The sequence below is a fragment of the Roseovarius salinarum genome, assembly GCF_002834145.1.
Lineage (GTDB): Bacteria > Pseudomonadota > Alphaproteobacteria > Rhodobacterales > Rhodobacteraceae > Roseovarius > Roseovarius salinarum.
In genome coordinates this window covers 1-104,196 of record NZ_PHNT01000013.1, presented here as the reverse complement: position 1 = coordinate 104,196, position 104,196 = coordinate 1, and the positions used below count along the sequence as shown (strand labels likewise).

The window sequence follows — 104,196 nt, the reverse complement described above, 5'->3', positions numbered from 1 at the left end:
CCGGCCGCGCCGGCCGGCCCGGCGGCGGCGCGGATCGCGCCGCCGGGGCAGGCCCGCGGGGTTCTGTCCGGTCTTCCCGTGGCCGCGCTGCGGCTGGAGCCCGAGGTGATCGCGCAGCTGTCGCGGCTGGGGCTGCGGCATGTCGGCGACCTGATGGGGCAGCCCCGCGCGCCCTTGGCGCGCCGCTTCGGGCAGGCGCTGGTGTTGCGGCTCGACCAGGCCCTGGGCGCCGTGCCCGAGCCGGTGTCGCCCCTGCGGCATCGGCCGCGCCTGGCCACGCGGCTCAGCCTGCCCGAGCCGATCGGCCTGCGCGACGACCTCCTGGCCGGGCTCGACCGGCTGGTGCCACGGCTGTGCACCTTGCTGCGCGACGCGGGACAGGGCGCGCGGCGGGTGCGGTTCCAGGCGATGCGCGTGGACAATTGTCTGCAGACGCTCGAAACGGGGCTGGCCCGTGCCACCGACCGTGCGGAGCGGATCCGCCCGCTTCTGGAGATGCAGCTCGATTCGCTCGACGCGGGCCCGGGTATCGAGGTGCTGCGGCTGGAGGCCGCGGTGGCCGAGCCGCTGCACGACCGCGCGCCCCAGGGACATCTCGCCGCCGCCCGCGCCGCGCGAGAGCGGCAGGCGCGCGACACCGCGCTGGAGGATCTGGTCAGCCGCATGGGCGCGCGCATCGGGCTCGACGCGATCACGCGGCGCCACCCGGCCAGCAGCCATATCCCCGAAAAGAGTGCCCAAACGCTGGCTGCGGCCTGGTCCGAGCCTGCCGGCGCCTGGCCCGCACCGCCGGTGCCGCGTCCGCTGAGCCTGTGGCCGCCGGAACCGGTGGCCGCGTCGGATGGCACGGCCCCGCCCGCGCGGTTCCGCTGGCGCGGGCGCGATCACGGCACCGTCCACGCCGCGGGGCCCGAGCGGATCGCGCCGGAATGGTGGCTCGACGATCCCGCCTGGCGCAGCGGCGTGCGCGACTACTGGCAGGTGATCACGCACCGGGGCGAGCGGCTGTGGCTGTTCCGCGCCCACGGCGCGGCGATGAGCCCGGGCTGGTTCTGCCACGGCAGTTTCGCCTGACGGCCGCGCGGCGCAAATCTTTTCCGGAAAAGATTTGCCAAAAGTTTTCGGGAAAACTTTTGGTTCGCGCGGGCGAGGACCTCCGCACGCTTGGGGGGCCGGCGGTCTTGCCGATCGGCCGGCGAATGCGGTCGCCTGCGCGAATCCTCTTGATTTGCCGCGCGGTTGCGGCAAGTCTCGGTGCATGGAATTTGCATCCCCGGGCTCCGCCGACGCCCCGCAGGAGACGCAGCAGGTGGCGTTCGACCGTGGCGAACTCAGCGCGATCCTGTCGATCTACGGCCGCATGGTCGCCGCCGGCCTGTGGCGCGACTACGGCATCTCCTGCCTGTCCGATGTCGCCGTCTTCTCGGTGTTCCGGCGCACCGCCGAGCATCCGCTTTACCGGATCGAGAAGCGCCCGCGGCTGCGCAACCGCCAGGGCCAGTATGCCGTGATCGGCATGGACGGGCGCGTGCTCAAGCGCGGGCACGACCTGAAGACGGTGCTGCGCGTGCTCGAGCGCAAGCTCATCCGCGCGGTGGAGTGACGCGCCCGCTGGCCCCGCGCGGGCCGCGCCCTACCTGCACGCCGTGCCGGCGCGGAGGATGCCATGCAGATCGTTGCCCTGTTGCTCGTCGCCCTGTTGTTCGGAGGCATGACGCTTTACGCCTTCGGCTTCGCCGCCTTCATCTTTCACGTCCTGCCCGCGCCGACGGCGGGCCGCGTCATCCGGAAGGCGTTTCCGCATTTCTACCTGTTCGTGCTGGGATGTTCGGCGCTGGCCGGCGGGATCGTGGCCGCGGCCGGTGCGCCGGGGGCCGGGATCATGGCGGCCATCGCGGCGACCACCCTGTTCGCCCGGCAGGTGCTGATGCCTGCTATCAACGCCGCCAGCGATGCGGGGCGTCAGGCGCGGTTCAAGTGGCTGCACGGGCTGTCGGTGACGCTCACGCTGGGGCACATCGGCGCGGCGGGCGTGGTGCTGGCGTGGCTGGCGGGCGCATGACCGGCGCGGGCGTCAGCGCCCGGCGGCCATCACGCAGAGCAGTTCGAACATGATCGACACGCCCAGGAACGCGGTGCCGCCCGAGGCGTCGAAGGGTGGGGAGACCTCGACCATGTCGGCGCCGGCGATGTCCAGCCCGGCCAGTTCGCGCACCACCTGCAAGGCCTGGAAACCGCTGGGGCCGCCCACCTCGGGCGTGCCGGTGCCCGGTGCGAAGGTGGGGTCGACGAAGTCGATGTCGTAGCTGACGTAGGTTGGCCCGCGGCCCGCGATCTCGCGCGCCTCGGCCATCACGTCCGGGATGCCGCGGTCGAAGAATTCCTCGATCGTGACCAGGCGGATGCCGGTCGCGCGGGCGAAATCGCGGTCCTCGGTGTCGTACATCGTGCCGCGCAGGCCGATCTGGATGACGCGGGCGGGGTCGAGCAGCCCTTCCTCGATCGCGCGGCGGAAGGGGGTGCCGTGGGTGTACATCGTGCCGCCGAAATACGACTTGAACAGGTCGGTGTGGCTGTCGAAATGCACCATGCCCAGCGGCCCGTCGGCGGCCAGGGCGCGCAGCACCGGCAGCGAGGTCAGGTGATCGCCGCCCGCGGTCAGCGGCGTGATGCCCGCCGTGCGCAGGCCGTCGTGGAACGCGGTGATGCGCGCCATGCTGTCGGGGATGTCGGCGGGGTTCGGGCCCACGTCGCCCAGGTCGGCGCAATTGACGGCCTCGAAGGGACGCAGCCCGCTGGTGGGGTGCTGCGCGCGGATCATGGTGGAGGCGTCGCGCAGCTGGCGCGGGGCGTGGCGCGGGCCGGGCCGGTTGGTGGTGCCCGAATCCCACGGCACGCCGACAAGGCCGATGTCCACATCCGCGAACCGGTCGTGCCCGGGCGGCACGTGCGGCAGGCGCATGAAGGTGGGCACGCCGGCGAAGCGCGGAAGGTCGAAGCCCGAGACGGGATGGAAGAAGCTGTCGGATGTCATCTGGCGGTCCTTGTCCTGCGTCCTGCGCGCGCGGGCGGGTCGCGCGGGCGTGGGCTTGCTGCAAGAAGACCCGCCCCTGCTTACGCCGTCAACCGGGCGCGGCGCGTGACCGGGCCGTCGCCCTGCGCGTCGATGCGCGCGATGGCGGCGCCGGTATCCTCGAACGCCACTGCCATGGCGTGGGCGTTGGCATGCAACAGGCGGGTTTCGTCGGCGACCCAGGCCACGTGCCCGCGCCAGAACAACAAATCGCCGCGGCGCAGCGGTGCATCGGCGGCAAGTGTCTGGCCGAGGGTGTTCTCCTGCTGGTCGCTGTCGCCGGGGCAGGGCAGGCCGCAGGCAAGGCAGCCAGCCTGCACCAGCCCCGAGCAGTCGAGCCCGAAGGCCGAGTTCCCGCCCCACAGGTAGGGCGTGCCGAGATAGAGTTCGGCCACCGCGACCGGGTCGGTGTCGGCCTGGTCGATCGGGCAGAGGTGCACGCGCGGCACGAATCCGTGGGGCGTTTCGGCAAAGCGGCCGTCCTGCGCGGTGACATGAAGCCGGCTGCCGTGGCTGAGCGCGTGGCGCTCGCGCGCCTTGACGTCCGGCGCGGTGTAGAGGTGGGTGGCACGGACATGCACGCGGTGCGTCGGCGCCGGCCCGTCGGTCAGCGCGCCGGTGGGCAGATGGCCGGCGTAGCCGTCACGCGCGCATGTCACGCGGCTCCAGCCCGCGCGGTCCTCGACCACGCAGACCTCCTCTCCGATGACGAGCTGGCGCGCGCGGGCGCCGCGCGGCGTTTCCATAAGGTCGGCCACGGGCACGGCCACCTGCCGCGGCGTGCCGGCGGCGCCCGCCGGCGGGGGAACGCGCGTGCCGCTCACAGCCCCAGCACGCCGGGCAGAGCGTCCAGCAGGGTGCGCGCGCCCATTCCCACGCCGCCCTTGGGCCGCGCGGGGGCGTCCTTGGCCGTCCAGCCGTAGATGTCGAAATGCGCGAAGCGCGTGTCGCCGGCGAAGCGCCGCAGGAACAGCGCGGCGGTGATGGACCCGGCGAAGCCGCCCGAGGGCGCGTTGTCCAGGTCCGCGATTCCCGGCTCAATCATCTCTTCGTAGGGTTGGTGGAACGGCATCCGCCAGACCGGGTCGGCCACCTGCGCGGCAGAGGCCGCCAGCGCCGCCGCCAGCGCATCGTCGTCGGTATAGAAGGGCGCGATGTCGGGGCCCACGGCGACACGCGCGGCGCCCGTCAGCGTGGCCATCGATACCATCATGTCGGGGGCGGTCTCGGCGCCCAACGCCAGCGCGTCGGCCAGCACCAGTCGCCCTTCGGCGTCGGTGTTGTTGACCTCCACCGTCAGGCCGTTGCGTGCGGTCAGGATGTCACCGGGGCGGAAGGCGGCGCCGGACACCGCGTTCTCGGCCGCGGGCACCAGCACGCGCAGCCGCAGCGGCAGCGCGAGCGCCATGATCATCTGCGCCAGCCCCAGCACGGTGGCCGCGCCGCCCATGTCCTTTTTCATGAGCGCCATGCCCGCGGCGGGCTTCAGGTTCAGCCCGCCGGTATCGAAGCACACGCCCTTGCCCACCAGCGTGAGCGTCGGGCCCGTCTCGCCCCAGCGCATGTCGATCAGCCGGGGCGCCTGTTCGGCAGCGCGGCCGACGGCGTGGATCAGGGGAAAGTTGTGCTCGATCAGCGCATCGCCACGAATGACGTCGAGCTGCGCGCCGAAACGGCCGGCGAGATCGGCGCAGGCGGCCTCCAGTTCCACGGGCCCCATGTCGGCGGCCGGCGTGTTGATCAGGTCGCGCGTCAGCGCCTCGCCTGCCGCCATGGTTTCGATGCGCCCGGCATCCAGGCCCTCGGGGGCCACGAGGCGCACCTGCGCACGTGTCCGGGCGCGGTAGCGGTCGAAGGCATAGGCCGCCAGAAGCCAGCCCAGCGCCTCTTCGGCGGCGCGTTCGGGGGGCAGGCCCTCCAGCCGGTAGGTGCCCTCGGGCAGGTTGGCCGCGACGGCGGCCAGGTGGAACCGTCCGCGTGCCCGGGCCTGCACGGTGCCGTAGCCCGCCAGCACCATCGCCACCGCCCCATCGGGGCCGGGCACGCGCAGGGTGCTGCCGAGCGCGCCCGAGAAACCGGCCGAGCGGACGAAGCGGGCGGTGAATTCGTCCTGCCCCTCGGCCCAGGCGTCGAGCCCGCCCTCCTCGATCACATGCACCGGGATCGCGTCGGCGTCGGCGGGGGCGAAGGTCAAGGTCATGGGGCACCTTTCGGGGCTGGTTTTGCGATGTGCTGTCACCCTAGCCGTCCCCGCTGCGCCCGCAAGGGATCAGATCGACAGATCCTGCGCCTGCCAGATCTCGTGCAGCGACCGTTCGCCCACCCGCAGCAGCCGGGCCCGCGTCGCCGCCAGCGCGGTGCGGTCGCCGCCGCGGGCACAGCGTGCCACGTCGGCCGCGACGCGCGCCAGCCGCACCATGCCCAGCTGTTCGGCCATCGCGACCATGCTGCGCGCGCTGGCGGCGGCCTGGTCCAGTGCGCCGGCGCGGCAGTGCGCGTCGGTCCGCGCGATGCGCTGGGCCAGTTCCTCCATCGCGCGGCACACGACCGCGTCGGCGTCCGGTTGTCCCAGCCGGCGGCCGAGGTCTGCCAGCCGCGCGAGGTCGACCTGCGTGTCCTCGCGCTGTTCGAGAATGCTAACCTGTTTCACCAAATCACCCACCTTCCTTGCCGCGGCCCCCACCACGTCGCGGGCAATGTCACCGGCCGAATTTGCCGAAAGGTTTCCGCGTGCGGGCATTCCCGCTCGAATTTTTTCCGAATCCGATTTATTGCGTTGCGTTACCGTTCCGACGATGAAAGGCGCATCATGGAAAAGGCCCGTCCGCTGCCCACCTATCTGGTTCACCGGTACCACGGGTGGAAGGCGACCACCTATGCCGAGAACGCCGCGTGGTACCGCCACCTGGCCGCCGAGGGCCAGCATCCCCGCGCGATGATCATCTCGTGCTGCGACAGCCGCGTGCATGTCACGTCGATCTTCGGCGCGGACCAGGGCGAATTCTTCATTCACCGCAACATCGCGAACCTCGTGCCGCCCTACGAACCCGACGGAGACCGTCACGGCACCTCGGCGGCGGTGGAATACGCCGTCACCGCGCTGAAGGTCGCGCATCTGGTCGTGCTGGGCCATTCCGGCTGCGGCGGCGTGAAGGGATGCCTCGACATGTGTTCCGGCAAGGCGCCGCAACTGGAGGAGAAGTCGAGCTTCGTGGGCCGATGGATGGACATCCTGCGCCCGGGCTACGAGAAGGTGCGTGCCGCGAGCAACGCGGACGACATCCAGCACGCGCTGGAACACCAGGCGGTGCTGACGTCGCTGGAGAACCTCACGACCTTTCCTTTCGTCGACGAAGCCGTCGCGGCTGGACGGCTGACGCTGCACGGCCTGTGGCACGACATCGGCGAAGGCAAGCTCGAACAGTATTCGCCCGAGGCGCACGAGTTCGTGCCGATCTGAAACCCGCCCCGACGCCGAACACACCATGCCCGACCGCCCCGTTCGCCTTGCGATCAACGGTTTCGGCCGCATCGGCCGAACGCTGTTGCGCATCCTTCTGCGCGAGCGGGCGGACGAGTTCGAACTGGTGCTCATCAACGAGATCGAGCCGCTTTCGACCTGTGCCTACCTGTTCGAATACGACAGCGTGTTCGGTCCGTGGGCGGGCACCGTGACGGTGGGCGACGGCACGCTCGTGGTGGATGGCCGTGCCATCGCGTTCCACGCGGCCGACGACCTGCGCGCGCTGGACCTGTCGGGCGTGGACGTGGTTCTGGAATGCACGGGCATGGGCGGCGCGCGCGCGGTGGCCGAACGCGGCTTGCAGGCAGGCGCCGGCGCGGTCCTGGTGTCGGGACCGTCGGACGAGGCCGACGTCACCGCGGTGATGGGGGCCAACGAGGGGTTGCTGGGCGACGCGCGGATCGTGTCGAACGCATCGTGCACGACCAACGCGCTGGCACCGCTCGCGCGGCTGCTGGACGAGTCGTTCGGCCTGCTGGGCGGGCAGATGGTGACGGTGCATTGCTACACCGGCAGCCAGCCCACGGTCGACAAGCCGCGCGGTGCGCCGGAGCGCAGCCGCGCCGCCGCGCTTTCGATGGTGCCCACGACCACCAGCGCACAGCACCAGACGGGGCGCGTGCTGCCGCACCTGGCCGGGCGGATCGAGGCGCGCGCGATCCGTGTGCCCACGGCCAGCGTCTCGGCCATCGACCTGACGGTCCGCACGGAGCGTCCCGCCAGCGTCGAGGCGGCCAACGCCGCGCTGCGCGAGGCCGCCGACGCCGGCCCGGTCTTCGGCTGGACGGAAAAGCCGCTGGTCTCCAGCGATCTGCGCGGCCGGTCCGAATCGCTGGTGGTCAGCGGGCCGGAGACTTCCGTGTCGGCCGGCGGTCTGCTGCGGGTGTTCGGCTGGTACGACAACGAGTGGGGATTCTCGTGCCGGATGCTCGACATGGCCGGACGGTTGGGGCGCTTGCGCCGTTGAGGCGGCAACAACCCTGGCGCGAAAAAATATCACAAATGGATCAATGTTTTGCGGCGGTGCGGCGCAGATCGGTGGTTTCTTCGCGGCACCGTTGACTTTAGTCAAGTATTCAACGGACCCGGTGGGAAAGGTTGCCGCGTAAACCTTCGCCGGACCAACGAATGCAAAGCACGATCGAGAAAGTCCTGCTCGCGGCCGTCCTCGCACTGACCTGCGCGACGGTGGTGGTCGCCGATGAACCCGCCGCCCTGCCGCACCTGATCGACAGGGTCGCGCCGGAGGAACTGGTGCCCGGCGCGGACGCCTTCGGCGCAATCCGGGACGACGTGCCGGTCGCGCCCGTGCTCGACGACGGCGACACCGTCGGCTGGGCCTTCCTGACCTCGGATTTCGCGGGGACAACGGGCTATTCGGGCAAGCCGATCCACGTCATTGCCGCGATCTCGCCCGGGGCCGTGATGACCGGTGCGAAGCTGGTGGAGCATTCCGAGCCGATCGTGCTGGTGGGTATTCCCGAATCGAAGATGCGCGCGGTGATCGAGGGCTACGCGGGGCTGGATCTCAAGGCCGAGGCGGCCCAATCGGGCACCGCGCACGAACTGGACATCATCTCGGGCGCCACGGTCACGGTGATGGTCATCGACGACAGCCTCGTGCGTGGCGGCATCAAGGTGGCGCGTGCGCTGGGCCTGGGCGGGCTGAGCCCCGTGGAAGCCAGCGGCCCGGAGCGCGAACTGAAACAGGGCGAGGGCGAGGTCCGCGACTGGTCCGCGCTGGCCGGAGATGGCTCGGTGCGGGGGCTGACGCTGGATGTCGGGCAGATCAACCGCGCCTTCGAGCAGAGCGGCGACCCGCGCGCCGCCGAGCGCCCCGCCGACGGCCCGGCCGACGACACCTTTGTCGACATGCGCGCGGGCCTTGTCAGCGTGCCCACGATCGGCCGCAGCCTGTTGGGCGAGGCCGAGTACGCCAACCTTCAGGGCTGGCTGGGCGAGGGCGAGCACGCGATCCTTGTCGCCGGGCGGGGGCGCTATTCCTTCAAGGGGTCGGGGTATGTCCGCGGCGGGATCTTCGACCGCATCCAGCTGATCCAGGGCGACCGGTCGGTGCGCTTCTTCGACCGTGACCACCGCCGGCTGGGCGAAATCGCCGCCGAGGGGGCTCCCAGCTTCAAGGAGATCGACCTGTTCCGCATCCCGGCCGACGCCGGGTTCAACCCGGCCGAGCCGTGGCGCCTGCAGCTTCTGGTTCAGCGCGCGGTCGGCCCGGTGGAAAAGACCTTCCTGACATTCGACCTTGGCTACCGCCTGCCCGAGAAATACCTCGCGCCGGTGGCGCCCGCGTCAGCGGTGAACGCGCCCGACGCGGAAGCCGCCGCCAAGACCGCGCTGTGGCAACGCATCTGGCGCGACCGCGCGGTCGAGATCGGCGTTCTTGCCGTGATGCTGACGGTGCTGACCGGGGCCTTCTTCTTCCAGATGCAGATCACGCGGTACCCGCGGGCCTATTTCTGGTTCCGCATGGGCTTCCTGACGATGACGTTGTTCTTCATCGGCTGGTACGCGAACGCGCAGCTTTCGGTGGTCAACCTGATGGCGCTGGCGGGGGCGCTGCGGTCGGGCTTCACCTGGGATGCCTTCCTGATGGACCCGCTGGTGTTCATCCAGTGGTTCGCGGTGGCCGCGGCGCTGATCTTCTGGGGGCGCGGCGCCTATTGCGGCTGGCTGTGCCCGTTCGGCGCGCTCCAGGAACTGACCAACCGCATCGCCCGCTATTTCAAGGTGCCGCAGTGGGAACTGCCCTGGGGCCTGCACGAACGCCTCTGGCCCATCAAGTACATGATCTTCCTCGGTCTGTTCGGGGTATCGCTGGCATCCATGCCGATGGCCGAAACCCTGGCCGAGGTGGAGCCGTTCAAGACCGCGATCATCCTGAAGTTCATGCGCGACTGGCCGTTCGTGGTCTTCGCGGTGGTGCTGCTGGTGATCGGGCTTTTCATCGAGCGTTTCTACTGCCGCTACCTGTGCCCGCTGGGTGCGGGGCTCGCGATCCCGGCGCGGATCCGGATGTTCGACTGGCTCAAGCGCTATCACGAGTGCGGCCACCCCTGCCAGACCTGCGCCAACGAGTGCCCGGTGCAGGCGATCCACCCCACGGGCGAGATCAACCCGAACGAATGCGTGAACTGCCTGCACTGCCAGGTGCTTTACCAGTCGGAAACGAAATGTCCGGTGGTGATCCGGCAGTTGAAACGGCGCGCCCGCGACCGGGCGTCCAATGCGGCGAGCGCCGACGTGATGACGCGAAAGCTCGACGCGCAAGAGGGGAGAAAGGAGACCTCAAATGTCTGACACGAATAACAAGTTCAACATCACCCGGCGGGGGATGCTCGGGGCCACGGCCACCGGCGCCATCGCCGCGACCACAGGTGCCGCCGCGGGCCTGCTGGGCGGGTCCAGGCCCGCGCAGGCGGCGGCCGAGGGGCTGACGCCGGTGCCCGGCGACCTCGACGAATACTATGGCTTCTGGTCCTCGGGCCAGACGGGAGAGCTGCGCATCCTCGGCTTCCCGTCGATGCGCGAGCTGATGCGCGTGCCGGTGTTCAACCGCTGCTCGGCCACCGGCTGGGGCCAGACCAACGAAAGCCTCAAGGTGATGACCGAGGGGTTGCTGCCGGAGACCAGGGAATTCCTGGCCAAGCGCAACATGGAAACCTACGACAACGGCGACCTGCACCATCCCCACATGTCGTTCACCGAGGGCACCTACGACGGGCGCTACCTGTTCATGAACGACAAGGCGAACACCCGGGTCGCCCGCGTGCGCTGCGACGTGATGAAGACGGACAAGATCATCGAGATCCCCAACACCGGCGACATCCACGGGCTGCGGCCGCAGAAGTATCCGCGCACCGGTTACGTCTTTGCCAACGGCGAACACGAGATGCCGATCGTCAACGATGGTTCGGTGCTCGACGAGCCGGAGGAATACGTCAACATCTTCACCGCGATCGACGGCGACACGATGGAGATCGCCTGGCAGGTGATGGTGTCGGGCAACCTCGACAACTGCGACGCCGATTACCAGGGCAAGTACGCCTTCTCGACCTCCTACAACTCGGAAATGGGCATGACCCTCGCCGAGATGACGGAAAACGAGATGGACCACTGCGTGATCTTCAACATCAAGGAGATCGAGAAGGGCATCGAGGCCGGCGACTACGAGGAATACAAGGGCGTCAAGGTGATCGACGGGCGCAAGGGGAAGAACAAGAAGTACACCCGCTACGTGCCGATTCCCAACAGCCCGCACGGCTGCAACACCGCGCCGGACGGCAAGCACGTCGTCATCAACGGCAAGCTGTCGCCGACCTGTTCGGTCATCGACGTGAACAAGGTGGACGCGCTGTTTTCCGAGGGCGCCGAGGAACGGTCGTGCATCGTGGCCGAGCCCGAACTGGGGCTGGGGCCGCTTCACACCGCCTTCGACGGCAAGGGCATGGCCTATACCACGCTGTTCCTCGACAGCCAGGTGGTGAAGTGGGACATCGAAAAGGCCGTGCGTGCCTACGCCGGCGAGGACGTGAACCCAATCGTCACCAAGACGGACGTGCACTACCAGCCCGGCCACAACCACAGCTCGATGGGCGAAACCAGCGAGGCCGATGGCAAGTGGCTGATCTCGCTCAACAAGTTCTCGAAGGACCGGTTCATCAACGTCGGCCCCCTGAAGCCCGAGAACGAGCAGCTGCTCGACATCACCCGGGACGACATGCCGGTTGTGCACGACGGGCCGACCTTCGCCGAGCCGCATGACTGCATCATCGTGCGCCGCGACCTGGTCAACCCCGTCAACGTCTGGAGCCGTGACGACCCGATGTGGGAAGAGGCGCGCAAGCAGGCGGAGGCCGACGGCGTCGACCTTGACTGGGGTGCCGACGAACCGGTGCGTGATGGCGACAAGGTGCGCGTCTACATGCACTCAATCGCGCCGCAGTTCAGCATGTCGAAGTTCCGCGTGCGCCAGGGCGACGAGGTGACGGTCTACATCACCAACATGGACGAGATCGACGACCTCACCCACGGGTTCACCCTGTCCAACCACGGGGTGGCCTTCGAGGTGCCGCCGCAGGCCACCGCCTCGGCCACCTTCACGGCTGACCGCCCCGGGGTGCACTGGTTCTACTGCCAGTGGTTCTGCCACGCCCTGCACATGGAGATGCGCGGGCGGATGCTGGTCGAACCGCGGGGCGCCTGAGCCGATGCGGCGTCTTGGCCCCATACTGGCGCTCTGCCTGGCGCTGCCCGGACCCGTCCGGGCAGGCGTCACGGATGTGCCGGCAGGGGACGGGGCGCTGGCCCGGGCCATCGAGACCGCCGGGGCGGGGGACACACTCCGCCTCGGCACCGGTCGCCACGCCGGTGGCCACGAGATAGACACGCCGCTGACCATCGCCTGCGCCGAAGGTGCCCGCGTCGACGGCGGCGGTAACGGCTCCGTTTTCGTGGTGACGGCCGAGAAGGTCGAGATCTCCGGCTGCACGATCACCGGGTCTGGCAGTGACCACGAAGGCATCGACAGCGGCGTGCGCCTGCTCAAGGGGGCCGACGGCGCGCGGGTGACCGACAACCGCATCCTCGGCAACCTCTACGGCGTGGACATCCACGGCGCGCGCGACGCGCTGGTGGCCCGCAACGTCATAGAGGGCCGGCAGGATCACCGCATGAACGACCGCGGCAACGGCGTCTATGTCTGGAACTCGCCGGGCGCGGCCGTGGTCGGCAACGACATCCGCTGGGGGCGCGACGGCATATTCGTGAACACCTCGCACTCCAATACCTTCAGGAACAATCGCTTCCGGGACCTGCGCTTCGCCGTGCACTACATGTATGCCAACCGCTCCGAGGTCTCGGGCAACCTCTCGGTGGGCAATCACCTCGGCTACGCGGTGATGTATTCCAAGCGCGTCAAGGTGCTGGACAACGTCTCGATCGACGACGAGCAGCACGGCGTCATGCTGAATTACGCCAATCGCTCGCGGGTCGAGGGCAACCTCGTGCGCAACGGCCACGAGAAATGCCTGTTCATCTACAATGCCCACATGAACGAGATCACCGGCAACCGGTTCGAGCGCTGCCCGATCGGGGTGCACTTCACCGCCGGGTCGGAGCGCAACGAGATCAGCGGCAATGCCTTCATCGGCAACCGCACGCAGGTCAAGTACGTCGGCACCAAATGGCTCGACTGGAGCGAGGACGGCCGCGGAAACTACTGGAGCGATTTCGCCGCCTACGACCTCGACGGCGACGGCGTGGCCGACACGCCCTACCGGCCGAACGACAGCATGGACCACATCCTGTGGAGCCAGCCGGCGGCCAAGCTGTTGCTGGGTTCGCCGGCGGTGCAGCTGGTGCGGTGGGCGCAATCGGCCTTTCCCGCGCTGTTGCCGGGCGGCGTGGTGGACACCGCCCCGCTGATGCAGCCCGTGAAGATCCCCGTACCCGACTGGGAGAGACGACATGACGGATGACCGCCGCCCGCCCCTGAAGATCGAGGCGCTGGAAAAACACTACGGGCCCGTCCCGGTGCTGCGGGGGCTCGGGTTCGAGGTGGCCCCCGGAGAGCGCGTGGCGCTGCTGGGTCACAACGGGGCCGGCAAGTCCACGCTGATCAAGCTTGTCCTGGGTCTGATACGCCCCAGCGGCGGCCATATCCGGGTCGCCGGCCACGCCCCCGGATCGGCGCCGGCGCGGATTGCGACGGCCTACCTGCCCGAACAGGTGGCCTTTCACAAGGCGCTGACGGGGCGCGAGCAGCTGACCACCTTTGCCCGCCTGGCAGGGGAGGCGCCGTCGGCGGTGATGCCCCTGCTGGAGCGCGTCGGTCTGGCCCACGCGGCCGACCGCCGGATCGGGGCCTATTCCAAGGGGATGCGCCAGAGGCTTGGCCTGGCGCAGGCGCTCCTGGGCCGGCGGCGGGTCGCGCTGCTTGACGAGCCGACCAGCGGGCTCGACCCGCTGTCGCGGCACGACCTTTATGCGGTGATCGACGAGATGTCGGCGAACGGCACCGCCGTGCTGATCGCAAGTCACGCGCTGACCGAGGTCGAGGCGCGCACCGACCGCATCGCAATCATGCGCGACGGCGCGTTGGTGGCCGACGACACCCTGCCACGGCTGAGCCGGCAGGCGGCGCTGCCGATCCGCATCCGGCTGACGGCCGCCGAGGGCGCGGCGGATCAACTGCACGCGGAACTGGGCGGGCAGCGCGTGAACGGCTCGGCGGTCGAGCTTCTGTGCCCGGCCGACCAGAAGATGGCGCATCTGGACCGCATCTCGGCACTGGGCGAGACGGTCCGCGACGTGGAGATGGTGCCGCCCAGCCTCGAGGACCTGTATCGATATTTCTGTGGAGAGGACCGGCAATGATCGGACGCATCCTGGCCATCGCCGCGGCGGAGTTCCGCATCCAGCGCCGCAACCGGTGGGTCGTCATGGCGACCGCGATGATGACGCTGTTCGCGCTCGCACTGACCTTCGCGGGCTCCGCGCCCACAGGCGCGCTCGGGGTCGATCTGCTGACCGTCGCGGTGGCGTCGATGACGACGCTGGCAGTCTACCTTGCGCCCTTCATGGCCCTGATGATCGGCTTCGACGCGATCGCGGGCGAGGGCGAACGCGGCACGCTGGGCCTCGTGCTGACCTACCCCCTGTCGCGGGGCGAGATGCTGATGGGCAAGTTCGTCGCCCACCTGGGCGTGCTGGCCATTGCCATGGTCGTCGGGCTGGGGGCGGGCGGCGTGGTTGCCGCCCTGACAGGCGGTGCCGGGCCCGACAGCGTTGCGGCGCTGGCCCGGCTGATCGCCACGGCCATCCTGCTGGGGGCGAGCTTTCTCGCGCTGGGCTACGCGGCCTCGGCACTCGCGGGGTCGGCCGCGGGCGCGGCGGGTGCCGCGGTGGGGCTGTGGCTGGTCTTCGTGGTGCTCTACGACCTAGGGCTTCTGGGCGCGGTCGTCTTCGACGGCGGTGGCGTGTTCACGAAATCGGTGTTCCCGTGGCTGCTTGCCCTGAACCCGGCGGATGCCTTCAGGCTCTGGAACGTCGCGGGAACCGACCAGGTCGCGCTGGTCTCGGGGATGGCGGGCGCCGGGCAGACGCTGCCGGCCTGGGCCGCGCCGGCCTCTCTCATCGCCTGGCCGGTGCTCGCCTTCGCGCTGGCACGGCTGGCTTTCCAAAGGGTGGAACCATGAAACGGACCTTTCTTGTCGCAGCCCTGCTGCTCGCCGCATGCCAGGAGGAAGAGGCCAAGGCGCCCGAACCGGTGACGATGACGGCCGACGCCCTCAGCCACTTCTGCCGCATGCAGGTCGCGGCGCACCCCGGCCCGAAGGCGCAGATCCACCTTTCAGGGTTTCCCGACCCGATCTTTTTCGCGCAGGTGCGCGATGCGCTGGCCTATGTGAAGGGCCCCGAACGCGAGGCCGAGGTGACCGCTTTCTACGTCAGCGACATGGCCGCGGCGGAAAGCTGGGAAACCCCCGGCGCCGACAACTGGATCGCGGCCGGGTCGGCCGAATTCGTCGTGGGCTCGGAGGCGCGCGGCGGCATGGGTGCACCCGAGATCGTGCCGTTTTCCGGCGCAGGCGCGGCCCGCGATTTCGCCGACCGGAAAGGCGGTGACCTGATGACGCTGAAGGATATCCCGGCCGAGACCGTGCTCGCGCCCGTGGATGTCGCGCCCGAGGAGGAGCCGAAATCATGACCCGACAGATGCATGGTCGCCGCCGGTTTCTGACCGTTGCCGCCGCCGCGGCCGCGTTTCCGGGCGCCGCCCGATCGGCGCCGGTGGCGCGGTGGCGCGGCTGGGCGCTCGGGGCCGGCGCCTCGATGACGCTCGCGGGCGTGGACCAGCTCGACGCGCGCCCCACCTTTGCCGCGCTGGAGGCCGAGATTGCGCGGCTGGAGAAGGTCTTCAGCCTTTACCGCGACGACAGCGCGCTGGTGCGGCTGAACCGCACCGGCCGGCTGAGCGCGCCGCCGGCGGAACTGCTGGAGGTGCTCGGGTTGTGCGACGCACTGCACGCGGCCACCGAAGGCGCCTTCGATCCGACGGTGCAGCCGCTCTGGACGGCGCTGGCCGAGGGCGGCGACCCGGCGGCGGCCCGCGGCCGTATCGGCTGGCGCGGTGTGAGCTTCGACGCGGGCGAGGTTCGTCTTCGGCATGCCGGGATGGCGCTGACGCTCAACGGGATCGCGCAGGGATACGTGACCGACCGCATTGCCGCCGCCTTGCGGCGGCGGGGCTTCGGCGATGTCCTGGTGGATATCGGCGAGGTCGCCGCGCTCGGCCGGCGCGCCGACGGCGCGCCCTGGCAGGCGGGCGTGGCCACGCCCGACGGGCGCATCGTGCAGCGCGTCGCGCTGCGCGACCGCGCGCTTGCAACCTCGGCGCCCCGGGGCACGGTGCTGGATCGCGCTGCGGGGCAGGGCCACATTCTCGATCCGCGCGGCGCGGGGGCGCCGGTGCACGCGCTGGTTTCGGTGTCGGCGCCGCGCGCCGACATCGCCGACGGGCTGTCCACGGCGCTGTGCCTGATGGAGGCCCCGGCGGCCGAGGCCGCAATCGCGTCCTTCGGCGACGCGCGTCTTGAAAAGATGGTCTGAGCGCGGCGCTACGCGTCGCCCTCGGCCTCGTCAATCAGGTGCAGCACCCATCGCATTGCCAGCCAATTCACCGGCAGGCCCAGCGGCACGGCGATCACCAGCGCCGTCACCGGCCGGAGAGCGGGCAGGCCGACGGCCTGCCACATCAGGGCCAGCATGAACAGGTTGATTGCCACGGCCGCGGTCGTGAAAGGATAGAGAACCGCGTAGAGCCCTGGTGACGCGGGGCGCTTGCGGGTCATGCCGGCACCTCCGCCGTCGCCAGGGCGCGGGCGACCAGCGCTGGCGCCGTCGGCGCGCAGCCGATCGGCGCGAGCAGCCGGCCCCGGAACGCGGCCAGTTGCAGGGCCTCGGGGATGTCATCGGTCACATGGCCGCCGCGGGCGGCGAAGAACGGCAGGCAGATCGCCCGCTCGCCCAGTCCGAAGGCCATGTCGACCAGGTAGGGCGCCTCCTCGACGAAGCCGGTGCGCACCTCGGCGAACCCGGTTGCCGCGGCGAGCGCGTCGGCGAAGGCGCGCGTGTCGCGGGCCGAATTGGCGTTGCGGCCCGAGCCGTGCGCGGCAATGAACAGCCGCGTGCCGGCCGCGTGCCAGCCTGCCTCGGCCAGTGTTTCGCGCAGGAGGTCCGCGGCCATCGCCGAAAGGGCCGGGTCCGTGCCGAAGGGCGGTAGGACATGTGCATCCCGGGCGGTCAGCCGCGCGCGCAGCGCGTCCGAGGTGAACCAGCCCGAGGTCATGAACATCGGGTAGACCAGGGCGCCGGGGCCGCAGGCCTCTTGCGCCCGGTCCAGCGCCCCGGGCGCGGCCAGCGTGGCGCTTTCGATCCGCCAGCCGGGCAGGTGGTGTGCCACTTGTCCCGAGAAGGCGGCCAGCGCGGCCTCGGCCGGGGCCGGGTCGCACGGCTGTCCGTGGCTGACAATGATGGCACGGCCCCTAGTGGCTGGTGCCTTCGGAGAAGGTGATCTTGTTGAAGACATTGTATTTCCCTGACGGTTTGCGCATCGGCAGGCGCGTGACTTCTTCCAGCGTCTCGGCGTCGTAGACGATCACGGCACCGTCCTCTTCCCACACCGAGACGAGCGCGTGCGCGCCGTCGCGGGTGAATTCGACGTGTGCCACCGTGGCGCCGGGCACCGGCCGGAGCGTCCTGACGATCTCGAGGCTCTGCTTGTCGATCACGTGCATCGCGTCGCGGTTCGGCCCGAAGAACACGTCGGCCCAGACGTAGCGCGAGGTCTCGTGGCTGCGCAGGAAGAACCCCGGGCCTTCGGTTTCGATCGTCGCGACGATCGACCAGTCGTCGGTGTCGATGACCGAAAGCTTGCCCTCCTTCAGGTGCGGCGTGGCCATCACCCGGCGGTCACCCATCCGCCACGAGATCCCCGAGCCAAGGTGCGGCATGCCGGGCAGCGGCAGCTGAGCGATCTCGCGCCCGACGTTGAGGTTGACGACCACCGCCCTTCCGCTGCCGCGCGCGGCCCCCATGAGGTTGCGGTAATCGTCGGTGAAGAAGAAATCGTCGAGCGGCTCGGACAGCATGATGCGCCGGCGCGCGAACAACCCCTCGAAGGATGGCAGCCCCTCGACCATGCCCTTTTCGCGCGAGTGAACGAACCCCTCGTAGACGGGATCGGCCTCCGGGTCGGTCGCGACTTCCCAGATTTCGGGCACGTCCTTGAGCGCGAGGATGAAGCTGCGCCGCTGCGGGGCCTGGTAGACGGCCGAGACGCGGCTTTTCGTGCCCTCGCGGCCAACCACCGGCATCACCCTCTCGACGCTCAGGTCGTCGGTGGACAGGATCGTCAGCGTCATCGGGAGGTAGTTGGCGACCGCCAGATGCTTGCCGTCGGCGCTGATGGCGATGTTGCGGCTGTTGAGCCCCGCGCGCACCCGGCCCACCTGTTGCAGGGACCAGATATCGTATTTCTGCACCCAGCCGTCACGCGACATCACGAAGACATAGCGGCCGTCGGGGGTGAACTTCGGCCCGCCGTGGACGGCGAACGGCGTGGCAAACCGGTCGAGCACCTCGAAGCTGTCGCCGTCTAGCACGCTGACGTGGTGGTCGCCGGTCTCCACCGCCAGCGTGATGTTCAGCGGGTCGGCATCGAACACGGGTGCGTCCGCCGGGGTGTAGGCGGGGTCGAACCAGCGCGTCCGCGCGATCCGCTCCGCCCCCCAGTCGGGGACCGTCTCGAGCGGGGTTTTCAGGTAGGTAGCGAGGCTCGCGATCTCGCCGTCCGAAAGCGTGTCGCCGAAGGCTGGCATCTGCGTGGCGACGCGGCCGTGGGCGATCACCTCGGCCACCTTCGGCCCGCGCATGCGCTTCAGCGTCTGCGGGATCAGGGCCGGGCCGGTGCCACCCAGCCGGTCGGCGCCGTGGCAGGCTGCACAATCGCGTGCGTATATTTCCGCCGGCTCTGCCTGGGCGCCAAATGGGCAGGCCAGCGCCAGTGCGCTAATGAAAACGGTGAACCGGATCATGGCGTTTGCCTTTGAAGGGGGTGACGGTCAGCCGGTCGCCGGCCGCGGTCACGCCGATTTCGTCGTTGGACAGGTAACAGGCCGGATCCTCGGCCCAGGGGTCGCCGGTCAGTTGCAGCGCGCGGATGCGGGTGTTGCCGCCGCAGACCGACTTGAAGGCGCATTCGCCGCACCGGCCCTTGAGCGGGCGCGGGCGGCGGCGCAGCTGCGCCAGCATCGGGTCGTCGCCCGTCCACAGGTCGGAAAAGTTCGCCGTCTTGACGTTGCCGACGGTGTAATCGGACCAGTAGGTATCGGGGTGTACCCGGCCCAGCGTGTCGATGTTGGCCACGCCGAGGCCGGAGGCATTGCCGCCCCACGCCTCCAGGTGGTCGCGCAGATGGGCCACGCGGGCGGCGTCGAAGTGCCGCTCGGCCCAGCGCAGCAGGTAGACGGCGTCGGCGTCGTTGTTGCCGGTCACGATGTCCAGCGGCATGCCCTCGGTGGCCGCCACCCAGGCGCGATCGATGAGTTCGTCCAGGGCCATCCGGGTGTGCGCGTGCACAGCGTCCTCGCCGCGGTTCTTGTCGCCGCGGCCCGCGTAGACGAGATGCGACAGGTAGAATTTGTCGACGCCTTCGTCGTCGCACAGTTGCAGCAGGTGCGGCAGCTGGTCGGCGTTGTCGCGCGTCAGCGTGAAGCGCAGCCCCACCTTGATGCCGCGCGCCTTGCAGGCTCGCACCCCGCGCACGGCGTCGTTGAAGGCACCGTCAACGCCGCGGAACCAGTCGTTCGTGGCCCCGATCCCGTCGATCGAGATGCCGACGTAGTCGAACCCTATATCGGCCACGCGGTCCGCGTTTTCCCCGTGGATCCTGGTGCCGTTCGTCGACAGCGCCAGCATGCGGACGCGCGCGCGCGCGGCGCGGGCGAGGTCGAAGAAATCGAAACGGTCCAGCGGCTCGCCCCCCGACAGGATCAGCGCGGGGATGCCGAATTCGCCCAGGTCGTTCAGCGTGGCCATCGCCTGGTCGTGGCTCAGCTCGCCGGGGAAATCGACGTCGGCCGAGACGGTGTAACAATGCCGGCAACGCAGGTTGCATCGACGGGTGAGGTTCCAGATGACCACCGGCTTGACCGCGTCCGCCCCGCGGGGGCGACTCACGGGCGTGGGGGCGACCAGCTGGTGCATGTATTCGGAAAGTCGGAACATCGGGTCACTCCTTGGGCCGCAGGCGCAGCCCGGTCTTTTTCAGGATTCGCGTGGAATAGAGGATGTCGCGGCCGCGGCAGGCGGGCCCCAGAAGGTGGCCGATCTGCGCGCGCTTTTCCTCCACCTCCGCGCGCGAGGTGCCGTGGATCATGGCGAACAGGTTGTAGGGCCACTCCGGCAGAGCGCGGGGGCGTTCGTAACAGTGGCTCACGAAATCCAGCGCGCCCACGCGCGCGCCAAGCCGGGCCACCCGCGCGTCCTCGACATCCCAGACCGACATGCCGTTCTCGGTCAGGCCGAGGGCGTAGTGGTTCGGCGCGGCGGCGATGCGGCGGATGACACCGCGCGCCTGAAGGTCGTGCAGCCGTGCGTGCAGCGCTGCCTCGTCGATGCCGACCAGCCGCGCGATCCGCGCGTACGGGTCCGGCACCAGCGGAAGGCCGGCCTGCGTCTGGGCCACGATTGCCCGGTCTATGCTGTCGAGGCTCATGCCATCACCCGGAATCCGACGTAAAACTCCCGCAGTTTCGGGAAACGGCGCACCCGGTGCCCCGTTTCCCGCTCAAGGGACCCGGCCACCGCCTCGATCTCCTCTTCCGTTTCCGTGGCCAGAACGAACCACATGTTCAGGCGGTGACCGCGTTCATAATTGTGCGCCACCTCCGGGCGTTCATTGACTTTTGTCAGGACCGCCTCGAACTCGTCCGCGGGCACGGCCATGGCGCACAGGCAGAATGCCCCGCCCATCGCCGCGGCGTCGAAGAACGGCCCGAAGCGGGTGATCAGGCGCGCGGCGCGCATCCGCTCCAGCCGCGAAATCAGGTCGTCCTCGGCCAGCCCCAGTTCTTCCGCCACGTCAAGGAACGGCCGCGGCGAGATCGGGAAACCTTCCTGCAGCCGGTTCAGGATGCGCCGGTCCGTGGTACCCAAGCGCTCGGCACCGGGCGCCGTCATGCGGTCGCCCTCGGGGTATCGGCGGCCATCGCGCCGGTCTGCTTGAAGCAACGGCTGGAAAACAGCGCGAGATGGGGTGCGCCGGCCAGCGGGGCCAGCCCGGCAGCGTCCCGAAGCCGCGCCAGGGCTTCCGCCCGGCTGCGGGCGTGGATCATGGAATACAGGCGATACGGCCAGACGCCCGGCACGGGCCTGCGTTCGTAGCACAGGGTGATGCCCGGTTGCGCGGCCAGGACCGGGCCGGCGCGCGTGATCGCGTCATGGTCGATGTCCCACACGACCATGGCATTGGCGCGCCACCCCAGCGCGCGGTGGCGCACGATGACGCCGAAACGGGAAATGATCCGCGCCGCGACGAGCCGCCGGATGCGCTCCTGGACCTCGGCCGCTTCGCGCCCCAGCGCGCGCGCGATGCCGGCGTAGGGGCGGGGCTCGAGCGGCAGGCCGCGCAACAGGTGCTGGACGAGCGCGCGGTCGCCCGGGCGCAGCGCGCCCGTGTCCGGCGGCGGCCTGACCGGCGCGGCGTCCTGCGTGCCGCGCAGGCTGAATCCCAGGTCGAGGTTGAACGGGCGCACGAGGGCGAGGTCGAGCACGCGCAACCCGCTGCGCCGCCCGATCCGGGCGAGCGCGCCATCGACATGCGCCCGGTCCGACCCGGTCACCACGAACCAAAGGTTCCAGCGGTTCTCGCGCAGGTAGGAATGGTTCACGCCGTCCTCGGCGCCGATGATCCGCGCGACTTCCTCGACGCGCGCCTCGGGGGCGGCGACGGCCGCCAGCGTGCTCGCCGAGATCGTGTTGGGCGCGCAGGTCGCGCCGATCCGGGTGACCTGCCCCGCGGCGACGCGCTTGCGCAGCCGGGAAATGACTTCGGCCTCGGTGGTGCCCAGCGCCTGCGCCAGCACGCCGAACGGCCGGTCCGTCACCGGGAACCCGCGTTGCCAGTCGTCCAGCAGCGCACGGTCGAGGGGGTCGGTCACGCCCTCCATCGCCTCAAAGCCCCGTCCGGTGGGCGCGCGCTGTGAAGAAAATTCCCGAGGGGCTGTCGGCCTCGATCTCGCGCAGCTTCTCGAAGGTCTGCGTGTCGTAGACCATGATCCGGCCCGCATCACGAACCGACAGCCAGACCTCGTGTCCGCGTGGCGTGAACTCCATGTGCAACACGCCGGGTCCGGGCTTGAACTGGTGGATGATCTTCTTGGTCAGCGTGTCGATCACCTGGATCGTGTCGTTGCGGGGATGCGCGAAATTCACCCAGACGTGCCGGCCGTCTGGGCGCGCCATCGCGAAGACGGGCTGGCCATGGGTGGGCGTGCGCCCCGTTTCGGCCAGGCTGCGGGAATCGACCCAGAGCACCTCGTGCTGGCCCATCGCGGGCAGGACGAATTCGTGTCCCGCCTTCGCCCAGCCCTCGAGATGGGGCATCTTGTAGACGGGCCGGCCCTCGCGTCCCTCGGCGTATTCGGGCAGGATCTTCCGCGGCTCCGGCGGGTCCTGCCAAAGGTCAAGCGCGGTCAGGTGATCGGCGCCGAACAGCCCGACGACATAGGTGCGCCCGTCGGCGGTGGCCAGAGCGTCGTAGGGGTTTGCGCCGATCCCGTCGATCTTGGTGATCTCGGGGTCGTTTCCCGAAAAGTCAGCGATCCATGTCTCTCCCTCGTCCCACAGCGAGAACACGAAGCGGCGGCCGGGGATGTCGACGAGCCCGATGGTCTTGCTGGCGGTGGGGATGTCGGCCACCATCTCCAGCGTCCGCGCGTCGAAGACCCGCACGCCGCCGGGCTCGTAGTTCGACACCGCCACCAGGGTGCCGTCGTCCGAGATCGCGCCGCCGATGGCGTTGCCGGCCTGCACGACCCTGTCCACGATCCGCCGGTCCAGCATGTCCACCTTGGTCAGCCCGCCGTCGCGGCCGAAGACGAAGGCGTGGCGCTGATCCGGGCTGTAGACCAGAGAGGCGTGCGACAGATCGCCCAGGCCCTCGATGCGCCCGACGCGCGCGCGCTCGGACTGGTCCACGACCAGCAGCGACCCGCTGGCGCGCTCCACCACGAGGCCCAGATCGCCCGTCGCCTGCGCGTCCGCCCGGGGTGCGGCCAGCGCGAAGGCGGCGACCGCAAGGGCCATCAGTCCGCGCCGGATGCCTCCGGCGGGAGTATTTCCGGCAAGATGAAGAGGTCGTGCGCCGCGCGCTTCATCTTGCTCGAAATACTCCGGGGGAGTCGCGCCCCGCGCGACGGGGGCAGCGCCCCCTGCCAGACGTTCGGGTGTCATTCCATGCCTCCGTTCAGCAGGTAGTCGGCGATCCAGGCGGCATCGGCCTCGGTCAGCAGTGGCCGCCATGGCGGCATGGGGGTGCCGGGCACGCCGTCGAGGATCAGCCTTTGCAGCGACTGGCGATCGTGGTGCGACAGGGCCGGCGCGCGGATGTCCGGGCCCAGCCCGCCCTTCAGGCTCAACCCGTGGCACGAGCCGCAGTCCTGGCGCACCAGCCGTTCCAGCGCGGCGGCGTCCGGCCCGCCGGCCTGCGCCGGCGCGGCCATCGCGATCGCGCATATGAGCGCCAGCCTATTCACCGGCCAGCACCGCGGGTGGCGGCGCCGTGACCGGCGCGGCGATGTCGGCGGGAAGCGGGCGGTCGCGGTAGAGCGAAACGACGTGGCCGATGACGAACAGCACGGGCGCGCGCAGCGGCGCCCCGGCCATGTCCAGCCCGATCCGGTCGAGCCGCGACAGGTGCCGCGCCTCCCGCGGCGTGGTGGCGGAGGCCACGGCCAGGACCGGCAGGTCGCCCGGCAGGCCCCCGGCCATCAGCCGCAGCGCGATCTCGGCGATGTTGGCCACGCCCATGTAGACAACGAGTGTCGTGTCCTCGCTGGCCAGGCTTTCCCAGTCGAGGTCGAGCTTGCGGTCGGCGGCGCGGTGGCCGGTGACGTAGCGCACGCCGGTTGCCAGACCACGGTGGGTGAGCGGCACGCCCGTGGCGGCGGCCATGCCCTGCGCGGCGGTGATGCCGGGGGCATAGGTGACGTTGACGCCACGGCGTTCCAGATAGGCGGCTTCTTCCGAGCCGCGGCCGAAGATCAGCGGGTCGCCGCCTTTCAGGCGGGCCACGGTCAGCCCGTCTTCGGCGAGCTCGGCGAGGATTTCGTTTATGCGGTCCTGCGGGACGGTGTGGCACCTGGGCGCCTTGCCCACCGGTATCATCCGGGCGGTGGCCGGGGCCAGGTCGAGGATCTCGGCGGCGACGAGCCGGTCGTAGACCACCGCCTGGGCTTGCTTGAGCATGGACACCGCGCGCACCGTCATGAGATCGGCCGCGCCCGGTCCGGCCCCGATGAGAAAGACCTTGCCTGTCCCTGTCATGTCGCTGGCTCCTGTGGCGGGCGTTTATTGTTCGGGGAACCGGGGGCCCGGCGACGGGCCCCCGGGGCGGGAGTCAGTAGACGTCCTTGCGGGTGTTGTAGACGTTGAACTTGCCCGTCGGCGTGACCAGGCGCTCGTCCTTGATCACCTTCTTGAGCTCCAGCGTCTTGTCGTCGACCACGACGAGGGCGGACTGCTTGTCCTTGGCGTTCCAGACCGAGAACCAGATCTCGTCGCCCTGCTTGTTGAACTCGCCCTGGACGACGCGCGGCTGTCCCTCTGCGATTGCCGCCCACTCGGCGATCGGCAGGACCTTGTACTCGGGGTCCTCGGCGGTCAGATCCGCCGTGTTGAACACCGCGATCGAGCCCGAGACCTCAGCGGCGGGGTTGAGCGGCGCATCCACGTAGAGGTGGTCGGAGTCCGGGTGAGTCTTGACGAACAGCGAGCCGCCGCCCATCGCCCAGAGTTGCTGAACGACCTTCCAGGCCTTGTCGGGGTGGCCTTCGGGGTCGGTGCCTATCAGTGAGACCGAGGCATCACCCAGGTGCGAGGTCGCCCAGACCGGCCCGTGTTCGGGGTGGTCGATGTTGGCGCCGCGGCCGGGGTGCGGTGTCATGCCCTGGCTGTCGACGATGTCGACCAGCTTGCCTTCCTTGGTGTCGATCACCACCAGCTTGTTGCGGGCGTTCGCCGCCGTGATGAAGTAGCGACCGCTGGAATCGAAACCGCCGTCGTGCAGGAAGCGCTCTGCCTCGATCTCGGTCACCTTCAGGTTCTCGATGTCCGAGTAATCCACCAGCTGGATCTTGCCCGTCTCCTTGATGTTGACGATGAACTCGGGGTTGTAGTGCGACGCCACGATCGCGGCGACGCGCGGCTCGGGGTGGTATTCCTGGGTGTCCACCGTCATGCCGCGGGTCGACTTGATCTTGAGCGGCTCCAGCGTGTCGCCGTCCATGATCACGTACTGCGGCGGCCAGTAGGTGCCGGCGATGGCGTACTTGTCTTCCCAGCCCTCGAACTTCGAGGTCTCCACCGAGCGCGCCTCGAGCCCGGTGTCGATGGTCGCCACGGTGGAGGGCTCTTCCATCCACAGGTCGATCATGTTGACCTTGGCATCGCGGCCGATGGTGAACAGGTACCGCCCCGAGGCCGACATCCGGCTGATGTGCACCGCATAGCCGGTGTCGAAGATCTTGACGATCTCGTAGCTGTCACCGTCGATCAGCGCCACCTGTCCGGCATCGCGCAGCGTCACCGACATCAGCTTGTCGATCGCGATGTCGTTCATCTTCTCGGTCGGCCGCTCCTCGGGCGGGACGATCACCTGCCACGTCGCCTTCATCTTCTCGAGGCCGAACTGCGGCGGTTCGGGCGGCTCGAGCAGGATGTAGCGCGCCATCATGTCGATCTCTTCCTCGGTCATCTCGCCGGAGGTGCCCCAGTTGGGCATGCCGGCGGGCGAGCCGTAGGTGATGAAGTCGCGCAGGTATTCGAAGCCGTTCTCGCGCGTGATGTCGGTTGTCAGCGGCTTGCCGGTGGCCCCCTTGCGCAGCACGCCGTGGCAGCCCGCGCAGCGCTCGAAGTAGAGCGTCGCGGCCTTGTTGAATTCCGACTGCGTCATCACCGGGTCACCCGGCTTGCGGCCGGGCAGTTCGACGTCGATCTCGCCCACGGTGGTCGCGCTGTAGACGTATTGCGCCGCCGGGCTGTCGCCGTGGCCTTCCGGCTTTTCCTCGGCCGCGACGCCTGTTGCGGCCAGCCCGAGGGCAATGGCCGCACCCGACAGAAGCGTGGCGCGCCATTTGGCTTGCTTGGGTCTCATTTGGCTTTCTCCAATTCCGCTGGTGAGGCCCGTGAAGCGTGCGCCTCCGGCCCGGTGCCCTCCTTGACAAAAGTCAACGAGCCGCCGAGGGGCGGGGTCCACGGTGCCGGCATGATCCGGATCTCCCTGGTATTCAGCGTCGTGGCGGCTCTGTGTGCGGCCCTTGCCTGGCCGCCGCCGCCGGCTGTCGCGCAGGGCTTGGCGCGGCCCTCCACCGAAGAGCGCACCGCGCCGGCGGCGCCCGACCGCGTGCTGGCGCAGGCGCTGTTCGGCCTCGACGCGCCGCCCACGGTGGTCCGCGAAGACGGAACGGTGCCCGGCTGGACCGTGTCCGGGCCAGGTGGGACGGTGGGTCACATCGCCTCCACATGGGAGGTGGCCCGGTCTATCGGCTACTCGGGCCGGCCCCTTGACGTGCTCGTGGCCGTGGACATGCAGGGCCGGATCGCCGCTGCGAAACTGGTGCGCCACAGCGAGCCAATTCTTACTCTGGGGTTGTCGGATGCCGATATCGAACGGTTCGTGGGTGGCTTCGCCGGCACGGACCTGACCGCCGCCGAAGGGGCGGGACAAAGCCCCGGTATGCCCGACATCATTTCCCGCGCGACGGTCACGACCGGCGTGATCCGCGATTCGATCCTGCGCACCGCGCGCACGCTGGCCATCGGGCGGGGGCTTCTGCCCGGCGGCGGCATCGACCGGGTGAGCTTCGAGGTTCGTGACTGGATGCGCCTGGCCGAGACGGGCGCGCTGGCCAACCGCACCGTCACGCTGACCGAGGCGCGCGCCGGGTTGCAGGACGCGCGGGTGCCGGTGCCGGCGGGCGATGCGCCCTTCATCGACCTCTGGGTGGCGCTTCTCGATCCGCCCACGATCGGCCGCAACCTGCTGGGCCAGCAGCAGTACACCCGCGCCGTCGGCAGCCTCGGGGCAGGCGAGGCGGCGCTTTTCGTGGCCTCGCGGGGCATCGCGTCGCACCGTGGCACGGCGTGGCGCCGCGACGGGGTTTTCGACCGGCTGTCGGTGGTGCAGGACGGCCGGCGCATCGCGCTGGTGAAATCGGGCTACAGGCGGATCGACGACCTTGCGATCAAGGGCGCGCCCGCGTTCAAGGAACGCAGCGTGTTCCACCTGCCCGGCGAAGGCTTCGACCCCGCTCGGCCCTTCACGCTGGAATTCACCGCCACCCGCCCGGCCCAGACGGGCGGCGAGGTGTCGTTCAAGGCGCCGGTGGACTATGCGCTGCCGGCGGCGTTCATCACCGAGCCGCCCCTAGAGGCCGCGCCGCTTTGGCGCGCGCGGTGGGCAAACCAGCGGGTCGAGGTGGCCAGCGTTCTGGCGCTTCTCGGGATCCTGTCCCTGATCCTGCTGTTCCAGGAAAGCTTCGTGCGGCGGCCGAAGCTCTGGGCGCGGGTGCGCACCGGTTACCTTGCCGTGACGCTGGTCTGGTTGGGCTGGGTGCTGGGCGGGCAGCTTTCGGTGGTGCAGGTCGCCGCCTTTGTCAATTCGCTTCTCAGCGGGTTCCGGTGGGAAACCTTCCTCATCGAGCCGGTGATCTTCACGCTCTGGGCCTTTGTCGCCATGGGGCTGCTGTTTTCCGGGCGCGGCGTGTTCTGTGGCTGGCTGTGCCCCTTCGGCGCGCTTCAGGAGCTGATGAACGCCGCGGCGCGGCGTCTGGGCGTGCCGCAGGTCGCCGTGCCGCAGGCGCAGCATGAACGGCTGTGGGTCATCAAGTACACGCTCTTCGTGGCGATCATCGCGCTGTCGGTCTACTCGATGAAGGACGCGCTGGTGCTGGCCGAGGCCGAGCCGTTCAAGACCGCCATCTCGATGCGGATGCTGCGCGCCTGGCCGTTCGTGGCCTTCGTGCTGGCGCTGCTGGCGGCGGGACTGTTCATCGAACGCTTCTACTGCCGCTACCTGTGCCCGCTTGGCGCCGGGCTCGCCATCCCGGCCAAGCTGAAGGTCTTCGACTGGCTGCACCGCCGCCCGCAATGCGGCCGTGAATGCCGGCTGTGTGAAACCCGGTGCACGGTTGGCGCCATCGACCCGCTGGGCCGGATCAATCCCAACGAGTGCGTGCTGTGCCTGCGTTGCCAGGTGGTGATGCACGACAAGAACACCTGCCCGGTGCTCAGGCGCCGGCAGCGCCAACCCCGGACCCCCGAGGCCACGACATGACCGATATCTTCAAGCGCATCCTCGGCGAACCCTACCGGGTCTTCTTCCTGGCCGCCGGCGTCTATGCCGTCTTCTCGCTTCTGGTGTGGGAGGTCTGGCTGGGCGTCCATGCCGCCGGCGGCATGGTATCCGAAATGCCGTTCGCCGCCGCCCCCCACCTGTGGCACGCACACGAGATGATCTTCGGCTATGCCGGCGCCGCGGTGGGTGGCTTTCTTCTGACGGCCGTACCCAACTGGACCGGCGGGCCGGCGGCGGCGCGGATCTACGTGCCCGCCGTCGCCGCCGTCTGGCTGGCCGGGCGGCTGGCGATCTGGTTCTCCGCCGCGCTGCCGGCGGTATTGGTCGCTACGGTGGATCTTGCCTTCCTGCCGCTTCTGGCGGTGAAGATCGCGCTGATGCTCGTCAAGCGGCCCAAGCCGCAGAACGTGATGTTCTTGGCGTTCCTCGCGCTTTTGTGGACGGGCGACCTGTTGGTGCACCTTGAATGGATGGGGTTTGCGGCAGGCACGCTCGACACCGGGCTGCGCGTCGGCCTTCTTGCGCTGTGCGTCATGATCGGCGTGCTGGGCGGCCGGGTCACGCCGGGGTTCACCCGCAACGCCATGAAACGCGCCGGGGTGCCCGAAGACCGCCTGCCGCGAACGAGGAAGCCGGTGGACCTTGCCGCGGTGGTGCTCACCATGACGGTGCCGCTCGCGCTCGCGCTTGCGCTGCCGGACGTCGTGATCGGTGCGCTCGCCGTGGCCGCGGGTGCGCTGCAGGTGGTGCGAATCGCGTTCTGGCAACCATGGTGGTGCCTGGCACGGCCGATCCTGTGGGCGCTTCACCTTGGCGTCGCGATGCTGGGCGCGGGGCTGGTGCTCTGGGGGCTGAGCGCCTTCGGCCTGGGCAGCGAGGTGGCGGCGCTGCATGTCCTGGGCATCGGGGCCGTGGGCGGCATGACACTGGCCGTGATGAGCCGGGCGATCCTGGGCCACACCGGACGCGCCCTGGTGGCGCCCGGTGCCGTGGCGGTGGCCTATGGCCTGGTCGCGGCGGCCGCCGGCGTGCGCTGGGTCGCCTCCGAGGTTGCCGGGAGTTTCTACTTCCCCGGCATGCTGCTCAGCGGCGGGCTGTGGATCGGCGCCTTCACCCTTTACCTCGCGGCGCTCTGGCCGGCCTTCGCCGGACCGCGGGTGCCGCGCGCCGAACCGGGAACGGCGGCGCGCGCGACCTGACAATTGTCAAGGAGGGGCGCGCGCCCTGCCTGCAAGGTCACGCCATTCGCATCAAACGCGCAAAGGAGACAAGAATGCGCGAAGTCATGACAAAGGGGATGGCCCGCAACATTTTCTACGGCGGGTCGCTCTTCTTCATCATCATCTTCGTGGCGTTGTCGGTGCATTCGCACGTCTACATCACCACGACGTCGACCAATTCGGAGACGCTGACCGAAAGCGTGGCCCAAGGCAAACACGTCTGGGAAAAACACGCCTGCATCAACTGCCACTCGATCATGGGCGAAGGCGCCTACTACGCGCCGGAACTGGCGAACGTGATGACCCGCTGGGGCATCGAGGCGGGCGATGCCGAGGGCGCCTACCAGATGCTCGACGGCTGGATGAAAGCCCAGCCCACCGGCATCGAGGGCCGCCGCCAGATGCCGTTCTTCGACCTCACCGAGGAGGAAACCCGCGCACTCGCCGACTTCCTGCTGTGGGTCGACGACGTCGACACCCAGGACTGGCCGCCGACGGACGCGGGCTGAGAAAGGACCGGACAGATGAAATACGAAACACAGAAAATCGCGCTGGCCTACTTCGCCGCGGCGCTGGCCATCTTCGCGGTGCAGATCGCGGGCGGGCTGCTGGCCGGCTGGGTCTACGTGGCGCCCAACACGCTATCCGAACTGCTGCCCTTCAACATCATCCGCATGCTGCATACCAACAGCCTGGTGGTTTGGCTGCTGCTGGGCTTCTTCGGGGCGGCCTATTTCCTGGTCCCCGAGGAAACCGAGCGCGAAATCCACTCGCCGCGCCTTGCCTACCTCCAGCTCGCGATCCTGCTCATCGGGACGCTGGGTGTGGTGGTGACCTACGTCTTCAACCTGTTCGAGGGCAACTGGCTGTTGGGCAAGGAGGGGCGCGAGTTCATCGAGCAGCCCGTGTGGGTCAAGATCGGGATCGTCGTGGCCGCGCTGATCTTCCTCTACAACATCACGATGACGCTGCTGAAAGGGCGCAAGACGGCCATCAGCAACATCCTGATCCTCGGGCTCTGGGGGCTGGCGCTGCTGTTCCTGTTCGCCTTCTACAACCCCGACAACCTGAGCCTCGACAAGCAGTACTGGTGGTACATCGTCCACCTGTGGGTCGAGGGCGTGTGGGAGCTCATCATGGCCTCGATCCTCGCCTACCTGATGCTCAAGCTGACCGGTGTCGACCGCGAGGTGGTCGAGAAATGGCTCTACATCATCGTCGCCGCCGCGCTGTTCTCGGGCATCCTTGGCACCGGGCACCACTACTACTGGATCGGCACGCCGGGCTACTGGCAGTGGATCGGTTCGATCTTCTCGAGCCTCGAGGTCGTGCCTTTCTTCGCGATGATGGCCTTTGCCTTCGTCATGGTCTGGAAGGGCCGTCGCGACCACCCCAACAAGGCCGCCCTGCTGTGGAGCCTGGGCTGCGCCACGCTGGCCTTCTTCGGCGCGGGTGTCTGGGGCTTCCTGCACACGTTGCACGGGGTGAACTACTACACCCACGGCACGCAGATCACCGCGGCCCACGGGCACCTGGCGTTCTACGGCGCCTACGTCTGCCTGAACATCGCGATCTTCACCTACGCGATGCCGATCCTGCGGGGGCGCGACCCCTACAACCAGGTCCTGAACATGGCTGCCTTCTGGCTGATGTCGGGCGGCATGGCCTTCATGACCTTCACCCTGACCTTCGCGGGCACCGTGCAGACGCACATGCAGCGCGTGCTGGGCGAGAACTACATGGTGGTGCAGGACCAGCTCGACATCTTCTACTGGATGCGCTTCGGCTCCGGCGTCGCGGTGGCCATCGGCGTGCTGATGCTGATCTACGCACTGGCCTTCCCGCGGCGCGAGGTCGTCTCGCCCGAACCCACCGTGGCAGCGGAGTGAGACAGATGGACGGACATCTCGACCTGCAAAAGGAGGGGGCGGACGCCCCCTTCTACCTGCCCCAGGGCGACGAGTGCGCGCTCTTCGAGGCAGCCAGCGAAAACGACCTGCCGGTCCTGCTCAAGGGGCCGACGGGATGCGGCAAGACCCGCTTCGTCGCGCACATGGCGGCGCAACTGGGCCGGCCGCTCCATACCGTGGCCTGCCACGACGACCTGTCGGCTGCCGACCTGATCGGCCGCTACCTGCTCAAGGGCGGCGAGACGGTCTGGGTCGACGGCCCCCTGACGCGGGCGGTGCGCGAGGGCGCGATCTGTTACCTCGACGAGGTGGTCGAGGCGCGCAAGGACGTCACCGTGGTGCTGCACCCGCTCACCGACGACCGGCGCATCCTGCCCATCGACCGGACGGGCGAGGAACTTGAGGCCGCGCCGGGCTTCATGCTGGTGGCCTCCTACAATCCCGGCTACCAGAACATCCTCAAGACGCTGAAGCCGTCCACGCGCCAGCGCTTCGTCGCGATGGAGTTCGGCTTTCCCGACGCGGCAACGGAAACGCGCGTCGTGGCGCGCGAAAGCGGGCTGTCGCAGGACCGCACCAAGCCGCTCGTGCGGCTGGCGGGGAAACTGCGCGCGCTCAAGGGGCAGGATCTGGAAGAGGGGGTTTCGACCCGGCTCGTCGTCTATGCCGCCACGCTGATCGCGCGCGGCATGCCGGTGGAACGCGCCGTGGAGGCGGCGATGATCGACCCACTGACGGACGACGAGGACGTGAAACGCGGGCTCCTCGATCTCGTCACGGCCATCTTCGGGTGAGGCATGGCCGTGCACGGGATCGAAATCGAGCCATGGGAACCCGAAGAAACCGTCGGGAAACTGTGGCACGCCTTGGCCAGCCGCCTCGATGCACCGGAGGTGCATCATGGGGCCGCGGTTGACCTGTCACAGGTCAGCGGGCGGCTGGCCGTCTTCTTCCGGGGGCTTGGCGGCGCCCACGCCGTCGAGATCCGCCCCGTTTCGGCCGAGGTCAGCCGCCACCGCCTGAGCTTCCTTCGGCGTCTGGGCACGGAGGCCGAGGTGCTGCCGCGCGCCAGTTTCGATGGCGAGGCCCTGCGCCTGCCCCAGCGGCTGGCCGTCTTCCCGTCGCGGGAGGCCAATGGCGCGCTCTACCTCTGGCTGGCTGCCGCGGCGGCACACGCGCCCGGCCATGTCGCCGACGACGATCCGCTGCGCGCCGACCTGCGTGCGCTGGGGGCTGCGCGGGCGATGACCGCCGCCGCGCTCGACGCGGCACCCGGACTGGCGGGGCTGCATGATGCGCTTTGCGCGGCCACGCTGCACATCCGCGACGATCGCCGCCTGCCGCGGGCCGAGGCCGCCGTGGAGGCGCTGGTGCGCCACATGCTGGGTGACGCCGCGTCGCTGCCCGAGACGGCGGCGCTTTACAAAAGCGCCATCGCGACCGGGGATTTCACCGGCGTGCAGGCGCCGCGCGGCTACCGCCGGTTCGAACCCGTGCCGGTGTGGCCGGACTTGCGGGCGCTGGAGCGTTCCGCCGGAACGGAAGTGGAAAGCCGCGACGCCGACGGGGCACCCGAGGAAGCCGGGCAGGGCACGCACCGCGCGCGGCGCCGCACCGCAGACCAGGCGGAGCGCCGCGACAGCCTGATCCTGCACAAGTTCGAGGCGATCCTGAGCTGGGCAGAGTTCCTCAATCTCAACCGCCGGGTGGACGACGACGACCCGGACTCGGCCAAGAAGGCCGCCGACGACCAGGACGAGATCGGGCTGGGGCAGATATCCAGGGCGCCGGCCACCAAACTGAAGCTGCACCTGGATCTCGCGCCCGAGGACGTGGACCGCGAACGCCTGTCCGGGCAGGCCACCTATCCCGAATGGGATGCGCGCGCGGGCTGCTACCTGCCCGACCACGCGCGCGTCCTGCACAGTCTTGCGGAGCCGGATGATTGCGTCCCATCCTTCCGCGAGGATCCGCGCGCCGCGCGCCGCATCCGCCACGTGAGGCGCCAGTTCGAGGCCCTGCGCCCCGGGCGCGTCTCGACCCCCGGCCATCTGGACGGGGACGAACTGGACATGGATGCGGCCGTGCGCGCGCGGGTCGACGTGATGACATGCGGCACGGGCAGCGAACGCATCTGGCGCCAGACGCGGCCGGTGGCGCGCGACCTGGCGGTGTCGATCCTGCTCGACGTGTCGCGCTCCACCGAAAGCGCGGTGGGCGAGCGCGCCGTGATCGATATCGAGCGCGAGGCGCTTGCCGCGCTGGCCTGGGGGCTGGATGCCTGCGGCGACGATTTCGCGATCCACGCCTTTTCCTCGCTGAAGCGCGACCGGGTCTACGTGCAGGAATGCAAGGACTTCGGCGCGCCGATGGACGGAACCGTCGAGGCGCGGATCGGCGCGCTTTCACCGGGCTTCTACACGCGGTTGGGCGCGGCGATCCGGCATTGCGCGCACGGTCTGGCGCAACAGGGCCGCAAGCGCCGGTTGCTTCTGGTCATCACCGACGGCAAACCGAACGACCTTGACCACTACGAGGGGCGCCACGGCATCGAGGACACCGCGATGGCCGTGCGCGAGGCGCGCCGCGCGGGCCATTCGGTGTTCGGCGTTACCGTGGACAAGCAGGCCAAGAGCTGGTTCGCGCGCCTGTTCGGGCGCGGGGGGTTCCACGTCATTCCCCACCCGGAGAAGCTGACCGAGGCGCTGCCGCTGATCTATCGCGAGCTGGTGGGCGCATGAGCGACGCCAGCGTTTTCGACGAGCTGCCCGGCGACCTGATGATCTGGGTGCTGATCGTCAGCGAACTGCTGGTGTTCGGCGCCGGGCTGGCGGCCTTCCTGGCGGTGCGGATCACCGATCCGGCCGGGTTCGCCGCGGCGCAGGACGCGCTTTACCGCACCGGTGCGGGCGTCAATACCATGGTGCTGGTGACCAGCGGCGCGCTTGCGGCCTGGGCGCTGCGCCTGTGCGAGGCCGGCCGCCGCATGCGCGCGCGCGCCGCGCTGGCCGCGGCGGCAGCGCTGGGCGTGGTATTCATGGTGGTGAAGGTCCGGGAATACGCCGGCAAGGCGGCCGAGGGCATCGCCTGGGACACGCACCCGTTCTTCACCTTCTACTACTTGCTCACGGGCTTTCACGCCGCCCATGTCGTGGCCGGCGTGATCGTGCTGCTGCTGGTGGCGTGGAAAGACGCGGTGCCCAACATCGAGGCCGGAACGGCCTTCTGGCACATGGTGGATCTCGTGTGGGTCCTGCTGTTTCCCGTCATCTACCTTCTGAGGTGACCCGATGCCCCGCGATCCGCTTCTGCGCGCCTGGGCGGCGCTGGTGGGGCTCGGGCTGGCCTCCACTGTCGTGGCGGCCCTTCACTGGCCGCCGGGATGGGCGGCGCCCGCGGGTGCGCTGATCCTGGTGCTGGCCTGGCTCAAGGCCCGCGTGATCCTGTCGCGCTATCTCGGCCTTCACGCGGCGCCCTTCTGGCGCCGCGGCTTCGAGACCGCGCTGGGGCTGTTCTGCCTGCTTCTGCTGGCGTTCCACCTGGCGTCGGCGGTTTGAGCGGGGGCCGTCATTGCCGGAAGGCCGCCGCGAGATCCTCGGGCAGATCGAATTCCGCCAGCACCCGTGCACGCGCCGGCGCCGACATCTTGCGCGCCGTCTTTTCCACGATGCGGTGAAGCTTGCCGACGTCCTGCGTCTCCGAGAACGGGGCGAAATACCATTTCAGGAAGACGAAACAGATCACGTCCTCCAGCGCCTGAACCTCGCTGTCGCGCTTGAGGCCCTCCTTGCGGATCATGCGGCCGGCGGCCTCGGCCTCCTCGGGCGGATAGCCCGCGCCAGCCATGATCTCGCCCACCCGCGCGGCGTGGTGGCGCGCGAGGTCTCTGCGCCATTCCAGGTATCCGGCGCGCCCCTGCGCGTAGTCCGCGCGCCGCAGGTGCCACCGTTCGATGTGCTGGCCGCGCGCGGCGATGCGCAGCCGGTCCGGGGCATCGGGAAACAGCCGGTCGAGTTCCGCGCTCATCCGCTCGCCGTAAAGCCGGGCCGCCGGCCGGCCCTCGCGCAGGTCCGGGTCGGCGTCGTTGGCCGCATCGATGGCCGCGAGCGCCGCGTCGAGCCGGCTCACAGCGCCTTGGTCCAGGCGCTGGCAGGGTCGAGTTCGGCGTAGGCGCGCAGCTTCTCGACATCATCGATGGTCGCCTGGTTGCGCGCGATGCGCACGCCCGCGTCGTGCAGCTTGGAAAACGCGCGCGACAGGCTTTCGGGCTTCATGCCCAGCCGCCCGGCGATCAGCACCTTGTCGTAGGGCAGGGTGACGACGCAGCTTCCCTCTTCGACATCGCACAGGCCGAGCAGGAACTCGGCCACGCGCTGCGCGCCCGGCTGCGCCTTGATCTGCTCCACCTGGCTGACCAGTTCGTGCAGGTGCTTGAAGGTCGAGGCCAGCACGGCCAGCGACACCTCGGGTTCCTTCTTCAGGATCGCGATGAAGCTGCGCGCCGAGATCTGCAGCAGCTTGCACTCGGTCACCGCCTCAGCCGAAACGGGATAGACATCGCGCCGGAACGCCACCGCCTCGCCAAAGCTGTGACCGCGGGTGAAGACGTTCACCACCGCTTCGTTGCCGTTTTGCGAGACGCGGTAGAGTTTCACCCAGCCCTCGATCACGATGTGGATGACGTTGGCGTCCTCGCCCTGCAGGAAAACGGTGGCGCCGCGCTCGTAGCTGCGCGTCGTGGCATCGGCCAGAAGCTTTTCGATGATCCCGTCGGGCAGGCTGCGCAAAAGCAGGGAGCTGTGCGCGACCTCCAGGTTCTCGGCGTGCGACATGCAGCCTCCTCAAGCCGATCCGATGACTGGCCCCGCGCTTGATAAAGGAAATCGTGGGCCAATGCACGCCGAACGTTGCCCTGGCCAACCGCGCGGCGCCGAGCGCCCGATTCCGTTTTCGGCTGCGTGAACAAAACCCGGCATGTCGGCGGATTGTTCTTGCGCGTTCACTGCGCAGGGCCGGGCATTTCGCGGATGTGTGGCGCCGTCGCGGGCCGGGCGCGTGGCGCGCGAAATGCAAGTTACTGTTGAAAATACAAAAATCCAGAGTTCCGCGATCTTGGAAACAATCTGTTTCTGAGGATTCCGTTAACAAACGACGGCCTGCTGATAGATTCGAATAAGGCGATTTCAGGGCAGGAAGAAGCCTGCATCGTGTCGAAAAACCGGCGCTTTTGGGTCGCCCGATGCGACCCATGACGCAAAAGCCGGCGGTGAACAGGGACAACGGCGGAGGATTGCGGAGCGGCCCGGATCATTCGGGCAGCACCAAACGGGGTATCGGGGATGACCGCACTGGACCTGCACAATCATCGGGACAACCGGAGCGGGGGCGCGGTTCGTGTCGCGGGACCGGCCGTGTCGGCGCGGCATTCCGGCGTGATGGCGCGGCACGCGCGGCTCCTGTCTGCCTCCACGATCGTCACTCCGCAGCGTCCCCGGTCGCGTTCCGTCTACCGCCGGTTCGGCAAGCGCGCGCTGGACCTGGCGCTGGTCTTTGCCGCTCTGCCGGTCTATGCGCCGCTGATCGCGATATCGGCACTTTTTCTGTATGTGGAAGGGGGCAACCCCTTCTACCGCCAGCTGCGGGTCGGGCGCGACGGACGCCGGTTCTCGATCGTGAAGCTGCGGACGATGGTACGCGACGCCGAGGACAGGCTTGAGCGCCTTCTGGCGGAAAACCCTGACCTCAGGCGTGAATGGGAAGCGACGCAGAAACTCAGGAACGACCCGCGGATCACCCGCGTGGGCGCGCTGTTGCGGCGGACCTCGCTGGACGAGTTGCCGCAGCTGTGGAACGTGGCCTGCGGCCAGATGAGCCTTGTGGGGCCGCGCCCGATGATGCCCGATCAGCTTCCGCTTTATGGTGACCCGGCGGCCTATTTCGCGTTGCGGCCGGGGATCACCGGGGCCTGGCAGGTCAGTCGGCGCAACGAGGGCGAATTCCGGGAGCGGCCGCATTTCGACGCGGCCTATGCGGAGCAGTTGTCGCTCTGGCAGGATCTGCGGCTGCTTTGGAAAACGGTCGGGGTCGTGTTGCGGAGAACCGGGTGTTGATGGCGAAGGAGCGGACGGCCCCGATGGCCCCCGTGCAATGGTGACCAGATGATGGAACGGTTCAAGGGCGCGTTCGGGCCAACCGGCCAACACGGCGCCAAGGCAGCGCGGCGGCGCCACGCCGTGTCGAGGTCCGAGCGCGACATGCCGTTCGACCTCGCGCTTCGGCGGCGCATCGTCGGCGCATCGGGCGAGGCGGGCACAACGGAACAATTGCCCGGCCCGTCCGTCCTGGAAGGTGAAATCGCCGTGGATCCGCTGGCGGCTTCGGCCTGGGACAACCTGAGATACGCCCAGTTCGTCAAGCCGCGGGACGCCGCCCTCGTCGGGCGGGACGTGCCCGGCGTGCGCGACGCCATGGATCAACTGCGCACGCAGCTTTTGCAGGTCTTCCGAGAAAGATCGTGGAGCCGCGTCGCGGTGACGGCGCCGACGCGCGGTTGCGGCACCACCTTCACGGCCGCCAACCTCGCGCTGGGAATCGCGGGCATCGCGGAAATGCGCACGCTTCTTCTCGATCTCAACCAGCGCCATCCCGGCGTCGCCTCGGCCCTTGGCGTCCGCGCGACCGGCAACATCTCGCGCGTGCTTTGTGGCGAGGCCTTCTTCATGGATCACCTGCTGCGCCATTCCGAAGGGTTGGCGCTCGGCGTCAACGACGGCGTGCCGGACAATCCCGCCGAGATCCTGCACAGCCGCCGCGCCGACGAGATGCTCGACAGGATGACCGCCACGCTGTGCCCTGACGTCGTGATCTGCGACCTGCCGCCGATGCTGGAATGCGACGACCTGACCGCGTTTCTGCCCAAGGTGGATTGCGTCCTGGTCGTCGCGGACGGCACCCGGACGCTGGCCAGCGAGCTGGAGACGTGCGAACGCAAGCTTGATGGCAAGGCACCGCTGCTTGGCGTCGTCCTCAACCGTGGCCGCGAAAACGCGCGCTAGGCTGGAAAGGGCACAGGGATCATGAACCTGACGGAGTGGATCGACGAACTGCGCGACATGGTGCGCCGCCGCCGCATGCTCATCCTCGGCGTGGCGGTGCTGGGCGCGGTGTTCTCGGTGATGTTCGCCGCGTCGCAGGCACACCAGTACCGGTCCGTCGCCGTGCTGCAGGTCCAGACGGCGAAGGTCGCCGGCGATCTGGCACAGTCGGCCGCGTCGGGGGCCACCGCCCGGCACCTTCAACTGGTGCAGCAGCGCATAATGTCGCGTGCAATGGTCCGCGAGATCGCCGCGGAGCTCGACCTGCTCGACGATCTTGCGGGGATGACGGAAACCGAACAGGTGGTCGCCCTTCGCGACGCCGTGACGATTGAAGGCGTCGAGGCGGCCAGTGACGGGACGCGCGACGACGGTGCCGTGTCACTGGTGCGGATTTCGGCGGAATGGATCGACCGCGAGAGCGCGAAAGCGCTGGCCGCCGAGGTGGCCGACCGGACCATCGCACTGAGCCGTGACAGCCGGCTGGAGCGTGCGCAAGAGACCTTGTCGTTCTTTTCCCTGCGGGAGGACCAGCTGCAGGAGCAGATCGCCACCCTCGAGGATGAAATCGCCGCCTTCCGTCGCGAAAACCAGATCTCTGCGCCGGGCGGCGTCGAGGCGCGCCAACGCGAGATGGAGACGCTCAGGGACGCGATCCTTTCGATCGATCAGGAAATGATAGCAGTGGAAAGCCGGCTCGAGCAGGTCGGCGACGGCGCGGCCTCCTCGCGCGTGATCCAGCGGCGCCAAAACGAGATTCGCGAGGAACTCGACAACCTGTCGAAGCAGCGCGCCTACCTGACCGACAACCTCGATGCCCTTACGGAAACCGGCCAGCGGGGTCCCGAGGTACAGTTGCAGCAGGCCCGCTACGACCAGCGGATGGACGATCTGCGCGCCGAGCTTCAGGACGTGCGGGACAAGCGCAAGGCGGCCGAGGTGGCCCATCAGCTGGAAACGCATCGCCAGTCCGAGCATTTCACGCTGCTCGAACCGGCTTCTCGTCCCGACTACCCCTTCACGCCGTCGCGCAAGAAGATGGCGACGATGGGAAGTTTCGCCAGCCTTCTGGCCGGCCTCGGGCTGGCTTTCCTGCTGGAGTTGCGCCGGCCGGTCGTGCGCAGCGCCGCGTTGATGCAGCGCGACCTCGGCCACCGGCCGATCGTGACGGTCCCGCAGGCGGCGGCAAGCAGGCCCCGGCGAGGCGGGTTGCTGCGGCGCCTGCGCCGGCGCGGCACGCCCGCCTGATCCCGCGCGGCGGCATCACCGCATCGGGATCGTGGCAAGCTCGGCGATCTCGGCCCAGTGCAACCAGATCGCGACGGCCGCGAGGCTTCCGCCGGCCGCGAAGAACACGGCGTCGTGCAGCGGGTCCCATGCCGCGTGACGGCGGGCCAGCCGGATCAGGATCGGGTGCACCACCAGCATCGTCACCCCGATCGAGGCCAGGCCACCGATCAGCCCGAAGGTCTGGAGCCCGGCGATCAGCAGCGTCATCTGGAGCACCGCGCGCGTGCCCGAGACCACGAAGTTCCCGCGCGAGTCCCCGGCCGCCAGAGCCGCACGCGAATACGAGATTCCGATCGCCTGCGGCACGAACCCGCAGGCCAACACAACCATTATCGCGCCCGCGTCGAGGTAGCGGTCGTCATACAGGAAGGCCACGATCGGCGGGCCGGCGAGGGCCATGACGGCCAGCAGTCCGCACATGCCCGCGCTGAGCAGGAAGCGCATCTTGCGCAACTTTTCCCGGTTGGCGGCGGATTCGCCCGGCGGGCGTTCGCGGAAGATCGGGATGAGCAGAAAGTTGGCCAGCGATAAGCCGATCTGCATCGGGAAATAGGCAAGAAAATAGCCGATGTTGTAGATGCCGAGCGCCTCGAGCGTCAGCATCTTGCCAAGCACCGCCTTGTCTCCCTGCGTGCTGACGAAGGTGCAGGCGGTGCTCAGGAAGATCCACTTGCCGAAGTGGATCAGCTCGTGCAGCGCGGCCGGTTCCATCCTGAAGCGATTGCGATGTCCCGACAAAAAGGCCGACATGAGGATCAGCGTGACGACGTTCGTAATGACCCCGCCCACCACCAGCGCAAAGACCGAGCGGGTCGCCAGCGCCAGAGCGACCATCGCGCCCAGGCCGATCAGCTGGCCCGTCAGGTCAAGCACGGTCATCCGCCCGATCAGCAGGTGCCGCCTTGCAGTCAGGACACGCATCGGCAGCAGGCCTGTGGCAATCAGTGAAAGCCCGGCGACCGGCAGGTAAAGCGCGAGGTCGGGTTCGTCGTAGAGTGCGGCCATCGGCGAGGCCAGCACCAGCGTCACGGCCCACAACCCGATCCCGCGGATCACCTGCACGGTCCAGGCGGTATCGAGGAATTCGGGCTCGTCGCCGCGTTGGCTGCGCGCCACCGAAGGCCCCAGCCCGACGTCCGAGAACATCATCAGCCCGACGTTGACCATTGTCACCAGCGCCATCAGGCCGAAAGCCTCGGGAAAGAGGATGCGGGTAAGGATCAGGTTGGACCCCAGCCGGATCGCCTGCGACCCGCCGAAACCCACGATCACCCAGGACGTGCTGCGCAGGATGCGCGCCGTCAGCTGCGTCCCGCGAAATGCATTGATGACGCGCATCCTGCGCCCCGACCTGCCCGAACCAGAGAATTGTTTTGGCAGGCTACGGGGGCGGTTGTGCCCGGTCAATCGCGTGAGTGGGGCCAGACGCCCGCGGCTTCGCCTTCTCAAGCCGTGGCGCAACGTTTAGCGTGATTCGCAAAAGGGCCTGCGCGCGGTGACGACGTGAAAATCGCCTATGTTCTGAATACCTATCCCCAGCCCTCGCACAGCTTCATCCGCCGCGAACTCGGGGCGCTGGAGGAGCAGGGTGTCGAGGTTCACCGCTTTGCCATGCGCCGGCCCGACGTGCCGCTGGTTGATCCGCAGGACGTGGCGGAAGCCGAACGAACGCGGTACGTTCTGGCCGCCGGTGCGGGCGCACTCGCGGGGTGCGTCCTGGGTGCATTCGCGAGGCGGCCGTCCGCGTTCCTGCGCGCGCTGCGCCTGGCATGGTTGGCCGGCCGGGCCGCGCGGAGCCGACTGCGCCACCTCGTTTACCTGGCCGAGGCGTGTTACCTGCTCACCGCATGCCGCCGTCACCGGATCGAGCATGTGCATGCGCACTTCGGAACCAACGCGGCCGCCGTCGCCATGCTGCTGCGCGCCCTGGGTGGCCCGGGCTACAGCTTCACGGTGCACGGACCGGAGGAGTTCGACGCCCCACGCGCGCTGTCGCTTGCCCTGAAGATGCGGCATGCGGCCTTCGTCGTCGCCGTCAGCCAGTTCGGCCGCAGCCAGCTGTGCCGCTGGCTGGACCACGGTGACTGGGGCAGGGTCCGCGTCGTCCATTGCGGCATCGACCCGGCGCGTCACGCCGCGCCCACGCCGCCGCCCGAAACGGGACTGAGGCTGGTCAGTATCGGCCGGCTGGTGGAGCAGAAGGGGCAGATGGGACTGATCCCGGTCATCGACCGCCTGCGTCGGGATCAGCCGGATATCCACCTGACGCTGATCGGTGACGGCCCCCTGCGCGTGGTGTTCGAACGCGAAATCGCCCGCCAAGGTCTCACGTCTCATGTGACGCTGACCGGCTGGGTGGACGAGGAAGCGGTGCGCGACGAACTGTCCAAGGCGGACGCGCTGGTGATGCCGAGCTTCGCCGAAGGACTGCCGATGGTCATAATGGAGGCGATGGCCAAGGGGCGGCCGGTGATCGCGACCCATGTCGCCGGGATCCCGGAACTGGTTCGCCCCGGGGAAACCGGCTGGCTCGTGCCCGCCGGTGACACGCAGGCACTGGCCGCCGCGGTGGAGGATCTCGCGGCCACCCCGCCCGAGACGCGTGCACGCATGGGCCGGGCCGCGCATCAAAGGGTCCTGCAACGTCACGACATGCACCGCGAGGCCGAAAAGCTTGCCGCGCATTTCCGCAGTGCGGTTGGTGCCGGGTCAGGCGGGTCCGCGTCCCCGCGCCCATCCGCCGCGCCCGAGGGGCAGCCGGACGCATAGGGCAACGCCCGCGTACACGGCGAAACCGATCGGGTCGTGCAGCGCCGCCCGCAGCTTGGCGGAACGGGCGGACGGATCGGCATTCTTCGCAAGATCCGGGAAGCGTTGGGCGATCTCGCGCACGCCCGCGTCCTGCCGCCGGCGCACGCGGACCAACGGGCCGAAGCCCTCGACCATCGGCCAGTCGTACGGGGCGCCGACGGCCACACGTTCCTCCGGCGCGAAATTCATCCGCGCGAAGGTGTCGTCGGAGATGATCGCCGGCCATCGATCCCAGCGGGCGCGCCCGGCGGCGTTGACCGCGTAGATCCCGAAGCCCGGCGCCGGCGCGCGGAAGAACGGCAGGCGCTGCCAGAACCGGGCATAGGCGCGCGTGGCCGGGCTGCGTGCCGGGGCGACCCTCGGGCGCCCGCTGGCATAACGCGGCCCGGGCGAATCGAGCGCGGCGATCAACTCGCCAAGAAGGCCGGCGCTCACCCGCGTGTCGGCATCAAGGTAGATCCGCACCGGTGCCGCCGCCGCGTCGTCGCCGGCCTGCAACGCGCGCAGCTTGTCACCCTGCTCGCGCTCCAGAACCTGCAAACGCCAGTTGCGCGTCTCGGCGGGCGCGTGGAACCCCTTTGCAATCCGGGCGGTGTCGTCCGTGCAGCCGTTGGCGACGACGATCACCTCTACCGGCGCGGCAATATCCGAGGCCAGCAGCGCCGCGAGGCATGGCGCGATGAATTCCGCCTCGTCGTGGGCGGGCACGATGACCGTGGCAGCGGGCGCAATCGCACCGTTCATTGCAGCGCCGGGTCCTTTAGCGTCTGGATCGCGCGCCAGCGGGGGTTGTCGTCGCCAAGGTGGCGCAGATGGCCCCAGCTGCCCCATTTGATGGGCTTCATCACGTCGTTGAACGCGGTGAACAGTCCACCGCCCGTTTCGGCCCAACCGGCGACGAGGCGGCGGTAGAGTTGCGCCATCTGTGGCGTGTAATTCAGGTGCGTGAAGAAGGCGGTGATCTCTTCGTCGTTTGTCACGGGCCCGTGCCCCAAGACATGCGTGCCACCCTCGTACATGATCAGCTCCAGACCACGGTCACGCGCGACCTGCGCGTGGTGCGGCTGGATATGGTCCAGCAGGTTGGACAGCGTGCCGTCAACCTGTCCCGAGTGGCGCCCGTCCGCCAGCTCCTCGGTGGCCTTCTCGACGGCCGCGTCGTAGCGATGGCGCGCGACGTGCTCCTCGAGGGCAGCGCCGGACAGCCCCTGGGCTTGCCCGGTCGCGCGCGCGGCAGCGCGGCTTTCCGCCAGCCAGCGCGCCAGCATGTCGCGGCGTTCGGGTTTGCCCAGCGGATGGCCGAAATAGCCGGTCACGGCGTAGGCGTCGAAGGCCTGCGCCGGTGGGGCGTTCTGCTCCGGCGCCTCGTTGACCCACAGCGGCGCGTCAAGGATCTGGGTTTCCAGTCCCAGCCAGCGGGTGTGGGTGGCCACCACCGTGGTCAGCCGGTCGCGCACGTCACCGAACACCTCGGCCCAGAGCCGTGCAACCTGCGCGGCGCGCATGCCGTAGAACTGCACCCCCTTGTGCTCCTTGCCCCAGCGGGCCTCGGCGCGGGTATCGGCCCATTTCGTCTGGTCGAACATCCAGTTCCAGACCTCGTTGGAATATTCCACGTAGACCCGGTTCGGCCGGTCCAGCCTTGCCTTCACGGTCTCGGCGAAACGGCGGATGTAGTCGTCGTCGGCGAGGTGGGGCATGCAGAACCACGCGTCTGCGCCCAGTTCGTTGGCCAGCGCGACCATGACCTCGGCGGGCACACCCTTTTCGGCGTAGGTGTAGTCGTCGGGCCGCGGTCGGTCCTGCCACCGGCCCTGCTTGGAATTGTTGGTGTCCATCCAGTCCATGAACCGCAGCACCGAGACGCCGCGCATCCGCTCCAGCCAATGCGGGTTGAAGTGTTTGCCGCGCCGCCACGCCTCCGCGTGCTCCATCTTCACGACCGATATGTCGCGCAGGTAGTCGCCGGTCCCGCGCCGGTCGCTACGCTGGATACGCAGCCCGACGAACCCACCGCCGGGGGTGAAATCGAACCGCAGCTGTCCATCGCCGTAGCGCACGTTTTCCGCGCTCCCGCCGACCTCGACAATGCCGTCGCCCCGGAAGGTCAGAAGGTAGCGGCCGGCATAGATGTCCGCGTCTTCGGGCAGGTCGGTCAGGATCAGCGTGCCGATGGAGCCAAGGTCGTGCGGAATCTCGGTGGGCCAGCCGTTTTCGTCGAGGATGCCGCGCGCGGCCAAGGCCTCGTGGTCGACGCCACCCCACTGGCCGGGTTTGTGTCCGATCCAGGGGCGTGCGGTCTTCATCACGTCGATGAAGGGTTGTTGCGTGCTCCAGTCGTTGACAGGGGCGAGGTTCAGGCCCAGCGGCACATCGGCCCGGGGCGCCTGCTGCGCCGTGGAGACAACGGGCAGAAGGCCGGCCGCGGCAACGGCGATGGCGGCAAGAAGGCATCGCGTCATTGGGGCACTCCGGTCATTTCCTCTTCCTTGACGACCTCCCAGACGGTGCGCTGCATCAAGCGTGCCACTTCCTCGGACGGAGCTGCGGCCGGCGTCCCGTCGGCACGCCGCAGCTCGTGCGGCAGGCCCACCGGCGAGCGCTGATAGAGCACCGCGTAGTGCGTCAGCGCGACAAGATAGGCGCCAAGGTCGTTGACATGGATCGGGTCCAGTTCATCGGCCTCGGTCCGGCGGAACAGGTCTTGGCGCGACTGCACCGCGCCGATGCTGCCGCGGCTCTCCAATGCCCGGACGAAAGCCGCCATGACCTGCCCGGCCGGGATCAGGTAAGCCGGGCGCTCCGGCGCGTTCACCGCCAGGTCGCGCAGCAGGATCTCCTCCGTCCAGTACCGTTCGACGTCGCGGTCGAGCCGTGTCAGCCAGCCGTCCGGGTCGTCCAGCCGCGGCCATGTTTCGTAAAGGTAGACGCGGGTCTCCGCGTTGCCCGCGCGCGCCGACGCCGCCCATTTCGGGAAATAGCTGCCGCTGTCATGGTACTTGATGGCGTCGCGGATCTCGACCATCTCGGTCAGCACGACGGCATCGTAGTCGCCCGATCCCACCGCCTCGTGCGCCGGCCGGAAACGAGGGTGCGCGTTCTCCTCATCGAAACCCTTTATCGGTTCGTCGGGTTCCCAGTGCTGCATCAGCGAGGTGCCCCAGCCCAGTTGGCTTTCGTAGGCATGCCCGGTGCCGGCAAGTTGTTGCAGCATCGCCGGCATGTCCCGCCCCACCAGGCTGTGGCCGAGGTGAAACACCCGCAAGCCGTCGCCGGGCGGCGGCGCCGGCGTGGCATAGGCCCGACGGATCGTTTCGGGGTCGGGCCCGCTGCGCGCGGCGATCATGGTCCAGGCCACGGCCGCCATGCCGCCGAGGATCGCGAGGATGATCAGCAGGGTGGTACGGTCGGTCATGCGCGTTTTCTCCAGCCCGGCGCTCATCCGGAGACACACGCCACGCGCGCCCGGTCCGCGCCGACCGGCGGCAAGGCGAGGGCGGTGACGATGTGCCCTGCCGCCACCGTGTGACGCCCCGAAAGCACGGTGCCGGCCGGAAAGCCGGGCACGTCTCCGGTGAAAGCGGCCCGGAACACGCCGGTTGCGAAGTCCAATTCGGTTTCGAACGCGTGGAAATCCAGCACTTGGCGGCTGATCGGATACTGGGCCTTGTAGGCACATTCCTTGGCACTGAAGAGCGCACGCGCGAAATGCCCGCGCCGTTGTTCGGGCTGGCGGTCGAGCCAGGCGCGCTCGGCCGCGGTGCAGACGGTGGCGAAGAGGTCGGCCTCGAGGGGGGCGGCCGGTTCGAGATCGACGCCGAGCGCTCGGTGATCGCATTCCGGCGCGATCACGGCAAGGCACAGCCGGTCACTGTGCGAGATGCTCCCGGCCATGCCCGGGGGCCAGACCGGCGACCTGTCGGGCGCCGGCGGCACGGGCGCGGGCGACCGCCCGATCCGGCGCATCGCCGCGCGCGCCGCCGCCCGGCCGGCGGCGAACTCCCGCCGGCGTGGGCTTCGCGCGTGCGCCATCGATGCGCCTTCACCCGGGTAAAGCGGCCCCGGCGGGGCCGTCGGATCGGTGACGCCGATTCCGACGTGCGGGCCGAACAGCCCGCGCACGGCCTGCTCAAGGGTATCGTGCACGCCGGCGGTCACGTGCCGCGCCCGCCGCGCCGGCCGGCGCGCATTGCGCGCCGCTTGGAAATCGTCGTGTCCCGCGCCGGGCCGGCTGTCACGGGCTCTGGCGGTGCCGGTTCGGCGTGGCCCTCGATGTGCCGGGCAAGGTCCTTGAGCACCGGGAAACGGAAGATGTCGGTGATCGACAGCGTGCTGTGTCCCGTGCGGGCGCGGATGTCGCGGTGCGCCTGCACGGCGAGCAGCGAATGCCCCCCGAGGTCGAAGAAGTTGTCGTCGGGCGCGATGTCGCGCACGCCCAGCACACTGGCCCAGATACCCGCCAGCGTCCGTTCCATGTCCGATCCGCCCTCGGCCGCCCTCGGCGGCGGCGCGTCGGTGTCCCGCGCGGCCGGGTCGGGCAGCGCCGCACGATCGATCTTGCGGTTCGGGGTAAGTGGCATCCGGTCGAGCGCGACAAGGTCGGCCGGGATCATCGCCTCGGGCAGGCAGCTTTGCAGGTGCGCCCGCAGGCGGGCCGCGGCGCTCGGGTCGGCGCCGGTGTAGTACCCGGCAAGCCGCGTGTCGCCCCCCGCTCTGTCTCGGGCCACCACGACGGCCTCTTGCACGCCGGCGAAGCGTTTCATGCAGCTTTCGATCTCGCCCAGCTCGATGCGCTGGCCGCGGACCTTCACCTGGTCGTCGGCACGGCCGAGGAAGTCGAGCCGGCCATCGGGCGACCAGCGGACAAGGTCGCCGGTGCGGTAAAGCCGCGCCGCATCGCCCCTTGTCGCGAAGGGGTCTGCGACGAAGCGTTCCGCGGTCAGGTCGTCGCGCTTCCAATAGCCCGGTGTCACGCCCTCGCCGCCGATGAAGAGTTCGCCGGGCACGCCGGTCGGCGCCAGCGCGCCTTCGGGGCCGAGGACGTAAAGCCCGGTGTTCGCGATGGCGCGGCCCAAGGGGGCGGTATGGCCCACGGCGCCATCCACGCGCGCGGCGCTCGACCAGATGGTCGTCTCGGTCGGTCCGTACATGTTGAGGATCTGCGCGCTGGTCGCACCGCGCAGGTCGTCCACAAGGTCGCCGGGCAGGGCCTCGCCGCCCAGCAACAGCTGCTTGACGTGCCAAAGGGCGCCGCGCGCGGCGTCGTTCATCGCCAGTAGCCGCGCCATGCTCGGCGTGCACTGCATGTGTGTGACCCCGTGGCGCAGGATCTGTGCCGCGATGGAATGGTCGTCCTCGGCCGGTTGCGTGGGCGTGTTTGCCGTGCGCATGACCTCGGCCAGCGGGCGCAGCCCGTCGAGCACCGTTTCGGGAGCGATGCCGTAGTCGATCAGGCAGGCGATCTCGTCGACCCCGATGCGCTTGAGTTGCTCGGCCCGCGCGACGCCATCGGCCACGGTGCCGAAAAGCCCCGCGTCCTCGAAGTACCTCTCGAACGCGAAGTCCAGGATCGCCTCCATCTCGGTCTCGTCCAGCGCACCGAGGTCCAGCTCGAAGGGCGATTCCACACCCTGCGGTTTCTTGAAGGCCGGGAAGGCCCATGCGTATTGCTTGATGAGGCCGGCGGCGCTGCGCAGGTAATCCTTCATCGGGCCGCGTGCGGTTTCGCGCGCGGCGTCCCGGGTGGGCGCGATGAAGGTGTGCAGCATGACCGTGACCTTGAAGTCGTCCGGGTCGTGCCCGGCCTCGCGCAGCGCACCGTGGTAGATCTTGATCTTCTCGGCGACCTCCTCGATCGTCTGGCCGAGAAGGTGGGTGAGCACATGCGCGCCATGCCGGCCCGCGTCCCGCCACGTCTCGGGGTTGCCCGCCGTCGTCACCCAGCATTCGAGCGTCTCCGAAACGGGGCGCGGCAGCGTCCGCACCTCGCGCATCTCGCCCGTCTCGGTGGGAAAGCCCACCGCCTCGCCGCGCCACAGCGCCCGCACCTTCTGCATCGTGTCGAACAGGGCCGGCTTGTTGCGCGGCGGCGTGTTCTCGGGGCGCAGCACGAAATCATCCGGGTGCCAGCCCGACGCCAGCGCCAGCCCCGCGCGCCCGCTGGTCAGGTTGTCGATAACCGCCCAGTCCTCGGCGATCCGCGCGGGGTGATGCAGCGGGGCCACGCAGCTGCCGGCCCGCACCGAGATGTTGCCCGTCACCGCCGCGACCGCGGCGCCCGACACCGCCGGGTTGGGATAGGGGCCGCCGAAGGCGTGGAAATGCCGCTCCGGGGTCCAGATCGCGGCGAAGCCGTTGGCGTCGGCGAATTTCGCGCCTTCCAGGAGAAGCTCGTATTTCTTCGGCCCCGGCCCGTCGTCGTTGCCCCAGTAATAGAGCGAGAACTCCATCGGCCGATCCGACACGGGAACGCTTGTTCCGCCCACGGCCGCCGGGATCTCGCCGCCGGCAAGCACCACCTTGAAGCCGCGGGCGAGCGTGTAGAACAGCTCAAGCACCGAGATGTCAAAGGCGATCGACGTGACTGCAAGCCAGACGGAACCGGCCTCTCGGTCGACGAGGTCATCCATCCCGCGGAAGAAATTGGCGAGGTTGCGGTGGGCGACGGCGACGCCCTTTGGCGTGCCCGTCGACCCGGAGGTGTAGATCACGTAAGCGGGGTCGTCCGGCCCGGCGCCGCCGTCGACGTTTCCGGACGCGGCGGGCTTTCGGGCCAAAGCGTCTTCGAGCCGGACAACCCGATCCGTGCTGACCGGCGATAGCAACGCCTCGGTCTGCCGGTGGGCCAACACCACCGTTGCCCGGCTGTCCGCAAGGACATGCGCCAGCCGTTCGGTGGGGTACTCGGGGTCGAGCGGGACATAGGCGCCGCCTGCCTTCATGATGGCCAGCGCCCCGATCACGAGGTCCAGAGAACGCCGAAGGCACAGGCCCACCGCCACCCCGGGACCCACGCCGGCGGCACGGAGCCGGGACGCCACCGCGTTGGCTTGCGCGTTGAGGTCATCAAAGGTCAGCGCGCGGTCCTCGAAGACCAGCGCGACCGCCTCGGGTGTCTCCGCGGCCTGGCGTTCGAAGTCGCGTGGCACGGTGAGGGCCGCGTCATACGCGGCCTCCGGCCCTGCGCCGGCGTCGAGGAGCATCGCGCGTTCCGCGTCGGGCAGCGCGTTCAGCGTGTCGAGCGCGAGCGAATCCGTGTCGCCCCCCGTCTCGGCGCGGGTCACCATCGTCTCCAACCGAGCCACGAGCAGCTCGATCGCCGCGTCGGACAGCCGCGCGCGATCGAGGTGCAGGTTGCATGTGCCGTCGCTGTGCAGGAATGCATGGATGGCGGGGCCGGCGAAGGGGCGCCCGCCCTCGGAGATCGCGACGCCCGGTATCTGCGCTGGGTCGAGCGCCGGATCGCGTGACGGCAAGTCCAGGGCGAACCCTTGCGTCCCGCCCGTCTCGGCGAGCCCGGCCGCGATCGCCGCGCGCAGTTCCCCGAAAGTGGCGCATCCGGTCGTGTCGGCGCGCAGCGGAACCCAGGGCGTGAGCTGATCGGGGCTGGCCGCGGCACGTTCCGACAGCGCCGCGTGGGCCATCGCAACGTCGGCTGCAACCTGGCCCGCACCCTGCAACGCCCAGAGCGCGAGCAGCGCAATCCGAGCATCACGGTCCGAACCACGGGGCAAGTGCAGGGTCGTTTCCGCCCAGTTCGGCGTGTGCGCGGCCTCTCCGGCCAGGGGCACGTTGACCGGGGTCATGCCGGCCAGACGGTCGCGCCAGCGGTCCTGATGGCCGGCCAGTTCGGCAGCCAGGGCGCGCAGGCGATCGGCGTCGTCGGGCGACGGGCACGGCAGGACCTGGCCCGCCTTCGCGATGTCCTGCGGATGCACCGGGCGGCCTGCCGCGTCGGTCAGGGACGACAGCGCGATGGCACCGTCCTGCGTGGCAATCACCAGCCGGCCACCCGCGGAATCCAGAACGCGCCCGGGCGCGGCCTCGTCGGTGCGGGCGATTGCCTCGGCTGTGCCGACGAAGAAAGCCCGCCCTCCGGCCGTGAAACGCGGCCGCGCGACGGGGTTCCAGTAGCCTCCGAAATCGAGCGCCCGGACGGTGCGTGCCAGATCGTCCGACGGGCGCGCGAAATCCAGCCGACCACCGGCGGGCGGGCGGTGCCGCGCGCCGAAGTAGCCGCGTTGCGTCAGATCCTGCGGGCGGCGATGCGGCTGGCCGGTCTCCAGCTCGTCCAGAACCGCACCGAAGCTGTCGAGACCCGCGGCATAGCATTTCGAATTCAGCGAATGGGCGGTTTCGCCCGGCTCGATGGCGATCTCGCGCTGCACGAGGATATCGCCCGTGTCCACGCCGCCCTCCATCATGTGCCACGTCACGCCGTGCTTCGTCTCGCCGGCCATGAGTGCCCAGACCGGCGTGTTCAAACCGGCATAGCCCGGCAGCGGCCCGTCGTGAAAGTTCACCGCGCCGCGGCGGGCCAGCGCGCGCACGTCGTCGGGGATGACCGACAGGTTGGCGATACTCAGCAGCCAGTCGGCGCCGTCGGCCCGTGGGCCGTCGCGCAGGGCGTTTGCGTCATCGAAGGTGGGCAGGCCTTCGTGGCTGGCCCAGTCGCGGATGGCAGGGTTGCGGCTGACCACGGCCAGGATCTCGTGACCACAGTCGCGAAGCTGGTCGCCGCAGCCGATCAGCAGCGTCTCGTCGCCGACAAGGATGCAGGTGAACCGGGTCATTCCGTCTTCTCCGCGATGGCTGGTGGGGCCGGTGGCCGGTTTCCGGCGGACGGCCGGCGCAGGATGCCACGCACCGAATGCGCCGTGAGGTCCCAAAGGAAGTTCGGCGGGTCGCCCAGCGGTCGCGACGACACCGCCACGCGCATCCGCCAAAGTGCGGCACCCGTCATGCGCGCCAGCGTGGCCGCCGCGGCATAGGCGCGCCCGTGGTTCTTGACGAAGTAGTGCAGCCGCGAGTCGAACCAGTATCGCGGCGTGCGCCGCCACAGCTTCATTCCCGTCGAGGCCGACCCGACATGGGTGACCACGCTGGCGGGCACGTAGTGTGTCTGCCATCCGGCGCGTGCGGCGCGCAGGCAAAGGTCCGTCTCTTCGTAGTAAAGGAAGAAGGTCTCGTCGAAGAGACCGATCTCGTCCAGCATGCGGCGCCTTATCATGGCCGAGGCGCCGGCCACCCAGCCCACGCGCGTCGTCCGGTCGGGGATCGGCAGCGGCACGACCGACTTGCGCAGCAGGCGCGATACCACGCCCGTTCGCACGGCCCCCTCGAATTCGCCGGCGGCCGAAGGGAAGCGGAAGGCCGTGGTGTGCGGTGTCTTGTCGGGGCCCTCGATGAAGCTGCCGGCGATCCCGCAGGCGCGATCCGACGTCACGTGGTCGAGCAGCCGCCGTATCGCCCCGGGCTGCGGCCACGCGTCGGAATTGAGCAGGTAGACGAAATCCGGCGCCGACCCGTCCGACATGCCTGCGCGAATGGCGAAGTTGTTGCCGGCGCCGAAGCCGCCGTTGCGGCCCGTCTGCTTGAAGGTGACCGCGCCCGACCGTGTCCAGCCGCGCGCGTCGAAGGCGGCCGCCAGCCATTCGACCGAGTCGTCGGCCGACCCGTTGTCGACGACCACGATCTCGCCGCGGATGCCCTCCATCTCGCGCACCGCGGCTTCGGCGGCCCTGAGCGTCAGCTCGGGCGTGCGGTAGTTCAGGATGATCGTCAGTACGCTTGGTGTCATGATCTCACTCCGCCGCCGGTCTGTCGGGCCAACCGCGGCGCCGCTCGGGCGATGCCTCCGCCGCCTCGATCTCCTCGGACAGGCGGCGCGCCAGGACGCGGACGTTGGGTGACAGCACCATGCTGTCATGGTCGCCGGGCACCTCGACGACTTTCAGGTTGGGCATCCAGGGCGTCCACTGGTTGTCCTCGAAGACGTATTCGCGCTGCCGGCTGACCCAGTTCCCGCCCGTGACCTTCCAGTGCCGGTCGAGCGGCGGGCGGAACAGCACTGCCGGCCCATCCCACGGCGCCAGCCTGTAGGCCGCGACCGCCCGGCGGAAGGCCGTTTCGATCCGGCGGTTGTTGAACTGTCCCTCGGCGTCGTTGTCTGCCTGTGGGCCAGTACGCTTGTGCATTTCCCACGCCCAGCGGTCGGCGGCCCATTGCAGCAGGTAGCGCGCGCCCTTGCGCCGGAATTCCGCCAGCTTGATCATCGCCTTGTCGGCGCGCGCAAGCGCCGGTCGAACGGGCAGGGGCGTGTCGAGCAGCGCCAGCAGCGCCACCGTCTCGCCCGCGGCCTCGAGTTGGCGGGCGATCTCGTAGGCGGTGATGCCGCCGCCCGAAAAACCGGCCAGAAGGTACGGGCCCGCAGGCTGGATGCGCCGCATCTCGGCGATGTGGTCGGTGGCGGCCTGGGGGATCGTGTCGTGCGGGGCCTCGTCCCCGATCAGGCCACGCGCCTGCAGCCCGTATACCGGTCGCCGGGGCAGGCGCTGGGCAAGGTGGCGAAGGTTGAGCACGTTCCCAAACATTCCTGCCACGATGAACAGCGGGGTGCCGTGGCCGGCGTCGCGCCCGTTCAGCGCGACGGCGTGACGAAAGATGTCGTCCGCGCCCGTGGCCGCGTCATCGGGGCCGTCGTCCGCAACGGGATCGGGGCCGCCGGTGCGTGCCTCGATCAGCGCGGCGCAGGCGCGGACCGTGGGGGCCTCGAACAGCACCGAGATCGGGAACTGCACGCCGTACTCGCGTTTGACCGCCGCGAACAGCCGGACCGCCAGCAGGGAATGGCCGCCAAGGTCGAAGAAGCTGTCGTCGACGCCGATTTCTCCGACGCCCAGCAGTTCCTGCCACAGCTGCGCAAGCCGCGTCTCGATCGCGGTTTCGGGCGGGGCGTAGGCGCTGTCCAGATCGGGGCGTTCGAAGCTCGGCCCGCTGGTGGCCGCCGCATCGGAGGTGGGCGCGGCCTGCGCGATCAGTTGCGCGGGCGCGACGGGGGAAACCACCACTTGCGCGGCATGCGTGGCCAGCGTCCGGCGGAACGCCTCCGCGCCTTCCCCGGGCCGGATGCCGAGCGCCACGAGCCGCTGCATGCGCCGGGTCGCGTCGGTTTGCGGCGAGGTGGCGGGCGTGTCCGGCTCCAGGTCGTCTGGCCGAACCGGGGGAAGGTCCGACAACGCCAAGGGCGTGTCGAGGCGTTGCATCTGGAAATCGGTGATCCGGCCGACCACGGCCCCGTCCTCGTCGCATAGGGTCACGTCGAAGGCGGCGACGCCGGCCGGCCCGTCCGTTTCCTCCCGCCGCGATATCCAGCTGAACAACCGCCCCGGCAAGGGCCGGTCGAGGCGGATCGTGCCGTAGGAGACGGGCACCCAGAGCCGGTCCGGCGCATAGCCGTCGATCAGTTCCATGGCCCACCCGGTCGCGAGGTCGAGCATCGCCGGGTGCGCGACGAACCCGGTCTCGAGATCGTCGGCATGATCCGGCGGCAGGGTGATGCGGGCGATCCCTTCGCCTTCGCCAAGCCATGCCTCGTGGACGACCCGCCAGCGCGGGCCGAACCGCAGGTGCGCTTCCTGGGGCGACTTGAAACCGTCCGCGCCCTCATGGCGCGAGGGTGTCGTGCAGCGCGCCGCCACCGCGGCAAGGTCCACCGGCGGAAGGGTATCCGCGGACGCCGCCGGCGCGATCACCCCCTGCGCATTGAGCACCGTGCCGGTTTGACCGTCCACGCTGTGGGGGCTGCGCGTCTCGAATGCCGTTGCCCCGCCCGCAGGCTGCAACCGCGTCTGTATCGCGGCGCGCCCGTCGCGCTGCGCCACTACCGGGCGCAGGAAAACCAGATCACGGATTTCCAGCGGCAGCGTGCCACCCGCTGCGAGATGGCTTTCCAGGGCAAGCTCGACATAGGCCGTGCCGGGCAGGACGGCCGTGCCGTCCATGGTGCGGTGGTCGTCGAGCACCCAGTCCGTGCTGTCCGACAGAGAGACCCGGAACGCCTGCTCCCCATCTTCCGCCACCCGGCTTTCATGCAGCAGCGGCCGGTCCAGCGGTTGCCAGTCGGCCGCTTCGGTGGGGGCCGCCAGCGCTTCGGCGGCCATGCCGACCTCGGCCCAGATGCCCCAGTTCAGCGCCAGGACATGCGTCTTGTCGCCCTTTCGGGCGTCGGCATAGGCGTTGAGAAAGGCATTGGCCGCGACATAGTCGATCTGCCCCTCCGGTTGCGTGACCGTGCTGGTCGATGAAAACAGGACGAGAAAATCCAGCTCCCCGTCCGCGAAAACCCGGTCGATCACGCGCACGCCATTGATCTTGGGCGCGAAGACCCGCTCGACGTCGGCGGGTTCCTTGCCCAGAAGCGGGGCGTCGTCGATCGTGCCTGCGGCGTGAATCACGCCGTCGATGCCACCCGTTTCGGTGCGCGTGCGTGCGACGATGCGCGCCATCTGCTCGACGTCGCAGACATCCGCTGTCTCCACGCGCACCGTGGCGCCTTCCGCCTCGATCCCGCGGATCGCGGCGATCCGGCGTTGCGTCGGGCCTTGCGGGGTTCCTTCTGCCGATATCGCCGCCCAGCGGTCGCGCGGCGGCAGCGGGCTGCGCGCGAGCAGCACGATCTCGCCCGCGCCCCCACAGGCGAGCGCGCGCGCGATGGTCAAGCCGATGCCACCCAAGCCGCCAGTTATCAGGTAGGTGCCGCCTGCGCGCACCCCGGGTACGTTCGCGGTGTCCGGCGCGGGAAGGGGCGATGCCGTCCAGTCCCGCTCGAACCGGCGAGTGCCGCGATGGGCCGCCACCGCGTTGGATGGCGTTGCAAGAAGTTCCTCGAGCACGCTGTCCAGCCGCTCGCCCCCCGGGGACGCCTGGCCCCGCTGTCCGGGCGTCAGCCGGTTGAGCAGCCCGGGGCGCCGGGCTGCTGGCGCGGGCGCGAGATCGACCGTGGTGACGGTCATCCCCGGCAGTTCCTTCGGGATGACGCCCGCCGGTCCGGCGATCGTGGCCTTCTCGGGGTCAGGCAGGGCCTCGTCCGTCACCCGCGCGGCCCCGGTGGTGAACACCGTCAGGTGCAGCGCCTCAGGACGACCCGCTGCCTCGAGTGCCTGGGCAAGGTGCATCAGGCTGTAAAAGCCCTGCTCCATGTTGCGGGTGAAGAAATCGCTGCCGGGGCGGTGTGTCTCCGCCTCGGTCACAAGCCAGAAATGGCCGATCCTGTCGGGCATGTGCCCGTCGGCGACCAGCGCCTCGACGAGTGCCTCGTAGCCTTCGCGCCCCTGCTCGGGCGCAAGCGTGTAGGTCTCGGCGTCGTGCCGCACGAAACTGTCGCCCGCGCGCACCAGGAGCACGGTGTGACCAGCGCCGCGCAGCCGCTCCGCCGCCGCTTCGGCCAGCCCCGTTTCGTCGGCGAAGAACAGCCACGTCTTCGGTGCGTCGGCCGACAGGGTATGCAGCGCATCCGCCGCGCAATCGGCGTAGCGCGGTTTCCACAAAGGGCGGTAGCCCCAGTTGCCCACGTCGTCGTTGCGCGCCACGTCTTCGGCGTCGGGGGCGGTGCGGGCTTGCCCCGGCTCGATGAAGTAGCGCCTGGACTGGAAGGCATAGGTGGGCAACACGACCCGGTTGCGCCGCTGGTCTCCCCATATCTGGCTCCAGTCGGCCTCCACCCCTGTGGCCCAGAGCCGGCCGATCACGCCCACGAAGAACTTGTCGTCGGCGATCTTCTCGTCCGGGTGGCGCAGCGAGCCGAGCACGCGTTCGGGGCCGACGGCCGGATCCATCTGCGCCAGCGATGTCATCGCGCGGCCCGGCCCGACCTCCAGGAACACGCGATCGGGCTTGTTAGACAGGCAAGCCATGCCGCGCGCGAACTGCACCGTGTTGCGCAGTTGCCCGACCCAGTAGTCCGGGTCGGTGGCCTGCCCGTGCGTGATCCAGTCGCCGGTGCGGTTGGACACGAAGGGGATGCGCGGGGCGGCGAGGTCCAGACCGGCGAGGAACGTCCGGAATTCCGGCAGGACGGGATCGAGCATCCGCGAATGCGCTGCAATGTCGATGTTGACCGGCTGGCAGTCGATTCCGCGCGCCTCGAGTTGGCCGCGCAGCGCGTCCAGCCGCTCGGTCGGGCCCGAGACCGTGCAGAAATCCGCGGCGTTCACGCTGGCGATGTCCAGATCGTTCCCGATGACCGCGGCCAGTTCGTCGGTTGGCAGACCCACCCCCAGCATGCCGCCCGCCGGCACGGTGTCGAACAGCCGGCCGCGCAGAAGCACAAGGTCGATGCAGTCCTCGAACCCGATGGCCCCGGCGACCGCGGCGGCGGTGTTTTCCCCCATGCTGTGACCGATCAGCGCGGTGGGCCGAACGCCCCATGACAGCCAAAGCTGGGCCAGCGCGTATTCTGCGATCATGATCAGCGGAAGCTGCACCGAGGGTTGACGCAGCTGCGCCTCGGCTGCCGCGTGGTCGCCGGGGTCGGGCAGCCAGACCGCGCGGATATCGTAAGCCAGCCGCGCCTGGAGGTGATCCAGCCCCCGGTCCATCCACTCGGCGAACACCGGCTCGGTCTCGTACAGGTCTCGCGCCATTCCGGGGTATTGTGCCCCGCCGCCGGGGAACATGAACACCACGTCCGGGTCGGCGCCCAACCGCCTGTGCGTGAAGACGCGGCGCGGATCGCCCTGCTCCAGCAAATCGGCAGCTTCCGCTTGGCTCTCGGCCACGACGACGCGGCGTTCGTCGAAGCCCGCGCGCCCCTGCTTGAGCGTATGGGCCACGTCGGCCAGCGGTTGCTCGGGATGGGCGCGCAGGTGCGCGGCGAGTTCCGCGGCATTTGCGTCAAGCGCGGCCTTGCCGCGGGCCGACAGGCACAGGGCATGGAACGGCCAGTCCGATTCTTCCGACGGGCCACGCTCCGGCGGCTCCTCCAGCACGGCATGCGCATTGGTACCGCCCACGCCGAGGGAGTTGACCCCGGCCCGGCGCGGGTGGCTGCCGCCGGGCCAGTCCGTCAGCCGGTCGTTCACCCGGAACGGGCTGGCCGCGAAATCGATCGCCGGGTTTGGCGCCTCGTAGCCCAGGCTGGGCGGGATCTGGCGGTGATACAGCGCGAGGCTGGCCTTGATCAGGCTGGCCACGCCCGCGGCGGTGTCCAGATGGCCGATGTTCGTCTTGACCGACCCGATGCGGCAGAACCCGGTTTCGGCCGTGGTGCGCCGGAATGCCTCGGTCAGGGCGGCCACCTCGATCGGATCGCCGAGGTAGGTGCCCGTGCCGTGGCATTCGACATAGCCGATGGTGTCAGCCCCGACCCTCGCGGTGTCGAGGGCACGCGCCACCGCCGCGGCCTGCCCGTCCACGCTGGGCGCGAGGTAGCCCGCCTTGGCCGCGCCGTCGTTGTTGACGGCGGTGCCCTTGACCACGGCCCAGATGTGATCGCCGTCGGCGATGGCATCCGACAGTCGCCGCACGGCCACGACGCCCGCTCCGCTGCCGAACACGGTGCCCTGCGCCCGGTGATCGAAGGCGTGGCAGTGACCATCGGGTGACAGTATTTCGTTTTCCTTGGCCAGGTAGCCGCGGCCTTGCGGCAGCTCGATCGTCACGCCGCCCGCGAGCGCCATGTCGCAATCGCCGTCGCGCAGCGCCCGGCAGGCGTAGTGCAAGGCGACCAGCGAGGTTGAACAGGCCGTCTGGATGTTCACGCTCGGTCCCCTGAGGTCGAAGACATGGCTGACGCGCGTGGCGAGGAAATCCTTGTCGTTGCCCGTGTGACGCAGCAGGAACATGCCCACATCGTCGACGAGATCCGGGTTCGAGCAGATGTTGAAATAGAAGTAACTGCCCATGCCGCAGCCGGCGTAGACGCCGATGTCGCCGCCGAACCGCTCGGGAACGTGCCCCGATTGTTCCATCGCTTCCCAGCATACCTCGAGGAACTTGCGGTGCTGCGGGTCAAGAATGGCTGCGTCCTTCGGGCCGAAACCGAAGAATTCGGCATCGAAATGGTCGAAGCGGTCCAGCGGCGCGGAGGATGCGACGTAATCGGGGTCGGCCATCCGCGCGCGGCTTTCGCCTGCGGCGGCAAGCCGGTCCTCGTCGAGCGTCACGATGCTTTCCGTGCCCGCAGCAAGATTGCGCCAGAACGCGTCTGCGTTCTGCGCGCCCGGCACCTTGAGCGACATCCCAACGATTGCGAAATCTTCCGGCATTTTCGGTCAGCTACTGTATTCGTTCACTGCCCGGCTTTCCCCGCCCCAAGAGTCCGCGAGCGCCTTCCATTTCACCCCAGAGCGGGCAGCTTGCCTAGGGGCTACCGGCACTGTGCCGCAGGTGTTCTGCAAGGTATTGATATTGTGGTATAATCTTTGTTCTGCGCGGGTGGCCGTCTTGCGCCTTGTATCAACAGGATGACTTTGTGACCGGGACTGATGCCGAAGCGTCAACAATCGGTCTTTCCCCGGTCCAGTGGCCGCGAATCATCACGCCTGCCGTAATGATCGGGACCGGCGCCTAATGCAGGATCGGGGCACCCGACCGGCGGCGTCCCGCCGCGGCATCGGGCCTTTCCTGCGCGAGCCGCTCCGCATGGCCCAGGATGGCCCCGGCGATCAGCCACGTATAGGGCGTGAGGATCGCGTTGATCAACATGTCCACCATTGTGACCCCGAGGATCACCGCCAGCGCGGCCGCGTGCGGCGCGGCGTTCGGACCCGCGCGCCGCCAAAGCATGGCCAGCGGCACCGCCAGAAGCCCCATCTTGGCAAGGTAGCCAAGCCAACCGAAGGTGCCGAAGACGATGATCCATTCACCGTCGGGGACGCTCCAATCCTCGCCGGTTGTCGGGTCGCGCACCAGGTTGCGGCCCCAGCCGCCCCAGCCGAAAAGCCATTTCTCGTGCGCGCGGTCGAGCAGCATCTCCTCGTTGCGGAACCGGTAGCCCAGCGATTGCGCGCGATCCGGGTCGATGGCCCGGGCCCAGGCCAGAAGCGTGTCCAGCGGCACCAGGCCGTAGTCGCGCAGCACCGGGTAGACGACAGCGACCGCGGCCATCAGGACCGCCAGCGTCAACTGCGCGCGTGGCGGCACCAGCAACACCAGCGGCGTCAACGCCAGGGCATAGGCGAGGGGCGCAAGGCTCTTGCCGAGGTAGACGACCGCGACGAGGTAGAACGCGGCGACGAGGAACCGCCGGCGGTTGCGCCCTTCGGCCGTCCGGGCGAGCGCCGCCGCCGAGATCGCCGCCGTCACCAGGAAGAACGCGAGCCACAGCGCGTGTTGCAGGAACACGATGGGGCGGAACCCGCCACCGCGCATCATCTGGCTGAAATCGTGCTGGAAGAAGCCGTAGATCCAGATGTTGAGTTGCGGGCTCATGCGGATCTCGAACAGTGCAGGCAGCGAATAGGCGAGCCCGCCGACAACGAGCGCAAGCAGCAGTTCGCGCATCCCCGTCGCCGATGACAGGAAGGCCCGTCCCAGCACGAAGGGCATGAGCACGATCGCCTGCGTCGACATGACCGACAGAACGTCAATCCAGCGCAGCCCGGGCAGCCTGCCGGATTCGAACACCAGCGGCTCGGTGTTCAGAATCGAGCGGAAGATGATCGGATCCGTGTTGGTCAGCACCGTCGGGACGACGCCGAACAGGAACAGGATCATCAGCCCCCCCACGACCGGCGAGGCAGGCCAAAGCTGAACCCGGCGTCCTGCGGTCAGCAGGCAGAAGGCGAATGCGCACAGGCTGGGGATCGTTTCCTTGTCGAAATCGGGCACCAGCGGGAAATCGAACTGTGCCTGCTCCGGCAGGAGAAGGTAGCCGCCGAGAAGGCTCCAGACGATCGCGCGCTCGATTGCCAGCCGCCGGAACAGACCGATGCAGACCAACGGCCAGAGCATCAACATGAGATAGGACAGCGTGTTCGGCATTGACCTTCGTTCCCGCGCCCGGCCCAGTCTATTCCCGTCTTCTGAGCCGTCAAAGCGATGGTTGCGACGCGGCGCAGTTCATAGGGCCGCTGTGGCCTCGTGTTGTCGGGAATGGGGCGGTTTTGCCTTCACGCCCCGCCATGCCGTGACTATGGTTTCCCGGTGTTCCGGAAGAGTGGCACGCCCGTGAAGTTCTTCGTCAAGAATCGCAGCGTGAGGATCAACATGCGCAGCTTCGCGCAGTTGAGCGACGAGATCGAGCACCGCTTCGAAACGGGCCGGGGGTTCGCGCTGGCGACGCTCAATCTCGATCACCTGGTCAAGATCGGGGCCGATCCGACCTTTGCCGAGGCTTACGCGCGGCAGGATCTCGTGGTCGCCGATGGCCGCCCGGTTGCGTGGCTCGCCCGGTTGGCGGGGCGACCGGTGGAACTGATGCCGGGCTCCGACATGATCGTCCCGCTGTGCCGACTCGCCGCGGGAGCCGGGGTCTCCGTGGCACTGGTGGGCAGCGATGATGAGACGCTGGCGGGGGCCGCCGCGGCACTCGAGGATCGGGTGCCGGGCCTGCGCATTGCGTGGCGTCATGCCCCGCCCATGGGCTTCGACCCGGACGGGCCTGCGGCCGAGCGTCTGCTGGTCGACATTGCCGGGCAGGGCATCGGCCTTTGTTTCGTGGCACTGGGTGCGCCGAAACAGGAACGTCTTGCCGCAAGGGGCCGCCATCGGGCACCCGGCGTCGGTTTCGCCTGCATCGGCGCGGGTCTCGACTTCCTCGCCGGGCGGCAACGGCGGGCGCCCCCCTGGATGCGGCGGCTGGCGCTGGAATGGCTTTGGCGGCTCGGCGGCGATGTCCGCCGCCTTGGCCCGCGCTATGCCCGGTGCTTCGCCATCCTGCCTGGCCAGATCGCGCGCGCGGCGCGCCAGCGCTTCGTGACGCCGCGGTAGGCGGGCTAACGGTATTCGATGAGCCCTTTCCGACGGCCGCGCAGCCGGCCCGCATGGTAGCCCAGCGCGCCGGCGGCCTCTGCGAATTTGCCCAGAACGGTAAAGGCGGCCCATTCCCACGCGGCCCGCCGTGCCGGGCCTTCCCGGACCGCGAGGCGGACGACCTGCAGGGGGTAGAGCGCGACGGCGGTCAGCGCCCACGGCTGGATCAACGCGGCGAGTGCGATTGCCACGGGCAGCCCCGCGCCCCACGCCAACGCGCGGCGCGCCTCGCGGACCCAGTGGCGCTCGGGCGGGGCGCCGTGCCGGGCCGCCCCCTCGGCGAACGCATGGCCGGCCCGGCGGTTGCGCTGCCACCATTGCGCGAACCGCGTCATTGCCGCGTCGTGCAATGTCATCTCGGCGTCCAGCCTGTGGATGCGCCAGCCGTTCGCGCGAAGCCGCACGCACAGATCCGGTTCTTCCCCCGCGATCAGGGCTTCGTCGAAACCGTCGACCGCACGAAGGGCCGCCACGCGGGCCAGCGCGTCCCCGCCGCAGGCGCGCACCTCGCCGGCCGGGCCGCGCCATTCGATGTCGCACAGGCGGTTGTAGACCGAGACCTCGGGGTGCGCTTCGCGTCGGCGGCCGCAGACCACCGCGACGTCGGGCCGCGCATCGAGCGTGGCCATCCCCGTCGCGATCCAGCCGGGTTGCAGGACGCAGTCGCCGTCTATCAGCTGCACGAACGCGGGCGCGTCGGCGCCCAGTGCGGCGAGCCCCGCGTTGCGCGCCCGCGCCGCCGTGAAAGGCCGCGCGGGGTCGAGCGCGACGACCTCGGCGCCGGCTTGCCGGGCACGTTCGATGCTGCCGTCGGTCGATCCCGAGTCGACGTAGACGACACGCGCCGTTTCACCGTCGAGCGACTCGAGGCAGGCGGTCAGCCGCGCGCCCTCGTTCCGGCCGATCACCACGGCGGCCACGCGTGCATTGGCGGGTTGGGAGGTTTCGGCGGTCATGCGAACAACGGTGCCATTGGCCGGGCAAACCTGTTCGACCGCGCTGCGCGGCCATGCAGCCGGTCGGGGTTCACGACGCCGACCTCGAAGGTCCGGGGGGCGACGCTGCGCCGGTCTTTGCCGCAGGTGGCCCGGCGCAGACGTCGCAAGGTGTTGTGGGTGGGCTTCATCCGCCGTCCCCCGTCAGCGGGTCCGGTACGCAGGAATTGCAGATGGTGCCGGATGCCATGCCAAACCGTGTTGCCGCCTCTGCCGTCCCCGTATCTGGCCGACAATCGGCGCCAGTTGCAAGCGGCGGGGATCCCGCGGCCGGTTCCGGATACGACCCTGACGCGGAAATCGCGCGGTTTCCCGATGCGCACGCGGTCGTGGCGCACGCAAGAAAGGCCGCGCACCGGCCTTTCGGTCACGGTACGCGGCCCCGTCTTTCAGCCGGCAGGCGCGTCAGCCCGGATAGGCCGGGATGACGCCCACGCGCGCGCGGCGCTTACATGGACGCTGCCTCGCGCGCGGCTTTCAGCCACTTGTCGACCTTGCCCTGGTTTTCCTCGATCCAGGTGCTGGCCTGTTGCTCGAGGTCCTCGGGGCTGTCGGCGCCGGCATTCATCTTCGCGTTCTGGTCGAAGATGTCACCGATCGGGATACGAACCTGGCGCAGCAGCTCGGCGGCTGCCGGGTTCTCGCTCAGGAAGTCCGAGTTGGCGACGGGCCGGATGTCGTTGGCCGGCCAGCCCAGATCGCAGGGCTGTTCGCCGCGGCAACCTTCAAGCCCCTCGACCGTGGTCTCGTCGGCGAGGTGCGCCTGGTCTTCAGGCAGCTTGGTTTCCTCCATCTGCAGCCAGACCACGTCCTCGCCCGGCGGCAGTTCGCCGACCGTCCAGTTCGGGGTCCAGGTGTAGAAGAAGATCGGATCGCCGGCTTCGAAACGGCCCACGGCATCGGCCATCGAGGCAGAGTAGCCTGCCTTGATCGCGTTGAAGTCGTCATTCCAGCCGTAGGCTTCGAAATGGTGGCTGATCACCGTCTCGCAGCCCCAGCCCGGCGGGCAGGCGACCAGATCGGCCTTGCCGTCGCCGTTCGAGTCGAACAGCTTCTGGATGTCGTCATCGGTCATGTCCGAGACGGTGTTGATATCGTGCTTCTCGGCGGTCTTCTTGTCGATCAGGTAGCCCTGAAGCGCACCGCCCTTGGCGACATAGCCGATCTTCTCGGCGCCATCGCTGAAGTCGTCTTCATAGGTGTTGTGCAGCGGGAACCAGCCGTTGACCCACAGGTCCATGTCGCCCTGTGCGACGGACTGGTAGAAGGGCGGGTTGTCCAGCGTGGTCACGCGGGCCACCTCGAAGCCCAGTTTTTCCAGCAGCTGGCTGTAGACCTCGGCCTGCCACCAGCCGGTGTCCCATGTCGCGCGGGCCATCTGCACTTGCGTGCCGTCGCCGGGCATGTGCGCCTCGGCCGCCGCTGCGGTGGGCATCGCCACCATCGCGGCGGTGGCCGCGCTTGCCGTCAGTTTCAGGATCGTCTTCGTCTTGATCATGTCGAAAGACCTCCCTTTCGCTCGTGTGAACCGCTCCCCCGCATTGCGGGGCGTGCGGTGTAGGTGCGGCCGCGCCGGCCAAGGCGCGCGGCCGCGGTCTGGTGTCAGGACGCGCTCTGCTGTCCGCTTGCGGACGAGTTTGCCGGCGTCCTGGTTCTGAACAGCGACCTGAGCGTGTCCAGAAGTCCCGGTGTCTTGCGTTCCGATTCGCTCCCCAGGGCCTGCGTGATCCGGTCGAGGATCATGGCCAGCAGCACGATGCCAAGGCCGCCTTCGGTGGCTGCGCCCACGTCGAGCCGGCCCAGCCCGGTGTAGACCGTCAGGCCAAGGCCACCCGCCCCGATGAGGGCGGCGATCACCGCCATCGACAGCGCCAGCATCAATGTCTGGTTCAGACCCGCCATGATGGTTCGCAGTGCCAGTGGCAGCTGGACCTCCCACAACACTTGCCGCGGCGATGAGCCGAAGGCATAGGCCGCCTCGATCAGGTCCTCGGGAACCGAGCGGATGCCGAGGTTGGTCAGGCGGATGATCGGCGGCAGGGCAAAGATGATGGTCGCGATGATCCCCGGCGTCATCCCGACGCCGAACAGCATGACGATCGGCACAAGGTAAACGAATGGCGGGATCGTCTGCATGATGTCCAGCACGGGACGGATGCCGTTGGCGAAGCGGTCGCTGCGTGCGGCCGCAATCCCCAGCGGCACGCCGACCACCGCGCAGAACAGGACGGCGGTCAGGATCATTGCCAGCGTCGTCATCGTCTGGGTCCAGACGCCGATCAGGTCAACCACGACAAGGCTGATCAGCGTGAATACCGCCAGCCCCCGGCTGGCCACGGCCCAGGCGATCAGGGTCAGCACGATGGTGAAGATTGCCATCGGGATCGCCTGAAGCCCCATGTCGAGCAGCTCGAGGACCGTGGTGATCGGCACCTGCATCGCCTGGAAGACTTCGCGGAAATTCGGGACGAGCCACCCCTTGATCGCGGTTTCGACCCAGGAATCAAGCGGTAGCTCGAATACGTCGGACGGTTGCCACATGGTGTTGCCTCCGGTCAGGCCGACATGGATTGCGGCGTCTTGTCTGCGCCGCCGTCATCCGTCGGCTCTTCCTGTTCATGGGCCAGTGTATTGAAGACGGCCCCCGGCGTGACGGCCCCGACGAGCGTTTCGCTCTCGTCAACCACGGCGATTGGCAGCCCCGTCGTGCACTGGTCGTAGACCTTGTAAAGAAGGGTGTCGGGCCGGGCCGTCGGGATGTCTGTCTGGACGTAATCGCCGAGCCTCGCGTTCGCGTCGATACTGGCATCCGACAGTGCGCGGTGCGTCACCAGCCCGGCAAGCTTTCCGCCGTCCACGACGTGCAGCGCATGGCGCCCCAGTTCTTCCAGCCGGTCCCGCGCCGCGCCAACCGTATCGGTTGCCAGGTTGAGCGCGTGAGGCGTTTCCATCACGCTGTCGAGGCCGAAAACCTTCGCACGGTCCACGTCCTGCGTGAAGGCGGCCACGTAGTCATCGGCAGGGTTGCCGACGATTTCCTCGGCGGTGCCGACCTGCACGAAACGGCCCTCCTTCATGATCGCGATGCGGTCGCCGAGGACCAGCGCCTCGTCCAGGTCGTGGGTGATGAACACGATGGTTTTCTTCATTTCCCGCTGGAGTTCCAGCAGCTCGTTCTGCATGTCGCGCCGGATCAGCGGGTCGAGCGCCGAAAAGGGTTCGTCCATCAGCAGGATCTCGGGGTTCACGGCCAGCCCGCGGGCCAGCCCGACGCGCTGTTGCATCCCCCCCGACAGCGCCGACGGCTTCCTGTCCGCCCAGGCATCAAGACCCACCTGCTTGAGCGCGGTGAGTGCGCGCTCGCGCCGCTTTCCTTGCGGCACCCCGGCGATCTTAAGGCCGTACTCGACGTTCTCGGCCACCGTCTTGTGCGGGAAAAGCGCGAAGTGCTGGAACACCATCGCGAGTTTCTCGAGCCGCAACTGACGCAGCTTTTCGGCGTTGGCCGCGAGCAGATCCTCGCCATCGACCATGATCTTGCCGTCGCTGGCATCTATCAGGCGGTTGAGCATCCGCACGAGCGTCGACTTGCCGGACCCCGACAGCCCCATCACCACGAATATCTCACCTTGTTCTACGGAGAAGTTGACGTCCTGCACACCGACGGTCATGCCGGTTTCGGACAGGATCTCGTCCTTGGTCCTGCCGTCCTTCATCATCTCTAGGGCTTGTTCGGGGTCATCCCCGAATACCTTTGAGACGTTCTCGGCCACGATCTTCGCTGTCATGCGCTGCCCCCCTTTCGCGACGATCGGGTTGCCGTGCAATGCGGCGCTTCTCTTGAAGGGACACGTGGCAATGATGGTTGGCGAGTTCAACCGTCGCCCGCCGTGTCCCCGCCTCTCTCGACGCAACGGCCACCGGAATCGCCGCCCTTTCACAGCAGCTGTTCGGGCGCAAGTCCGCCACCGATTTGCAGGGCCGCCGCACCGATCGGGCCGGAGGCCGCAAGATCGCGCGCTTGAAGGCAGGACGGAAAAGCATTCAAAAACAATGAATTGACAGTATCCAGACGTTCGGGAGGCCCGGCCACACCCCTGCAGGCGGGCGCATGTCTGCGTGGTCACGGCCGGCGCGTCGGCCGCAGTTGCGCCTGTTCGCCGGGAAACACGACGTCCATGGGTTGTGCGGATACGGACAGGATGACGAGTTTTCAGTTCACGCAAAGACTGTCGCCGGAGTCATCCCGGAGGCCCGGTGCGTGCGGCCGCGTCTCATGGACGCCCGATTCCGCCGCGACATCCATGATGGACACCCTGCCGGTCTCCACGCGCTCCGCGGCCTGTCGTTCGAACTCATCCGGAAAACACCGTCCGCTCGCTCGAAAGCCTGGAACGGGTGTCCACCAAACCGGGCGGGATCGGGCGCGCTATGCGATGCCGATGAAAATGATCGCCGTGCCAAGGCAGGCGGCTCCGATTCGTAACGCCACGCCCCGTGTGGCCACCAGGCCCCACGAGATCAGGCCGAGCCCGGCCGCGATCTTCGCGGCCGCCAACGCCGCACGGCCCGGCGCGTCCGCCAGGTCGAGGATTTCCGGCGACACGACCATGCCCAGCGGAATCAGGTAGAGCCCCAGCCCGAGGATCATCGCGGTGCCCGCCACGCGCAGCCAGTTTTCGCCGATCATGCCGGCGGCGATGAACACCGCGCCGCACACCGGGGGCGTGATGGTGGACAGCAGCGCGTACCAGAAGACGAACAGATGCGCCTGCAGCGGTGCCATCCCCAGTTCGATCAGCGCGGGGCCGGCGACCGACACGCAGATCACGTAGGCGGCGGTCGTCGGCACCTCCATCCCCAGAACGAGGCAGGCCAGCGCGGTCAGCAGAAGCGAGGGCCACAGCAGCCCGTTCGATGCCGAAAGGATCAGCGACGTCAGCTTGACGCCGAGGCCGGTGATGCCCAGCACCCCGATCACCAGCGCCGCGCACAGGATGATCGACCCGATCAGCGCCACCTGCCGCGCGGCGGTGAACAGCGCGCGCTCCACCCGGCGTGCGGCGCGTCGGGGGTCGAGCCGCAAGTCGGCGCCGAACAGCAGCAGCGCCGCGCCGGTGAAGATGGCAAGGCTGGCCGCGTATTGCGGCGTAACGCCCAGCCCGAACATGCCCCACATCAGCACGGTGAAGGGCACCAGGAAGAAGGCCGAGGTCACGGCGATGTCGCGCCCCGCCGGTCGGTCGGCGGCGTCCAGCCCGCGCAGCCCGAACCGCCGGGCGTAGCCGTCTATGCCCATCCAGACGGCCGCGAAATACAGCAGCGCGGGCAGCGCGGCGGCGGCAATGATCTGGGTGTACGGGGTCGAGGTCAGCTCGACCATCACGAAGGCCCCCGCGCCCATGAGTGGCGGCATGATCTGCCCGCCCGACGAGGCGACGGCCTCCACCGCCGCGGCGATCCGCTTGGGGTATCCCAGCCGCGCCATCGCCGGCATCGTGATCGCGCCGGTCGACGCGACGTTGGCCGAGGCCGACCCCGAGATCGACCCGAACAACGCGGAGGACACCAGCGAGACCTTGGCCGCGCCGCCCTTGAGGCGCCCGGCGGCGGCGGTGGCCACGTTCATGAAACCCTCTCCGGCCTCGCCCGCGTTGAGCACCGCGCCGAAGATCACGAAGATGGAAACGACCCCGACCGACACTGCCGTCAGCGTGCCCCACAACCCGCCCTCGGCGATGGTCAGCGTGCCCAGGTAGCTTTCCAGCGGCACGCCCGAGTGGCCGAAGCGGCCCGGGATATGCTGGCCGAACAGCCCGTAGAGCAGCGCGAGCGCCGCGATCGTGGGCAGCGGCCAGCCGATCGCGCGGCGCGCGGTTTCGAGAACGGTCAGGATCAGCACGGCGGCCACCCCAACCTGGAACGGCCCCTCGAGGAAGCCGTACTGGTCGCCCAGCGCGTCATGGCTGACCGCCACCCAGAGCGCCGCGCCACCGCCCAGCGCGGTCAGCGCGACGCCGCTCCACAGGGCGGCGCCGGTGCGGCCCCAGATCAGGATCCAGGGCAGCACGAGGACCATGTGCAACGGCCGGCTGACGAGGTTGGGCACCAGCCCCGAGAACACCAGCCCCAGGTGGAAGCCCACCGAGGCGAGCGCGAAGGCCAGCCAGAGCACCCGGGCCGGCAGGGTCAGCCCGGTGTGGTCGTCGGCCTCGGCCGCCTTCACTTCTGCGCGTCGGAGAGCGCGATGCCCGCCTCTTCATAATACCGCACGGCGCCCGGGTGGATCTTGCCGGTGATGTTGTCCAGCAACCCCTCGTTCACGCCGGCCCACCAGCGCGCGGTCTCGGCCATCTTGTCGCGGTTTTCCCAGAACGCCTTGGTCATCGCGTAGGCGGTGTCGCCGTCCATCTGCGTGGTGGTATAGGCCACCACCGGCAGCGAGGTGGTGACGATGTCCTCCTCCTGGCCGGAATAGGTGCCGGCGGGGATCACCAGCCGCGTGCGGCCCGTTTCCTCGACCTGTTCGTCCGTCATCGACAGCACGTCGACGCCGGTCGAGGCGGCGGCCTCGACCACGTTGGGCGCGGGATAGCTGCCGGCGGTGACGAAGCCGTCGATCTGCCCGTTCTTCAAGGCGGGCACCGCGTTCGACAGTTCCACGTCGGCGATCTCGACCTTGTCCGCCACGCCGAACATCTCCAGATACTTGCGGCCCTCCCGCGCGCCGAACGATCCCTTGCCCAGCAGGATGGTCTTGCCGGCCATGTCCTCGAAGCTGTCCACGTTCGCATCCTCGTCCATGACGAAATGCATGGTCAGCGACGGGATCGGGAAGAGCGCGCGGATTTCGTCGAAGGCCGGGTCGCCCTTGCCCTCGAACATCGCCTTGCCGCCCTGCGCGAGGCGCACCAGGACGGGCGGCGTGGTGAAGACGTAGTCGCCGCCGCGCGCGCGGGCCTCCATGACGTTCTGAACCGAGCCCTGGCTTTCCTCGACGGTGACAAGGATTTCGCCGTCGGACACCGCTTCCAGCGTCTCGGCGATCTGCACGCCCATCTGGTAGTAGGACGAGGTCGATTTCGCGGACTTGTAAGTCACGCGGGTTTCGGCCTGTGCGGGTGCTGCGACGGCGGCCAGGATCGCGGCCGCCGTGAAGGATTTGACGAATTTCATGATGCTGCCTCCCTGATTGTCGCGCCCGATAATGGCGGTTGCGGCGCGAAGGTCAATGCCGCTTGGCCGTTGCGGCGGGTATGAAAACGAAAGGGCGCGCCACGAATGGCGCGCCCGATGCGTGCACGGCCCGGAGCGGGCCGTGCGGGATGTCCGGCCGTTCAGGCAGCCAGGTCGAAGCGGTCGGCGTTCATGACCTTTGTCCAGGCGGCCACGAAATCGTTCACGAACTTCTCGCGGCTGTCGTCCTGCGCGTAGACCTCGGCGTAGGCCCGCAGGATCGAGTTGGAGCCGAACACCAGGTCGACGCGGGTGGCCGTCCACCTGGTTTTGTCCGTCTCGCGGTCGCGGATCTCGTAGGTGCCGTCACCGACGGGCTCCCACTTGTAGGCCATGTCGGTCAGGTTGACGAAGAAATCGTTCGTCAGGGTCCCTTCGGTGTCGGTCAGGACGCCGTGCTTCGTGCCGCCGTGGTTGGTGCCCAGCACGCGCATGCCGCCGACCAGGACGGTCATCTCGGGCGCCGTCAGGCCCAGAAGCTGCGTGCGGTCGAGCATCAGCTCCTCGGGTTGCACCACGTAGTCCTTCTTCTGCCAGTTGCGGAAGCCGTCGGCCACCGGCTCCAGGGGTTCGAAGGAATCCGCGTCGGTCATCTCGTCGGTGGCGTCGCCGCGGCCGGGCGCGAAGGGCACGTCGACGTCGAACCCCGCGGCCTTGGCGGCCTTTTCGATCCCGGTGTTGCCGGCCAGCACGATCACGTCGGCGATGCTGGCGCCGGCGTCGCTGGCGATGGGCTCCAGCACGGACAGCACGCGGTTCAGGCGCTCGGGCTCGTTGCCGTCCCAGTCCTTCTGCGGGGCCAGGCGGATCCGCGCGCCGTTGGCGCCGCCGCGCATGTCGGACTGGCGGAAGGTGCGGGCGCTGTCCCAGGCGGTGGCGACCATGTCACCCACCGACAGGCCGCTTTCGGCGATCTGCCGCTTCACGGCGCCGATGTCGTAGTTGACGGGGCCGGCGGGCACCGGATCCTGCCAGATCAGGTCCTCCTCGGGCACCTCGGGGCCGAAATAGCGCGCCTTGGGGCCCATGTCGCGGTGGGTGAGCTTGAACCACGCCCGCGCGAAGGCCTCGTCGAGCTCTTCGGGATTTTCGTGGAAGCGCTCCGAGATCTTGCGGTACGCCGGGTCCATCTTCATCGCCATGTCGGCGTCGGTCATGATGGGGTTGCGGCGGATCGACGGATCCTCGGGATCGACGGGCTTGTCCTCTTCCTTCATGTCCACGGGTTCCCACTGCCACGCGCCGGCGGGGCTCTTCTTGAGTTCCCACTCGTGGTTGAGCAGCATGTGGAAATATTCGTGGTCCCAGCGCGTCGGGTGGGTCGTCCAGGCCCCCTCGATCCCGCTGGTCACGGCGTCGCGGCCGACGCCGCGCGTGGTGTGGTTGATCCAGCCGAGGCCCTGTTCATGGACGTCCGCCGCCTCCGGCTCGGGGCCGACGTTCGCGGCGTCGCCGTTGCCGTGCGTCTTGCCGACGGTGTGGCCGCCGGCCGTCAGCGCGACGGTTTCCTCGTCGTTCATCGCCATCCGCGCGAAGGTTTCGCGCACCTGCTCGCCGGTCTTGAGCGGATCGGGCTCGCCGTTCACGCCCTCGGGGTTGACGTAGATCAGGCCCATCTGCACCGCCGCCAGCGGGTTTTCCATGGTGGCGGGGTTCCCGACGTCCTCGTAGCGCTCGTCCGACGGCGCCAGCCATTCCTTCTCGGCGCCCCAGTAGGTGTCCTTCTCGGGGTGCCAGATGTCCTCGCGCCCGAAGGAGAACCCGAAGGTCCTGAAGCCCATGGATTCATAGGCGACGTTGCCGGCCAGGATGATCAGGTCGGCCCAGCTGATCCGGTTGCCGTACTTCTTCTTGATGGGCCACAGCAGCCGGCGTGCCTTGTCGAGGTTGCCGTTGTCCGGCCACGAGTTGATCGGCGCGAAGCGCTGGTTGCCGGTGCCGCCGCCGCCGCGGCCGTCCGAGATGCGGTAGGAGCCCGCCGCGTGCCAGGCCATGCGGATCATCAGCCCGCCGTAATGGCCCCAGTCGGCCGGCCACCACTCCTGGCTGTTGGTCATCAGGTCCGTCAGGTCCTTCTTGAGCGCTTCGACGTCAAGCTTCTTGAGTTCCTCGCGGTAGTCGAAGTCGGGTCCCATCGGGTCGGTCTTGGTGTCATGCTGATGCAGGATGTCGAGGTTCAGCGCATTGGGCCACCAGTCCATGTTGGAGCGGCCCACCTCGGTGTTGCCGCCGTGCATGACGGGGCATTTGCCGGTCGTCGTGATGTCGTTTCCGTCCATGATGCTCTCCGATCGTCGATTCGTTGAATTCGCTGGCGATGCGCCCGGGATGCCGCACCGCCGGACTTATGCGGCCGGACCGCCCTTCGAAAGGCGGTCCGGTGAAACCGCTTACTAAATAGCAGAGACCCGCCATAACTTGAATTTGATTTTTCTAATCATGTCGATACGATTTTCCTATGAACAGCTTGTCGATGAAGCATCTGCGCTATTTCGAGGCCCTCGCCCAGCACGGGCATTTCGGTCGCGCGGCGGAGGCCTGCGCGATTTCGCAGCCCGCACTGTCGGTGCAGATAAAGGAACTGGAATCCATACTCGGCGCGCCGCTGGTCGAACGGGGGCCGCGCCACGTCCGCCTGACCAGCCTGGGCGAGGCCGTGGCCCTGCGCGTGCGCGAGATCCTGCGGTCCGTTGACGAGCTGGCCGACCTGGCGCGCGCGTCCGAAGGGCCGCTGGTGGGCCGGCTGCGGCTGGGCGTGATCCCGACCATCGCGCCCTATCTTCTGCCCGGATTCGTCAAGGCGCTGGCCGCGCGCTACCCGGGCCTGGACGTGCGTCCGCGCGAGGCGGTGACGCGCCGGCTGATCGACGATCTGCTCGAGGGGCACCTCGATGCGGCGATCGTGGCCTTGCCCATCTCGGAGCCGTCGCTTGAGGAAGTGCCCGTTTTCGAAGAGGAATTCGTGCTGGTGCGCGCTGACGCGGACGCCGACCAGCCGGTGCCGGCACCCGAGCGGTTGCGCGAGATGCGCCTTCTGCTGCTGGAAGAGGGGCACTGTTTCCGCGACCAGGCGATCTCGTACTGCCGGATGTCCTCGGCGCTGCCGCGCGACCTGATGGAGGGCAGCTCGCTTTCAACCCTGGTGCAGATGGTGGGCGCGGGCATCGGGGTGACGCTGATCCCCGAGATGGCCGTGCCGGTCGAGACGGGGTCGGCCCCGGTGTCTGTCGCCCGTCTGCCCGCGCCGCGCCCCAGCCGCACCGTGGGCATGGTCTGGCGCAAGACCAATCCGCTCTCGGATCAGCTTGGGCAGATTTCGCGGATCCTGGGCAATCCCGGCGCGGCTACATCACCAGCCGCAGAAGCCGCAGCGCCCCGCGCTTCCACGGGACCCGGTGGGTGACACCGGCGGCTTGCGAGATCCTGTCGCGGTTGGCGACGTACCAGTCGTAGTTGCGCACCAGCGCCTCCTCGTTGGAATAGCGCGGCGAGAAGCCAAGTCGGTCGGTGATCTTGTCGATGGAGACGAAGCTGTCCTTGCCGGCGGTTTCGTAGATCCACTTGTAGAGGGGCGACAGCCCCACCGCCTCCAGCGCGCGCAGGGTCCAGATCGCGGGCGCCGCCGGCAGCCCGATCACGCGCTTGCCGTGGCCGGCGCGGTCGAGCACGGCCTGGAAGCTCTCGCGCAGCGTCCCGAAGCGTGCGGCGCCGACGTTGAAGGTGTCGTTGACCGCTTCGGCGTCGCCGGTCGCGCACAGCTCCACCGCCTGGTTCAGGTCGGCCACGTCGAGCAGCTGGTAACGGTTGTCGCCGGCCCCGAGCACCGGGAAGTTGTGCCCGTCGTAGGCGAAATCATAAAGCAGCTCGAAGGCGCCCAGCCGTTCGGGTCCGACGAAGGACTTGGGCCGCAGCACCGGCACGCACAGCCCCGATTCGCGGAATTCGGCGCAGACCTCTTCGGCGGCGACCTTCGATTCGCCGTAGGGGCCCACGCCGCGCATCGGGTCCGCCTCGACCAGCGGGTGGTGATCGGGAATGCCGTAGACCGCCGTGGTCGAGATGTGCACAAAGCGGCGCACGCCCGCGGCCGCGGCGGTTTCCAGCAGCGCGCGGGTGCCGTCGACGTTGGTCGACCGGATTTCCCCGGGCGTGCTCAGCGGCAGGGCGGCGGCGCAGTGGACGACCGTGTCCACCCCGTCGAACGCCGCGGCGTGGGCGTCGCGGTCGCGGATGTCGGCCTGCAGCACCGAGATGCGGTCCGCCTCAGGGTAGGTGAAGGGCGCGATGTCGTAGCTGCGCACGGTGTGGCCGCGGTCCAGCAGGTGCCGCACCAGGTTGATGCCCATGAAACCGGCCCCCCCGGTCACCAGGACGGTTCCCTCGATCATGCCTTCCATCCTCCTTGCCCGGTTGGCCCGGTCCCTCTTCGCGCCGTTGCGGTGCCGATGTAAAGATCGCCATTTGCCGCGCCGGCGGTGCCCTGCCCGACGGCCTGCGCGGACGGCGCGGCCGGGACGTCTCCGGCGGGCGTATTTGGCCCAGGGTGAAGGGTCCGGGCGGTCATACGCCGACGTAACGTTCCACGAGCGCGTGGTCGCGTCGCAATGCCTCGGCGGACAGGGATTCGCGTGCCTGCCCGTTCTCGATGAAGGTGACGCGGTCGGCCACCGACAGCACCGCGTCGACGCGCTGTTCGACCATGAGGACCGCGACCCCGGTTTCGCGCATCTGCACGATCACGCGGCGGATCGCCTCGATCATCGAGGGTTGCAGACCCTCCGTTGGCTCGTCGAGCAGCAGCGCCTTGGGCCGAAGGCACAGCGCGCGGGCCGTCGCCAGCATCTGCTGTTCGCCGCCCGAGAGCGTCTGCGCGCGCTGTTGGTAGCGGTCGCGCAGCCTTGGAAAGAGCGTGAGAACCTCCTCCAGCGTCTCCGGCCCGCTGCGGCGCGCGCGCAGCCCGATCTCGAGGTTCTGCGCGACGGTCAGGTCGGCGAACAGCCGCCGCCCCTGCGGGACGTACCCCAGTCCCGCGCGCGGCACCATGTGGGCGGGCAGGCGGCTGATTTCCCGGCCGTCGAGCCGCACCGCGCCCGCCGTCAGCGGCAGCAGGCCCATGGTGGCCAGCATGGTCGTCGTCTTTCCCGCGCCGTTGCGGCCCAGAAGGCACAGGATCTCGCCCGTCTCGACGGTCAAGGACAGTTCGCGCAGCACCTGCGCGCGCCCGTACCCGGCCGAAATCCCGTCCAGCTCAAGCATCCGCGCCCGTCCCGAGGTAGGCCGCCTGAACGGCGGCGTTGCCGTGGATCTCCCGCGGCGTGCCCTCGGCCAGAACGGTGCCGAGGTCCAGAACCGTCACGCGGTCGGCGGTTTCCATCACGACGCTCATGTTGTGCTCGATCAGAAGGATCGTGGTGGTGCCCGCCAGCTCGCGGACCAGCGCCTTGAACGCGGCGATCTCGGCCTCTGACAGCCCCTGTGTGGGTTCGTCCAGGATCAGCAGGCGTGGTTCCTGCGCCAGCGCCATCGCCAGTTCCAGCAGGCGCTGGTGGCCGTAGCTCAGGTCACCGGCCTCCCGGTCGATGTGCGCGCCAAGCCCGACGCGGTCCAGGGCCGCATGCACCGCCAGGTCGACGTCGGCGCCCCGCCGGTGGCGGCGGGCGGCCAGCGCCACGTTCTCGGCCACGGGCAGGCGCGCGAAGACCGAGGTGATCTGGAAGGTATAGGCCATGCCCCGCCGGATGCGCCTGTGCGCGGGCAGGGCGGTGATGTCGCGGCCGTCGAACCGAACCGATCCGCCCGAGGGCGCGATGCGGCCGCAGATCATGCCCACGAGCGTTGTCTTGCCCGCGCCGTTGGGGCCTATGAGCGCACGCACCTCGCCCTCCGTCACCGCGAGGTCCACGCCCGCCACGGCCTGAAGCCCGGCGAAATGCTTTGACAGCCCCCGGGTTTCCAGCAGGGTCATGGCAGCCACCTCCACAGCCGCCGGCGCACTTCGCCGGCAAGGCCCTGCGGCGCGAAGAGCGTCAACGCGATGAGCGCCACGCCGGCCACCAGCATGTAGGCCGTGGTCAGGTCCGATGACAGGTCGATCAGGTAGAACATGAACAGCGTGCCGATGAACGGCCCGATCACCGTGCCCGCGCCGCCCAGAAGCACCCAGAGCAGCGGCAAGATGGAGTACTGCACCGATCCGAAGGTCGCCCCCGCGTAGCCGAACAGCAGCCCGTAGGCCGCGCCCGCGGCGGCCGAGAGCGCGCCCGAGATCACCATCGCGCCCCATTTGTGCAGATGGGTGTCGTAACCCAGCATGCGCACGCGCTCCTCGTTCTCGCGGACGGCGATCAGCGTCTTGCCGAAGGGCGCACGCACCAGCGCGAGGCAGGCCAGAAGGCTGGCCGCGAACAGCGCGAGGGCGGCGAGGTAGCGCGCGTCCGGTGCGCTCAGGTCGATACCCCACAGCACGCGCTGCGCGGCGTCGATGACGAACCCCTCGTCGCCGCGCGTGACCTCGCCGAAGTAGAGGATCGTCAGGTGCCCGGCCTGCGCGAACATCAGCGTGACGATCAGGAAGGCGACCCCGGTGGTGCGCAGTGCCAGAAGCGCGAGAAGCGCCGCCAGACCCGCGCCGGCGCCCAGCCCGGTCAGCAGCGCCCAGCCCGCGGGCAGGCCGAGGTGGTGCAGCGGCAGGGCCATGCCGTACATGCCGGCGGCGAAGAACAGCGCGTGGCCGAGGCTGAGCAACCCGGTGTAGCCGAACAGCACGTTGTAGCCCACGGCGTAGCTGGCCAGGACCATGATCCGCGCGAGGTTGCCGTGGTGGTAGGCGGGCAGCACGAAATGCAGCGCGAAGAGCCCCGCCAGCAGGCCGCCGTGCAGCAGCAGCACCTTGCGCCCGTCGCTCATGCCGCGCGCGTCCCGAACAGGCCCTGCGGGCGGAAGACCAGCACCAGCGCCACCAGAAGGGTGGCGATGATCTTGGCCAGCGTGGGCGAGAAGAAGACCGAGATGATGCCGTCGGACAGCCCGATCAGCACCGCGGCCACCACCGTGCCGGGCAGGCTGCCAAGCCCGCCGATGATGACGACGATGAAGCTCAGCAACAGCGGGTCGGCGCCCATCAGGTAATGCGCCTGCCGGATGGGGACGATCAGCACGGCGGCCAGCGCGGCCAGACCGGCGCCGAGGCCGAAGACCAGCGCGTAGACGCGCTCGACCGGGATGCCGAAGGCCAGCGCCATGCCGCGGTCCATCTGGGTGGCGCGCATCACCAGCCCGATGCGCGTGCGTGCCATCAGTGCCCAGACGCCCAGCAGCACGGCCGCGGCCGCCGCCATGACCGCGAGCTTGTAGCTCGTGGTGCTCAGCCCCCAGGGCCAGTACAGGCGCCAGCCACCTTCGGCGTGCTCGATCCACGGGATCGCCAAACGCGTGCCGAACGGTGCCTCGACGGGCCGGGCCTCGGGGCCGTAGGTCATCAGCGTGACCTGCTGGATCACGTAGAGCAGCCCGATGGTGGCGACGATCGTGCGCTCGGGGTCGTAGTCGAGCCGCTTGAGGATGGTCATGTCGGCCGCCGCGGCCAGCCCGCCCACGATCAGCGGCGCGATCACCAGCGCGGCAGCGAAGCCCAGCGCCGGGTGGCCGCCCACCGCCTGCGCCACCCACCACGCGATCACCGCGCCCAGCATGAAGAACTCGCCGTGCGCGATGTTGACCACCCGCATCACGCCGAACACAAGGCTCAGCCCGACGGCCGTCAGCGCCAGCACCGCCGCCGTGACCGCGCCCTCCAGCGTGGCGAGAAGGAAATAGGGGCCAATTTCCATGTCAGCGGCACCAATGCCCCGCCCGGCGGCCCGAGGCAAGCCCCGCCGCGTCCAAGGCGCTTGCACGTGACCGGTTCGCGCGGTCGTCGCCGCGCGCCCGTGTCAGTTCAGAACGGGCGCGTGGTGTAGTCGACCTCGTCGGGATAGAAGGTGTCCTCGATCGAGGTGGTGTGCACCTTCACCAGCCGCCCGTCACGCACCTGCGAGATGTGTTGGCGGCCGAAGACCTGGTGGGTCTTTCCGTTGAAGATCTTCGGACCCTGCGGGTGTTGGCGGCTGTGCGGCATCTCCGTCATCGCCTCCACCGCCTCGATCATCGCGGGGCGGTTCTCGGGGCCGGCGTAGCCCGAAGCCTCCATCGCGGCCTTGACCACGTAAAGCGTCTCCCAGCAACCGAACATGTGACCGTAGGTGGAAATGTCGGTGGGGTCGCTCACGGAGGCGCCGGTGTCATCCACGCCGACCTGCTGGCGGTAGAAGGCGTCGTATTCGCTCTGGTCGGGCTGGGCGTAGCGCGGCATGCCTTCCCAGAAGTGCGACCCTTCGAGGAATTCCAGCCCGGGGCTGTCGATGGCCACCGCCTCGAGGCTGTCGATGAAGCCGAAGAGCTCGGGGCCGCGGCCGCCGAAGAACTCGCCCAGCTCCTTCACGAATGTCAGCACGCCGGGGCCGACCATGACATGGTAGAGCACCTCGGTCTCGCGCGGGATCTTCGGGAAGTACTTGGTGAAGGAGGTTTCCGCCGGCGGGATCGCCAGCTTGGCCAGCACCTCGCCGCCCTGTGCCTCGACGGCGGCCGAGAAGAAATCGCGGTGATCGTGGCCGTAGGCGTAGTCGGGAAAGACCAGCGTGACCTTCTTGCCCAGTGTCTCGGTCACGAAGGGCGCCATCGCCTGCACCTGGCTCTTCACGTCGGTGATGCCCGGCTGGATCGTGTAGCGGTTCAGCATCCCGCTGGCGACGTGGTGGCCCTCGGAGACCACGAAATAGGGCAGCTTGAGTTCGCCCGCGCGCGGCGCGGAGCCGATCACGACGTGCGAGAACAGCGTGCCGAAGGCGATGTCGCACCCGTGCTGCGTGGCGAATTTCTCGACCACCTCGGCGCCGCGCTTGGGATCGGTGCCGTCGTCCTCGGCGACGATCTCGACAGGCCGGCCGTTGATGCCGCCGGCCTCGTTGATCAGCCGGGCGGCCGCCTGCGTGGTGCGGTCGTACCAGCGGCCGTAGGCCGCGCCGATGCCCGTGCGGTGCACCTGAAAACCGATGCGGATCGGCTCGGCGCTCTGGGCATGGGTGTAGCGCGCCCAGAGCGGCAGTGACGCGGCCCCGGCGGCGGCTCCGGCCAGCGTGCGCAGCGCGCCGCGGCGGGTGGTGGTGGCGGGGCGGTCGTCGATGCGGGTCATGACGTGTCTCCCATGGTATCCGTATTGCGCGGCCGGCCCCCGGCCGCGGAGACGTGACAGTGTGCGAATGCCGGCCTGGATGTCCAGAGCATGCCTGTCACACCCCGCGCGGTGAGGCAAGAAGCCACAGCCCGAAGAAGGTGTAGGCGACCATGAAGGCGGCCAGCGGCGCCTGGCTGAGCAGGGCGCGCCGGTTGCTGCCGAAGGCCCGCACGGCGAGCGCGTGGGCCAGCAGGATCGCCAGAACGTGCCCCGCGACCACCGCGCCGGCCTGTGTCAGCCAGATCGCCCTGACCGGGCCGGGCGTGTAAAGGAACCCGGTGGTGACGTGATACTCGCCCAGCCCCAGCACGTCCGCGCCGGTGTTCAGCGGGTCGGTCAGTGCGGCCAGTGCGTATTGCCCGTCCACCAGCAGCACGGTGACATAGTGCGCGATGTGGTATCCCAGGGCGATCGGCAGGATGGACGGCGCGAAAAGCGCGAAGGCGGTGCGCGTGGGCATGTCGGTCCCGGCGATCCGCACGCCGAGGTGGATGGACAGGATGAACACCACCAGGAGTGCCAGGTTGGCCGACAGCATCCCGACCAGGTTGGGCGTGACCACGGCCGACCGGCCGGGGAACTCCAGCGGGTTGATGCCCAGCTGGCCCATCCACCAGAAGGTTTCGTTCAGCCCGTCGAAGCTGCCCGATCCCAGCATCAGCAGGATGAACACCGCCAGACCGGGCGCCGCGGACGGACCGGCGAGAATCTTCCAGCCGGGCAGGCCGACGGCCGTTCGGCCGCGCGCGCGGCCGAGCATCGCCATGCGGCGATAAGCGCGCATCAGTATTGTCAGCGCCTCGGCGCGCAGCAGCCACCGCGGCCCGAAACACGCCGTTCCGGCCAGCATCGCCATCCAGTAGAGCCCGGCCGCGACGGCCAGCCGCCCCGGATCGGCCGGGGCGGGATCGGCGAGAAGGAAACCGGCGAATGCGAGGAAGCCCGCGATGCCGGGCAAGTGACCCAGCGCCCGGGGGTAACGCAGCGGCGCGGCTTCGCCGGTCAGCCGTGCCAGCAGCGCGGCGGGTCCCGTCCAGGGGTTCGTCCAGCGCCAGTGGTCGAAGACAAGCCCCTGCACGGTGACCAGCGCGACCCACCAGACGGTCCAGACCGTCAGCGGCAGCGGGTTGACCATGGGGTCGCGCGACCCGAACAGCCCCGCGCCCACCAGCGCGATCAGCAGCAAAGCCGACAGGCAACTGGCCAGATGCCGCAGCGTCCCGCCCCCGCGGGGAAGGCGCAGCAGTGCCGCGGGCCTGAAACAGGCGGCCGCCGTGGACCCGGGCAGGAAGGCGAGCAAAACCACGGTCAGCGCCACCGTGGCCACCCCCGCCGCGATGTAGGCGTCGGTCGGCAGCAGCAGCACGAAGCCCTGTTCCGACGCATGGGCGCGGGCCGCACCCGGCGTGGCGGCGATGGCGCCTGCAACCAAAAGGTATCTGCGCATTCGTCCCGTTGTCCGGGCCTGGGGTGTCCGCAACCGATCGAAAGGAAGCGCGTGCGCGCGACAGCTGCGCATTTCCGTCAGCTGTCGTGGCACGGACGGTGGCGGCGCGCACCCTTCAACAGGAAAACGCCGCGCGGGTCACCCCGCGCGGCGCGGTGCGCCGGCCCGGCCGGCATCGCGTTACGAATCGCCGCCGGAATCGACGGACACCAGGTAGGCCCAGAGGTCCTTGGCGTCCTCCTCGCTGCGGACCTTGTAGGTCATCTTGCCGCGGCCGGATTCGCCCGACTGCTCCTGGAGATACTTGGTCGGCGCCTGAACGTAGGCGACAAAGGTCTCCTCCGTCCACTCCAGCCCGGCCTCGCCGGCGGCCATCATCACGTCGGAATAGGCGAAGTCCTCGACCCCGCCGGCGCCGCGCTCCGTGACGCCGTAGAGGTTCGGACCCACGGGGCCACCGTTGACGATGGCATTGCCCTCGTCGTCGACGATCTTGTGACAGGCGCGGCACATGTTGAAGGCGGTCTCGCCGGCCGCGGCGTCTCCGCTGGCTTGGGTTTCAGCGAAGGCGGGCAGGGCGACGGCGGTCGCGGCGATGGCGGTGGCGATTCTCAGGGTCATGATTTTCCTCATGTGACTGTCTCGTTTCTTCCGGGCGATAGCGGCTGCAAAATGGTCCACCGGACATACGCCCCGACAACAGGGTGATATTTCCATACGAACTCAAGTGTCTCAAGGCAGGGAAGGCACAACCCGCGATTAACCGCCTGCGGGCCGCGCCGTGGCGGGCTCATCGCGCAGGTTGCCGTGCCGCCTGGGGCCGGGATTGCGACGGCGAGGGCGCCAACATCTTGTTTTCTCGTGTTTCCATGCGCGCGCGTGTCTCGGGCCGCTTTGCGTCAGAGGCCCTGGGCCCTCTCGCATTGGGCAAAGGGCAGGGCCAGGACGGCCCATGCCTGCGCGCTTGTGTCACGCGACCTTCCGCGGGTTTGCACCGGCCGGAGGTGCTGGCCATCTGGCCACGGCGCGCGATTGCCTGTGCGGCGACGGGCAGGGCAGGGGACGAGATCGCCCCGACGCGACATGCGCGATGTGCGTGCTGCATGACGCCGGTCGGCGAGGTGAGCGATCCCACCTCGGTGTGCGTTTTCGGCGCTCGAGCACGCGGTCGAAGCGCAGTATCGGCCGCGTCTTATCTCGTCACGGTTCGCTCCGGTCTTTCAAGGCGCCCTTCGACAGGGACCGGTTGCGGACCGCCGTGATTGGTGCGCCGGGCGACGAAGCCGCTTTCGCTTCGGGCCTGTCCCGCGCTTTTCAGGCAGGTCGCCGGCGGTGCGGTGCCTGCGCAACATGTGCAACCGGGGCGCAGCACATGCAGGTCTGGAAGGGCGGAATCGGGCGCGGCCAACTGTCAAATGCGCTGACCGTGGCGCGCGGTCAACGCGCGCGAAACAGGCAAAAACCCGCGAACGGGGGCTTCCCGACTTGTGACGCCTTGCCCGAGCCTTTAAGACATGCCTAGTTTTTGAATGCGACGCGAAGAACCCCCGGCCGTGCGGCCCGGAGAAGGCGCGGCGCGACCGGTTCGCGTGAGACGTGCGACCGTGGGCTTTGAAACCGGTTTCGGCCGGCTTTTTCACGGGGTGGCGACAGAACATGCTGAATTTCATCGAGTCGCTTTCACGTCCCACGAAAAGCGCTGTTCTCATGGGCGTCGATCTCGTGATCGTGCCCGTCGCCCTGCTTCTCACTCTCGCGCTTCAGTTCAACACCATCGCGCCATTCCGCGCCTTGCCGGACGTCTGGCTTATCCTGCCGTTTCTGGTGGTGACCGCGGCGGTCGTTTCACTGGCGCTGGGAATACCGCGGATCCGGCTGAAATCCTACGAGTTGCGGGCCGTGGGCAAGACAGCGATCTTCGCCATCCTGATGGGCGTGACCAGCGCTGCACTGGCGGAACTGGCCAAGCTGGAACTGCCCGTGGGCTCGCACGTGATCTTTGCGATCACGTTCTTCCTGCTGTCCGCCGCCAGCCGGGTCGCGATGCTGCAACTCTACATGTGGCTGTTGCGCCGGGCCCGGCCGCGTTGCCGGGTGGTGATCTATGGCGCGGGCACGACGGGCATGCAGCTGGCCTCGGCGCTCAAGAACCACCAGGCGATCGACCCGATCGCCTTCGTGGACGATGCGCCGGCGTTGCAGGGCATGACGGTTTCCGGCCTTCCCGTCTGCTCGCCGCGCGATCTGAGACAGATCATCAAGGATCGCCGGGTCGACCGGGTGCTTCTGGCGATGCCCTCGCTCAGCCAACCCAAGCAGACCCAGATCGCGCGCCGCGTGGCCGAGCTCGGCGCCGAGGTCCAGGCGCTGCCCTCGTTCTCGCAGCTGATCGGCGAGGAAGCGCTTCTGGACAAGCTGACGCCGATCCTGCCTTCGGCGCTGCTGGGCCGTGACCATCTGGACGAGGATCTCTCAGGCGGGTGCGAGAGCTACACAGGGCGCACCGTGCTGGTCTCGGGTGCGGGCGGCACCATCGGGTCGGAGCTGTGCCGGCAGGTGCTCGCCTGCAAACCCGGGCGCCTTGTGCTTTACGAACTTTCGGAACTGGCGCTCTACACGATTCACCAGGAACTGGGCCACCTCGTGGGCAACAACGGGCCCGAGATCGTGCCGGTCCTCGGGTCGGTCACCGACCAGCGGTTGGTGCGCAAGGTGCTTGCCGACCAGGGGGTCCAGGTCATCCTGCACGCGGCCGCCTACAAGCACGTGCCGCTGGTGGAATCCAACCCGCTGTCCGGGCTGGCCAACAACGTTCTGGGCACGCGCACGCTGGCGCGCGCGGCCGAGGAAGCGGGCGTGGAGCGGTTCATCCTGATTTCCAGCGACAAGGCGGTGCGGCCGGCCAACATCATGGGAGCCTCCAAGCGGTTGGCCGAACTCACGCTGCACGATCTGGCAAACCGCGCCAAGGGCACGGTTTTCGCCATGGTGCGCTTCGGCAACGTGCTTGGGTCGTCGGGCTCCGTGATCCCGCTGTTCCAGGAGCAGATCGCGCGCGGCGGGCCCGTCACGCTCACGCACAAGGATGTCACCCGCTACTTCATGACCGTGCAGGAGGCCGCCCGCCTCGTGTTGCGCGCGGGCACCTTCGCGCAGGGTGGCGAGATCTTCGTTCTCGACATGGGCGAGCCCGTCTCGATCCGGAAACTTGCCCGCCAGGTGATCGAGGCCAGTGGATACACGGTGCGTGACGCCGACACCCCCGACGGCGATATCGAGATCGTCACCACCGGCCTGCGGCCCGGCGAGAAACTTTACGAGGAACTGATGATCGGCGAGGGGATGCTGACCACGCCGCATCCCAAGATCCTTTGCGCCGGCGACAAGGGACTGTCGGAAATCGAGGTGGCCCGCGCGCTGCGCGAGTTGCGCGCGGCGGTCGCGGCGGCGGACGAGGATGCCGCGCGCGCCGTGGCCGAACGCTGGGTCGAGGGCTTCGGCGGTGGCCGGGCACCGGTCGGCCAGAAGGTTCCCTGACGACGGCTGCACGACCGTGGTTCCGCCGTCAGCGGATCCGCGCCTCCTGCTTGGTCACGGAGCCCTGCAGGTCATCAACTTTCCGCCGTTGGGCCCCCACATTTTCAGCAAGAATCATCGCGGCGATGCCGACCGCCTGCCCGGCGTCCGCGCAGCGGGCCATGTTGCGCATCGCCGCACGGACCGCGACCAGCAGGTTTGCCGCGCCCTCTGGCAGCATCGCGCGATAGGGAACCTGCATGCAGCGCCGGCTCGCGGATCGTCGCTGTCATGAAGTCCCGCGTTTCCACGTGGGTCGTTCAGCGGCCCTTCCAGACGGGATCGCGTTTCTCGGCGAAGGCGCGGGCGCCTTCCATCTGATCCTCGGAGTCGTAGAGGATGTCCACCGTCGCGAACTGCCGCTTGGTGATGCGGTTCATCGCGTCCCGGAACGTCATCGCCTCGGCCTCTCGCACGATCTCCTTGATCGCGGCGTAGACCAGGGGCGGGCCGGAGGCCAGGTGATCGGCCATCGCGCGGGCGTGCTCCATCAACTCGGCGGAGGGGTGCAGATGGTTGACCAGGCCCCAGCGCGCGGCCTCCTCGGCCTCGATCCACCGGCCCGTCAGCAGCATCTCCATCGCGATGTGATAGGGGATGCGCTTGGGCAGCTTCACGCTGGCGGCATCCGCCACCGTGCCCGAGCGGATCTCGGGCAGGGCGAACTGCGCGTGATCGGCCGCGAGGATGATGTCGGCCGACAGCGCCAGTTCCAGACCGCCGCCGCAGGCGATGCCGTTCACGGCGGCGACCACCGGCTTGTTCATCGCCCGCATTTCCTGCAGCCCGCCGAAGCCGCCGACGCCGTAGTCGCCGTCCACCGCGTCACCATCGGCGGCTGCCTTAAGGTCCCAGCCGGGGCAGAAGAACTTGTCGCCCGCCCCCGTCAGCAGCGCGACGCGCAGCTCGGGATCGTCGCGGAAATCCTTGAACACGTCGCCCATGATCCGGCTGGTCTGCAAGTCGATCGCGTTCGCCTTGGGCCTGTCGAGCGTGACCTCGAGCACGTGGCCGCGGCGTTCGGTCCTTACTGGGGTGTCCGTCATCGCTCTTCTCCGATCCTGATGAGCGCATCCGCCGCCACCGCGGTGTCGGGCGTGCAGATGAGCGGGTTGATTTCCACTTCCTCGAGATGCGGGGCATTGGCCGCCACGTAATCCTGCACGGCCAGCACGGCGCGGACAATCGCAGCCCGGTCTGCCGCCGGCTTGCCGCGGTAGCCATCCAGCAACCGCGCCACTCGCAGACGCGCCAGCGCCGCGTCGATCTCGCGGGCCGATACGGGCAGCAGCAGCGAGGTGCTGTCGCCCGTCAGCTCGGTCAGCGTTCCGCCCGCGCCCAGGGTCAGCACGAAGCCGTGTGCCGGGTCGCGCACCACGCCGATCAGCAGCTCGGCCACCGCGTCATCCACCATCTCCTCGATCAGCCAGCTGTCGCAGGGCATGGCGAGCGCCGCCTGCATCGCCTCTTGCGTCCCGGCGCGGGCGAAGGCCACGCCACCGGCCTCCGTCTTGTGCGCCAGCCCCTCGGCCTTGATCACCACGGGCAAGGATGCCGCGCGCAGCGCGCGTTCGAGATCCGCACGCCCCTCGGCCCGTCGGGCGCGCGGCACGGGTACGCCGTGGCCGGCCAGGGCGGCCTTGGCCTGCGCCTCGGTCAGCGTCTCGGGCTGCGGCGGCTCGCCGGGCAGCAGCACCGGTGCCGGCTGCGGTCGGGCGGCCCCCAGCCATGCGGCGGTCTCGATCGCCGTCAGCGCATCGTCAAGCCCGGCCAGCGGCACCAGCCCGGCCGCCGTGATCCGTTCGGCCAGCGCCTCGGGCAGGGCCTCGGGCAGGGTGGCCAGCAGCGCCAGCGGCTTGCCCGTCTCGCGCGCGGCGTGCGCCGCGGCCTCGATCGCGCAGTCCCAGGCGGCCGGATCGCAACGGTCGGGGCGCGGGAAATCGACGATCAGGCAGCCGATATCGACCGGCCCGCGCAGCATCGCCGCGAAGGTCTCGGCCATTGCCTCGGCGTCGTTCCAGATGAAGGTGTGGTAATCCAGCGGGTTCGCCAGCGCCACCATCGGCCCGAGCGCCGCGCGCAGTTGCGCGTGCTGCTCGGCCCGGAGCGGCGGGAAGGTGATATCGCGGCCCGTGGCGGTGTCGGCCATCAGGCTGGCCTCGCCCCCCGAGCAGGACATCGAGGCGACACGGTTGCCCGGCAACGGCCCCGCGAAGTGCAGCAGCTTCAATGCCTCCAGCAGCCCCGTCAGGCTGTCCACCCGCGCGACGCCCAGCCGATCGAGCAACGCGCGCGCGCCCGCGTCGCTGCCCGCGACCGAGGCCGTGTGCGATATCGCCGCCGCCTGCGCCTGGTCACTGCGCCCCGCTTTCAGCGCGACGACGGGCTTGCCCGACGCGCGCGCCCGGTCGGCGAGCGCCTCGAAGGCGCGCAGGTCGCCCACGCCCTCGATGTGCAATCCCAGCGCCGTGACCCTGTCGTCGTCCAGAAGCGCGCGACCGATCTCGGCCAGGCCGGTCTGCGCCTGGTTGCCGGCGGTGGCAACGTAGGCCAGCGGCAGCCCGCGCGCCTGCATCGTCAGGTTGATGGCCATGTTGGAGCTCTGGGTCAGGATCGCCACGCCGCTGTCGCTGCGCGTGCCGCCGTGCTGGTCCGGCCAGAGCAATGCGCCGTCAAGGTAGTTGATGACGCCGTAGCAATTGGGCCCGACCACCGGCATGGGGCCGGCGGCTTCCAGCAGGGCGGCCTGCAAATCCGCGCCGTCGCCGGTTTCCGCCTGCGCCTCGGAAAACCCGCTGGCGAAACATATCGCGCCGCCCGCGCCCATGTCGCGCAACTGCCGAACGGTGTCGATGGTCGTGTGACGGTTCACGCCGATGAACACGGCGTCGGGCACGCCCGGCAGGTCGCCCAGCGCGGGCACGGCCGCGGCACCGCCGACTTCGCAGCGGTTGGGATGCACGGGCCAAACGGCCCCGGCAAACCCCATCTTGCGGCATTGTTCGACCACCGAGGCGCACCATGCGCCGCCGCCCACGACCGCGATGGAATCCGGCCGGAACAGGCGTGACAGGTCGCGCGTCATGGGCGCCCGCCAGCCCGGGTGGCCCCGCCGGGTGCATCCGGCGTGGAAATCTCAGGCAAGTAGAAAACCTTGTAACGTGACATCAATCGTCCTTCGTCATGGTGGAGATGCCGTGGATGCGCGCACGCCGATGACCGCCCACGGAGAAAAGGTTCGGCCTGTTCCGAAGCGGGTGCCGCCACGGCGCCGCCTTCTCTTCTAGCTCCAAATACCCCCGTCGCAGGCATGACGCCTCACGCGCCCAGCGGGCGCAGAAGCTCCCGGCTGATGATGTGGCGCTGGATCTCGCTGGTGCCGTCCCAGATGCGCTCGACGCGGGCGTCGCGCCAGAACCGCTCGATGGGGAAGTCGTCCATCAGCCCCATGCCGCCGTAGACCTGCAGCGTTGCGTCGGTCACCCGCGCGAGCATCTCGGTCGCGTAGAGCTTGGCGCTGGCGATCTCGCGGTTGGCGGGCAGCCCTTCGTCCAGCCGCCAGGCCGAGGCCAGCGTCAGCCAGTCGGCCGCGTCGATCTCGGTGATCATGTCGGCGATCTGGAAGCTCACGCCCTGGAACTTGCCGATTGGCTGGCCGAATTGCTTGCGCTCGGCGGCGTGGCTCACCGCCCAGTCGAAGCAGCGCCGTGCGCGGCCAACGCTCATGGTGGCCACGGTGATGCGTGTGGCGTAGAGCCATTCGTTCATCACCGCGAAGCCGCCGTCGACCTCGCCCAGCACCTGCGCGTCGGGCAGGCGGCAGTCGTCGAATTCCAGAACCATGTTCTTGTAGCCGCGGTGGCTGACCGAGTTGTAGCCCTCTCGGATGGTGAACCCGGGCGTGCCGCGGTCCACCAGGAAGGTGGTGATGCGTTTCTTCGGCCCCTTCTCGGTCTGGTCCTCGCCGGTGGCGACGAAGACGATCACGAAATCGGCGTGGTCGGCGCCCGAGATGAAGTGCTTGGTGCCGTTGAGCACCCAGTCGCCGCCCTGCCGCCGGGCGGTGCATTTCATGCCGCGCACGTCCGATCCAGCCTCGGGTTCGGTCATTGCCAGCGCGTCCATCTTCTCGCCCCGCACGGCAGGCAGAAGGTAGCGTTCGCGCTGCTCGGCGTCGCAGGCCATCAGGATGTTCTGCGGCCGGCCGAAGAAATGCGTCAGCGCCATGGAACCGCGGCCCAGCTCGCGCTCGACCAGCGCGAACTCGAGGTGCGACAGGCCGGCGCCGCCGACCTCCTCGGGGAAGTTGCAGGCGTAGAACCCCAGGTCGAGCGTCTTGCGCCGGATTTCGTCGGCCACCTCGCGCGGGACCGCGCCGGTGCGCTCGACCTCTGCCTCGTGGGGGTAGATCTCGTTCTCCACGAAGCTGCGGACGGTGGAGACGATCATGTCCTGTTCGTCGGTCAGTCCGAAGTGCATTGCTCAGCTCCCTTGGTGCAGTTGCGCCAGTGCCGCGACCCGGTCCGCCACGTGCCCGGGCGGCACGCAGGTGCGTCGGGTCTCGAGGCTGACGTGCAGCATCATCTGGTCGCAGGTCGCCATGACCTCGCCGTCGCTTGCGCGCTTCATCTCGTGGAAGCAGCGCAGCTTCTTGCCCTCGCCCTGCGTCACGCGGGTTTCCACGGTGACGCGTTCGCCGGCGTGCGTCTCGGAGAGGTACTTGATGTCGGTTTCCACGGTGAAATAGCTCATGCCACCGGCGACGTAGTCGTCGTCCACCCCGACGTGGGCCATGATGACCTCGGCCGCGTCCGAAAAGATCTGGCCGTAGCGGCCCTCGTTCATGTGGCCGTTCATGTCGGTCCAGTCGACGGGCACCGTGCGCGCCTGCGTCACCATCGGCGCCGCGTCGCCCTCGGGCTGCATGGTCCCGAGGTTCTGCTGGTGGGCCAGCACCAGCCGGCCAACGGCATTGCCCTGCTGCTTCAGCGCGCGGATCATCGCGACAAGGTTGTTGTCGCGCTTGCGCTCCAGCGCGCGAATGCTCAGGTGCCCCGACTGCGCATCGGACTGGGCCGCGATGGTCTCGACCAGTTCCTCGGTCAGCTCGGGGACGTCCATCAGCTTGGTCCACGGCCATTTCAGCGCCGGGCCGAACTGGCCGAGGAAATGGCGCATGCCCGCCTCGCCGCCGGCGATGCGGAAGGTCTCGAACAGGCCCATCTGCCCCCAGCGCAGGCCGAAGCCGTAGCGGATCGCGTCGTCGATCTCGGCCGTGGTCGCCACGCCGTCCCTGACCAGCCAGAGGCCCTCGCGCCAGACGGCCTCCATCAACCGGTCGGCGACATGTGCGTCGATTTCCCTGTGCAGGCGCAGCGGGTGCAGCCCGACCCCGGTGAGCATCGCCTCGGCGCGGGTCAGCGCCACCGCGTCGGTGTCGGGCGAGCCGACGATTTCCACCAGCGGCAGCAGGTAGACCGGGTTGAAAGGGTGGGCGACCATGATCTGGCCCGGCCGGGCCGCGCCCTGCTGCAGCTCGGACGGCTTGTAGCCGCTCGTGGACGAGCCGATCACCGCGTCACGGTCACAGTCCGCCTGGATCTCGGCGAAGACGGCGTGCTTGAGTTCCAGCCGCTCTGGCACGCTTTCCTGTACCCAGGCGGCACCGGCGACGGCCTCGGCCACGGTGTCGCAAAGGGTGAGCCTGCCCTCGGCGGGCAGGGCGCAGTCGTAGAGCATCGGAAGGGTGCGGCGCGCGTTGCCCAGAACCTCGCCCAGCTTGCGCTCGGCCTCCGGGTCGGGGTCGTGAACGCGCACGTCCCAGCCGTTGAGCAGGAACCGCGCGGCCCATCCGCCGCCGATCACGCCACCGCCGACGATGGCTGCCGTCTTCGTCATCGTATTGCTCCTTGTTTCATCACCTCGGCGCACCGTCTTTCGCATGACGAAACGCGCCGTTGCGCGTGTCGCGAAGCGGGCGCGCGAGAGGGCGGTGACCGCGCGCGCGCCTCACACCATCCGCTCCGTGTGCCCGTCCACGGCCATCACCTGGCCGGAAATGCGGTGCCCGGCCGGTGAGGCGAGAAACAGTGCCGTATCGGCCACGTCATCCGCCGTGACCCAACTGCGCAGGCTCGCGCCCTCGACGTATTGTGCGCGCACCTCGGCCTCGGTCCGTCCGGAGGCCGCGGCCTCCATCGCGACGACCCTGTCCATGCGGTCGCCCTCGACCGCGCCCGGGGCGAGCGCGTTCACGCGCACGCCGGCCGGGCCGAGCTCCATCGCCAGCGTCTTGGTCAGACCCACCAGCCCCCATTTGGCCGCGACGTAGGGCGTGCGGTGCGGCACCCCGTGCAGCCCCGAGGTGGAACTGGTCACGAGGATCAGCCCGGCACCTTGTCGGCGCATGACGCGCGCGGCCCAGCGGCAGGTCAGGAATGCGCCCGTGAGGTTCACATCCAGGCATGCGCGCCAAGCGTCATGGTCCAGGTCCTCGATGCGGCCTGCCGGCCCGCCCGTGCCGGCGTTGGCGCAAACCACGTCGGCCCCGCCCCAGGCGGCCTCGACCCGGCCGAGGAAGGCGTCCATCGCGGCGGGGTCGGTGACATCGGCGGTCTCCGCGATGGCGTCAGGCATCGCCTTCTGCGCGGCGGCGACGGCGGCCGCGTCGGAATCGCAAAGTGCGACCCGGTCGCCGCGTGCCGCGAAACGCCGGGCCAGCGTCAGGCCGATGCCCGACGCCCCGCCGGTGATGACGATGCGTTGGCTCATGCGCTTGGTCCCTTCCGGTGTCGGGTGCGTCAGCCTTGCGGTACCTGTTTCGTCAGGCGCAGTTTCTCGCGCACCTGATCGGGGCCCATGACGCGGGCGCCCATGCGCTCGACGATCTCGGTGGCGCGTTCGACCAGTTGCCAGTTCTGCGCCAGGACGCCCTTGTCGAGCATAAGGTTGTCCTCCAGCCCGACACGGACGTGACCGCCCGCGAGAACCGTGGCGGCGACATAGGGCATCTGGTTGCGCCCCAGCGCGAAGGCCGAGAAGGTCCAGTCGTCGGGGATGTTGTTGACCATCGCCATGAAGGTGTTCAGGTCGTCCGGCGCACCCCACGGCACGCCCATGCAAAGCTGCACCAGCGCGTCGGGCTCCAGGATGCCGTCCGCGACCAGCTGCTTGGCGTACCAGAGGTGGCCGGTGTCGAACGCCTCGATCTCGGGCTTCACGCCGAGCTCGGTCATCTTGCGGCCCATCGCCTGCAACATGCCTGGCGTGTTGGTCATCACGTAGTCGGCCTCGGCGAAGTTCATCGTGCCGCAATCGAGCGTACAGATCTCCGGCCGGCAGGCCGCGACATGCGCCACGCGTTCGCTCGCACCGATCATGTCGGTGCCGGCCTCGTCCACCGGCAGCGGGGCGTCGACCCCGCCGAAGGTGATGTCGCCGCCCATGCCCGCGGTGAGGTTGAGCACCACGTCGGTGTCGGAGGCGCGGATGCGCTCGGTCACGTCCCGGAACAGCCCGACATCGCGGCTGGGCGCGCCGGTTTCCGGGTCGCGGACGTGGCAATGCACGATGGCCGCACCGGCCTTGGCCGCGGCGATGGCGCTTTCGGCGATCTGTTCGGGGCTGCGGGGGACATGCGGGCTGCGATCCTGCGTGCCGCCCGAGCCGGTGACGGCGCAGGTGATGAAGACGTCTCGGTTCATGGCAAGTGGCATGGGATCCTCCGGGTGATGCGTGTGGGCACCCTAGACCGCTGGCCAGTGGATCGAGTTTGCAGTAAATGACATTCATCATGCCGAAGTGGACAAAAACACCATCCGCGCCGGTGCGCATTGCCTTCGTCCTGTTCGACAGCTTCTCGAACCTGTGCCTCGCCAACTGCCTGGAACCCCTGCGGGCAGCCAATACCCTGGGCGGGCGCGCGGCCTTCGCCTGGCAGATCCTGACCCCCGGCGGCGCCGCCGTGCACAGTTCCAGCGGTTTGCAGGTGCTGCCCCACGGCGCGCTGTCGGAGCTGAGCGCGGCCGACTACGTCTTCGTCCTGTCCAGCTACGACTACGAACGTCACGACGGCCCTGAAACGCGTCGCGCGCTGGTCCGCGCCGCCGCCCGCGCGGACACCATGGTGGGCCTCGACGCGGGCCCCTGGCTGATGGCCGCGGCGGGGCTGCTGGACGGACGCCGTGCGACCGTGCACTGGGACCTGATCGACGACTTCGCGGAGACCTTTCTTGAGGTGCGCGCCGAGCGTGCGCACCATCTGCGCGACGGCCCCGTGATGACCTGCGCGGGCGCGATGGCGGCGCTCGATCTGACGCTGGAGACGATCAGCGCGCATCTCGGAACCGCCATGCGCCTTGATGTGGAGGCGCTTTTCATTCACGGCGAGCCGCCGGTCGGCGCCCCCGGCGAAGCCGAGGGCGCGCGCGACCCTATGGTGCGCCGTGCGCTCGCGCTGATGCGTGAGCATCTCGAGCGGCCGCTGCCGCTTGCCACGCTGGCGCGGCGCCTGTCATGCCAGCCCCGCACGCTCGACCGCCGCTTCCGCGCCGGCCTGGGCGCGCCGCCCGGCCGCGTCTATCGTCATCTTCGACTGGCGGCGGCGCGGCGGTTGATCGCCGAAACGCGCCTCGGCATCGCCGAGGTTGCCGTGCGCTGCGGCTACGACTCGCCAGCCGCCCTGGCGCGGGCGGTCAGGCGCGAATACGGCCGGTCGCCGCGCGCGCTGCGCGCGGCACGGTCGGCCTGACGCCCGGGATATTGCGCGTTGCGGCCGTGCGGGCGCGCCCCGTGTCAATGGCGCGCCGGGATCGCCTGCTGTGCGATGCCCGCGCCCAGCAGGTAGAGAGACGAGACGACCAGCCCCCAGATCGCCCAGCTTTCGGGGTGGAAGTCGACCCAGGCCGCCCAGCCCGCGAAGAATGTCCACGCGAAGGCCACCGGCAGGGACACCGCGCGCCAGCGCGCCGTGCGCACCGGGTGGATGAATTTCAGCGGCAGGAACATCGCCACCGAAAGCACGGCCACCAGCGCGAGGATCAGCCAGAAATCCGGTTTCACGGCGAAGAGCACGATCACCAGCATGTTCCACGCGCCCGGGAACCCGGAAAACGAGTTGTCCTTCGCCTTCATGCTCGTGTCGGCGAAATACATCGCGCTGGCGAAGGTGATCAGGATGATCGCGACCCAGCCGGTCCAGCCGGGCAGCAGGTCGGACTTGAACAGCGCGAACGCGGGGATGAAGACATAGGTCAGGTAATCGATGATGAGGTCCATCAGGACCCCGTCGAAGCGCGGCGCGTTCTCGGAGACGATGTACTTGCGTGCCAGCGGCCCGTCGACACCGTCCACCGCGAAGGCCACGACGAGCCACAGGAACATCAGGCTCCAGTTTTCCTCCACCGCGGCCAGCATCGCCAGCATGGCAAAGACCGCGCCCGTGGCGGTCAGCAGGTGGACCGACAGCGCCTTCAGCCCGGTCGTCATGGAATAACGTGGTGTCGTGTCATGAAACCGTCATGACGCAAAACGCGCGCGCGCGCAATCAGGCTTTGGGATGCGCCTTTTCGTAGACGGCCATCAGGCGGTCGGTGTCGACCGCGGTATAGGCCTGCGTCGTCGACAACGAGGCGTGGCCGAGCAACTCCTGGATCGCGCGCAGGTCGCCGCCCGCGTTGAGCAGATGCGTGGCGAAGCTGTGGCGCATGGCGTGCGGCGTGGCACTGTGCGGCAGGCCAAGTTGCATGCGCACCTGCGCCACGACCTTCTGGACCGCCCGCGGCGACAGCCGCCCGCCGCGTTGGCCGTAGAACAGCGGGGTGTCCGCCCGCATCGGCCAGGGGCACAGGGCGGCGTAGCGGGCCACCGCCTCGCGCGCGGGCGCGATCACCGGGACGATCCGTTCCTTGCCGCCCTTGCCGGTCAGACGCAGCGTTTCGCCCAGCGGGTGCGCCTCGCCGGACAGCCCCAGCGCCTCGGAAACGCGCAGCCCGCAGCCGTAAAGAAGTGTCACGACGGCCTGGTCGCGCGCGGCCATCCACGGCGTGCGCGATTGCCCCTCGAGCCTGTCGATGACGTCGTGCGCGGCCTCCGGGCTGAGCGGGCGGGGCAGTTTCCGCGCATATTTCGGCGCCCGCGCGGCGAGGACGGCCGAGGGGTCGACATCCGCGCGCTCGGCCAGCCAGCGGTAGAAGCCTTTCACCGCCGACAGCCGCCGCGCGAGGCTGCGCGCGCCGGTGCCGCGCCGGCGTTCGTGGGCCATCCAGGCGCGCATGTCGGCGGTGGTCACCCGTGCCAGCGGGCCCAGGCCCTGCGTCCCGCCGTGGTGCTCGGCCATGAAGGCCAGGAACCCGGTGACATCGCGGGCGTAGGCGTCGATCGTGGTGGCGGGCGCCCCGCGCAGGGCCGCCTGCGCGTCCAGCCAGCCCTGCAGCGCGTCGCGGGCCGCGGGGCTTATCATGACAGCCAGCGGCGCATCGCCCGTTCGAACACGCCCGTGAAGAACGCCAGAAGGTCGGTCCCCTGCTGCGGCGTGAACTGGTGCGGGTCCTCGGCGCCGAGCACCAGCATGCCCGGCAGGCGGCCCTCGCCGAAATCGAGATGCAGGCACGCCTCGGAGCGGACGAACTCGGCGTCCGCTCCGTAGACGGCGATGTCGCCCTCGTGGAGCTGGCGCAGCGTGACCTGCCGCACCGGGCCGCCGCGCCCCTCGGTCAGGTAAGCCTCGATGAACCCCGGCTCGGCGATCGACAGCACGTCGCCCAGCCGCGCGACCGCCGCGGCCTCGTCGCTCTGCGCCGATTCCAGCACCAGCTTCACGCTGTCCACCCGCAGGATCTGGGCCACGTCGCCGCCGAGGTCGCGCAGGAACACCTCGAATTCCAGCGGATCGAGCATGCGCAGGATCGCGCGGTGAACCTGGTTGGTGCCGGCGAGGTTTTCATAGGCTGCCGCGATGACGCTGCGGTGGGTGTCCTCGAGCCGGTCGAGCCGCGCCTCCAGCCGTTCCATCGCGATGCCGCGCAGGTCGACGATGTTGCCGCCCATCGCGCGTTCGTTCGCCGCGATCAGCGCGCGCATCAGGTCCTGGTCCTCCAGGATCACGTCGGGCTGCGCGATGATCTTCTCGCGCAGCTTGTCCTCCATCCGGGGCTTGCTGCTCATGTCCCTGCCCGTCGTCTTGCCGTTTTACCCTTTCTACCAGAGCCGGCGCGGCCGCGCCTCCCCTTTTTTGGCGGGACGAGCGACGCGTTGCGCGGCGGGCGCACAACGGCCGATGGTCGCCGCCCGCGCGGGGCGCGGGGGCCGTTCACGGCGCCGTTGCGGCGTCAGACGATCCTCTGGCCGGTCTTTTCCCAGTCGGCGAGGAAGGTGGCGAGGCCCTTGTCGGTCAGCGGGTGCTCGGCCATCTTGTGGATCACCGCGGGCGGGGCCGTCATCACGTCGGCGCCGATGCGCGCGGCCTCGGTCACGTGGTTCACGGTGCGGATCGACGCCGCGAGGATCTGCGTGGCGAAGCCGTAGGTGTCGTAGATCCTGCGGATGTCGGCGATCAGTTCCATCCCGTCGAGGTTGATGTCGTCCAGCCGGCCGATGAAGGGGCTGATGAAGGTCGCGCCCGCCTTGGCGGCCAGCAGCGCCTGGTTGGCGGAAAAGCACAGGGTGACGTTGACCATCATGCCCTCGTCGGTGAGCGCCTTGCAGGCCTTCAGCCCGTCCCAGGTCAGCGGCACCTTGACGGCGATGTTGTCGGCGATCCCGGCCAGCTTGCGGCCCTCCGCGATCATCGCGGGCGCCTCGGTGGCCACGACCTCGGCGCTGACGGGGCCGGCAACCATGCCGGCGATCTCGCGGGTCACCTCGGTGATGTCGCGCCCGGACTTGAGGATCAGCGAGGGGTTGGTCGTCACGCCGTCGACCATGCCAAGGTCGTTGAGCGTGGCGATCTCTTCGGTGTCGGCGGTGTCTACGAAGAATTTCATCGGCGGGGCCTTTCGGGGTGTCGCGGGGGCGGGCGGCTTTCGGGTTTTCGGTCCATCCTCTACCCCATAGAGTGACGGCCCGAAACCCCTGTCAAGGAGCCTGCCTTCGCCATGTCCAGCCCCGAGTTCTTCGACGCGGGCGACCCGGTCGCGGTGGTCACCGACCAGCCGCTCGACCGGGTGCTGGACTATGCCGCGCCCGAGGGCGGTTGCCAGCCCGGCGCCTTCGTCGAGGTGCCGCTGGGCCCGCGCAAGGTGCTGGGCGTGGTCTGGGGCGCGGGGCAGGGCGGCGTGGCGCGTGCGAAACTGCGCCCGGTGATCCGCGTGCTGGACGTGCCGCCGATGCGAGAGGAATTGCAGATCTTCCTGCGCCGTGCGGCGGATTACACGCTCACGCCGCTTTCGGGGATGGTGCGGCTGGCCACGCGGGCGCCGGGGCTGGGCGATCCGCCGTCGATGCGCCGGGTCTATCGCCCCGGTGCCCACCGCCCGGATCGCATGACGGATGCGCGGGCCCGCGTTCTGGCGGTGCTGGAAGATTACGGCGGGCTGGCCTTCACGCTGGGCGAACTGGCCGAGGCGGCGGGCGTGTCCACCTCGGTCATCAAGGGGCTGGTGAAGCAGGGCGCGGTGGCCGAGGAGGAAACGCCGCGCGACCGGCCCTATCCGCGGCTCGACCCGGCGTTGCCGGGAAAGCCGCTGACGCCGGAACAGGCCGCGGCGGCCGACGCCCTGCGTGCCGGGCTGCGCGCGGGGGGGTATGGCACCACGCTCCTGCGCGGGGTCACCGGTTCGGGCAAGACCGAGGTCTACCTCGAATCGGTGGCCGAGGCGCTGCGCCAGGGGCGGCAGGCCCTGGTGTTGCTGCCCGAGATCGCGCTGACGGCCGAGTTCCTGACCCGGATCGCGGCGCGTTTCGGTGCGAAACCGGCCGAGTGGCATTCCGGCGTGACCATGACCGAACGTCGCCGCGCGTGGAAGATGGTGGGGCAGGGCGGCTGCGAGGTGGTCGTCGGTGCGCGCTCGGCGCTGTTCCTGCCCTTTCGCGATCTCGGGCTGATCGTCGTCGACGAGGAGCACGACACCTCCTACAAGCAGGAGGAGGGCGCGCTTTACAACGCCCGCGACATGGCGGTGCTGCGCGCGTCGATCTGCGGCGCGCGGGTGATCCTGGCCTCGGCCACACCCAGCCTGGAATCCTGGGTCAACGCCGAGGCGGGCAAGTACGACCGGCTCACGCTGGCGGATCGTTACGGGGCGGCGGTGATGCCCGAACTGCGCGCCATCGACATGCGCGCCGAAAGGCTGCCATCGGATCGCTGGATCTCGCAGCCGCTGCAGGCCGCGGTCGAGGCGCGGCTGGCGCGCGGCGAGCAGGCGCTGCTGTTCATCAACCGCCGCGGTTTCGCGCCGGTGACGCTTTGCCGGGCCTGCGGCCACCAGATCGGGTGCGAGCATTGCGACGCGCGCATGGTGGAGCACCGGTTCCTCAAACGGCTGGTCTGCCACCAGTGCGGCGATACCCGCCCCATTCCCGAGGCGTGCCCAGCCTGCGGCGCCGAGGGGCGTCTGGCGCCGGTGGGTCCCGGGGTGGAGCGCCTGACCGAGGAGGCCCAGGCGCTGTTTCCCGAGGCGCGCCTTGCCACGCTGTCGTCGGACCTGTTCGGCTCGGCCCGGGCGCTCAAGGCGCGCGTCGAGGAGATCGCCGCCGGCGGGGCCGACATCGTGATCGGCACGCAACTGGTGGCCAAGGGCCACAACTTCCCCGAACTCACGCTGGTGGGGGTGATCGACGCCGATCTCGGCCTTCAGGGGTCCGACCTGCGGGCGGCGGAACGCACCTTCCAGCTGATGCGCCAGGTGGCCGGCCGCGCCGGCCGGACCGAGGCACCGGGCGTTGCGCTGTTGCAGACACACCAGCCCGAGCACCCGGTGATCCGCGCGATCCTGTCGGGCGACGAGGAAGGGTTCTGGCGCACGGAGGCGGCGGCGCGCCGGCAGGCGGGCGTGCCGCCCTTCGGCCGCATGGCGGGTATCGTTCTCTCGGCGCCGGAGATGCAGGCGGCCTTCGACCTGGGCAACGAACTGGCGCGCCGCGACGCGCCGTTGCGGCGGGCCGGGGCGCAGGTGTTCGGCCCCGCGCCCGCGCCGATCGCAAGGATCCGCGGCCGCCATCGCGTGCGGCTTCTGGTGAAGGCGCCGCGGGGCGTGGCACTGCAGCCGGCGGTGGCCGACTGGATCGCGCAGGTGAAGCTGCCCGCGCAACTGCGGCTGACCGTGGACATCGACCCGCAGAGTTTTTTCTAGGGGGGCTGCCGACCCGCCCGATCGGCGGGAACACGGCCGTTACGGCAATGTCATGCCGCCAACGGTGGACAGGCGCTGTGCGCGCGTGCTTCCTTGCGCGTGTCCACCAATCACTCGCGAATCCCGTGACCGAGACACCGCAGCACCACTGGGACCCCTTCGAGGGGCCGCAACCGGCCGGCCGTGACAAGGTCGAGGCCCCGGTCGGCCCGGCGCTGCCGGGGTGGCTGGGCAAGGCAGGCGGGCTGTTGATGCTGGCCGGGTTCGCCGCGATGGCGGTGGAGGCTCTTTTCCTGCCGGGGTTCCTGATCGAGGGGTTCCCGGTCGCGGGGGCGGCGATCGTCGTGCTGGGCCTGGGCCTGATGTTCCTGCCCGGTGGCGGGCGCGGGCGCCACACCCGCCGGCACGCGCGGCTGCGCGCGCTGGCCGAACGGCTTGGCTGGGGGTTCACCGCGATCCGCCGGCCGGTGCCCTGGACCAACGACGCGCCGGGGCTGGCATCCGGGGACGCGGGCAACCGGATCGATCCGCGGGTCGTGGCGGCCTACCGCCGGCTTGGCCGGTTCCTCGCTCCGGGCACCGCCGAGCCGCTGCCCCTGAGCATCGAGGGCGTGCTGCGCGGCACCGCCCGCGACGGGACCCCCGTCTGGATGGGGGTGCAGGAAATGGAGACGCTGGACGCCACCGACGGAGAAAGCTCGACCCTCGTCGCGGTGGCCGGCGCGCCGCTCGGGCGCGACACGCGGCTGCGCGTGATGGTCGACGACGGCGGCCCGCGCCCGCCGGAAACCGCGAACGGCCCGGTGCCCGATCTCAAGCCGCTGGCCAAGGAACTGCGCGCGCTGCCGGCGGACTGGGCGGCGCGGGCGCTGGTTGACGGCGACGCGCTTTTCCTGCGCGCGCGGCTGACGCTGGGCGGCGCGCGCGACGCCGATACCGCCTGCCGCGCGCTGGCCGACGCCGTGGCGGACCTGACGCGCCGGGTTGACTGACACCGGGGCGGCTGCGGCGCGGGCGGAGGTCAGGCAGGCTGGGCCACGCGGCGCTGGTCGACCAGCAGGTCGGTCGCCATCGCGCCGAGCCACATGCAGAACAACGCGACCCAGGCGGTGCCCACGAAGATCGAGCCGCCGGTCACGCCGTTGCCGATGGCGCAGCCGCCGGCCAGCATCCCGCCAAAGCCCATCAGCGCGGCGCCCGTCAGCGCGCGGCGCATGTTGGCCTCGTCCTCGAAACCCTGGAAACGGAACTCGCCCGCCAGCCACGAAGCTATGAACGAGCCGAGGAACACCCCCGGCACCAGCCCGATGTCGAACTCCAGCACGGTGTCGCTGACCAGGAAGAACATCAGCGTGTTGGCCGACGGCCCGGTGAAGGTCGCGCTTTCGATCTGGAGCGGTTCGAAGGACATCTGCGCAAGCGAGAAGGTCGAGACCCAGCCGACGGCCACGGCGAAGCCGACGCCCGAGGCGAAGACCAGGGTGCGCGCGCTGATCCGGTTGCGCAGCGAGATCACCAGCGCCAGCACCGCCACCGCGATGCCGAATATCAGCCCGCCGGCCTGCGGCACGCCGAGGGTGGCCAGAAGGTCCATGTTCTGCCCGCCCGAGGTAATCCACAGCCCCGCCAGCATGTCGCGCGTGGGCGCGAGCCAGCCGGCGAGGCTCATCTGCGCGACCACCGCGAAGACCAGGCCGGAAATGACCGAACGCAGGTTGCCCGTGGCCGCCAGCACCAGCAGCCGGCCCGAGCAGCCGCGCGCCAGCACCATGCCGATGCCGAACAGCAAGCCGCCGATCACCGCTCCCGACCAGCTTCCGGGCACCGCCATGATCCGCGCGTCCGCGCCGCGCATCCAGCCCAGAAGCTCGGCCGCCTGCACCCAGACCACCGCGGTCGAGAAGGTCAGCAGCCAGACCGACACCCGGTCACCCATGCGCCCGCGGGCGAATTCCACCGTCGCGGCACGCAGGCAGAAGCGCGAGCGTTGCGCGGCGATGCCGAAGATCATGCCGGTCATCAGGCCGAGAAGCGCCGCCGTGGGCGACTCCCCGATGCGTTCGACGATGCTCAGAAGTAGATCCATGCCGTTGCCTTCCGCCGTGTCATGGGCGCGCTGTCTGCCACGGCGGGGTCGCGCATGCCTTGATCTGGATCATTCGGCCTCGCCAACCTGCGGCGAAAGGGCTAAAGGCGTGGCATGCATTCGCCGCTTCCCCTTCAGGATGCCCGCGGGCTGCCGCCCTGGCGGCGGCCGGTGACGCTGCTTTTTGTCATGGCCGCGGCCATGCCGGTGGCCTTCGCCACCTGGTCGGCGCTGCTGAACAACTTCGTCATCGAGGCGGCCGGGTTCGACGGCGCCGACATCGGCTGGCTGCACACCGTGCGCGAGGTCCCCGGTTTCCTCGCGATCGGGGTGATCGCCGTGCTGATGCTGATGCGCGAACAGGTGCTCGGGCTCGTCTCGCTGGTGCTGCTGGGCGTGGCCACCGCGCTGACGGCGCAGTTTCCCACGCTGGGCGGTATCCTGACGATCACGCTGCTCAGTTCCATCGGGTTCCACTACTTCGAGACGGTGAACCAGTCGTTGCAGCTTCAATGGCTCGACAAGCTGCGCGCGCCGAAGGTCCTGGGCTGGCTGGTGGCCGCGGGGTCGGCCGCGACGCTGGTGGCTTACGTGCTGATCGTGATGACGTGGCGGGCCTTCGACCTGGACTACAACACAGTTTACGTGGCCGCGGGCGGGATCACCGCGGTGGTGGCCGTGATCTGCCTGCTTGCCTTCCCGCAGTTCGAGGCACCCGACCCGCAGGTGAAGAGGATGGTTCTGCGCAGGCGCTACTGGCTGTATTACCTGCTTCAGTTCATGGCGGGCGCGCGCCGGCAGATCTTCGTTGTCTTCGCGGGCTTCATGATGGTCGAACGCTTCGGTTTCGCGGTGCACGAGGTCACGGCGCTGTTCATGGTCAACCTCGTGGCCAGCATGGTCTTCGCGCCGCTGATGGGCCGCGCCGTGGCACGGTTCGGCGAACGCGCCGCGCTGATTTTCGAATACGCCGGGCTGGCCGGCGTGTTCCTGGCCTATGCCGGGATCTACGTGTTCGGCTGGGGCGTGTGGCTCGCGGCCACGCTTTACGTCGTCGACCACCTGCTTTTCGCGCTGGCACTGGCGCTCAAGACCTATTTCCAGAAGATCGCCGACCCGGGTGATTTCGCGCCCACCGCCGCGGTGGCTTTCACCATCAACCACATCGCCGCGGTGTTCCTGCCGGCGCTTCTTGGCTACCTCTGGCTGGTCTCGCCCGCGTCGGTCTTCACGCTGGCCGCCGGGATGGCGCTGGCCTCGCTGGCGCTGGCGTTGCTGATCCCGCGCCACCCGGAACCGGGGGGCGAAACCCTGTTGACCCGCCCGGTGCCCGCCGCGGCGGAATGACCGTGCCGAACCGACCCACGAAGGAGTGCTCATGACCACCTGGACCGCCCTGACGACGCTTGCCGGAAAGGAGGCCGCCGAGGCCCTGGGCGAGGCGATGGAATCGCTGGAGCCCGCGCCCACCGGCGTGGGTGTCTTCGAACTGGAGGACGGATCGGGCCTGTGGGAGGTGGGCGGCTATTTCGACGAGATGCCCGACGAGGCCGGCCTCGCGCTGCTGGCCACGGTGCACGACGCGCGGCCCTTCGCCGTTTCGGAACTGCCCGACCAGGACTGGGTGGCCAAGGTGCGCCGGGAACTCTCGCCGGTGGCAGAGGGCCGCTTCTTCGTCTACGGCAGCCACGATGCGGACAAGGTGCCCGAGGGGGTCGAGGCGCTTCTGATCGAGGCCGCGATGGCCTTCGGCACGGGCCACCACGGCACCACGCAGGGCTGCCTGCGCGCCCTGGACCGGCTGGCGCGGCAGGGGGTGGCGCCTGCCGCCGTCGCCGACATCGGCGCGGGAACCGCGGTGCTGGCCATGGCCGCGGCGAAGCTTTGGCCGGCCACGGTGATCGCCAGCGACATCGACCCGGTCGCCGTCGAGGTGGCGCAGGCCAACCTGGCCGCCAACGGCATGGAGGGGCGCGTGACCTGCATCGAGGCGGTGGGCCTCGATCACCCGGCCCTGCGCGATGCCGCGCCCTTCGACCTGATCTTCGCCAACATCCTGATGGGGCCGCTGGTCGAGCTTGCGCCGCGGATCGCCGTGGCGCTGCGGCCGGGTGGGCACGCGATACTGTCGGGGATCCTGAACGCGCAGGCCGACGAGGTCGCGGCCGCCTACGCGACCGCAGGGCTGGCGGAGGTGCAGCGCGACATCATCGGGGAATGGACGACGCTGACCTTGCGCCGGAACGGGACCGCCTGACCCGGCCCGCGTCGGCGGCTCAGCGCCCCGTGCGCGCGACCCGGGCGATATCGCCCCGGCACAGGCCGATGTCCTGCAGCTCGCGGTCGCTGAGCTGCGACAGCGCCTTGCGCGTCACGCGGCGGTCGTTCCAGGCGGCGACGGTGCCGGCGGCACGCGTGATCGCCCGGCCGAGACGGCCAAGAATGGACGGGCTTTCGTGGGACGCGCGATCTGTTTCGAAAACGGCCATGGTTCCGCTCCGTTGCTGTGGGTGGTGAACTGTGGGTGTCGAGCCGCAACTAGTGGGGCCGCGCATCGCACACAAGTCGGGCGGTTTGCATAGTCCTTATGCAGTTCCTGCATGGCCGGCGCCGCGCGCGGCGACCGCCTTGCCGAGGGCGACCGGCAATGCAATCTTCTTGGTCCCTGTTCCCGTTTCGTGCTAGGGCTGGGTCAAAACCGGAACAAGGGCAGGGCAGGAAATGCGGGTCTTGGGTATCGATCCCGGATTGCGGAACCTCGGCTGGGGTCTGATCGATGTTGATGGCAGCCGGCTGCGCCACGTCGCAAACGGGATCTGCCGGTCCGCCGGCACCGATCTGCCGGCGCGGTTGCTGTCGCTGCACCGCCAGCTGGCCGAGGTGCTGGAACAGTATGCCCCCGACGCGGCCGCCGTCGAACAGACCTTCGTCAACCGCGACGGCGCGGCGACGCTCAAGCTGGGGCAGGCGCGGGGCGTCGCCCTTCTGGTGCCCGCGCAGGCGGGACTGGCAGTCGGCGAATACGCCCCGAATGCCGTGAAAAAGGCGGTCGTGGGCGTGGGGCACGCCGCCAAGGAACAGATCGCGCACATGGTCGGCGTTCAGTTTCCGGGCGTGGCGCTGGCCGGGCCGGATGCGGCGGATGCGCTGGCCGTGGCGATCTGCCATGCGCACACGGCGCAGTCGGCCGGCCGGCTGGCGGCGGCTGTGCGCGGGGCGGGCGCATGATCGGGCGGCTGGCCGGGCGGATCGACTACCGCGCCGCCGATCACGTGCTGATCGACGTGGCCGGGGTGGGCTACCTTGTCTATTGCTCCGATCGCACGCTCTCGGCGCTGCCCGGGCCGGGCGAGCACGCGGCGCTCTACACCGACCTGCTGGTGCGCGAGGACCTGTTGCAGCTCTACGGCTTCACCACCCTTCTGGAAAAGGAATGGCACCGCCTTCTGATGGGGGTGCAGGGCGTGGGCGCCAAGGCCTCGCTGGCGATCCTCGGCGCGCTGGGGCCCGACGGGGTGAGCCGCGCCATCGCGCTGGGCGACTGGCATTCGATCAAGGCGGCCAGGGGCGTTGGCCCCAAGACGGCGCAGCGCGTGGTCAACGAGCTGAAGGAAAAGGTGCCCGAGGTCATGGCGATGACCGCCGCGCCGGCCCCCGCCACCGCCGCATCCGACGCGGCGCAGGTCGCGGAGGCCGCCCCCGCCGCGTCGCCCGCGCCGCCCCCGGCCGGCGGCGGCGCGCAG

General features: G+C 69.2%; 88 protein-coding genes. 34 read left to right on the top strand and 54 right to left on the bottom strand.

What is annotated here, in order from left to right; all coding sequences use genetic code 11:
- From CEF10_RS12465 to CEF10_RS12455, 3 genes are all read left to right on the top strand, one after another.
- On the top strand, positions 1 to 1,074 hold a 1,074-nt coding region (locus tag CEF10_RS12465; RefSeq protein WP_198586195.1), incomplete at its 5' end, for a Y-family DNA polymerase.
- Between the two features lie 184 nt (positions 1,075 to 1,258).
- Positions 1,259 to 1,603, top strand: coding sequence for a DUF2794 domain-containing protein (locus CEF10_RS12460; protein WP_101068496.1), 345 nt, complete (start codon positions 1,259 to 1,261; stop codon positions 1,601 to 1,603).
- 63 nt (positions 1,604 to 1,666) lie between these two features.
- Positions 1,667 to 2,062 (top strand): DUF4149 domain-containing protein, encoded by a 396-nt coding sequence (locus CEF10_RS12455; RefSeq protein ID WP_101068495.1) that lies wholly within the window; start codon positions 1,667 to 1,669, stop codon positions 2,060 to 2,062.
- A 12-nt stretch (positions 2,063 to 2,074) separates the two neighbouring features.
- Here the strand turns inward: CEF10_RS12455 and CEF10_RS12450 are convergent, their stop codons facing one another.
- The 4 genes from CEF10_RS12450 to CEF10_RS12435 form a co-directional block, all read right to left on the bottom strand.
- Complete coding sequence (locus tag CEF10_RS12450) at positions 2,075 to 3,034, bottom strand: agmatinase (RefSeq protein WP_101068494.1); 960 nt, start codon at positions 3,032 to 3,034, stop codon at positions 2,075 to 2,077.
- Positions 3,035 to 3,114: 80 nt separating this feature from the next.
- Positions 3,115 to 3,897 carry a C40 family peptidase gene (locus CEF10_RS12445; protein WP_232796495.1) on the bottom strand — a complete coding sequence of 261 codons (783 nt, stop codon included), beginning with the start codon at positions 3,895 to 3,897 and terminating at the stop codon, positions 3,115 to 3,117.
- Positions 3,894 to 5,273: a leucyl aminopeptidase family protein gene (locus tag CEF10_RS12440; RefSeq protein WP_101068493.1), complete on the bottom strand. Its 1,380-nt coding sequence runs from the start codon at positions 5,271 to 5,273 to the stop codon at positions 3,894 to 3,896. Before CEF10_RS12440 ends, CEF10_RS12445 begins: the two co-directional genes overlap by 4 nt.
- A gap of 69 nt (positions 5,274 to 5,342) precedes the next feature.
- Positions 5,343 to 5,723, bottom strand: coding sequence for a hypothetical protein (locus CEF10_RS12435; protein WP_101068504.1), 381 nt, complete (start codon positions 5,721 to 5,723; stop codon positions 5,343 to 5,345).
- A gap of 159 nt (positions 5,724 to 5,882) precedes the next feature.
- Between CEF10_RS12435 and CEF10_RS12430 the strand changes: the two genes are divergently transcribed.
- The 9 genes from CEF10_RS12430 (at position 5,883) to CEF10_RS12390 (ending at position 16,226) form a co-directional block, all read left to right on the top strand.
- On the top strand, positions 5,883 to 6,533 hold the full coding sequence (locus CEF10_RS12430) for a carbonic anhydrase (RefSeq protein WP_101068492.1): 651 nt from the start codon (positions 5,883 to 5,885) through the stop codon (positions 6,531 to 6,533).
- A 25-nt stretch (positions 6,534 to 6,558) separates the two neighbouring features.
- Entirely contained in the window at positions 6,559 to 7,563 is a 1,005-nt protein-coding gene (locus CEF10_RS12425; protein ID WP_101068491.1) for a type I glyceraldehyde-3-phosphate dehydrogenase, read from the top strand.
- A gap of 161 nt (positions 7,564 to 7,724) precedes the next feature.
- On the top strand, positions 7,725 to 9,914 hold the full coding sequence (locus CEF10_RS12420) for a NosR/NirI family protein (RefSeq protein ID WP_101068490.1): 2,190 nt from the start codon (positions 7,725 to 7,727) through the stop codon (positions 9,912 to 9,914).
- Entirely contained in the window at positions 9,907 to 11,820 is a 1,914-nt protein-coding gene (gene nosZ, locus CEF10_RS12415) for a TAT-dependent nitrous-oxide reductase (RefSeq protein ID WP_101068489.1), read from the top strand. The genes CEF10_RS12420 and nosZ overlap by 8 nt, the downstream gene beginning before the upstream one ends.
- A 4-nt stretch (positions 11,821 to 11,824) precedes the next feature.
- Complete coding sequence (locus CEF10_RS12410; protein ID WP_101068488.1) at positions 11,825 to 13,093, top strand: nitrous oxide reductase family maturation protein NosD; 1,269 nt, start codon at positions 11,825 to 11,827, stop codon at positions 13,091 to 13,093.
- Positions 13,083 to 13,991, top strand: coding sequence for an ABC transporter ATP-binding protein (locus CEF10_RS12405; protein WP_101068487.1), 909 nt, complete (start codon positions 13,083 to 13,085; stop codon positions 13,989 to 13,991). The genes CEF10_RS12410 and CEF10_RS12405 overlap by 11 nt, the downstream gene beginning before the upstream one ends.
- On the top strand, positions 13,991 to 14,812 hold the full coding sequence (locus tag CEF10_RS12400; RefSeq protein ID WP_408638473.1) for an ABC transporter permease: 822 nt from the start codon (positions 13,991 to 13,993) through the stop codon (positions 14,810 to 14,812). Before CEF10_RS12405 ends, CEF10_RS12400 begins: the two co-directional genes overlap by 1 nt.
- Positions 14,809 to 15,324, top strand: coding sequence for a nitrous oxide reductase accessory protein NosL (locus CEF10_RS12395; RefSeq protein WP_101068485.1), 516 nt, complete (start codon positions 14,809 to 14,811; stop codon positions 15,322 to 15,324). The genes CEF10_RS12400 and CEF10_RS12395 overlap by 4 nt, the downstream gene beginning before the upstream one ends.
- The gene (locus CEF10_RS12390) at positions 15,321 to 16,226 is read left to right on the top strand and encodes an FAD:protein FMN transferase (protein ID WP_101068484.1); all 906 of its coding nucleotides are present in this window, start codon (positions 15,321 to 15,323) and stop codon (positions 16,224 to 16,226) included. Before CEF10_RS12395 ends, CEF10_RS12390 begins: the two co-directional genes overlap by 4 nt.
- A gap of 8 nt (positions 16,227 to 16,234) precedes the next feature.
- On the opposite strand, the gene CEF10_RS12385 is transcribed toward CEF10_RS12390, so the two are convergent.
- From CEF10_RS12385 to CEF10_RS12335, 11 genes are all read right to left on the bottom strand, one after another.
- A complete protein-coding gene (locus CEF10_RS12385; protein ID WP_101068483.1) occupies positions 16,235 to 16,468 on the bottom strand; it encodes a hypothetical protein in 234 nt (77 codons plus the stop codon).
- Positions 16,465 to 17,079, bottom strand: coding sequence for a CbiX/SirB N-terminal domain-containing protein (locus tag CEF10_RS12380; RefSeq protein ID WP_232796494.1), 615 nt, complete (start codon positions 17,077 to 17,079; stop codon positions 16,465 to 16,467). The genes CEF10_RS12385 and CEF10_RS12380 overlap by 4 nt, the downstream gene beginning before the upstream one ends.
- 82 nt (positions 17,080 to 17,161) lie before the next feature.
- Positions 17,162 to 18,712 (bottom strand): nitrite reductase, encoded by a 1,551-nt coding sequence (locus CEF10_RS12375; RefSeq protein ID WP_101068481.1) that lies wholly within the window; start codon positions 18,710 to 18,712, stop codon positions 17,162 to 17,164.
- The gene (gene nirJ, locus CEF10_RS12370; RefSeq protein ID WP_101068480.1) at positions 18,687 to 19,904 is read right to left on the bottom strand and encodes a heme d1 biosynthesis radical SAM protein NirJ; all 1,218 of its coding nucleotides are present in this window, start codon (positions 19,902 to 19,904) and stop codon (positions 18,687 to 18,689) included. The genes CEF10_RS12375 and nirJ overlap by 26 nt, the downstream gene beginning before the upstream one ends.
- Before the next feature lie 4 nt (positions 19,905 to 19,908).
- Positions 19,909 to 20,394, bottom strand: coding sequence for a siroheme decarboxylase subunit beta (ahbB, locus tag CEF10_RS12365; RefSeq protein WP_101068479.1), 486 nt, complete (start codon positions 20,392 to 20,394; stop codon positions 19,909 to 19,911).
- Entirely contained in the window at positions 20,391 to 20,858 is a 468-nt protein-coding gene (locus tag CEF10_RS12360) for an Lrp/AsnC family transcriptional regulator (protein ID WP_101068478.1), read from the bottom strand. The genes ahbB (CEF10_RS12365) and CEF10_RS12360 overlap by 4 nt, the downstream gene beginning before the upstream one ends.
- Positions 20,855 to 21,847: a siroheme decarboxylase subunit beta gene (gene ahbB / locus CEF10_RS12355; protein ID WP_101068477.1), complete on the bottom strand. Its 993-nt coding sequence runs from the start codon at positions 21,845 to 21,847 to the stop codon at positions 20,855 to 20,857. The genes CEF10_RS12360 and ahbB (CEF10_RS12355) overlap by 4 nt, the downstream gene beginning before the upstream one ends.
- A 4-nt stretch (positions 21,848 to 21,851) precedes the next feature.
- Positions 21,852 to 22,985: a cytochrome D1 domain-containing protein gene (locus CEF10_RS12350; protein WP_101068476.1), complete on the bottom strand. Its 1,134-nt coding sequence runs from the start codon at positions 22,983 to 22,985 to the stop codon at positions 21,852 to 21,854.
- 143 nt (positions 22,986 to 23,128) lie between these two features.
- The gene (locus CEF10_RS12345; RefSeq protein ID WP_232796493.1) at positions 23,129 to 23,434 is read right to left on the bottom strand and encodes a c-type cytochrome; all 306 of its coding nucleotides are present in this window, start codon (positions 23,432 to 23,434) and stop codon (positions 23,129 to 23,131) included.
- Positions 23,427 to 24,224 (bottom strand): uroporphyrinogen-III C-methyltransferase, encoded by a 798-nt coding sequence (gene cobA, locus CEF10_RS12340; RefSeq protein WP_101068474.1) that lies wholly within the window; start codon positions 24,222 to 24,224, stop codon positions 23,427 to 23,429. Before cobA ends, CEF10_RS12345 begins: the two co-directional genes overlap by 8 nt.
- Positions 24,225 to 24,297: 73 nt before the next feature.
- Entirely contained in the window at positions 24,298 to 26,052 is a 1,755-nt protein-coding gene (locus tag CEF10_RS12335; protein ID WP_101068473.1) for a nitrite reductase, read from the bottom strand.
- A 111-nt stretch (positions 26,053 to 26,163) separates the two neighbouring features.
- Between CEF10_RS12335 and CEF10_RS12330 the strand changes: the two genes are divergently transcribed.
- From CEF10_RS12330 to CEF10_RS12295, 8 genes are all read left to right on the top strand, one after another.
- Positions 26,164 to 28,233 carry a NosR/NirI family protein gene (locus tag CEF10_RS12330; protein WP_101068472.1) on the top strand — a complete coding sequence of 690 codons (2,070 nt, stop codon included), beginning with the start codon at positions 26,164 to 26,166 and terminating at the stop codon, positions 28,231 to 28,233.
- Positions 28,230 to 29,453, top strand: a complete 1,224-nt coding sequence (locus CEF10_RS12325; protein ID WP_101068471.1) for an NnrS family protein — start codon at positions 28,230 to 28,232, stop codon at positions 29,451 to 29,453. The genes CEF10_RS12330 and CEF10_RS12325 overlap by 4 nt, the downstream gene beginning before the upstream one ends.
- 74 nt (positions 29,454 to 29,527) lie before the next feature.
- A complete protein-coding gene (locus CEF10_RS12320; protein ID WP_101068470.1) occupies positions 29,528 to 29,983 on the top strand; it encodes a c-type cytochrome in 456 nt (151 codons plus the stop codon).
- A 15-nt stretch (positions 29,984 to 29,998) separates the two neighbouring features.
- A complete protein-coding gene (locus CEF10_RS12315) occupies positions 29,999 to 31,363 on the top strand; it encodes a cbb3-type cytochrome c oxidase subunit I (RefSeq protein ID WP_101068469.1) in 1,365 nt (454 codons plus the stop codon).
- A 5-nt stretch (positions 31,364 to 31,368) separates the two neighbouring features.
- Positions 31,369 to 32,178, top strand: a complete 810-nt coding sequence (locus tag CEF10_RS12310; RefSeq protein ID WP_101068468.1) for a CbbQ/NirQ/NorQ/GpvN family protein — start codon at positions 31,369 to 31,371, stop codon at positions 32,176 to 32,178.
- Positions 32,179 to 32,181: 3 nt separating this feature from the next.
- On the top strand, positions 32,182 to 34,125 hold the full coding sequence (locus CEF10_RS12305) for a nitric oxide reductase activation protein NorD (RefSeq protein ID WP_408638471.1): 1,944 nt from the start codon (positions 32,182 to 32,184) through the stop codon (positions 34,123 to 34,125).
- The gene (locus CEF10_RS12300) at positions 34,122 to 34,670 is read left to right on the top strand and encodes a cytochrome c oxidase subunit 3 (RefSeq protein ID WP_101068467.1); all 549 of its coding nucleotides are present in this window, start codon (positions 34,122 to 34,124) and stop codon (positions 34,668 to 34,670) included. Before CEF10_RS12305 ends, CEF10_RS12300 begins: the two co-directional genes overlap by 4 nt.
- Before the next feature lie 4 nt (positions 34,671 to 34,674).
- Positions 34,675 to 34,941, top strand: a complete 267-nt coding sequence (locus tag CEF10_RS12295; RefSeq protein ID WP_101068466.1) for a nitric oxide reductase F protein — start codon at positions 34,675 to 34,677, stop codon at positions 34,939 to 34,941.
- Positions 34,942 to 34,951: 10 nt separating this feature from the next.
- On the opposite strand, the gene CEF10_RS12290 is transcribed toward CEF10_RS12295, so the two are convergent.
- Both CEF10_RS12290 and CEF10_RS12285 read right to left on the bottom strand, forming a co-directional pair.
- The gene (locus tag CEF10_RS12290) at positions 34,952 to 35,512 is read right to left on the bottom strand and encodes a DUF4202 domain-containing protein (protein WP_101068465.1); all 561 of its coding nucleotides are present in this window, start codon (positions 35,510 to 35,512) and stop codon (positions 34,952 to 34,954) included.
- Complete coding sequence (locus CEF10_RS12285) at positions 35,509 to 36,216, bottom strand: Crp/Fnr family transcriptional regulator (RefSeq protein WP_101068464.1); 708 nt, start codon at positions 36,214 to 36,216, stop codon at positions 35,509 to 35,511. The genes CEF10_RS12290 and CEF10_RS12285 overlap by 4 nt, the downstream gene beginning before the upstream one ends.
- Before the next feature lie 603 nt (positions 36,217 to 36,819).
- Here CEF10_RS12285 and CEF10_RS12280 point away from each other — a divergent pair.
- Genes CEF10_RS12280 through CEF10_RS12270 form a run of 3 tightly spaced genes read left to right on the top strand, consistent with a single transcriptional unit; the run spans position 36,820 to position 39,726 of the window.
- Positions 36,820 to 37,494: a sugar transferase gene (locus CEF10_RS12280; RefSeq protein WP_101068502.1), complete on the top strand. Its 675-nt coding sequence runs from the start codon at positions 36,820 to 36,822 to the stop codon at positions 37,492 to 37,494.
- A 51-nt stretch (positions 37,495 to 37,545) separates the two neighbouring features.
- Positions 37,546 to 38,439 carry a CpsD/CapB family tyrosine-protein kinase gene (locus tag CEF10_RS12275; protein WP_198586194.1) on the top strand — a complete coding sequence of 298 codons (894 nt, stop codon included), beginning with the start codon at positions 37,546 to 37,548 and terminating at the stop codon, positions 38,437 to 38,439.
- A 21-nt stretch (positions 38,440 to 38,460) separates the two neighbouring features.
- Positions 38,461 to 39,726 carry a Wzz/FepE/Etk N-terminal domain-containing protein gene (locus CEF10_RS12270; RefSeq protein WP_101068462.1) on the top strand — a complete coding sequence of 422 codons (1,266 nt, stop codon included), beginning with the start codon at positions 38,461 to 38,463 and terminating at the stop codon, positions 39,724 to 39,726.
- 15 nt (positions 39,727 to 39,741) lie between these two features.
- On the opposite strand, the gene CEF10_RS12265 is transcribed toward CEF10_RS12270, so the two are convergent.
- Positions 39,742 to 41,106, bottom strand: coding sequence for an oligosaccharide flippase family protein (locus CEF10_RS12265; RefSeq protein WP_101068461.1), 1,365 nt, complete (start codon positions 41,104 to 41,106; stop codon positions 39,742 to 39,744).
- A 165-nt stretch (positions 41,107 to 41,271) separates the two neighbouring features.
- Here CEF10_RS12265 and CEF10_RS12260 point away from each other — a divergent pair, with 165 nt between their 5' ends.
- The gene (locus CEF10_RS12260) at positions 41,272 to 42,537 is read left to right on the top strand and encodes a glycosyltransferase (protein WP_101068460.1); all 1,266 of its coding nucleotides are present in this window, start codon (positions 41,272 to 41,274) and stop codon (positions 42,535 to 42,537) included.
- Here the strand turns inward: CEF10_RS12260 and CEF10_RS12255 are convergent.
- The 8 genes from CEF10_RS12255 to CEF10_RS12225 form a co-directional block, all read right to left on the bottom strand.
- Positions 42,478 to 43,323: a glycosyltransferase family 2 protein gene (locus tag CEF10_RS12255; RefSeq protein WP_101068459.1), complete on the bottom strand. Its 846-nt coding sequence runs from the start codon at positions 43,321 to 43,323 to the stop codon at positions 42,478 to 42,480. The two genes, CEF10_RS12260 and CEF10_RS12255, sit on opposite strands and share 60 nt — an antisense overlap.
- A complete protein-coding gene (locus tag CEF10_RS12250; RefSeq protein WP_232796491.1) occupies positions 43,320 to 45,041 on the bottom strand; it encodes a hypothetical protein in 1,722 nt (573 codons plus the stop codon). Before CEF10_RS12250 ends, CEF10_RS12255 begins: the two co-directional genes overlap by 4 nt.
- Positions 45,038 to 45,994: a hypothetical protein gene (locus tag CEF10_RS17210; protein ID WP_232796490.1), complete on the bottom strand. Its 957-nt coding sequence runs from the start codon at positions 45,992 to 45,994 to the stop codon at positions 45,038 to 45,040. The genes CEF10_RS12250 and CEF10_RS17210 overlap by 4 nt, the downstream gene beginning before the upstream one ends.
- Before the next feature lie 23 nt (positions 45,995 to 46,017).
- Positions 46,018 to 46,737, bottom strand: a complete 720-nt coding sequence (locus tag CEF10_RS12245; protein ID WP_101068458.1) for a 4'-phosphopantetheinyl transferase family protein — start codon at positions 46,735 to 46,737, stop codon at positions 46,018 to 46,020.
- Complete coding sequence (locus CEF10_RS12240; RefSeq protein WP_101068457.1) at positions 46,734 to 51,371, bottom strand: MupA/Atu3671 family FMN-dependent luciferase-like monooxygenase; 4,638 nt, start codon at positions 51,369 to 51,371, stop codon at positions 46,734 to 46,736. Before CEF10_RS12240 ends, CEF10_RS12245 begins: the two co-directional genes overlap by 4 nt.
- Positions 51,368 to 52,378: a glycosyltransferase family 2 protein gene (locus CEF10_RS12235; RefSeq protein WP_101068456.1), complete on the bottom strand. Its 1,011-nt coding sequence runs from the start codon at positions 52,376 to 52,378 to the stop codon at positions 51,368 to 51,370. The genes CEF10_RS12240 and CEF10_RS12235 overlap by 4 nt, the downstream gene beginning before the upstream one ends.
- A 4-nt stretch (positions 52,379 to 52,382) precedes the next feature.
- On the bottom strand, positions 52,383 to 58,844 hold the full coding sequence (locus tag CEF10_RS12230; RefSeq protein WP_101068455.1) for a type I polyketide synthase: 6,462 nt from the start codon (positions 58,842 to 58,844) through the stop codon (positions 52,383 to 52,385).
- A gap of 301 nt (positions 58,845 to 59,145) precedes the next feature.
- The gene (locus tag CEF10_RS12225; protein WP_101068454.1) at positions 59,146 to 60,561 is read right to left on the bottom strand and encodes a hypothetical protein; all 1,416 of its coding nucleotides are present in this window, start codon (positions 60,559 to 60,561) and stop codon (positions 59,146 to 59,148) included.
- 225 nt (positions 60,562 to 60,786) lie between these two features.
- Between CEF10_RS12225 and CEF10_RS12220 the strand changes: the two genes are divergently transcribed.
- A complete protein-coding gene (locus CEF10_RS12220; protein ID WP_101068501.1) occupies positions 60,787 to 61,509 on the top strand; it encodes a WecB/TagA/CpsF family glycosyltransferase in 723 nt (240 codons plus the stop codon).
- A 5-nt stretch (positions 61,510 to 61,514) separates the two neighbouring features.
- On the opposite strand, the gene CEF10_RS12215 is transcribed toward CEF10_RS12220, so the two are convergent.
- The 7 genes from CEF10_RS12215 to katG form a co-directional block, all read right to left on the bottom strand.
- Complete coding sequence (locus tag CEF10_RS12215; RefSeq protein ID WP_101068453.1) at positions 61,515 to 62,507, bottom strand: glycosyltransferase family 2 protein; 993 nt, start codon at positions 62,505 to 62,507, stop codon at positions 61,515 to 61,517.
- Positions 62,508 to 62,994: 487 nt separating this feature from the next.
- On the bottom strand, positions 62,995 to 64,044 hold the full coding sequence (gene proX / locus CEF10_RS12210) for a glycine betaine/L-proline ABC transporter substrate-binding protein ProX (RefSeq protein ID WP_101068452.1): 1,050 nt from the start codon (positions 64,042 to 64,044) through the stop codon (positions 62,995 to 62,997).
- Positions 64,045 to 64,148: 104 nt separating this feature from the next.
- Positions 64,149 to 65,087, bottom strand: coding sequence for an ABC transporter permease (locus CEF10_RS12205; RefSeq protein ID WP_101068451.1), 939 nt, complete (start codon positions 65,085 to 65,087; stop codon positions 64,149 to 64,151).
- A gap of 14 nt (positions 65,088 to 65,101) precedes the next feature.
- Positions 65,102 to 66,334: a quaternary amine ABC transporter ATP-binding protein gene (locus CEF10_RS12200; protein WP_101068450.1), complete on the bottom strand. Its 1,233-nt coding sequence runs from the start codon at positions 66,332 to 66,334 to the stop codon at positions 65,102 to 65,104.
- A gap of 641 nt (positions 66,335 to 66,975) precedes the next feature.
- Positions 66,976 to 68,772, bottom strand: a complete 1,797-nt coding sequence (locus tag CEF10_RS12195) for a TRAP transporter permease (protein ID WP_232796489.1) — start codon at positions 68,770 to 68,772, stop codon at positions 66,976 to 66,978.
- Positions 68,769 to 69,722 carry a TAXI family TRAP transporter solute-binding subunit gene (locus CEF10_RS12190; RefSeq protein WP_101068449.1) on the bottom strand — a complete coding sequence of 318 codons (954 nt, stop codon included), beginning with the start codon at positions 69,720 to 69,722 and terminating at the stop codon, positions 68,769 to 68,771. The genes CEF10_RS12195 and CEF10_RS12190 overlap by 4 nt, the downstream gene beginning before the upstream one ends.
- A gap of 161 nt (positions 69,723 to 69,883) precedes the next feature.
- On the bottom strand, positions 69,884 to 72,061 hold the full coding sequence (gene katG, locus CEF10_RS12185; RefSeq protein ID WP_101068448.1) for a catalase/peroxidase HPI: 2,178 nt from the start codon (positions 72,059 to 72,061) through the stop codon (positions 69,884 to 69,886).
- Between the two features lie 179 nt (positions 72,062 to 72,240).
- On the opposite strand from katG, the gene CEF10_RS12180 reads away from it, so the two are divergent.
- Positions 72,241 to 73,185 (top strand): hydrogen peroxide-inducible genes activator, encoded by a 945-nt coding sequence (locus tag CEF10_RS12180; protein ID WP_101068447.1) that lies wholly within the window; start codon positions 72,241 to 72,243, stop codon positions 73,183 to 73,185.
- On the opposite strand, the gene CEF10_RS12175 is transcribed toward CEF10_RS12180, so the two are convergent.
- From CEF10_RS12175 to CEF10_RS12140, 8 genes are all read right to left on the bottom strand, one after another.
- The gene (locus CEF10_RS12175; protein WP_101068499.1) at positions 73,127 to 74,170 is read right to left on the bottom strand and encodes an NAD-dependent epimerase/dehydratase family protein; all 1,044 of its coding nucleotides are present in this window, start codon (positions 74,168 to 74,170) and stop codon (positions 73,127 to 73,129) included. The genes CEF10_RS12180 and CEF10_RS12175 overlap by 59 nt on opposite strands.
- Positions 74,171 to 74,342: 172 nt before the next feature.
- Entirely contained in the window at positions 74,343 to 75,038 is a 696-nt protein-coding gene (locus tag CEF10_RS12170; RefSeq protein WP_101068446.1) for an ABC transporter ATP-binding protein, read from the bottom strand.
- Positions 75,031 to 75,747: an ABC transporter ATP-binding protein gene (locus tag CEF10_RS12165; protein ID WP_101068445.1), complete on the bottom strand. Its 717-nt coding sequence runs from the start codon at positions 75,745 to 75,747 to the stop codon at positions 75,031 to 75,033. Before CEF10_RS12165 ends, CEF10_RS12170 begins: the two co-directional genes overlap by 8 nt.
- Entirely contained in the window at positions 75,744 to 76,688 is a 945-nt protein-coding gene (locus tag CEF10_RS12160) for a branched-chain amino acid ABC transporter permease (protein ID WP_101068444.1), read from the bottom strand. The genes CEF10_RS12165 and CEF10_RS12160 overlap by 4 nt, the downstream gene beginning before the upstream one ends.
- Positions 76,685 to 77,611, bottom strand: a complete 927-nt coding sequence (locus tag CEF10_RS12155; protein ID WP_101068443.1) for a branched-chain amino acid ABC transporter permease — start codon at positions 77,609 to 77,611, stop codon at positions 76,685 to 76,687. The genes CEF10_RS12160 and CEF10_RS12155 overlap by 4 nt, the downstream gene beginning before the upstream one ends.
- Before the next feature lie 107 nt (positions 77,612 to 77,718).
- Positions 77,719 to 79,014: an ABC transporter substrate-binding protein gene (locus tag CEF10_RS12150; protein WP_101068442.1), complete on the bottom strand. Its 1,296-nt coding sequence runs from the start codon at positions 79,012 to 79,014 to the stop codon at positions 77,719 to 77,721.
- Between the two features lie 97 nt (positions 79,015 to 79,111).
- Positions 79,112 to 80,503 (bottom strand): hypothetical protein, encoded by a 1,392-nt coding sequence (locus tag CEF10_RS12145; protein ID WP_101068441.1) that lies wholly within the window; start codon positions 80,501 to 80,503, stop codon positions 79,112 to 79,114.
- 180 nt (positions 80,504 to 80,683) lie between these two features.
- Positions 80,684 to 81,124 (bottom strand): c-type cytochrome, encoded by a 441-nt coding sequence (locus tag CEF10_RS12140; RefSeq protein ID WP_101068440.1) that lies wholly within the window; start codon positions 81,122 to 81,124, stop codon positions 80,684 to 80,686.
- A gap of 1,035 nt (positions 81,125 to 82,159) precedes the next feature.
- Here CEF10_RS12140 and CEF10_RS12135 point away from each other — a divergent pair.
- The gene (locus CEF10_RS12135; RefSeq protein WP_101068498.1) at positions 82,160 to 84,040 is read left to right on the top strand and encodes a polysaccharide biosynthesis protein; all 1,881 of its coding nucleotides are present in this window, start codon (positions 82,160 to 82,162) and stop codon (positions 84,038 to 84,040) included.
- 28 nt (positions 84,041 to 84,068) lie between these two features.
- On the opposite strand, the gene CEF10_RS12130 is transcribed toward CEF10_RS12135, so the two are convergent.
- From CEF10_RS12130 to CEF10_RS12100, 7 genes are all read right to left on the bottom strand, one after another.
- The gene (locus tag CEF10_RS12130; protein WP_101068439.1) at positions 84,069 to 84,281 is read right to left on the bottom strand and encodes an FAD-dependent oxidoreductase; all 213 of its coding nucleotides are present in this window, start codon (positions 84,279 to 84,281) and stop codon (positions 84,069 to 84,071) included.
- A 58-nt stretch (positions 84,282 to 84,339) separates the two neighbouring features.
- On the bottom strand, positions 84,340 to 85,125 hold the full coding sequence (locus CEF10_RS12125; RefSeq protein WP_101068438.1) for a carnitinyl-CoA dehydratase: 786 nt from the start codon (positions 85,123 to 85,125) through the stop codon (positions 84,340 to 84,342).
- Positions 85,122 to 87,164 carry an acetate--CoA ligase family protein gene (locus CEF10_RS12120; protein WP_101068437.1) on the bottom strand — a complete coding sequence of 681 codons (2,043 nt, stop codon included), beginning with the start codon at positions 87,162 to 87,164 and terminating at the stop codon, positions 85,122 to 85,124. Before CEF10_RS12120 ends, CEF10_RS12125 begins: the two co-directional genes overlap by 4 nt.
- 233 nt (positions 87,165 to 87,397) lie before the next feature.
- Positions 87,398 to 88,558, bottom strand: coding sequence for an acyl-CoA dehydrogenase family protein (locus CEF10_RS12115; protein WP_101068436.1), 1,161 nt, complete (start codon positions 88,556 to 88,558; stop codon positions 87,398 to 87,400).
- Positions 88,559 to 88,561: 3 nt separating this feature from the next.
- Positions 88,562 to 89,977, bottom strand: coding sequence for a carnitine 3-dehydrogenase (locus tag CEF10_RS12110; RefSeq protein ID WP_101068435.1), 1,416 nt, complete (start codon positions 89,975 to 89,977; stop codon positions 88,562 to 88,564).
- Positions 89,978 to 90,088: 111 nt separating this feature from the next.
- A complete protein-coding gene (locus tag CEF10_RS12105) occupies positions 90,089 to 90,850 on the bottom strand; it encodes an SDR family oxidoreductase (protein WP_101068434.1) in 762 nt (253 codons plus the stop codon).
- Between the two features lie 29 nt (positions 90,851 to 90,879).
- On the bottom strand, positions 90,880 to 91,794 hold the full coding sequence (locus CEF10_RS12100) for a BKACE family enzyme (protein ID WP_101068433.1): 915 nt from the start codon (positions 91,792 to 91,794) through the stop codon (positions 90,880 to 90,882).
- 77 nt (positions 91,795 to 91,871) lie between these two features.
- Here CEF10_RS12100 and CEF10_RS12095 point away from each other — a divergent pair, with 77 nt between their 5' ends.
- The gene (locus tag CEF10_RS12095; RefSeq protein WP_101068497.1) at positions 91,872 to 92,828 is read left to right on the top strand and encodes a GlxA family transcriptional regulator; all 957 of its coding nucleotides are present in this window, start codon (positions 91,872 to 91,874) and stop codon (positions 92,826 to 92,828) included.
- A 44-nt stretch (positions 92,829 to 92,872) separates the two neighbouring features.
- Here CEF10_RS12095 and CEF10_RS12090 read toward each other — a convergent pair whose 3' ends face one another.
- The 4 genes from CEF10_RS12090 to fsa form a co-directional block, all read right to left on the bottom strand.
- The gene (locus tag CEF10_RS12090) at positions 92,873 to 93,565 is read right to left on the bottom strand and encodes a CDP-alcohol phosphatidyltransferase family protein (RefSeq protein WP_101068432.1); all 693 of its coding nucleotides are present in this window, start codon (positions 93,563 to 93,565) and stop codon (positions 92,873 to 92,875) included.
- A 58-nt stretch (positions 93,566 to 93,623) separates the two neighbouring features.
- The gene (locus CEF10_RS12085; protein ID WP_101068431.1) at positions 93,624 to 94,538 is read right to left on the bottom strand and encodes a tyrosine recombinase XerC; all 915 of its coding nucleotides are present in this window, start codon (positions 94,536 to 94,538) and stop codon (positions 93,624 to 93,626) included.
- A complete protein-coding gene (locus tag CEF10_RS12080) occupies positions 94,535 to 95,242 on the bottom strand; it encodes a DUF484 family protein (protein ID WP_101068430.1) in 708 nt (235 codons plus the stop codon). The genes CEF10_RS12085 and CEF10_RS12080 overlap by 4 nt, the downstream gene beginning before the upstream one ends.
- Positions 95,243 to 95,406: 164 nt before the next feature.
- Positions 95,407 to 96,060, bottom strand: a complete 654-nt coding sequence (gene fsa, locus CEF10_RS12075) for a fructose-6-phosphate aldolase (RefSeq protein WP_101068429.1) — start codon at positions 96,058 to 96,060, stop codon at positions 95,407 to 95,409.
- Between the two features lie 111 nt (positions 96,061 to 96,171).
- Between fsa and CEF10_RS12070 the strand changes: the two genes are divergently transcribed.
- Both CEF10_RS12070 and CEF10_RS12065 read left to right on the top strand, forming a co-directional pair.
- Positions 96,172 to 98,367 carry a primosomal protein N' gene (locus CEF10_RS12070; protein ID WP_101068428.1) on the top strand — a complete coding sequence of 732 codons (2,196 nt, stop codon included), beginning with the start codon at positions 96,172 to 96,174 and terminating at the stop codon, positions 98,365 to 98,367.
- A gap of 125 nt (positions 98,368 to 98,492) precedes the next feature.
- Positions 98,493 to 99,359 (top strand): hypothetical protein, encoded by an 867-nt coding sequence (locus tag CEF10_RS12065; RefSeq protein ID WP_101068427.1) that lies wholly within the window; start codon positions 98,493 to 98,495, stop codon positions 99,357 to 99,359.
- A gap of 29 nt (positions 99,360 to 99,388) precedes the next feature.
- On the opposite strand, the gene CEF10_RS12060 is transcribed toward CEF10_RS12065, so the two are convergent.
- Positions 99,389 to 100,453 (bottom strand): YeeE/YedE family protein, encoded by a 1,065-nt coding sequence (locus CEF10_RS12060; RefSeq protein WP_101068426.1) that lies wholly within the window; start codon positions 100,451 to 100,453, stop codon positions 99,389 to 99,391.
- 114 nt (positions 100,454 to 100,567) lie between these two features.
- Here CEF10_RS12060 and CEF10_RS12055 point away from each other — a divergent pair, with 114 nt between their 5' ends.
- Both CEF10_RS12055 and CEF10_RS12050 read left to right on the top strand, forming a co-directional pair.
- Positions 100,568 to 101,800 carry an MFS transporter gene (locus CEF10_RS12055; RefSeq protein WP_101068425.1) on the top strand — a complete coding sequence of 411 codons (1,233 nt, stop codon included), beginning with the start codon at positions 100,568 to 100,570 and terminating at the stop codon, positions 101,798 to 101,800.
- Positions 101,801 to 101,831: 31 nt separating this feature from the next.
- Positions 101,832 to 102,710, top strand: a complete 879-nt coding sequence (locus CEF10_RS12050; RefSeq protein ID WP_101068424.1) for a 50S ribosomal protein L11 methyltransferase — start codon at positions 101,832 to 101,834, stop codon at positions 102,708 to 102,710.
- 19 nt (positions 102,711 to 102,729) lie between these two features.
- On the opposite strand, the gene CEF10_RS12045 is transcribed toward CEF10_RS12050, so the two are convergent.
- The gene (locus CEF10_RS12045) at positions 102,730 to 102,942 is read right to left on the bottom strand and encodes a DUF1127 domain-containing protein (RefSeq protein ID WP_101068423.1); all 213 of its coding nucleotides are present in this window, start codon (positions 102,940 to 102,942) and stop codon (positions 102,730 to 102,732) included.
- A 232-nt stretch (positions 102,943 to 103,174) separates the two neighbouring features.
- On the opposite strand from CEF10_RS12045, the gene ruvC reads away from it, so the two are divergent.
- Both ruvC and ruvA read left to right on the top strand, forming a co-directional pair.
- Entirely contained in the window at positions 103,175 to 103,681 is a 507-nt protein-coding gene (gene ruvC / locus CEF10_RS12040; protein WP_101068422.1) for a crossover junction endodeoxyribonuclease RuvC, read from the top strand.
- Positions 103,678 to 104,196, top strand: a 519-nt coding sequence (ruvA, locus tag CEF10_RS12035; protein WP_101068421.1) for a Holliday junction branch migration protein RuvA, incomplete at its 3' end; no start/stop codon positions are given. The genes ruvC and ruvA, both read left to right, overlap by 4 nt.

What these genes read in the sequence shown, in the direction of transcription:
- CEF10_RS12220 (WP_101068501.1), top strand. Translation starts at nt 60,787, where the DNA reads ATGCGCAGCTTCGCGCAGTTGAGCGACGAGATCGAGCACCGCTTCGAA.
- CEF10_RS12215 (WP_101068453.1), bottom strand. Translation starts at nt 62,507, where the DNA reads ATGACCGCCGAAACCTCCCAACCCGCCAATGCACGCGTGGCCGCCGTG.
- CEF10_RS12240 (WP_101068457.1), bottom strand. Translation starts at nt 51,371, where the DNA reads ATGACCCGGTTCACCTGCATCCTTGTCGGCGACGAGACGCTGCTGATC.
- CEF10_RS12335 (WP_101068473.1), bottom strand. Translation starts at nt 26,052, where the DNA reads ATGAGACCCAAGCAAGCCAAATGGCGCGCCACGCTTCTGTCGGGTGCG.
- CEF10_RS12205 (WP_101068451.1), bottom strand. Translation starts at nt 65,087, where the DNA reads ATGTGGCAACCGTCCGACGTATTCGAGCTACCGCTTGATTCCTGGGTC.
- CEF10_RS12450 (WP_101068494.1), bottom strand. Translation starts at nt 3,034, where the DNA reads ATGACATCCGACAGCTTCTTCCATCCCGTCTCGGGCTTCGACCTTCCG.
- CEF10_RS12360 (WP_101068478.1), bottom strand. Translation starts at nt 20,858, where the DNA reads ATGACGGCGCCCGGTGCCGAGCGCTTGGGTACCACGGACCGGCGCATC.
- cobA (WP_101068474.1), bottom strand. Translation starts at nt 24,224, where the DNA reads ATGACAGGGACAGGCAAGGTCTTTCTCATCGGGGCCGGACCGGGCGCG.
- ruvC (WP_101068422.1), top strand. Translation starts at nt 103,175, where the DNA reads ATGCGGGTCTTGGGTATCGATCCCGGATTGCGGAACCTCGGCTGGGGT.
- CEF10_RS12165 (WP_101068445.1), bottom strand. Translation starts at nt 75,747, where the DNA reads ATGACCCTGCTGGAAACCCGGGGGCTGTCAAAGCATTTCGCCGGGCTT.
- nosZ (WP_101068489.1), top strand. Translation starts at nt 9,907, where the DNA reads ATGTCTGACACGAATAACAAGTTCAACATCACCCGGCGGGGGATGCTC.
- CEF10_RS12225 (WP_101068454.1), bottom strand. Translation starts at nt 60,561, where the DNA reads ATGCCGAACACGCTGTCCTATCTCATGTTGATGCTCTGGCCGTTGGTC.
- CEF10_RS12390 (WP_101068484.1), top strand. Translation starts at nt 15,321, where the DNA reads ATGACCCGACAGATGCATGGTCGCCGCCGGTTTCTGACCGTTGCCGCC.
- CEF10_RS12110 (WP_101068435.1), bottom strand. Translation starts at nt 89,977, where the DNA reads ATGACGAAGACGGCAGCCATCGTCGGCGGTGGCGTGATCGGCGGCGGA.
- ahbB (WP_101068479.1), bottom strand. Translation starts at nt 20,394, where the DNA reads ATGAGCCTCGACAGCATAGACCGGGCAATCGTGGCCCAGACGCAGGCC.
- fsa (WP_101068429.1), bottom strand. Translation starts at nt 96,060, where the DNA reads ATGAAATTCTTCGTAGACACCGCCGACACCGAAGAGATCGCCACGCTC.
- CEF10_RS12085 (WP_101068431.1), bottom strand. Translation starts at nt 94,538, where the DNA reads ATGATAAGCCCCGCGGCCCGCGACGCGCTGCAGGGCTGGCTGGACGCG.
- CEF10_RS12320 (WP_101068470.1), top strand. Translation starts at nt 29,528, where the DNA reads ATGCGCGAAGTCATGACAAAGGGGATGGCCCGCAACATTTTCTACGGC.
- nirJ (WP_101068480.1), bottom strand. Translation starts at nt 19,904, where the DNA reads ATGTTCCGACTTTCCGAATACATGCACCAGCTGGTCGCCCCCACGCCC.
- CEF10_RS12235 (WP_101068456.1), bottom strand. Translation starts at nt 52,378, where the DNA reads ATGACACCAAGCGTACTGACGATCATCCTGAACTACCGCACGCCCGAG.
- CEF10_RS12295 (WP_101068466.1), top strand. Translation starts at nt 34,675, where the DNA reads ATGCCCCGCGATCCGCTTCTGCGCGCCTGGGCGGCGCTGGTGGGGCTC.
- CEF10_RS12250 (WP_232796491.1), bottom strand. Translation starts at nt 45,041, where the DNA reads ATGACGCGATGCCTTCTTGCCGCCATCGCCGTTGCCGCGGCCGGCCTT.
- CEF10_RS12090 (WP_101068432.1), bottom strand. Translation starts at nt 93,565, where the DNA reads ATGACGACCGGGCTGAAGGCGCTGTCGGTCCACCTGCTGACCGCCACG.
- CEF10_RS12230 (WP_101068455.1), bottom strand. Translation starts at nt 58,844, where the DNA reads ATGCCGGAAGATTTCGCAATCGTTGGGATGTCGCTCAAGGTGCCGGGC.
- CEF10_RS12060 (WP_101068426.1), bottom strand. Translation starts at nt 100,453, where the DNA reads ATGGATCTACTTCTGAGCATCGTCGAACGCATCGGGGAGTCGCCCACG.
- CEF10_RS12305 (WP_408638471.1), top strand. Translation starts at nt 32,182, where the DNA reads ATGGCCGTGCACGGGATCGAAATCGAGCCATGGGAACCCGAAGAAACC.
- CEF10_RS12405 (WP_101068487.1), top strand. Translation starts at nt 13,083, where the DNA reads ATGACGGATGACCGCCGCCCGCCCCTGAAGATCGAGGCGCTGGAAAAA.
- CEF10_RS12105 (WP_101068434.1), bottom strand. Translation starts at nt 90,850, where the DNA reads ATGAGCCAACGCATCGTCATCACCGGCGGGGCGTCGGGCATCGGCCTG.
- CEF10_RS12440 (WP_101068493.1), bottom strand. Translation starts at nt 5,273, where the DNA reads ATGACCTTGACCTTCGCCCCCGCCGACGCCGACGCGATCCCGGTGCAT.
- CEF10_RS12160 (WP_101068444.1), bottom strand. Translation starts at nt 76,688, where the DNA reads ATGAGCGACGGGCGCAAGGTGCTGCTGCTGCACGGCGGCCTGCTGGCG.
- CEF10_RS12350 (WP_101068476.1), bottom strand. Translation starts at nt 22,985, where the DNA reads ATGGCCCTTGCGGTCGCCGCCTTCGCGCTGGCCGCACCCCGGGCGGAC.
- CEF10_RS12310 (WP_101068468.1), top strand. Translation starts at nt 31,369, where the DNA reads ATGGACGGACATCTCGACCTGCAAAAGGAGGGGGCGGACGCCCCCTTC.
- proX (WP_101068452.1), bottom strand. Translation starts at nt 64,044, where the DNA reads ATGATCAAGACGAAGACGATCCTGAAACTGACGGCAAGCGCGGCCACC.
- CEF10_RS12265 (WP_101068461.1), bottom strand. Translation starts at nt 41,106, where the DNA reads ATGCGCGTCATCAATGCATTTCGCGGGACGCAGCTGACGGCGCGCATC.
- CEF10_RS12300 (WP_101068467.1), top strand. Translation starts at nt 34,122, where the DNA reads ATGAGCGACGCCAGCGTTTTCGACGAGCTGCCCGGCGACCTGATGATC.
- CEF10_RS12175 (WP_101068499.1), bottom strand. Translation starts at nt 74,170, where the DNA reads ATGATCGAGGGAACCGTCCTGGTGACCGGGGGGGCCGGTTTCATGGGC.
- CEF10_RS12095 (WP_101068497.1), top strand. Translation starts at nt 91,872, where the DNA reads ATGCCGAAGTGGACAAAAACACCATCCGCGCCGGTGCGCATTGCCTTC.
- CEF10_RS12410 (WP_101068488.1), top strand. Translation starts at nt 11,825, where the DNA reads ATGCGGCGTCTTGGCCCCATACTGGCGCTCTGCCTGGCGCTGCCCGGA.
- CEF10_RS12055 (WP_101068425.1), top strand. Translation starts at nt 100,568, where the DNA reads ATGCATTCGCCGCTTCCCCTTCAGGATGCCCGCGGGCTGCCGCCCTGG.
- CEF10_RS12080 (WP_101068430.1), bottom strand. Translation starts at nt 95,242, where the DNA reads ATGAGCAGCAAGCCCCGGATGGAGGACAAGCTGCGCGAGAAGATCATC.
- CEF10_RS12460 (WP_101068496.1), top strand. Translation starts at nt 1,259, where the DNA reads ATGGAATTTGCATCCCCGGGCTCCGCCGACGCCCCGCAGGAGACGCAG.
- CEF10_RS12130 (WP_101068439.1), bottom strand. Translation starts at nt 84,281, where the DNA reads ATGCAGGTTCCCTATCGCGCGATGCTGCCAGAGGGCGCGGCAAACCTG.
- CEF10_RS12120 (WP_101068437.1), bottom strand. Translation starts at nt 87,164, where the DNA reads ATGACGCGCGACCTGTCACGCCTGTTCCGGCCGGATTCCATCGCGGTC.
- CEF10_RS12100 (WP_101068433.1), bottom strand. Translation starts at nt 91,794, where the DNA reads ATGCCACTTGCCATGAACCGAGACGTCTTCATCACCTGCGCCGTCACC.
- CEF10_RS12115 (WP_101068436.1), bottom strand. Translation starts at nt 88,558, where the DNA reads ATGCACTTCGGACTGACCGACGAACAGGACATGATCGTCTCCACCGTC.
- CEF10_RS12430 (WP_101068492.1), top strand. Translation starts at nt 5,883, where the DNA reads ATGGAAAAGGCCCGTCCGCTGCCCACCTATCTGGTTCACCGGTACCAC.
- CEF10_RS12375 (WP_101068481.1), bottom strand. Translation starts at nt 18,712, where the DNA reads ATGATCCGGTTCACCGTTTTCATTAGCGCACTGGCGCTGGCCTGCCCA.
- CEF10_RS12280 (WP_101068502.1), top strand. Translation starts at nt 36,820, where the DNA reads ATGGCGCGGCACGCGCGGCTCCTGTCTGCCTCCACGATCGTCACTCCG.
- CEF10_RS12420 (WP_101068490.1), top strand. Translation starts at nt 7,725, where the DNA reads ATGCAAAGCACGATCGAGAAAGTCCTGCTCGCGGCCGTCCTCGCACTG.
- katG (WP_101068448.1), bottom strand. Translation starts at nt 72,061, where the DNA reads ATGGACGGAAACGACATCACGACGACCGGCAAATGCCCCGTCATGCAC.
- CEF10_RS12150 (WP_101068442.1), bottom strand. Translation starts at nt 79,014, where the DNA reads ATGACCCGCATCGACGACCGCCCCGCCACCACCACCCGCCGCGGCGCG.
- CEF10_RS12385 (WP_101068483.1), bottom strand. Translation starts at nt 16,468, where the DNA reads ATGACCCGCAAGCGCCCCGCGTCACCAGGGCTCTACGCGGTTCTCTAT.
- CEF10_RS12190 (WP_101068449.1), bottom strand. Translation starts at nt 69,722, where the DNA reads ATGAAATTCGTCAAATCCTTCACGGCGGCCGCGATCCTGGCCGCCGTC.
- ahbB (WP_101068477.1), bottom strand. Translation starts at nt 21,847, where the DNA reads ATGGAGGGCGTGACCGACCCCCTCGACCGTGCGCTGCTGGACGACTGG.
- CEF10_RS12200 (WP_101068450.1), bottom strand. Translation starts at nt 66,334, where the DNA reads ATGACAGCGAAGATCGTGGCCGAGAACGTCTCAAAGGTATTCGGGGAT.
- CEF10_RS12070 (WP_101068428.1), top strand. Translation starts at nt 96,172, where the DNA reads ATGTCCAGCCCCGAGTTCTTCGACGCGGGCGACCCGGTCGCGGTGGTC.
- CEF10_RS12050 (WP_101068424.1), top strand. Translation starts at nt 101,832, where the DNA reads ATGACCACCTGGACCGCCCTGACGACGCTTGCCGGAAAGGAGGCCGCC.
- CEF10_RS12425 (WP_101068491.1), top strand. Translation starts at nt 6,559, where the DNA reads ATGCCCGACCGCCCCGTTCGCCTTGCGATCAACGGTTTCGGCCGCATC.
- CEF10_RS12135 (WP_101068498.1), top strand. Translation starts at nt 82,160, where the DNA reads ATGCTGAATTTCATCGAGTCGCTTTCACGTCCCACGAAAAGCGCTGTT.
- CEF10_RS12330 (WP_101068472.1), top strand. Translation starts at nt 26,164, where the DNA reads ATGATCCGGATCTCCCTGGTATTCAGCGTCGTGGCGGCTCTGTGTGCG.
- CEF10_RS12315 (WP_101068469.1), top strand. Translation starts at nt 29,999, where the DNA reads ATGAAATACGAAACACAGAAAATCGCGCTGGCCTACTTCGCCGCGGCG.
- CEF10_RS12325 (WP_101068471.1), top strand. Translation starts at nt 28,230, where the DNA reads ATGACCGATATCTTCAAGCGCATCCTCGGCGAACCCTACCGGGTCTTC.
- CEF10_RS12275 (WP_198586194.1), top strand. Translation starts at nt 37,546, where the DNA reads ATGGAACGGTTCAAGGGCGCGTTCGGGCCAACCGGCCAACACGGCGCC.
- CEF10_RS12170 (WP_101068446.1), bottom strand. Translation starts at nt 75,038, where the DNA reads ATGCTTGAGCTGGACGGGATTTCGGCCGGGTACGGGCGCGCGCAGGTG.
- CEF10_RS12145 (WP_101068441.1), bottom strand. Translation starts at nt 80,503, where the DNA reads ATGCGCAGATACCTTTTGGTTGCAGGCGCCATCGCCGCCACGCCGGGT.
- CEF10_RS17210 (WP_232796490.1), bottom strand. Translation starts at nt 45,994, where the DNA reads ATGACCGACCGTACCACCCTGCTGATCATCCTCGCGATCCTCGGCGGC.
- CEF10_RS12455 (WP_101068495.1), top strand. Translation starts at nt 1,667, where the DNA reads ATGCAGATCGTTGCCCTGTTGCTCGTCGCCCTGTTGTTCGGAGGCATG.
- CEF10_RS12270 (WP_101068462.1), top strand. Translation starts at nt 38,461, where the DNA reads ATGAACCTGACGGAGTGGATCGACGAACTGCGCGACATGGTGCGCCGC.
- CEF10_RS12140 (WP_101068440.1), bottom strand. Translation starts at nt 81,124, where the DNA reads ATGACCCTGAGAATCGCCACCGCCATCGCCGCGACCGCCGTCGCCCTG.
- CEF10_RS12125 (WP_101068438.1), bottom strand. Translation starts at nt 85,125, where the DNA reads ATGACGGACACCCCAGTAAGGACCGAACGCCGCGGCCACGTGCTCGAG.
- CEF10_RS12255 (WP_101068459.1), bottom strand. Translation starts at nt 43,323, where the DNA reads ATGAACGGTGCGATTGCGCCCGCTGCCACGGTCATCGTGCCCGCCCAC.
- CEF10_RS12180 (WP_101068447.1), top strand. Translation starts at nt 72,241, where the DNA reads ATGAACAGCTTGTCGATGAAGCATCTGCGCTATTTCGAGGCCCTCGCC.
- CEF10_RS12395 (WP_101068485.1), top strand. Translation starts at nt 14,809, where the DNA reads ATGAAACGGACCTTTCTTGTCGCAGCCCTGCTGCTCGCCGCATGCCAG.
- CEF10_RS12045 (WP_101068423.1), bottom strand. Translation starts at nt 102,942, where the DNA reads ATGGCCGTTTTCGAAACAGATCGCGCGTCCCACGAAAGCCCGTCCATT.
- CEF10_RS12155 (WP_101068443.1), bottom strand. Translation starts at nt 77,611, where the DNA reads ATGGAAATTGGCCCCTATTTCCTTCTCGCCACGCTGGAGGGCGCGGTC.
- CEF10_RS12285 (WP_101068464.1), bottom strand. Translation starts at nt 36,216, where the DNA reads ATGTCGCACGCCGAGAACCTGGAGGTCGCGCACAGCTCCCTGCTTTTG.